Consider the following 100550-nt stretch of genomic DNA (forward strand, 5'->3'; position numbering starts at 1 on the left):
CTTAGCACCACCCGGTTGCCTGATCGAATTCCGGCTGCGTATTCTTCAAGGCTTAGTCTCTTTTTCATGGATTCAAATACAAAAACCGACTTTCTCCCATGGGCGTTTTTTCAAATTCTGCGAGCAAAAATGGCCGAAACTCTTCCGGAAAGAAGGGGGCTTTTGGATTGAGTTCGATTTTACCGGATAGGTCTTCAGAGAAGAAAAACACATGAGTTCGGCCGTATTTGGAGTGTGGCTGTGAATCAGCGAAGGCCTTCATCCATCTTTCATCCTGATCCAAAACCTTTACTGCCAGGACTCTCACCACCGGACCGGTATTGTTTTCGTTTCGGTAGTAGCCGATTTCTTCATATTTGCCTTCCCACTGCTCCATGCCGGGCTGAGCAAAACTGGCACTGATGATCTGATAGAGGACGATGCCCACTACAATTCCTATCAAATAGAGAATGACCTTATTCCTTTTCAAAAACTTTAGCGGGTTTATGGGGTTTAGCCCTTAATTTAGCCCAAAATTCTGACAATGGGTTTCGAGTACGTCAAAGCACTTCATATCATTTTCGTAGTCACTTGGTTTGCAGGACTGTTTTACATCGTGAGATTGTTCATCTACCAGACGGAAGCTTTGGAAAAACCGGAGGCTGAGCGCAATATTCTGAAGCCGCAACTTGACCTCATGGCCAGTCGGCTTTGGTACATCATCACTTGGCCTTCAGCGATCTTGACTCTGATTTTTGGAGCATGGGTACTCTACTACCGATGGGGATACATGCAGTTGGGTTTTATGCATGCCAAATTGGGTTTTGTCTTTTTGCTTTACCTCTATCATGGATTTTCTCATGTCCTTTTTAAAGAATTGCAACAGGGAAAAGCAAGATGGAACTCTACCAAACTGAGACTTTGGAACGAAGTGTCGACGATTTTGCTTTTTGCTATAGTATTCCTGATCGTCTTAAAAAGTACCGTAAGCATGGCTTGGGGAATTGCCGGATTGATTGGATTGGCAGTATTGCTGATGCTGGGAATCAAGCTTTATAAGAATTATAGACTTAAAAAAGGTGAGTGAAATTCGGAGTGCAGGGAATAAAAAAACGATCGTTTAGCAACCTGAAATTTCACTTCATCCAAAATCAACCAAAACATGAAAACTACCGGACTACTCTTTGGACTACTACTCATCTGGGCAGCGGCCTGCAAGCCAGCCGGAGAAAATGCAGCCTCCAATCTGGAGCTGCCTATCCTAGGGGAACGATATTTGGATGAAAATCAGGACACGGTTTATCATACCATTGCCCAATTTTCATTTGTCAATCAAGTAGGTGACACCATCAGCAAGGCTGATGTAGCTGGAAAAGTCTATGTAGCTGACTTCTTTTTCACGACCTGTCCCACCATCTGTCCTGTAATGAAAAAGGAGATGCTGCGAGTTCATGAAAAATTCAAAGGAGATCCCGATTTTAAGATTCTGAGCCATTCGATAGATCCTACTCATGATACACAGGAAGTATTGAAGGATTATGCAGAAAAACTGGGAATCACAGATGCCTCAACCTGGAATTTCCTGACAGGAGATCAGGAGAAAATCTTTGAAATGGGTCAAACCAGCTACCTGACTACGGCTATGGCGGATCAGATGGAGCCAGGAGGATTTTTGCATAGCGGTGCCTTTTTACTGATCGATCAGCAAGGCCGTATCCGTGGAGTGTATGATGGGACCAAATCAGATCAGGTGGACCGTTTGATCAATGACATTCCAAAAATACTGACTCCGTGATGAGACTGGGAATCCTACTTTTTCTTTTAACATTCCTGGGTGCATGCAGCCCCAAGGCGAGTTCGGAAGAAAACACCTTGGCTCAGATCTCAGACCCTGAAGTGATGAAGTTTGCAGTCAATGGTAAGCGGCTGTACGAAAACTACTGTGGAAATTGCCATCAGCCAGACGGGCGAGGTCTCGGAAAATTAATCCCACCATTGAGAAATTCGGATTACTTCAAGGCGAGTGTTCATCGCTCAATCTGGATCATGCGAAATGGGCAACAAGGCCAAATTGTAGTGAATGGAGAAACCTACAATCAAGCCATGCCTGCCAATCCTCAGTTGAAACCTTTGGAAATCGCGCAGATTTCTACCTACCTGTATAATATTTGGGGGTTGAATGAAGGTGTGATCTCTGCCTCCGAGGTAGAAGATTATTTAAAAAAAGCGCCTGATGGACTTTAAGGCCAATTCAATCTTTGAGCAGGACCTCAGCCTTGGCCAAAGCCGCTTTGATGTCTTCGTTTACCTTTGACACCAAGACCAGCTGCTCGTCGAGATAAACTTTTACTTCTTCGGGAGTTTTCTCACCATCTTCGGTATTGTATTGTCTCATCCACACAAACATCCCCTCATAGGCTAAGTTGAGTTGAGAGGCAAGATTTTTGAGTTCGTCGATTTTGGCCTGATCCGGAGTCTCAGAGTTTTGAAGTTCCTCAGCTTTTTGAAGGGCTGCTTTTTCCAAGGATTTGAGTTGGCCCATTTTGGGCATTACCTCATCATGGACAGCGATGACCTGTTCCCTTTGGGTTTTATTTTCCTCCACTTGCTTATTTCCACAAGCTTGGACAAAAATCAATAGAGTAAAAATCAAGTAAAAAGGAATAAACTTCATAATCTCGTTAGTTAATGTTTCTAAGATGCAATTTATTCTCGGTTAAGATAAAAATTATCTGATTTTTATATGAGATGACATTCTGAGTTTCATTGGTTAATTTTGAGGCTTACCTCTCGAGTTTATGAAACCATTCTGCTTTGCTGACGGGAAAATTATCCCAACCGAAACCGCAACAATTCACCCCACTGACCTGGGACTAATCAGAGGATACGGGATTTTCGACTTTTTCCGCACCGTGAATTACCAGCCTCTCTTTCTGGAACATTACCTGGATAGGTTCATTGCTTCGGCAGAAAAGACTTATTTACCGCTGGAATATTCCCGAGAAGAATTACGTCAAATTATCGCAGCAGTAATCGAGAAAAATGATCTTCAGCAAGGCGGAATCCGAATGGTACTCAGTGGAGGTGTTTCTGAAAACCATTTTTCCCCTGCGACAGGCAAGCTTTTTATGTATGCCGAGTCACTGATGTTCCCTTCAGAAGAAAAATATCAAAACGGCATCAAATTGCTCACGCTGGAGCATGTCAGGGCCATTGCAGATATCAAAACTACCAATTACACCCTTCCGGTATGGCATAGTGTCAACTGGAAAAGATTGGGGGCCGAAGATGTGCTCTACCATTGGAATGGTCTGGTGAGTGAGAGCTCCCGAAGTAATTTTTTCATGGTGAAAGACGGGACAATTCATACGCCTGATCAGCATATCCTTCACGGTATTACCCGGAAGCACCTCATCCAAGTAGCTGACCAAGTAATCATCCGACCAATTAGATTGGAAGAAGTCTGGGAAGCCGATGAGGCATTTATCTCCAGTACCACCAAAGTCCTGCTACCGGTGACACAGCTGGATGACCGAAAAATCGGCAATGGAAAATCAGGCAAAATCACCTTGGATTTACTCGAAAAATTCAGAGTTCTCGAAAAGAAAACTATCTCTTGAACATAAAAAAAGCTCCTTTCGGAGCTTTTTTTATTGGCGTATCAGCTGGGCATCTTTGAGGATATACATCAGTTTCTCTGGATCATTGGCATTGAGCGTCAGTTTTCCTTTGACCTTGACTCTCTTGGAGGTGTACTTAATGGGACTGGTCAGCATCACTTCCATGACAGTCTCAGGACCCCCAGAGCCGCAAAAGAAACATTCTGCCAAAGGAAGACTGGAAAGGATAATATGAGTAGGCTTAAACATTCCTTCAAACGGAATGATATAGCCATCAGCCTCCACCACTTTGCCTTCCAATTTTTTGATATTGTCTGAAAAAACCGGCACATACAACTCTCCAAAATTATCCTTGCTGATTTTATAGGATACTTCCGATAGACTTTTCCAAACACCTTGTGCCCTTACTTCCTGAGAAATCAATACTCCCAAAAAGACCAAGACCGGCAACACAATCCACTTTTTCATGTAATTATAATTTGATTTCTTAAGGCCACATGGAATCTCGCAAATCTTATAATCATTCTAGTATGTGACTTTTTAGTCATGCTCGATTTCATCTGCTATTTAAATTTTGACGCTAATTAAGCCTTTGTCAATTGCTTTGCAATACTTGTTTGATAAGCTGACCAAGCAGGAATCAATGACGCAATCAATCCAACTGCTAACGCATAACCCACGACCCAAAGTTCTTGTGAAAGAAAAATCCAAGGATTGAGAGCTGATACTACGGTTTGTTCGCTTTGACTGACTAGTAAAGCCAGAAAGGAGTGCCCAAGGATAATTCCAATCAAAGCTCCAAAAAAAGTGAGGAGGATACCCTCCAAGAAAACAAGGATCACCAGCTGGATGCGTGATGCTCCGAGAGCTCTAAGGATAGCCAAGTCATATTTTCGCTCCTTGAGTGAATTGTAAAGTGCGATAAAAATCCCCAAACCTGCGATCACAATCAACACCACCGCTAAACCTTGAAGAAGGCTGATTCCTATTCCAAGCAATTCGAACAATCTCGACATTTCAAAAGAGGGAGAGGCTGCCTGCATCGAAGTGCCGGAATTGATCATTCTTGGCAACTGAATGGCCGCCATGGGATTACGGAACTGGAGCAAAAGGGTAGTCACTTCTCTTTCTTCATCGGTGAGGGGAAAGCCCGTTGTGGCCACAGGTTGATGAAATTTGGCATGATGATCCGCTTCATGCTCGATTTCTCCTGAATCTACCGAAAGTGAATCTACCGGAGTTTCAGATTCCTCAGATCCCTCTTCATCATGGGTATACCAAACAGATTCTATGCTAGTCAGTACCAATCGATCCACCACATTCCCCTTTGGGACCAAAATCCCACTCACTACAAAATTGTGCTGATCATGATCATGACTACCTACACTGATGCCATGACTGCCTATAAATTCATCTCCGAGTTTGAGATTAAGCTTTTGGGCAATTTCTGCACCTATGACCACCTGAAAAGGCTCTTCCCAAGCTTTTCCCTGCTCAAACTCCACCTCATAAAGGGAGAGGTAATCGTGATTGGTGCCCACGATTCGGAAACCTTGGACGTTGTCGCCGAGTGCCAAAGGAATAACTTTCTTGACCAGGCGATTGGAAGATAGTCGCTTGGCCTCTTCCATCTTGATATTACCCGTAGGGAAATCGATGTGGTAAACAGAAGACAGGATCAATTGCAGTGGACTGCCTTTGGCTCCTACTACCAAGTCAATTCCCGCTGCATCTTGGTTCATTTTCTTCTCAAACTGGTCCTGAATCAGAAGTAAAACCGTAATAATGGCCAAACCCAATGCCAACAGGAAAATATTCAAGCCGGTTGACAGCGGTCTAAACGTGAGGTATTTCCAACTTATTTTTAAAAGATTCATGAGGCCTTCACTTCTATAAATTGAGAAATATGGGCTTTCACACGCTGGTCGTGAGTTACAATAATCAGCGCTGCGCCAATTTTAGAGGCTTGGGCCTTGAGTAACGTGATGACTTTTTCGGAATTCTCATCATCCAGACTGGAAGTTGGTTCGTCTGCCACTATCAGTTTGGGCGAATTAGCCAGAGCTCTGGCGATGGAAACCCGCTGGGCCTCTCCTTCACTGAGTGTCATCACTGCAGATTTTGCCTTCTTATCTATGCCCAAGTCTTTGAGCAGTTGATCCAGATTCTGTCCTTGTTTTTTGCCAAAAAAATGAGCAAGCTCAAGATTTTGCTTCACATTTAGTGCTGCGATTAGATGGGGTTTTTGAAATACAATCCCAATATGCTGACCCCGAAACAGGTCCAGCTTCTGACCATCAAGCTCCGAAATCAAAACCTCATCGAGCACCACTTTTCCTGAAGCAGGTTTGAGCAAGCCGGAAAGCAGATTGAGCAAGGTGGTTTTTCCACTGCCTGATTTTCCGAGGATAAGCAAAGAGTCCCCTGAGCTCAGGTTGATATCAGGAAACTCCAGCATGGGCTGCCCGGGATGGGCAAATCGTAAGGATTGTGTTTGAAAACGCATAATTAACTTACCGGAACAGACACCTGAAAGGTGGTACCTTTACCTGCTTCGCTTTCGAAAGAAATCTCACCTTCTAGCACTTCAATGCATTTTTTGACAATCGAAAGACCTAAGCCTGTACCTTCCACGATTCCGACATTCCCCCCACGAAAAAACCGGTCAAATAGTTTTCCTTGTTCTGCTTTTGGAATGCCGATTCCCTTATCACTCACCGTAGCGACAAGTCTGTTATTCTCCATGGAAAGCTTAAAATCTACCTCCTTACCGTCTTTCGAGTACTTTACAGCATTGGAAAGGAGGTTTTCAAGGATTTGATACAGAAGATCTGGGTCTGTGGTAACTGTCTTTGGCAAGTTCACCACTTCCGATTTGATGGTCACGTCATTTTCAATTCCTGCTTTGACGTTATCTAGGAGATCTTTGACAAAAGTGGCCATAAACACCTTCTTAGGCTTATATTCCATTTTGTTTTCATCCGCCTTTCCAAAGAACAAAACACTAGTCAACAGGTTGTTCAAGGCTCTGACCGAGTGTTCGATTTTTGAAGCGTGCTTTCCGATTTTTTGCTTGAGCGGATGTTCTTTCTCGGCATAGATCTGAAGTAGCTGAGCAGAGCTCAAAATAGAAGTGAGCGGAGTTTTGAAGCCATGAGACACATTGAGTACAATTCTCGATTTCAATTCATTGATCTCACGCTCTTTTTCAAGGGCCTTGGTTAGTTCCTTATTGGCTTCAAAAAGCTCTGAGGTTCGCTGTTTTACTTTTTCCTCAAGTTCATTATTGAGTTTTTGGAGCTCTTTTTCCTTTCTGTCTTTGAAAATGGCCAGTTCAATGACCATGTTGAGTTCACGGATATTAAACGGCTTGATCACATAGGCACTTGGATTGGTGCCCACGACCTTATTGAGTGTCTCTGCATCGGAGGATGCACTCAGGTAGACCACGGGAATATCAAATTTTTCATTGATGATCTCTGTGGTTTTGATCCCGTCCAGTTCCCCAGCCAGATTGATATCCATCATGACGATATCTGCACCATGCTCATCCAATAGGTCGAGTGCTTTTTCACCGGTATCAGCGATTCCTATGATTTGATGGGCGTTTTTTTCCAGTGCCCGCTGAAGAAGCAAGGCCGAAACAGAATCATCTTCTACGATGAGGATTCTCAATGTAAACATGGGGCAAATGGGGGTTGGTGATATTTTCGAGCTGAAAATACAAAAATTAGAGTTGGGGCAAAGGAATTTCTACCCTGACGCGAGTTCCTTGATTTTTGGCACTCCAAACCTGAATTTCTCCTCCAAGCAGGATAACCAGATTTTTGGTGATATTCAGACCCAAACCAGTCCCTTCAAAGAGCCGCTCATGGCCTTGGCTCTCCTGCTCAAAAGGATCAAACATTTTTTCCTGAAACTCCTCTGTCATCCCTACTCCTGAGTCGGTAACCTGCATGACAAGCAATTCCCCTTCTGGGTAGACTTCGACCAAGATTTCTCCTTCTTCTGAATATTTGATAGCATTGCTGGTCAGGTTATTCAGGATCATTTCCAAAAATCTCCTATCCACCTGAGCCAAAAAATCTTCTCCCTGAAAACTAAGGTTCAGACGGAGTCCTTTCCTATCCGCCAAGGCTTCCATGGGCCGCAAGACCAAGCTAAAAAAAGCATAAACCCAGGTTTCGGCGTAATTGATTGGCATTTTGTTAGCCTCGATTTTGGCTAAATCCAAGAGGGAATTGATGGTTTCGAGTAGCCTCTCTCCGCTTTGAAGGATGATGTCGAGTTGATCCATCAGCTCGGGATCCGTACTTCTGGTCATCATGACATGTTCGGTGCCGCCAATGATCCCGTTTAGAGGAGTCCGGATTTCATGACTGAGATTGGAGAGTAGACTGGACTTGAAGCGATTCGCCTCTTCTGCTTTTTCCTTCGCCTCTTTTAATCGGTTTTCCACCGCTTTTTGAGCCGTCAAATCCTTGAATACAGAAAGGATCAACGCTTCCCCATTAAAATCCTCCTCCAGTAATACAGTATACATCTCCATGTCCAAGGTGCCTGTTTTCCAAGCTACTGAAGTTTCCAGGGTGATGCCCCTTCCCGGCAAATTCTTCAGGGTATTTATTAATTCGGAAATGTGGTGAAGGTTGGTATCCGGGTCAGCGAAAAGGTCGGCAATAGGTTTGTTTTCCAATGCCAGCACGGAAGTCCCGATCAGTCTGGCAAAAGCAGGATTGACTGTAAGAATGACTTTTCCTCCCAAACTCATGATCATGCCATCTTGCGAGCTTGACCACACGTTTTTAAATTGTTTTTCAGCCAAAATTTTACTCTTACTTTCTTTTGCCACGGCAGTTTGTAGCAAGCCAAGCTTCTGGAGCTGACGAATCCACTGACCAACCAAAAATCCAATTCCGATCAGGACCAACACGGCGAAAATCAAAAAGGAGGGCCGAAAGTAGAAAGGCGCTAGAATCTCAAATGTAGGAGTCTTTACCACTTCAGAGAACTCCTCCCCATTATAGGACGCTTTCAGTTCAAAATGATACCTCCCGAAAGGCAGGTTGCTGAAAAAGAGCTGACTGTTTCTAGGGTCTTTGATGATTTGCCAAGGTTCATCTTCCTGATTGACTAATCTGTAATGAATCCAAAGCTCTCGGGACTCGTCGAATCCAGGGGTGATAAACTCGATTTGAAGGGAGTTTTGGGAAAAACTCACTGAGATATTTTCTTCCGAAACTGCCACCTCACCTCCCAGTTTGGCCGATCGGATGACCGCTTTCGGTGCCCCAAAGGCCGTAACCTTCTCCTCAGGTGAATAGATAGAAAGGCCCTTTTGTGTCCCGATGTAGATTCTTCCATCTTGAGTCCTAATCAATGCTCCACGATTGATTTCATCTCCTACAAGTCCATTGGATTCATTGTAGTGGAGAAGATGATCCTTTGCCAGAACAAAAACCCCATTATCTGTGCCCGCCCACAGTCTTCCTTCCTCGTCATTCAACAGGGCATAAACAGGATTGGTCACTGCCTTTCCTGCATGGATATAGTAACCTACATAGCCCTCTCGGTAGATTTTCAGACCATACTCTGTCCCCAAGAGAATTCCTCCTCCCTCCCTTTCAAGAAAGGTATAACCCTCCGCCAAAAAATACTTCTCAGTAGATACGATCGGATATTGGTTTTCCAGCCTGCTAGCCCGGATCACGATAATTTTACCATTTTTCAGCCTTGCTGCTTTTCTGAAGTAAATCTCAGGTATATCCAAAAGGCCTGTGATCTCAGAAGTCAGTTCTTTGCCATACTTCCCGGCCTGCGGATTTTTCAAAGAAGCATGAAAAATCCTTTCAGGACCGGTGATGAGCAGACTGTCCCCGTCCACTTCGACAGAGGAAACATTGAATCCTTTTGGAGGAGCAAAAAAGTTGAGCGCTTTGGATTTGGGATCATACTTTCCTATTCCTGCCCAATTGGCGGCAAACCAAATAGCGCCCGAAGCATCTCTGGAAAAATTAACAATTCTACGATTCGGTGAACCGGGCGGATTGGTGTCTTTGTAGAGGGTCCGTACCGCTCCATTCTCCATCAGCTGAATCCCGTTGTTGAATCCCAGAATAAAGTTACCGGGGCTGAACTCCATGATTGCAGCAAACTCTTCTGCCAGAAAACGTGTGGACTCACTTCCTGTGTTTTGAAAAAGCTGATTATTCGTATTTGCCAATCCTCTCGCGGAACCCAGCCAAAGGATTCCTTCTCGATCCACGAAGAGGGTCTGAATGTAATTGGTCCTGAAAAGAAAAGAGAGGTTAGCCTGAATAGGCTGATTCGATGAGGGATGGTATCGCCTGAAGTGCGAATTGTAATGATAAAAAACATGCTCTCCATAAAAATCCAATGAAAAGTAAGGAGTAAGCACTACATCTGAGGTGGAAAAACCCTGATCTACGATTTCGGTTGGAAATTCAGCCCCAAGTCCCTTTGCAAGGTAATTTGGCCCCAGAAAATAATAGGTGCCAGACTCGGATTTCTTTACCAATACAGGTAGAGATGGAAGTGGTATACCCCTGAATTGATAGGGTTCAAGGTTGAATCCATTGAGCAGAAATACTCCTTTTTGAAAAATGAGCAGCGTTTTTCCATGAAGATCTACAGTAGACAAGAGTAGACCCGTCACTGAATTGTCTCGCTCGACTCGATGCTTTACCTGCTCACCGTTTTTCCAAAATAAGAGGTCTGCCCCAGTATCAAGGAAAAAATATTTCTCCTTCTTCTTTCCCAAAGAGTGGAAAGTGATCTTGCTGGAAAAATTTGCTTTCAGATCTTCTTCGAAATATTCCTCTTTCCAACCTGTCTTTACTCCTTCAAAAACTGAAGGCACCCCACTCGCATTGTAAAGCCAGATGACTCCGTCTTCATCTTTGAGTATAGATATCTGATAAACAAACTTTCTGACCAAGGTATCAGGGAGCTCAATCGTCTGAATACCATCAGAGTAGACCACACCTCTAGTGGTGGAAAACCAGATCTGCCCTAGGGTATCCTGTTCGATTTGGAGGATATTTTGGACAGGAAGGCGAACTCCCTTCGGCTGGGTATTGAATTTGAAAGTTTGGGCAAAAACGGAAGCAAAAGAAAAAATAAAGCCGAAACAAAGAAGGATTACCGGGTTGATTCTCTTAAGCATGGGATAAAAATAGGAAAAGATTCCGCTCACCAAATTCCCTTGAGATTGTTGTCCTTTTCTTTTGACAGCGGATGGTTTCTTTTATTTTTGTGCCAAACTTTAACAAGCGCATCATGAGTGTACTAGTCAATAAAAATTCTAAGGTAATCGTCCAAGGATTTACCGGATCTGAAGGTTCGTTTCACGCACAGCAGATGATCGAGTATGGCACCAACGTCGTAGGCGGTGTGACTCCGGGAAAAGGAGGAAGCTCTCATTTGGAAAGACCCGTGTTTAATTCAGTGGAGGAGGCCGTTCAGAAGACTGGTGCGGATACATCCATCATTTTCGTGCCACCGGCTTTTGCAGCTGACGCGATCATGGAAGCAGCTGATGCAGGTATCAAAGTAATCATCGCGATTACAGAAGGCATTCCGGTAGCGGATATGATGAAAGCTAAGCCTTACATCAAGGAGAGAGGTTGTGTATTGATCGGTCCAAACTGTCCAGGCGTAATCACTCCAGGAGAAGCCAAGGTAGGCATCATGCCAGGCTTTGTCTTCAAATCAGGCAGAATTGGAATTGTTTCCAAGTCTGGAACTTTGACTTATGAAGCCGCTGACCAAGTAGCAAAAGCAGGTCTTGGTGTATCTACAGCAATCGGTATCGGTGGAGATCCGATCATCGGAACCTCTACCAAGCAGGCTGTGGAAATGCTGATGAATGATCCTGAGACTGATGCGATCGTGATGATCGGTGAAATCGGAGGAAACTACGAAGCAGAAGCTGCCAAGTGGATCCGTGAAAATGGCAACAAAAAGCCTGTGGTTGGATTCATCGCTGGTCAGACTGCACCTCCAGGCCGTAGAATGGGTCACGCAGGAGCGATCATCGGTGGTGCGGACGATACAGCAGCTGCAAAAATGAGAATCATGAGAGAAAACGGCATCCATGTCGTTGAATCTCCTGCCGAAATCGGTGCTACCATGGCGAAAGCCTTGGGTGTAACGGCTTAAAAAAGAGAGTAAGTCATAGAGAGATTTTGAGATTAAATTATCAAAATCCTTTCCCAAAAAGAGAACCGCTTCAGATCAAAAATTTGGAGCGGTTTTTATTTTTCCCTGATTTTGCCAGAGGACTTTTATAACTTCCATCAATGCAAATTTCAGACAGCCTTACTACCGATCAGTTTTACTCCAAAAGAATCCAAGATCTATTGGTTAGGCGGATTAGATTAGCCTCACCTGATACTCCTATTGTCGCGTGCGCTCAAAAAATGGCCACCGAACAAGTCAGCTGTTTGTTTATTGGTGAATCAACCGACCACATCGAAGGATACATAACAGACTTAATTCTCAGGGATAGCGTATTAGCAATTGGCCGCTCTCCAATGGATCCTGTTACCAAGATTTTCTCCCGGGATTTGGTCAGTATTTCTCCCGAAGCCACCCTGGTCGAAGCACTAATCCTGATGTTTCAATCCAAAGCCAGGTATCTCTTAGTCAAGGGCGAAAAAGGCTTCCAAGGATGGATCAGCCGGACCAAGATCCTTACCGAGCAAAGTCAGGGGCCTTTTCTTTTCATCCAATCTGTGAAAGAAGCTCGCCACTTCAGCGAACTGCAGGAAAAATGGAAACAGATGCCCCAACTGATCCATCTCCTTCTCCATACAGGGATGAAATCACACCTGATCAACCAACTGATCACCACAGTGGCTGATACAATTGTACAACGGGTGATAGAAAGAGTACTGGTCGAAATAGGTCCTGCTCCGGCTAAGTTTGTATTTATTGTATTTGGAAGCGAAGGAAGAGGAGAACTCACTCTCAAAACCGATCAGGATAATGCCATCATTTATGAAGACAAAGCCAACGAGCACAGAGAAGAAGTAAGAACCTATTTTCTCGAATTTGCTACTCGGGTCTCCACGGCATTGGATCAGATTGGTATCGACTTTTGTGATGGAGATTTGATGGCGATGAATCCCAAGTGGACCCATTCACTTTCGCATTGGAAGAGAAACTATGACCAATGGACTTCCGATGCCTCGCAGGAGACCACGATGAGTTATTCAACTTTTTTTGACTGTAGAGCCATTTACGGGGAACACCCATTGCTTGAACAGCTGAGAGACCATATGAGAACCCTGCTGGAAAATGCTTCTGAAAGGTTCTTTGTCAACCTGGGTCATAACGCGCTGCACTATGAGCCTCCTCTTACCTTCTTTCGAAAAATCAAAACCGAAGAAATCGATGGAGAACAACAATTGAACTTAAAGAAAACCATGCGGCCGATTGTGGATCTGGCACGGGTATATGCGCTGAAGCACCAACTGACCGAACCCAATACCATCCAACGCCTTAAATTATTAAAGGACCGAGGAGTTTTTACCGAAAAGGAGGTTAAAGAACTTACCCACGCATTTGAGTACCTGATGAGTCTGAGGCTGGAAAATCAAGCTAATTTGATGCTGAAAGAGAAGAAAAAACCCAAAAATTTCCTCCAGATAAAAAACCTAACTAAAGTGCAACAGGTGACTCTTGTGGAGATTTTCAAAGTTATTGAAGAATTCCAAGCCCGAATCCGCATTTCCTTCACCAGGAGCTTATAATTTCCGTCTTTCAGAAATACTTTTATAAATTTTTTATATAAGTTGTTTTTTATTAAATAAAGTTTTTTAATTTTGTTCAAGATATTAAATTCGAGAAAAAGGACACTTATTCGAAATTTAGTACTGCCTGTTATGAAATTACAGTTGTTTATTTTTTAGATAAGCGACCTGTGATTCAAAAACACGGAAACTCAACAAGAAACAAACTTAACCCTTACCACACCTAAACTGTCTCACAGTATGCTCAGTAAGTATCCGCTCTCCGAAGTCGAAAAGGCCTTTTTGGTCGAGTCTGGAGTAGAAAAAATCACGACCCTGATTCCTTACCTCACCGTAGACAACTTTCCCAAATTGGGACTGCTTACTGCTTGTCGGTTTTTGGAGTGGGCAGCAGCCAATCCTCAGGGAGTGATCAGCTTGCCAACAGGGAAAACTCCTGAATTTTTCATCAAGTGGACTCAGTACTTACTCGAAAACTGGGACAGCAAAAAAGGAAAAGAAATCCGTGAGAAATACGGGTTGGGAAATACCAAAAAACCTGTGCTGAAGGATTTGACTTTTGTGCAAATCGATGAGTTTTATCCGATTTCGGCTAAGCAACACAACAGCTTCTATGATTACGTCAACAAGTTCTATATCAACGGATTCGGTCTTTCCAAAGAAAACGCCATTCTGATTAACTCTGACGAAATCCCTTTGGCTGAAGGCAAGCATTTCAGTGAGATTTTTCCCGACCTTAAGGTAGACCTTTCCCTGAGGTTCAGGGATCCTATCAATGAGCTTGAGCGCCTTCAACAGCAATCTATTTACATGATTGATCAATGGTGCGGAGACTATGAGCAGCGCATCAGAGACAAAGGAGGTATCGGATTTTTCCTGGGAGGAATTGGTCCTGATGGACACATTGCCTTCAATACCAGAGGGTCACATTTATTCTCAGTCACACGACTTACCGAAACCAATTTTGAAACACAGGCTGTTGCAGCCGGTGACTTGGGAGGTATAGAGGTTTCTGCCAACCGACTGGTAATAACTATCGGGTTGGACACCATCGTATACAATCCTGATGCAGTGGGTATCATCATCGCTGCCGGTGAAGCAAAAGCAGGAATTGTGAAGGATTCCCTGGAAACTCCGATGAACAATGTCTATCCCGCCACTGTACTCCAAAAACTGAAAAACGGTCGATTCTATTTGACCAAGGGTGCTGCAGTGAAACTGACAGACTCCATGGATGCCTACTATCAGCAAGGAGAATGGACATTTGAAAAGACGGAGCGCTCGGTTATTGAACTTTGCAAAAAGCTTAACAAGTACGGTCATAGATTAAAAATCGAAGACCTTAAAGCAGACAAATACTGTAAATTGATCCCTGGTCTCTCTGAAGACACGGTCAATCAGGTCATGAAGAGTATTGAAGCCAAATTGTCGAAAGGATTGGAGCAGGAGAAAAATGAAGTTCTACTGCACACCGGCCCTCACCATGATGATATTTCCTTGGGTATTTTACCACACATTACCAATCAGCTTCATGACCCAAGCAACGAAGCACATTTCTCAGTATTGACCTCAGGGTTCACTGCGGTCACCAATACCTTTGTGATTGAAACTTTGCTCCATACAAAGAAGCTGCTCGATGAAGGAAAGATTCAAATGGTGAATTACGATGACTTTTTTCAAGTAGGGTATAGCCTGAAGACGGACAAAGACGTTTACCACTACCTCACCAATGTAGCATCCGAAAATGCCGATGCACGCAAGCGTGGACTTTCCCATAGGGTCATCAGAGCCTTGGTGATTATTTGGGAAATCAAGAACAAAACCCAGCTTCGGGAAACCATCAATGATGTGATCAGTATCTTGAGAAATTCTTACGACGGAGAAAAAAATCCTTCAAAAATCCAGAAACTGAAAGGAATGATCCGTGAGTTTGAAGAAGAACTGGTATGGGCTCATTTTGGCGTACAAGTAAAAAATGTGCACCATTTAAGGCTTGGATTCTATACCGGTGACATTTTTACGGAGCAACCTGACAAGACCCGTGATGTGGAACCAATCGTGGAAATGTTTAGAAAAGTTAAACCCACAAAAATCAGCTTAACCCTAGACCCGGAAGGTTCCGGACCTGATACCCATTACAAAGTGCTGCAAGCCACAGCGGCAGCGGTTAAAAAATGGGGAGAAGAATACGATACCAGTAAATTGAGAATCATCGGCTATCGCAATGTGTGGTTTAAATTTGAACCTCATGAGGCCAATGTCATTGTACCTGTATCGCTCGGGGACATGTCTGTAATGGAAGATTCCTTTGCCAACTGCTACCTCAGCCAAGTTAATGCTTCATTCCCAAGCTATGCCCACAATGGGAAGTTCAGCACAGTAGCTAAGCGAACCTGGGTGGGGCAGCTAAATGATATTCAACTTTTGCTTGGTAAAAATTACTTTTACCTTCACGAAAGAGCAAAGGTAAGAGCCAGCCACGGCCTGATTTTCTTCCGCGACATGAATGTGGAGGAATTTTTGGCCACTGCTAGAGAACTCGAGAAATCGATCGAAGGCATGCTTTGACAGCAAAAAGTCCCAAAAAATCACCAAGAAAGCGGCTAGGATTACCTGGCGGCTTTCTTTAGTTAAAAAAAGATCAACCTAACAATAAACCTGAGCGAATGGAAAAAGCCATTTTGGGATTGGATATCGGAGGCACCGGCATCAAAGGAGGAGTTCTGATCAAAGGACATTTAGAAGACATTCGCAGTATCCCTACACCCGCCATGGAGAGTCAGGAATATATCCTGGAGACCATCGCGTTATTTATTGAAAGCTATGCTCACTACGACTATGTAGGGATCGGCATTGGTATACCTGGCTTGGTAGACACACGTGAGGGTGTGGTCCTGGGACTGGCAAATATCCCCTCATTCCAGCACGTAGAGCTCAAGAAGTTTTTAACTCTCCGTTTTGGAAAACCTGTTTTTGTCAACAATGACGCCAATTGCTTTGCCATCGGTGTACACAAATACGGCGTAGGCCGGCCATTCAAAAACCTCGTGGGCATCACTCTCGGCACCGGCACAGGAGGTGGAATAGTGATCAATGGACAGCTTTATTCAGGAGTAAATTCTGCAGCAGGGGAATGGTGCAGTGCACCCTATCTGGATCAAAATTTTGAATATTATTGCAGCGGAAAGTTTTTTGAAAATTTTTATAACAGTCGCCCAAAGGCACTAGCCAAGCAAGCCTTACAGGGTGACCCCGTAGCTATCCGTGCGTTTGAAGAGTTTGGGCACCATTTAGGAGAATTACTTAAAGTTATCCTATATTCATTGGCGCCAGAAGCAATTGTGCTTGGGGGTTCAATCCGAAAAACGTTCCCTCTATTTAAAAAATCGATGTATCAAACCCTGAATACGTTTGCTTATCCCACCGTATTGAGTCAGTTGAAAATTCTTATTTCGGAATTGGACGAAACCGCTATCCATGGGGCAGTCGCCTTGGTGGACGTAGAAGAGGATATGGTAAGCGTTTAAATAACATTAAAGTTGGTTTAGTTAGTTTGAAAAAGGGCGGCTTCCTAGGAGCCGCTTTTTTTATTGCTGCCGCTGAGACAGATAAGAGCAACGTTTCAGCTCGATTAATTGATCGTCACAGCCTGGTGCCGATCCAAATAGAACATCCGGATTTGATAAGTCGATTAAGTCAACTCCTCTTCATAAAAGTCCAAAAGCTTAGCGATATGCTGTTTAGTGCTGAATTTTTCCTCAATCATTCTTCTGCTTTGCAGCAGGTTGTATACTAGCTTTCCTTCGACCAATCGGATCATGGTGTCAGCATATTCTGCCACGTTCCACTCTTCCACCAAAAACAAAGCTCCATCTGGACACATCAGTTCTTCTATACCCGAATGCTTTGTGGCAATAACAGGAACTCCCACAGCCAAAGCTTCCATAATGGCATTGGGCAATCCTTCAATTCTTCCATCACCGGTGGTGACACTGGGATGAAGAAAAAAATCAGTTTCCAATAAAAAGCCCCTCACCTCTGCATGAGGCACACTTGGAGTGAAATAAACTTGCTCTTCCAAACCAAGTTCTCTGGACTTTTCTTGAAGGAATCTCAGCAAAGGACCTTCGCCAACAAAGGTAAGCGAGGCTTTTTTTCCAACCGACTCCAAAAATGAGACCGCCTGACGAAATGCCAAAAGAGTAAACTCATGCCCTTTTACCTCCACCATTCTGCCTACCTGTAAAAATTTAAACTCTCCCTTTTCAGGAGAATTTATCCTCGGAGAAAAGGTAAATAAATCTGTATCTGTGCAGGAATAAAGTATTCTTCGCTTGTCGGGTTGGAGATTTAGCTCGAGGGTACGCTCGTATTGATTGAGGGATACATAGATCGGATGAATCCAAGGACGTGCAAAAAACTGCTTCAATCTGCTCAGATAGGATTTTTTACCATACATATGGGAAGCATCATACCCTCTAAACTGGATAAAAACCGGGATTTTAGTAGGATTTGCAAAGTGGTCCAGAAAAATTGTCGCATCCGTACCAAACTGACAATGGATGACATCTGGTCCAAATTCCCGGATCTCCTTAAGCAACTTTTTTCCAAAAAGAGGATTAAAAAATCCGTAATACCAGTCCCATTCCGCCAATCGCCTCAGGGGTCTATTGGTCCAATAGCTATACTGAAAAGGAATCCCAACGCAAGAAATGCTATCAAACACATAACTATGCTGATGATCTATCGTGATCACCAACACCTCGTGAAGGCTTTGAACTAGCTTAATTTGAGTTCGAATAAAGGTGACGCTCGCCGCCTTGATATCCCGAACGAAGAACAGTACTTTCATTGCTTCTCTTACAAACCAAAAGTACAGGCTTATAAAAGATTAAAATCATTCCTTTAAAAAAGATTTATAAAAGGTCGGCATTCCCAATTAGGCTCAGTGCTCCTCCTTGTCCTGATCCCCACATCGAATTTTCCTCCAACCCGAAGAATTACCTTAAATTGAATTTCCAATTCACAGATCGATGTCCAATTCCACACTTCAAGTCGCCCTCGCCCAAATTTCTCCCGTTTGGCTGGACAAAGCGGCGACTTTGGGAAAAATTAAAACCTCTATCCTAGAAGCTGCTCATGCAGGTTGCGAGCTCATCGTGTTTGGCGAAGGCCTTCTTCCAGGCTATCCTTGGTGGCTGTCCATCACGCATGCCTCTGCCTGGGACGATAGAATACAAAAAGAAATCCACGCACACTATGCCCGACAAGCGGTGCAGATCGAAAAAGGAGATCTGAAAGAAGTTCAGGAATTGGCAAGAAAACACCAACTGGCGATCTATCTCGGGATCATTGAGCGACCTACTGATCGAGGAGGACATAGCCTCTACTGCACCTTAGTCTACATCAATCCTCAGGGAGAAATCCGATCCATTCATCGTAAGCTGCAACCTACTTATGATGAGCGCCTCACCTGGGCTCCAGGAGACGGACATGGACTACAGGTTCATGCACTCAAAGCCTTTACGGTAGGCGGCCTCAACTGCTGGGAAAACTGGATGCCACTTGCCCGAACTGCCCTCTATGGACAAGGCGAAAATCTCCACATTGCTGTGTGGCCGGGAGCGGTACGAAATACTGAAAACATCACCCGAATGATCGCGCAGGAATCCCGATCCTATGTGATTTCGGTCTCGAGTCTGATGCGGAGAAGTGACTTTCCAGCAAACACTCCTCATTTGGATGTGATATTGGAAAATTGCCCCGAAGTCCTCGCCGATGGTGGCAGCTGCATCGCTGGACCCGACGGAAAATGGATCTTAGAACCTGTAGCTCATTCGGAAGGACTGCTGATCCAAACGTTGGACTTCAACCGTGTACTGGAAGAGCGACAAAACTTTGACTCGGTTGGTCACTATTCCCGCCCGGATGTCCTCCAGCTGAAAGTGAATCGAGAGAGGCAAAGTTCTGTATCCCTGAATGAATAAAACTTCATGTGGGGCAATTCACCTTTCCATCTGTCTTTCAATGATTTGATAAGGAAGGAATTTTTCGCTTTATTATAAGACACTTAGCCCCAACCTTATGAAGTACAGCCTTACCCTTTGCCTGGCCTTGCTGTTGGCCATCCCTCCCTCCTTTTCCCAAATCAAACTGAATCCGGCTCCCGATCGCCGTGCAGACGAGGGCGAAGGACCTTTTCAACGCCTCATCATCCGGGGCGCCATCGTGATCGACGGAACAGGTGCACCGCCTGCTGGGCCCGCAGACATCGTGATCGAAGGAAATAAAATCATCGAAATCCGGCAAGTGGGAATGCCCAAAGTTCCTATCAAAGATTCAGATCGCCCTCAAGGTGCCACCAAAGAAATCGATGCGCACGGGTCCTATGTCATGCCCGGATTGATCAATCTTCATGCACATGTGGGGGAAGCCAAAAAATCTCCCAACGCAGAATATCCTTACAAGCTATGGCTGGCGCATGGCATTACCACAATCCGGGGAGTACCTGCCGAAAATGTCGCTTGGACTCAAAGTGAGAAAAAACGAAGTGCTGCCAATCAGATCGTTGCGCCTCGAATCATCGCCTTTCACACCATGGGTTCCGGGGAAAACTGGAAAGGAGGACCTGTTCACACCCCTGAAAAAGCCAGGGAATGGGTGCAGTGGGCAGCTGCCCAAGGAGTGGAAGGAATCAAATTTTTCAATCATCCGCCGGACGTACTTCAAGCTGCCATCGATGCTGCCCATGCCAACAAGATGGGAACAGTAGCCCACATTGCCCAGCCTATGGTCGCCCAAACCAATGCCCGAGACGCTGCAAGAATGGGATTGGATGTATTGACCCATTACTACGGACTTTTTGAATCACTCTACAAAGATGAAGATATTCAGCATTGGCCTGCAGAATTCAACTACAATGACGAGCAGCATCGCTTCAGTCAGGTGGCATACCAATGGAATAAAATTCACCCTCGTGGAAGTAAGTCATGGCAAGACCTGATCGATGAATTTTTGAAGCATAAACTGATTCTGGACCCCACGATGACCGCCTATCTGGCAGGAAGAGACCTCATGAGAGAGCGCAATGCCGAATGGCATCAAGAATATACCCTGCCCACCCTTTGGGAATTTTACACACCGAATCGGGAAAATCACGGTTCTTATTTCTACAATTGGACCACTTGGGATGAGACCGCTTGGAAAAACTTCTACAAAGTCTGGATGTCTTTTCTCAACGATTACAAAAATGCAGGCGGACGAGTCACTGTTAGCGATGATGCTTCCTTCATCTACAACCTTTGGGGATTTGGCTACATCGAGGAGATGGAATTACTCCAAGAGGCTGGTTTCCATCCCTTGGAAGTAATACGCGGGGCCACCATGCATGCTGCTGAAGCGATCTTTGGACCAAAAGGAAAACCCATTGAATACGGCGTAATCCGTCCAGGAATGCTGGCAGATCTAGTAATTGTGGATGAAAACCCAATCGAAAACCTAAAAGTCCTCTATGGAACTGGATTCCTTAAATTGAATGATGAAACCAATCAACTCGAGCGTGTCGGCGGAGTCAAATACACCATCAAAGACGGGATAATTTACGATGCTGAAAAACTCCGACAGGATGTCAAAAACATGGTAAAAGCCCAAAAGCAAAACCAACAGTAGCCTATTTTCTAAGACGGTCAGAAAAAATCTGACCGTCTTTTTTTTGCTGAGGTATGAACACCAATAGTGGTATGGATCCCATAAAAATGGATCCTTTTAGAAACATTTTCCTAACCAAGCCCCACACCCCATGCAGGTAAATACCTGATTTTTCCTTAGTTTTTAGGGAGATTGACTTACCAATGATTTTGAGATTTCTTCCCCTCCTTTTTCTTGTTTTTATACTCGCCTCCTGCAGTCCCGAACTTCCGGAAGATGTTCAGATAGCTTATGAGGAATTGCCGGAAGCATTGGATTTCAATATCCACGTCAAACCCATCCTATCAGACAAATGCTTCGCCTGTCACGGACCTGACCTTGCTGCGCAAAAGGCAGGATTGAGCCTCCATACCGCCGAATTTGCTTTTGCTTCACTTAAGGATTCGCCGGGAAAAGTAGCCATCAAACCCGGAAGCCTCCGAAATAGCGAGGTGTTTCACCGGATCATTTCAGCCGATCCGGAGTACCAAATGCCCTCCAAAGAATCTAACCTTTCGCTAAGCCCAAAAGAAAAAGCCATCCTAATCAAGTGGATTGAAGACGGGGCCGAATACAAAAAGCACTGGGCCTTTATCACTCCCGAAAAACTCGAGGTACCAAAAGTCAAAGACAAGACCTGGCCCAAAAACCCCATCGACCAGTTTATGCTGAGCAAACTGGAATCGGAAGGCATCTCACCCTCACCGGAAGCTGACAAAGAAACGCTGCTCCGAAGACTAAGCCTCGACCTCATCGGATTGCCTCCTAGTGAGGCGGAAATGGATGCTTTCTTGGCCGACAAGTCCCCAAATGCCTATGAAAAACAGGTGGACAGACTGCTCAACTCTGTGCACTATGGAGAAAAAATGGCCCTCCACTGGATGGACGTTGCCCGCTATGCAGATACGCATGGCTACACGGTGGATCGCTTCCGCGACGCTTCTCCTTACCGGGACTGGGTGATTCGGGCATTCAACAAGAATCTTCCCTACGACCAGTTTATCCGAGATCAGCTCGCCGGAGACTTGCTTCCCAATCCTACAAAGGACCAACTGATCGCCACGGCTTTCAACCGTATCCATCCTCAAAATATGGAGGGAGGCATCGTCGAGGAGGAGTTTCGGGTGGAGTATGTGGTGGATCGCACGAGCACGATGGGACAAGCCTTTATGGCCCTCACGCTCGGCTGCGCACGTTGCCACGACCATAAATACGACCCGATTTCCCAGAAAAACTTCTTTGAACTCAGCAGCTTTTTCAACCAAGTCGACGAAGCTGGACAGATCTCTTGGGACGATGCCACGCCTGCCCCGACCATGCTGCTTACTGATGAGAAAAAGGATCAACTCCTTTCTTTCCTTTTAGGGGAAAAAGAAAAACAGGAAGCCCAACTGGCACAAACAGCAAAAGCAGAAGAGGCAGCTTTTCAGGCTTGGTTTACGGGAAAAGGGTATCAAAAAGACGCGAATCTAGAACTTCCTGCAAGCCGGGTGGCATTTTTCCATTTTGACCAAAACTCCATCCAAAACGCCCTCAAACCCGCTCAAAAAGGCAGCATGGAAAGCAGCGAGGTCAAAAATCAATTCCCAAGCTATGTGGAAGGCCGAAAGGGAAAAGGCATCCGACTCAATGGGGATGCCTGGCTCAATCTGGGCGAGGTGGGGATATTCTCCAGAAGTGAACCCTTCTCGGTCAGTACCTGGATTTCTGTTCCCAAAAACCTCACAGATGGCGTCATCTTCCACAAAGGTTCCGGAGCAGTACTTTACAACTGGCGGGGCTATCACCTCAGCTTGAAAAATAACCGTCTCGAGCTCTTAATGGCCCATACCGCGCCATATAACGCCATCACCAAACTCACCGAGCAGGACATCCCCCGAGATCAGTGGATCAACTTGACTTTGACGTATGACGGTTCGTCCAAGGCCAAGGGATTGAAAATTTTCCTCAATGGAAAAGAACTATCCACTGTCACCACCCACGATAATCTCTACAAAGACATCCTCTTCAAAGGCGGGCAACCCGGACTTCAAGTAGGTGCAGTATGGCGGGGAAAAGGCCTCAAGGAAGCCGTAGTGGATGAGATCAGCGTCTACGATCAGGAACTTTCTCCTTTGGAGGTTTTACAGATTTTCAACCCTACCGAATACAAAGTCCTCCTTTCCCGCGATCCGGAGCAACTGACCTCAGAGCAAAAGGCTTCGCTAAAAAAACTTTACCTGAATGCTCATTCCAAGGCCTATCAAGAGACGATGAACGCAGTGATCGCCAAGCGAAAAGCCTATTCCGATTCCGTGGAAGTGATCCCTGAACTAATGATCATGAAAGATCGGGCGCAACCCAGACCCACCTACATGCTCACCAGGGGAGAATACAGTCAGCATGGAGAGGAAGTATTTCCCAATACGCCGGAAAGCGTACTTCCCATGCCGGACAACCTGCCCAAAAACCGCCTCGGATTGGCTGAATGGCTGATTGACAAAAAGCACCCACTGACCGCTCGCGTCACGGTCAACCGCTTCTGGCAAAGCTATTTTGGAAAAGGACTGGTGGCCACCTCGGAGGATTTTGGCAATCAGGGTCAACTTCCCTCTCATCCCGAGTTGCTGGACTGGCTAGCGGTAGAATTTCAGGACTTGGGATGGGATGTCAAAGCCATGCAGCGCCTGATCGTCACCTCGGCTACCTATCGGCAAGCTTCCAAGAAACGCCCGGATTTGGAGGAAAAAGACCCAGAAAACATCCTCCTGGCCCGTGGTCCCTCAGTCAGATTACCCGCCGAATTGATCCGAGATCAGGCGCTGGCCGCTTCCGGTTTGCTGAATCGGGAAGTGGGGGGAAAAAGTGTGTTCCCTTATCAGCCCGAGGGACTTTGGAAAGTCAACGGAGCCCACTACCCTCAAGACACCGGCAAAAATCTCTACCGCCGAAGCCTCTACACTGTGTGGAAACGATCGGTGCACCACCCTACGATGGCAATCTTTGATGCGCCGGACCACAGCGTATCGGTGGGCAAGCGACAGGAAACCAACACGCCCTTGCAGGCTTTGGCTTTGCTCAATGATCCCACCTTTGTGGAAGCCTCCAAAGTACTTGGGGAGCAGATGTCTCGTTCATCCGATCCTCGTCAGGGGGTGGTCATGGCCTTCCGAAAACTCACCGGGAGAAAACCCCTCGAAAAAGAACTCCAACTCCTGGTGGACTTGAGAGAAAAGGAGCATCAAAAATTCAAAACCGATCCTGCCAAACTTAAGGGTTGGCTGACGACCGGGGAATACCGGATTTCCTCCACCCTCGATCCCAGTTTGGTAGCCGCCAACGCCGTCACGGCCAGTGCCATTCTCAATTCGGACGCTTTTCTAACCAAACGCTAACATGAGCCATCACCACCACGACGCCCCACTTCGCTCGACCAATGCAGACCTGCAGGAGATCGAGAAAAAAATGGACCGAAGGAGATTCTTGACCCGAACATCCTTGGGTATCGGTTCTTTGGCTTTGGGTTCGCTCATGGGCATGGAAAAGATCTTCGCCGGAAGCTCCCCTGCCGCACCACCTTCTTTGGAATCGATTCCTGCCAATTTGGGACTGCCTCATTTCATGCCCAAAGCCAAGCGGATCATCTACCTCTTCCAAAGCGGCGGCCCTTCCCAATTGGATCTGTATGACTACAAGCCCAAGCTCGTCGATCTTCACGGGCAAGAGCTCCCTGACTCGGTTCGGGATGGACAGCGACTCACCGGCATGAGCGCCGATCAGAGTTCCTTTCCCATGGCCGCCTCAGCCTTCAAATTTCAGCAATACGGACAAAGCCGCGCTTGGGTCTCCGAACTCATGCCCAAAACCGCCGAAATCGTCGACGAACTCTGCTTCATCAAAAGCATGCAGACCGCTCAGATCAACCATGATCCTGCGATTACTTTTTTCCAGACAGGACACCAACTCCCCGGCCGGCCCTCCATGGGTGCTTGGCTGAGCTACGGACTGGGTTCGGATAACCAAAACCTCCCGGCTTTCATCGTTTTGGTTTCCAAAAATGCCGTGCAGGATCAACCGCTTTACGCACGACTTTGGGGCAATGGCTTTCTCCCTTCCCAATACCAAGGCATCCAATTCCGCTCCGGAAAAGACCCTGTCCTCTATCTCGGTAATCCCGAAAACTATGACGGAAAAGACCGTCGGGAAATGCTCGATTACCTCAAGTCACTCAATGAAGTGCAACACGACACCTACGGAGATCCAGAAATCACCGCCCGCATCGCACAGTACGAGATGGCTTTCCGTATGCAAACTTCCGTGCCCGAGGTGACCGACATGAGCTCTGAGCCCGATTGGGTCTATGAGCTCTACGGGGAGGAAAGCCGTGACCCGGGGACCTATGCCGCCAACTGCCTCCTCGCCCGAAAACTCATCGAGAAAGACGTCAAGTTTGTGCAACTCTACCATCAGGGCTGGGATCAGCACGGCAACTTGCCCGGCGGTATCCGCAACCAGTGCCAAAAAACCGATCAGGCCACAGCAGCCTTGATCAAAGACCTCAAACAGCGCGGCTTATTGGAAGATACACTTGTGGTCTGGGGAGGAGAATTTGGAAGGACTGTGTACAGTCAAGGCACGCTCACGGTGGATAATTATGGGCGCGACCATCATCCCCGATCCTTCACCAAGTGGATGTGCGGGGCCGGAGTCAAGCCCGGAATGGTCTATGGGGAGACGGACGATTTTGGCTACAATGTGGTCAAAGACCCGGTGTCTGTCCACGACTTGCAGGCCACCATCCTGCATCTGTTTGGCATCGATCACGAGCGCCTTACCTTCAAGCATCAGGGACGCAGATTTAGGCTGACCGATGTGGAAGGCCATGTGGTAAACAAGATTTTGACCTGAGGCGATGGCAGATTGGATCACGTATATTGGGCGCTTTCATCCCCTGTGGGTACACCTGCCGATTGGTTTTTTGGTGCTTGCCGTACTGCTGAAGGCCTATGGAGATTGGCGGAAAAGCGATTCCTTTCGGGAGGCCGTTTCCTTTTCCCTGCTTTTGGGTACGGGAAGCGCAGCGATAGCCGCCACCTTTGGCTATTTGCTCTCCCAATCGGGAGGCTACGAAGGCAACCTGCTGGATATTCACCAAATCGGTGGTTGGGCAACGGTACTGCTAGCCGGACTGGCTTGGAGAATAAGCAGGGCCAACCGTGCCTTTTCGACGGCAGTTCAGTACCCCGTCTATGGACTCCTGCTCGTGGTACTTTCTGTGACAGGCCATTATGGAGGCAGTCTCACCCATGGTGCCGATTACCTGACGGCTTTTGCGCCTTTTGGAGAAAAAAAGGAATCCGAAGCCCGAATTCTGAACTCCCTCGAGGAAGCCATCCTCTACACGGATGTGGTGCAGCCCATCCTAAAAAACAAGTGCAGCAGTTGCCACCGTCCGGGAAAAGCCAAAGGTGAGCTTCTACTCGATAGCTATGAATCGCTTACGAAAGGGGGAGAAAACGGTCCTGTCATCCTGGCCGGGGATGCAGCCAAAAGCGAACTCATCCGCCGGGTCACCCTGCCGGAAAGCCACAAAGAGTTTATGCCTGCCGAAGGTAAAGAACCGCTCAGCCCCGAGGAAGTGGAATGGATCTCCTGGTGGATCGAACAAGGCAATGCCGACCCCAATCTGCTGCTTACCCAAAGCGCTCCCGAACTGATCGCCTGGGCCGAACCCCGACTGTCTATCCGCCAAGCAAGCACCTCGACTACCACTTCAATAGATACCGCACAAATTGGAAATTTGAAAAGAATGGGGTTCCGAGTGCGGGTGCTTTCCCAAGAGACTGGCGCCTTGGACGTAGTGCTTCCTGAGGAAGTGGCCCAAGGAAATGCGAGTGAATTTTTGAAAGCCTTGGCAACGATCAAGGACCAAATCCACTGGCTGAGCCTTGCCCAAACAGGTCTACAAGACGCCGACTTAAATCGAGTGGCTGAGTTTGCCAACCTGCGTCGCCTGCGAATCGAAAACAACCCCATCACCAATCAAGGATTGGCTTCCATTTCCCCACTCACCAAACTGGAAGTCCTCAACCTGAACGGCACCCAAATCACCGCCCAAGGCCTCTCTCAACTTATCCCTCTCAACAACCTCCAATCCCTCTACCTCTGGAATACCGGCATCCCATCAGGGGATCCATCTCTGAGTCAGTGGGAATTGGGTGTAGTGAAGGTGGTGGGGGATTAAATCAATCGGAAACCATCAAAGGAATTCTAACCTGGCTAAATCCAAACTCCTGCTTTTTTCATTATTTGATGAATTCCAGGCTAATTTCACCTAGTCTTTGCAACCCATCCCCTGACCTTTGCATCTCATAGAAAGTAAAAAATACTTCTATGAATCTAGGATTACGAACAGACAGGCACGTCGCCCAAAACCTACTTATTTACCTTTCCTTTCTTCTGATCGCGTGGATCGGAAGCCTGTATGGTAACGCCATCTCGGGAGATCATGCCTTTTTGAGAGTCTGGCAGGTAGATAATATTTTCATCCTCTTGTTGGGTCTCCCTTTTTTGCTGCTGCAAAGCAAGGTTAGTCTTCCTAACTTTTTTGAAACCGGAATCTCCAATAAAAATCGATTCCTGATTCCTGCTTTGATTGGGATGGTGTTTGGGATATTGGATATTCTGGTGATCAAAGTGTTGCTTCATCCTCAACCTTACACCGAGTTACCTCCCTATTTGCAGCCTTTTCCCTATTCCTTGTTTTTGTTTTTCTCCGGTGCCCTGGAGATCGAGGTATTCTATCGGTTGATTCCGCTGACTGTCTTTCTGGCGATTGGGACCTGGTATCAAAAAGGAAAATACCTCAACACCCTATTCTGGATCGGCGCAATCCTCACTTCCCTCCGAGAACCCTTGGAGCAACTTCCCGATGGGAGCTTTCTTTTGATTGTCTATTCTTTGGGAACAGGATTCTTGATGAACTTGCTTCAGGCGATCTATTTCAAAAATTCCGGATTCTTGGCTTCCCTGTCGGTAAGGTTGGGACACTACCTTTTTTGGCACATCCTCTTAGGGATCTATGTGGAGTTGGTGGAATTGGGGTAGACGAAAAGGATTGGAATCAGCTTCAAAAAATATAACTATATGTTCAACCCCTTCAGGGTTGCCTGATCCAAGGCATTTTCTTTCATTTTCCCCCAGTTGCACCGGGGATTGTTCATAGGTTCGATCCCTTCAGGATCTAAAAAAAACATTTTAACTCTTCCTACCTAGATGACCCCGACAGAGGCCTGCCTACCGGCAAAGGCAGGTCAAACTTTTCAATAACCATGGGTTATGGGTGAGCATACCGAACCCAAACCCGTGGAAAATACGGTTAGATAGTACATGGTTTTTACGACCCCATCGTGGGTCGAACACATCCTCAGATTTTCAACCAACCAAATTTTCTCTACAGTGTCGAGAGTATTAAGAGACCAAAAACAATTTCAGTCCACCTCTGTCTGAGTCCCTACTATCGGTTGGAATTTGTAATTCCCTCTCCGCGTTCGTTGCGCCTAAGCAGTGAATAATAAACTCGTAGCAGTATCCACCCTGCGCGGAAATCAGGTGGAAAGAGGAAAAAGTATGGAAGTTTTATTGACAAAAACCTGCAAAAAAAAGACCTCTTTGTCAATAAATTGTCAATAACCGTGTCAATAAAATCTCAGGACTGATTGTAAAATGAGCGTTCGACTGGGTGGGATTTGTAATTCCGCCCTACATTCGTTGGAATTTGTGATTTCCCGCTTGAAAATAAAATCCTTGCCTAAGCGGAGTTTGCAAACCTCGAAGTCAGGCTGGTTGAGCTTAACCCCACTTTTAACATTTCGGCAACGAGGGAAGACATTAAACTGGCGAATGGCAAAATGTTTTTGCAACTTACCGCAATCCAAGCAGGCCTTTCTAATCGATGAACTAATGAAAAAACTACTCAAGAAGGATTTGTTCGCGTCTTATTTATCCATGCTTGATGTTGATTTGGCAGAAGCCTTTTCTACCCTTAAGCAAAGGGAGTGGTCTGCCGCTAATTTTAAATTCGCCACGGCTGTTTCGGTGATGTCATCATCGCGGATTGAAGGAGAAACGCTAGAAGTGGACAGCTATGTAAAGCATAAGGTACTGGATATCGAATATCTGCCCAACCTTACCGAAAAGCCAAATGACTTATATGCTGCCTATGAATTTGCCCGGGACAACCGTTTGAACCTTCCCAATTTTTACCAAGCACACAGCATTGCCACGAAGCATTTACTTCCCGAGCATCTGAGAGGGAAAGTAAGGACGGGTAATATGCTTATCATGGAGCAGCAAACCCAAAGTATTCGATATGAAGCGGCATCGTCATACCTGGTAAAGGCAGAGTTTGAGCGGTTTTGGAAAGAGGTGGAAACGCTGCTGGCTGAACCACTGAAGACTGAGGAGGTGTTTTACTATGCTTCTTTTATTCACTTGGTTTTTGTGAAAATTCATCCGATTAATGATGGCAACGGAAGAACGGCCCGCTTACTTGAAAAATGGTTTTTGAGCAGCCATCTAGGTCAAAACGCATGGTATATCAGTAGCGAACTTTTTTATTATAACCAGCTGAATGACTACTACAATAATCTTGCTCGTATCGGTTTGTTCTATGAAGAATTGAGGTATGAGAAGGCCTTGCCATTTCTGTTGATGCTGCCTAAAGCCATGGAAATACATCAAAAAAGCAATACGAATAACTAATCGAGCTCAATCTAAACCACGAGCTAAGCAAGCATTATCTGAAGAAAACGCTAGGTTTACCCATTAAATCCCGACAGGGAGTGGAATTATTGCCCCCATTTTAGTGTAAAATTAAGTGTTTGACTGGGCGGGATTTGTAATTCTCCTCTCTGCGTTCTCTTCGCCCCTGACTGCCGTCAGGCAGGTCCGCGGTGAATCCAAAAAAAAATCCCGCGAAGCCACTGCCCCGCGGGATCAATCCGAAATCCGAAATCAAATATCCGAAACTTGTACTGAGCACTTGCACTGAGCGTAGCCGAAGTGTGTCGAAGTATCGTTAAGCTCCTCTTCCACTAGCCGCCAACGGAATATCCGTAAGATCCTGAATCTTGATCGGCTTGCCTTGCTCGATGGAATTGCGGGCGGCAATACCTACCAGACAGGACATGGCCCCATCGCGGCTACCGGCTGACTGCCTCCATGGATCGGGTTTGCTAGGGTCGAGGAAAAGCTTGTCCTTCAGTCGGGTATCACCTCCTCCATGTCCGCCACCGCCCTGAGGCACAGTGATGATGGACCGCTCTCCAAAGTTTTTGACCAACACGAGTTCGTCTTCATTCTTTTCATCCCAAGGCTGACTTTCCTTGATCCAGGCTTCCAAACGACCTTGGGTACCATTAAAAGCAATTCGGTAACCTTCGTAAGGCGAGTAAGTGGTGAGGGAGTAGCTCACTTGTACGTTGTTTTTGTACTTGATCTGCACGGCCATCTTATCATAGATGTCGATCTCTTCCCTGAACACACAGCCGTCTCGATGGTAACCATCGTATTGTTCATTTTCCACATAAAGTTTGGTCAGGTGTTCATTCCTGGTGATGTCCCAGTGGAAATCGCACTTGGAAGCGTGAGGACAGCCACGGCAGGTTTTTGATCGGAAGGGGCCGTTTTTACCATAAAACTCCAGCGAACCGTATGCAAATACCTCCTCCGGATCGGAGTCCAGCCACCAGTTGAGCAAGTCAAAATGGTGCGTGGATTTATGTACGAGAAGCGTACCTCCAAACTCCTTTCTTCCATGCCATCTGCGGAAGTAGTCTGCCCCGTGTGAGGTATCCAAATACCAGTGGAAATCCACCGAAGTGATGGTTCCGATTTCTCCGGCACGGAGTAATTCATAGAGTTTTTGACGATGGGGAGAATAGCGGTAGTTGAAGGTGACGATGAGTTTTTTGCCTGACTTACGCTCCGCATCTAGGATGGCTTTGACTTTGACTTCGTCAGTGGTCATGGGCTTTTCGGAGATCACATTCATGCCTGCCAGGAGTCCCTTGACAATAAACTCATGGTGTGTGCTGTCCATGGTGGTCACGATGAGCACATCCGGCTTGGTCTCCTTGAGCATTTGATCCGCACTGAGAAACAGTGGACAATCGACACCCATAAAGGTTTTGCCATACTTCATTCGCCCCTCGTTTTTATCCGAAAGACCGACAAATTCCACCTGATCTTTGTAGGCCCGGATCACGTCTCTGCCCCACATGGCCAGACCTCTCACACCGGTGCCCACCATGGCAAGCTTCATCTTCTGACCAGGTTTGTCAAAGATGGATAGCGCTTGGGCCACGGGATGTAAAAAAAGTGAACCTGCGAGAGCACTGCCTGATATGGCAATGAAATCTCTGCGGGATTGTTTTTCAGTTTTATTCATGGGTTAATGGGTTTTCATGCTAAGATTTTCAAGATAGGAAATAGAGAAAAGGGATGCTTCAAAAGTTACGGAAACGATTTTCCTGATCAGATATCCGGTAAATCCCTATTCCCTGAGACTTTTCCTTTATTTTAGCGATGGAAGGCATTATCATGGAGCGAACGCTATCGGTCAGGGGACTTTTTAGAATCAGCAGACCCATCAATCTGTTGATGGTGGCATTTGCACAGTTGATGACTGCGCATTTTCTGATTGAGACGACAGCTGAGGGATTGCCTGTATTACAGGATTTCCGCCTGTATCTTCTCGCCCTGACGACAGTCATCATCACGGCCGCCGGCTACATGATCAATGACTATTACGATGTGAAAATTGATTACATCAACCGCCCTCAGGAGGTAGTGGTGGGAAAGGGTATCAAACGGCGAGTGGTTATTTTCCTGCACACCTTGTTCAATTTTACAGCAATCGGCTTGGGCTACTTGATCTCTCCGCGGATTGCCCTGATCAATTTTCTGGCAGCTTTTCTCCTCTGGATCTACAGCAATCAGCTCAAGCGGGAACCATTCATCGGTAATCTCACGGTGGCCTTTCTGACGGGTTTTTCGGTGTATTTGGTGGCATTCTACTACCAGAAAAATGAATTGCTGGTCTTGACCTATGCCATATTTGCCTTTTTCCTCAATTTGATCCGGGAGATCATCAAAGACATCGAAGACCGACATGGAGATCGACTCCACGGGTGTCGCACCCTGCCCATTGTGATCGGATTCCGCAAAACCAAACAAGTGATTTTTGTGGTGGCTATTTGCTTTGTCGGAGCGATTTTGACGGTGACTTTCCAGATCGACAACCCCCATTTGTTCTACTACTTTGGTGCTTTGGGTTTCGTGTTCGTCTGGTTTATGTGGAAAGTTTATCAAGCAGACCGTCGGGAACACTTCACCCGACTCAGTGCTTGGGCCAAAGTGATGATGCTCGTGGGTACGATGAGTATGGCGTTTCTTTGATTTGGGATTTCGGATTTCAGATTTCGGATTTACGATACTTCGACTAGGCTCAGTACAAGTTTCGGATTTATGACATATCGAGGAACTCCAATCCCCTATTTCAGCGCGAAGCGCTTTATTTCTATTGTATTTCGATCGTATTTCAAAAATTGGAATCACCAAAAAACCGAATAGAAAAGCCTGAAACTCAAGATTGTCTTTACTTACCCAATTCAAACATGTAGATTTGATTCAATTAATTATGAAAAACCATGGGCACGATACAATTAAAATCTGACCTTCAGAAAATCATTGAACAAATTGATAATGAGCAACTTTTACAAACAGTCTATGATTTCCTCAAGCAAAGAGAAGATTCAAAAGAAGGAGAATTCTGGAAATCCTTGACAGAGGATCAAAAAAGGGAAATCTATCTTTCGTATGAAGAATCCGAAGATGACAAAGGTCTGATTGCTTGGGACAGCCTAAAGAAAAAATACTAGTGGAAGTATATGTCACTCCGCGGGCTGAAAAAAACTTTGATTCCATAGTGGAATATATCAACCACAAATGGGGTGAAAGGACTGTCAAAGAGTTTATCCATAAAGTGGATGAGATTTTTAGAATCCTAAAAACGCAGCCCCTTATCGGCAAGGTTGAAATAGAAGACATCAGAGGCGTTCAACTTTCACCTCAAACCAGAATTCTTTATAGAATCCGAGGAAATAAAATCATCATTTTATCATTTTTTGATGTTCGGAAAAACCCAAAGAAAAAGTTTAAATGAAGTGGTTGGTTAGATCCAAGACCCTGACGCTCGTGGGTACGATGAGTATGGCGTTTCTTTGATTTGGGATTTCGGATTTGGGATTTCGGATTTACGATACTTCGACTAGATTCAGTACAAGTTTCGGATATACGACATATCGAAGAACTTCACCTCCCCTATTTCAGCGCGAAGCGCTTTATTTCTATTGTATTTCAATCATATTTCCATTTTTCATCTCAAAAACCAACTTTTTTAGCAATTCCTCATCCAATCACTTATTTTCATGCAAATTTTCTAACAAATGTTTGATTCCAAAGTAGCGGTGATCAAAATCGGATCCAATGTCTTAACGCAGTCCAACGGTCTTCCTGACTTGGAGCGAATGGGGCATTTGGTCACTCAGATCCAAGGATTGATCGCTCAGGGCAAAAAAATCGTACTGGTAAGTTCGGGGGCCGTAGCTTTTGGCAGGCAGTCCATCGCTCTACCCGAAAAGCTTAACCCTGTCTTCAAAAAGCAAATTTGGGCCTCGACCGGACAGATCAAGCTGATCAACCAATACCAGGAACTGTTTGGCAAACTGAATCAACCTATTGCGCAGATTTTGGTGACCAAGGAGGACTTCCGCGACCGGAAGCACTTTCTCAACATGAAAAATTGCGTCGAAGCACTGCTCCAGCAGGGAATCTTACCCATCATTAATGAAAACGATACGGTGACAATCACCGAACTTATGTTCACCGACAATGATGAGCTGGCCAGCCTCACCGCAGCCATGATCAATGCGGATACCATGATTCTCCTGACCAATGTGGATGGGATATTCACCGGGAATCCTTCAGAACCGGGATCTCAACTGATCGAAAAAGTCGCCTCTTCCATGCATGAGGTCAGCAGTTATATTTCTGCCACTAAGTCTTCCTTTGGGCGGGGCGGAATGCTGACCAAGTATGCGATGGCTAAAAAATCAGCCGATTTGGGCATCCAAGTCATCATCGCCAACGGAAAAAAAGACGGGGTCCTCAGCGCCTTTGCAGCTAAATCACTTCGTTGCACCTGGTTTGAACCCCAAAAAGTAAAACACGCCACCAAAAAATGGCTGGCACACGGGGCTCAATACTACAAAGCCGAGATCACCATCAATGAAGGCGCAAAAGCCTCACTGACTTCTTCCGTGATCCGGAGTCTTTTGCCGGTTGGAATTACGAAGATCGAAGGGGAATTTTCCAAGGGCGATATTCTCCTCATCCGGGATGAAAAAGGTGAAAAAATCGGCTTAGGCCGTGCGGAATATGCTTCCAAATTGGCCCTCGAACGGCTTGGCCAAAAAAACCAAAAAGCCCTGATCCATTACGATTACCTCTACCTTTTCGACCATGACTGAGTTTGAATCCATCTTCAGGGAAGTTCAGCAAAGCAGCCGCAAACTCAATAGAGTAAGTGAAGAAACGGTGCAAGCCGTCCTGAGCGACTTGGCCGAGTTGGCAGTGGAAAAAGTAGATTTTCTGCTTGCAACCAACCGTCAGGATTTGGAACGCATGGATCCACAAAATCCCATGTACGACCGTCTTTTGCTGAATGAAAGCAGGATCCAGTCCATTGCCAATGAGATGCTCCAAGTCAAAAATCTACCAACCCCTTTGGGAATCTTACTGGAAAGACGAACACTGGAAAACGGGCTTGAGCTTAGTAAAGTGACCGTGCCCTTGGGTGTGATCGGGATCATCTACGAGGCGAGGCCCAATGTCACTTTTGACGTCTTTGCACTTGCACTCAAATCGGGAAATGGACTTGTGCTAAAGGGGGGTTCGGATGCCGACTTTTCCAATCGGGCTATCTTAAGCCTGATCCATCAGGTCTTAGAAAAGCATGGAGTTCCAAGCGGAGCCTTTCAACTTTTGCCTCCTGACCGTGCGGCGACCAAAGCCCTATTGGAAGCTGTCGGATTTGTGGACGTGATCATTCCTCGGGGTTCGCAGGGCTTGATTGACTTTGTACGGCAGAATGCCAAAGTACCCGTGATCGAAACTGGTGCAGGCATCGTCCATACCTATGTGGATGAAACGGCGAATTTGGATAAAGCGAAAGCCATCCTTCACAATGCCAAAACCCGCCGTCCTAGCGTCTGCAATTCCCTGGACTGTCTGATCATACATGAAAGTCGATTGGATGACTTATCGGAACTGATCCAACCCATGCTGAAAAGTGGAGTGGAGATTTTTGCGGATGAAAAGGCTTTTGCTCAACTTCCTTTAAGTCCTCAAATCCACTTGGCCCAATCGGAGCATTTTGGCACCGAATTTCTCAGCCTCAAGCTTTCCATCAAGACCGTCCAAAACCTGGACGAAGCCCTGGATCATATCGCCATGTATTCCTCCAAGCACTCGGAAGCGATTCTTTCAGAAAATCCCCAAGCGATCGAACGCTTTCTCAACGAGGTAGATGCCGCCGCGGTCTACGCCAATGCCTCCACAGGATTTACCGACGGCAATCAGTTTGGACTTGGAGCGGAAATCGGCATCAGCACCCAAAAACTCCATGCCCGAGGCCCCATGGCCCTCCGCGAACTCACGAGCTACAAGTGGATCGTAAGAGGAAGCGGGCAGATTAGAAGCTGATTTTTCCGAAAACTGGGAAAGGCACAGGCCTCGCAATCCTGTGAAATTTGCAGTAACTTCCTCTGCAAACCCACCTGACTATGAAATTCCCAACCCTTCAGCGACTCAATGAGGAGAGTCTCCGAGCAGCACATCGATTTCCGCTGAGTCTGCTCAGCTCCATCTTGGCAACGATCCTGCTGATTTATATCGTGGAGAAAGACTCTTTCACAGATAATCTCCCACTTTTAAACCTGTTGATGACCTTTGCTTTGGGGATTCCACTCTTCTTTTCGGCGGAAATTTTCTCAGAAAAAATCAAGCTCAGCTTTAACAAAAAGATCCTTTTTTGGGGATTGGGGATAGTTGCTTTGCTATTGATTTACCTGAGTTTCCCTACAGACCTGTCTCCGGGGACTACCCGTGCTCCCTACATCCGATATGTGATTTACAATCTTGCGCTACATCTAACCGTATCCTTTGTGCCTTTTTTGGAAAAGGGAAATTTGGAAGGATTCTGGAACTACAACAAGACCTTGTTTATCCGATTCGTATTGGCTGTATTCTTCTCTCAGGTGATCAGCACTGGTATTACCATGGCATTTGGGGCTTTGGATCTCCTTTTTGATGTCAAAATGAATCCCAAGACCTACACTGAAATCTTCATCCTGACTTATGGGATTTTCAACACTTGGTATTTTCTGGCAGGCATTCCCAAGGATTTTGATAAAGAATCATCCACTGGCACTTATCCGAAAGGGCTGAAAATCTTTACCCAGTTTATTCTGATTCCACTTCTGCTACTCTATCTGGCCATTTTGTATGCCTATGGGGCCAAAATCATGTTCACCTGGGACTGGCCACGAGGCATCGTCACCTATTTGATTATTGCCATTTCAGTTCTGGGAATCTTCACGAATCTGCTCCTCTTTCCTTACCAGAAAGAACAAGAAGGCGGCTGGATCAAAGGCTTTTACAAGGCCTTTTACTACCTGTTGATTCCACTTACCGCCCTGCTATTTATCGCCATCTGGATACGGATTGAGGACTATGGTCTTACGGTCAACCGCTACATCATCGTGTTGATGGGGATTTGGTTGGGATTGATTTCTCTCTACTTTATCCTTGGGTTTAAAAGCATCAAAACTGTCCCGATCTCTCTTGCTGTAGCGATGCTATTGGCTTCGTTTGGGCCTTGGGGCATGTTTTCCTGGAGCGAAAGAAACCAAGTTCGGCGCTTGGAAAACATCCTGACTGAATCGGGAATCCTGGAAAATAGCAGAATCAAAAATGAGGTTTCCTGGAAAAAATCCTCCGACTCCACACTCATCGCCTCCTCCAAACGCGAGCTGAACACCCTACCAAAAGACCAACTGAACGAAGTCAATTCGATCATCCATTACCTGGAAAGCTACCATGGCATGGAAGCTCTTTTTCCTTGGATAGCTCCGGAAACGGCCGATTATTTCGAATCAAAAGATATCATCGAACCAAGCCATGCACAGCTGATGGCCGAAACGCTCGGAATCAAATACCTTTTGCCCTACAACTCCTACGACTCAGTAGGATCTGATTCCAACGAGTACACCGAATTCTCTTCTATCCATTCTGAATCTGTAGAGGTCAGCGGATACGATCACCTGATCCGATTTGTCATTTATCCAAGCTATGAGCGAGGTGAGGTAGAGGAGCTACGTACCGGGCCGGATTATTCCTTTACTAAGCCAATCGCAATCGACGAAAACCTGATATTGACTTGGAAAGGCAAGGAAATCAATCTTCAAACCGCAGCATTTATGGAATCTCTTACTCAAAAGCATGGAGGAGGACTCCATCCTTCACTTCCTCAGGAATCCTTGACTCAGCTGGTGAAGGAGGACAGTTTGGAGATCAAAGTCGTCTATAAAAAGATCGGATTCAATCAGGTGAAAGATCAGAAAGCAAGCTATGAACGACTCAGCGGCCTAGTATTGATCAGAAAAATGGGACCTTCTGTGCCCTAACTCACCTAAAGTAGCCTAGTAACCGCATTAGCTTTGCATCAAATCAAGCACTATGAAAAAATTTATCCTTCCAGTTTTCGCTTTCGTCTTAACGATCAACGCTTGCAGCACTGACAAATCCAGTTCTCAATCTGCTGAGCAGACGACCTCCTCAGCCACAGTAGTCAACTTGTCTGCCAAGGAGTTTTCGGAGAAAAGCCCATCCGGCACCATCCTCGATGTGCGAACTCCCGGAGAAGTAGCACAGGGAAAAATCGAAGGTGCTGTGGTCATTGACTTTTACCAGCCTGATTTCATGGAGCAGGTAAGCAAAATCTCCAAAGACCAGGAAATCTACCTCTACTGTGCCGTGGGCGCCCGAAGCGAGGAAGCCGCACAAATGCTGGTGCAACAAGGATATACCAAAGTCTACCATCTGCAGGGAGGAATACAGGCTTGGTATCAAAACGGATATCCTATCAGCCAAAACTAAACCGTAGGTTATCTCTAAACATCAAGGCCGATTCAGACGAATTCGGCCCTTTTCTTTTGACTGACAATCCGCTGGTCGAAAAGGATTTGGTGACTTGGAATTTTCTTTGAAACTTATTCCAAATCACCCACAGCCATGAAACAGATCCTTTTGGCAGGATGGACAGGCTTTCTGCTCCTGGCCTCACTTACGGCTTTTTCCCAAAACCTCTCCATCCATGGACTCCATCAGCCTGTGGAAGTCTATCGGGACTCGAGTGGAATCAACCATATTTTTGCCCAAAACGAACACGATCTGTTCTTTTCCCAAGGCTATCTTGCGGCCAAGGATCGGCTTTTTCAATTTGAACTCTGGAGAAGACAGGCGACAGGAACTTTGGCTGAAATCCTGGGAGAACGCGAACTGGACCGTGATCGCGGCGCTCGACTTTTTAGGTTCAGAGGAGATAAAAAACAAGAGCTCAACCATTACCATCCCCGAGGAGAGCAGATCGTGGATGCCTTCGTGGCCGGAGTCAATCAATACATTTTGGAAGCCAGAAACACTCCGGAAAGCCTCCCGATAGAATTTAAAATGCTTCAGATTCTTCCTGAATTTTGGACTTGGGAGGTGGTGATTTCACGACATCAAGGGCTTCTAGGCAATTCTCCGGAAGAGCTCAACATCAGCAGAATTGTAAGCCTGATCGGGGAGGAAGCAACCAAAAAACTATTCCATTTTCATCCCAATGAACCTGATTTGAATTTAGACCCAAGTATTCCAAAAGAACTGCTTTTCAAAAATATCCTTCAGCCTTACCAAGCTTTTCGCGCAGCGGTGGTTTTCAAACCTGAGGATATTCAACCCGAGTTTAGAAAAAATCAAGCCGAGTTTGAAAAGACACTTGCCGAGTGGAAAGCTGAAACAGATTTTAATTTGGAGGCCGATGCCTTTGCGATGGGAAGCAATAATTGGGTGGTCTCAGGGAGCAAAACGGAAAGCGGGTTTCCCTTCATGGCCAATGACCCTCATCGTCTTCTGGCAGTGCCATCCCTCCGGTACTGGGTACATCTGAACGCTCCGGGCTGGAATGCAATTGGAGGAGGCGAACCCGTTATCCCGGGGATTTCCATAGGACATAATGATTACGGAGCTTGGGGTCTGACTATTTTTTCCACCGACTTTGAAGATATCCGGGTTTATGATCTTCATCCCGAAGATTCGGAAAAATACTGGCATAAGGGACAGTGGCTTAGTTTTCAAGTTATCCGAGACAGCATCCAAGTAAAAGGAATGGGGAAAATTCCTGTCATCCACAGGTATTCAGTTCATGGACCCGTAACTTTCATAGACCCGGAATTACGCAAAGCAGTGGCCTTAGAAAGTGCCTGGCTGGAGTATGGCGGTGCTCCTTATCTGGCAAGTCTCAGTATGAATCAGGCAAAAACCTGGGAAGAATTTCAGGCCGCTTGTACCCTCAATCATGTACCTGCAGAAAATATGATTTGGGCTGATCGACAAGGAAATATCGGTTGGCAAGCCACCGGCATCCCTCCTATCCGAAAGGGGTTTTCCGGCTTGGTGGCAACATCGGGTGATGGCAGCAGGGAATGGGAAGGGTATCTACCGATAGCGAAGCGGCCGTCAGATTTCAATCCGGCAACAGGCTTTATTGCTACAGCCAATGAAAATGTCACCCCAAAAGATTATGCCCACCCTGAAGCTCTCGGCTATGAGTGGTCGGATGATTTTCGGGGAAAAAGAATCCAAGAAGTCTTGAGTCAAAACCGGAAATTTACTCTCGAAGAAATGGGCAGACTGCAAAATGACTATCTGTCCCTTCCTGCAAAGAAACTTGTTCCCTTCCTTCGGCGACTAAGTTTCTCCGATCCTCAAGTGGATTCTTTACGAAACACCTTATTCATTTGGGATTTTCGATTGGAGAAAAATTCCATACAGGCAGCAGTGTATGTGATGTGGGAGCGAGACCTGCGATCTCGAATCAGCGACCTTGTCGTACCAAAGGAAGTTGCTCCCTATTTTGGAAATGCTTCCCTGACACTCATCTTGGACTGGATGGAAAACCCGGGAAAAATCTTTGCCTCCCATCCTGAAAAAGCCCGGAATGAGGCTCTCCAAAAAAGCTTTGAAAACGCCATCACTACCCTCCGGGTCAAACTAGGTTCCGATCTGAAAAACTGGCAATACGGTCAGGCCGCGTACAAACACGCCTTGATTCGGCATCCATTATCCGCAGCTGTGAATGCTGATTGGGAGAAAAAGTTAAACCACGGCCCCCTTCCCCGAGGAGGATACAGTTTTACCCCAGCTGCCAATGCCTATGGGGACAACAATTCCTCCGGGGCATCCTTTCGGATTTTGGTAGATACTCAGGATTGGGAGAAAACCCAAGGCATCAATACCCCTGGGCAAAGTGGGAATCCTGACAGTCCATTCTATGGTAATCTGTTCCCGATTTGGGCAACAGATGGCTTTTTCCCGGTCTATTTTGATAAAGCAAAAATTCAAAAATCAGCTTTTGAAAAAGCAATTCTTCAACCCGGAAAACGATAGGAACTGCATTACTCTGCCAAAAAAGGAGGTTGTCTCATTAGTATCGTTTGTCACATTGGGTGTAGTCGAAATGTTGTACCAATTACTGTAAATGGCCTTAGACTTCGAGACTCACGTCTCTCAGATGCTCAGGCAGACTCCAATATGCCTTTTGAAACAACCTCTTTTTCCTAATTCAATACACCTCCAAAATTCGATACCTCACCCCGCTGAATTCGAAGCAATCACCTTCTTTTTTTCCTTTCATCAGGTGGTAAATAGGTGCCTTGGTTGATATGCCAAAAAAAGATTGACCATTGACTTCTGCAAAATCCACCGATGTAGAAATGAAGAAAATACGCTGATCTGTGACCACCACTGCCCCAAGCTCTACTTCATCACTTTGCTTGTCTTCATCGATCTTTTCCAGCATCATCAATTCATTTTTCAGAAACATCAACTCATGTTCCATTCTCACCAGCATCTCATTACGCTCTGGTGTACCTCGATGATCCTGACTGGCAATGTCGTCATGTCTTGTGATCTCAGCTCTCAGATTTTTGACCTCATGCTCAAAATCCGATATAATCAGCTGCTGCTTGATCAGGCAAGCGTGCAGCATTTGGGCTTTGGAAATGCGGGTATCTGTCATGGCGGTAGGGATTAAGATGCTTACCAATACTAGTCATGAAATCTAAGATAAAAGATGATCAAAGTCACACTATCCTGTGATTTTAAACCCATGATTATCAGCTACGGAGAATTCTTTTTTCGAAAGAAATTCTGTGTAGACTTGACCCTAGATCATTACCCTTTTGCCGGTACTTGCACATTCCAAAATCGCCTCTACGATACGAATATCTCATAGCCCTTCCTCACCCGGCACTGGCATGGGTTTATTCCCCATGATTGCCAAAGAGTCGGCATCCATCTGCATGGCTTGCTGCATGGGTACCTCGTAGGGGAAGTTGATTTCTCCTAATGGGCTTTTTCCTTTGTTGCCGGCATAGCCTTGGAAAGGGGACATTTCAATCGTTCCCTTTTCACACTCGATCTTGAGGTGATTGATGTTTTCAAAGAAACTGGTCTTGACCTTTCCTACTACTCCACCTGGAAACTCCAACTCAGCTTCTACAATTTCACCCAAGCCATCCTTATAGATTTCAGGTCTTTCGGCCCATACTTTGGCTGATTTGACAGCGATAGGCTCTAGCTGTGTACCAAGCCTAGCCCCCTGAATGGAATATACTCCCATGTCATAGATCACTCCTCCGCCCATTTCTCTCATCTGCTTCCAGTGGTTGGTCCGTCCTTCTCGGTAACCAGCCGCACAATCTACCGACTTCACTTTTCCAAGCTTTTGCTCCCTGATGATCTTCATGTAGGCTTGAGTATTAGGTTCGTGCTGACAGCGGTAACCTATGGAAAGACTTACCCCGTTGGCTTTGCAGGCATCGATCATCGCCTGACATTCAGCCACGGTAACGGCCATGGGCTTTTCACACCAGACTTGTTTTTTGGCAGCCGCGGCACGCTCCACATATTCCCGGTGCATGGAGGGAGGCAGGACGATATAGATCACATCGATATCCGGATTATCCCTGATCGAGTCAAAGTTTTGGTAGTTGTAAATGTTCTTTTCAGGGATATTGTACTTGGCTTTCCAAGCTTCCGCCTTGGATGGTGTACCTGTCACGATGCCAGCAAGATAGCAGTGCTTGGTCAACTGAAGTGCCGGAGCAAGGAGGTCGGTGCTGTAATAGCCTAAGCCCACCAAGGCCACTCCAAGCTTATCTTTTTTGATCGATTCGCCACAAGCCAATAAACCAAGAGGTGAAAATAATCCCAGGCCAGTAGCCAAACCGAGGGTTTTGAGTGTATCGCGTCTAGTTGTCATAGGAAAAAGAGTTTGATGAGTTAAGATAGCCTTTAATCGGTTTTTGGAAAAATCAGCTCATTGTTGCAAAAGAGATTCCCATAGAAATAGCCTAAATTCATCCAATTCAATCCTCTCCCCATGAAAAAACTCCTGCTCCTCGCACTGTTTTGTTTGCCTCTTTTGGCTTTTTCACAGACCAAACCCTACCTGACCCTTGCTGATGCTCAGCGTATTTCCGATGCTGCTGAGGCGAAAGCCAAAGCAGAAGGATGGAATGTCGTGATCGCTATCCTAGACGATGGAGGCCATTTGATTTCGCTGCGCAAAATGGATGGCGTACAGATCGGTTCGGTAGAAGTCGCTCAGGCAAAAGCCAAATCAGCGGTATTTTTCAAGCGGTCTACCAAGATTTTTGAAGATGCCATGAAAGGCGAAGGAGGCAGCCGAATTGCCACGCTTCCCAATGCCGTGGGCGTAGAAGGTGGCCTTCCTATTTTCAAGGACGGGATTATTGTCGGTGCCATCGGGATCTCAGGAGTCACCTCAGCACAAGACGGCATCATTGCCCAGGCTGGAGTCGAGGCCTATCAATGATCAGTGAAAAACCTATTTTACCCTTCGCCCAACCATCTTTTCCTTCGCTGAGCCTACTTCCCTAACACAAACTTTTGTGTCCTCGTTGGGATACAAAAACTGATCTTATGCAAATCATTTCCAAAAGAGTTTTTATTCTCCTCCTACTTTTCATATCAGCTTATGGAACCCATGCACAGGAATCTGTCTACACGTTTCCTTTTCACTTGGAGTCCAGCTTGCTGGTGTTTGAAGGAACAATGAATGGCGTTCCCACAAAGTTTGCATTCGATACCGGGGCAGCGATGGGCATGGCCAATTCGCTGAGCGAGCCTAGCGGCAAATTGAAAGTCAAAGGGAAGAAAATCACCTTACGCGACTCCAATAACCAACTCCAAAAAGTGCCTACCGGACTGACCAAAGAGCTGGAAATCGGAGGAGTGAAAATCGAAAAAGTGAGAAGCTTGGTCAATGACATGGACTTTCTCTTTTGCATGGACTTCTTCCTCCTAGGTCAGGATGTAATCAAACAGCTCAATTGGGAGATCGACTTTGAAAAGATGCAAATCCGCGTTTCCAAAGCCCCTTTCCCCACCAATCCTACATGGAAAAAACTACCCATCCAGTACAAAGGAGGAAGACCGCATGTAACTTTGAGCTTTGAAAACCTCACACTACCCGATGCCTTGGTAGACTTTGGCTACGTGAGGGTGATGGATTTTCCGGATCATCTACCTGAGATTCAAACCTTCTTAAGCCTCAAAGACAGCCTCGGCCTGAGCAATCCCAACATCAGTACCTCCATGGGCGCGGTGAGCCAAAGCACCTATCCTACCCGATCCATTTGGGTGGATAGCCTTCAGCTGGGAGACGAAATTTTCCCACGAGTACCCATCGATTTTGAAGAAAGCTCCTACCCTAAGATTGGTGTGGGATTTTTCGAAGTTTTCAGTACCAAAACCATCCTCAACCACTCCGAAATGGCCTATTACCTGGAACTCAGGACCAAACCGGAATTTGAAGAAACTACCCATATCGGGGTCATGTACGAAGACGGCAAACTGATTCTCAACTCCAAGCCACAAGGATTGACTCCACAGGATGCGATGATCGAAGTCGGAGAGGAAATCAAGTCCATCAATGGCTTCTCAGCCGCAGACTTTGATGGAATCTGCAGCTATTTCAAATGGTCTGTCAAGCAAAAGCCAAATCCAGTAGAATTGGTAAAAATGGACGGAACCAAACTTTTTTTTGAAAAAATCCCACTGAAATAGTCCTTTCCCAACTATCAAAAAAGCCTTCTTGGGCTCTCCAAGAAGGCTTTTGTAGGTAGCTGAATTCCACTATCAGGCGTATTCCACCAACTTTTTGGCAATAGCATTCAATTGATCCTGATTTCTGGAAACTGACAACAGCCCATCTTCATGCAGGGCTTTGAGGTTTTGTAGATCGGCCTTATCCATATCAGCGCTGGCGTTTTGTAGCACAGGTTCGATTCGATAGTAATCCTCTGAGTGCTTTGCAGGCAGAGTTCCATAGATCTTTCTCAATTGATAATCCACCGTCTCTGAGTTGCCACTCATCATGATGTCGATCAACGGCTGCACCCACTTCATGAGACCCGCGTCTTTAAATTCCTTGAAGTAGTACGGTGTCTTTACCGAACCTGTGCCCAAAGAGACAATCATCATATCCTTGGCAGAAGGCATCTTAGGTTTATTTTCATTCTTGAGAATTGCAGCAAAGTCCAGTTTTCTGCATTCAGCATAGGCACAAAGAGATGGGTTATTGGCAAAAACACCTCCATCGATTAGCGTGTGAGGCGTACCAAAAATCGAGTAAATATGTGCAGGTTCAAAATACGTTGGCGCAGCGGAAGTTGCCCTGGCCACGTCTCGGAAGTAGAAGTCACCTACGTCACTCTGGGCCTTTTCGCTGGTGAGGAAAAAAGCTGTCCTGTTGCGGATATCATAGCTTGTGACCAAGCATGGCTTTTTAGCCTCACTCAGTCGAGTTTCGCCAAAATAGGTAAACAAAGCCCTCTCCAACTCCTTTTGCGAATAGCGCTCATCACGGAGACCTCCCATTCGCTTGACCTTTTCACCGACTGTGACGTCGAAAATCTCATCACCCTGATCCAGGTAGAGATCAAGGGCTTCTTTGGCCGAAAAGCGGTATCCCCCATTTGCATCGGGACACAGCATGATCAGACCCAAAATACCACCCGTACTGGTACCAGCTACAAAATCGAAATACTCGCCGATTTTGGCATCCGGATTTCCGGTGAGCTGTCGAATCTGGCGCTCGAGGAAGGTGAGGATGGTTCCCGGTAAAATGCCGCGGATACCTCCTCCGTCAATGGATAAAACTCTTACTTTTTTCATAAAAATGAGGGTTAAAAACTGATTGGAATCTACTCTTCATCTCCTTCAATTCCAAAAATTTACTTTCAGAATTATGAATGAATTGCTGTGATGTAAAGTCAAAAACAAAGAACTTTCCATCAGTTCATTTACTCAACCGCTATACGAGTAGCATAAAAACTTCCTTTTCCGTCTTTTCATTTCACACAGATTTTCCTGCCATGCGCGCCGCCATACGATACCACTACTGCTCCCCTGAATCACTGACTGTAGGCGAATTGTCCACTCCTCAACCTAAGGCTGATGAAGTTTTGATCAGGGTAAAAACCACCACGGTCAACCGGACCGATGTAGGTGTACTAACTGGAAAACCCTACGCTATACGTGCTTTTGCCGGACTGACCAAACCGAAAATCCCTGTGACAGGAACCGATTTTGCGGGAATAGTGGAGCAGGTAGGTGCGGAGGTCAGTCGATTTCGGGTGGGTGATCGCGTATGGGGATTCGATGACAATGGAGCGGGAACGCATGCTGAATACGTCTGCTTTTCTGAAAAAAAGGCCATTCTCCCCATTCCCGCGGGTTGGGACTTTCCTGAGATTGTAGCCTGTGCCGAAGCCGCTCATTACGCGGTTAACTTTCTCAATAAAGTGACCATTGAGCCCGGAATGAAGGTACTGGTCAATGGGGGAACCGGCGCCATTGGATCGGCTGCCATCCAATTGCTGAAAGCTCAACAGGTCGAGGTCACAGCGGTATGTTTTGAAAAAGACATGGCCCTGGTTCAGGCTTTGGGTCCAGATCGGGTGATCGCTCTAGAGAAAGTGGATTTTACCCAAGAAAACAAAACCTATGACTTCGTACTGGATGCGGTTGGCAAAAGCCGTTTTACCCTTTGTATTCCCATCCTGAGTCCCAAAGGGATCTATATTTCATCCGAACTCGGACCCAATTGGGAGAATATCTGGCTGGCCTTGTTTTCTACTTTTGGTAAGGGACAAAAAGTGATCTTTCCCATACCGATCCATATTCTGGAGAGTATGAAACTCATCACGTCGCTGATCGAAAAAGGTCAGTTCCGACCACTCATCGATGAAAGAGGGTTCACTTTGGCTCAGGTCTCAGAGGCTTTTGACTATGTGGCTTCGGGACAAAAAATCGGAAATGTGATTTTGGAAATCCCCTGAGATTTCCTCAAAAAGTATTTTTCCCTGACCTCAATCCATCCTTAGCTGGAAGAGGGCTCTTCACGTTTTCGAGCTTGAATAAAATCAAAGGAATCACGACTCCCAGGGTAATGGCCAAAAGGACAAATACAGACATGGTTCCATTGTAAATGGTCTGATTGACAAGTTGGGTATAATTTTGCTCAGGTTCTTGGGTAAGAGAAATCAGCCCTAATATCGAGCGGTAAAAGAACACCCCAGGAACCAAGGGGATTACCGAAGGAATGGTAATCATCATCGGGATGATCTTTTTCCAATTGCCGAGAAAAACGCCTGAAAAGCCAATGACTAGGCCTGCCAAAAAAGTAGCAAAGACAATCCTCGCTCCCACTGCTGGTAGCATCAACCCAAATTTGGTCATGCCTCCAAGGAAACCTACCAACAGAATCATCCACAAGCTCTTTCTGGGCGCATTGAAAAGCACGCCAAATCCCACAGCTGCTAAAGCACACCAAAGACCTTTAAACAGAGCGTCAAGAGTTTCCATCAAAAAGGAATTTTGAATAGGTACAAGACCGAAGCCAATCCGGCAGAGATGCTAAATACATGAAACAGTGCATTGCCTGCACGCTCAATTCCCGTCAGGATATATCCCGCAAAAAAATCCACAAAAGCAATCACCAATGGCACACCGGGAATCAAGAACAGCACACAGGTGGCCAGGGCCTGCTCAAACGAACCAGGGATACCCATTAACCAAAATAAACCCACCACAGACGAGGCCAAAAAGGCACTCAAATAGGTCGTGATGTAGGGATTTACTTTGAGCTTGATGAGTTCTTGCTTGAGAAAAAGTCCTGCAAAGGTGGCCAGAAAGGTAAGCGTCATCGCTAACCAACTACCTCCAAAGGTGAAACAAAAGGCGGCCCCGGCCAAGCTCACCACAGCCAAGATAAATAGCCTTGGGTAGTTGGCTTCACCGCTTATTTCTGTGAAATAGGACTCCAACTGCTCCAGAGAAGGTTTTTCCTCTTTTACCCTCAAACCCAAATCAGAAATATCGGACACCAACTGGAAATTGACCGCAGGTAGGCCGGGTTTACTCACCACCCCATTGTACACCGACTGATGGTCGACATATAGGCTAATGGATAAATCCCTCGTAGTCATCTGATGGTGAATCTGGCAGCCAAACGCGTTGGAAATCCGAACCAATGCCAAATCTACCCGACGGATAGGAGCGCCTGCATGAATCATGGTAATGCCTATTTCCAGCAAAAGCTTTCCCAACAGATCATAATTTTGAGTAACAGGCTTAGGCATGAGGATTTTTATTTTCAAGGCCAAGATAAAAATAAGCTTCAGGTTTTTCCCCACTACTGCTGCCCCGCGTCACTTTGGCTCCTAAAGGCAAATCAGAAACAAGTCAAAAAACTGATCACAATCACTTGATTTATTGAGCCTTGTCATCAAAAAAAATCTCTAAAGGATCGAAATTAAGGTTAGTAATCAACTACCAAAAAACCCTAAATAGTAAAGCCATGAGCAATCTAGCTAAACCAAACCGAAGCTTCTGGCCAAAAATGGTTCAAGACTTTTTTGGTAAAGAGAATCCCTTTGATTGGGATGAAAAGTTCTGGTTCCCTGAAAAATCAGTGGAGGTGCCATCGACCAATGTCATCGAAAATGATCAAGAATTCAAACTGGAAATGTCCGCACCCGGCTTTGACAAAAAAGACTTCAAAGTCGATGTACACGATGGAGTATTGAGTATTTCAGCAGAAAGAAAAAATGAAAAGGAGGAGAAAAACGAAAACTACAGAAAGAAGGAATTCTCCTACAGCAGCATTCGCAGGTCCTTTGCGTTGCCCGAGCAGGTGATGGAAGAGGGAATTGATGCCAAATACGACAATGGTATCCTAAGGCTCCTACTTCCTAAAAAATTAACTGCCTCAGGAAAAACAAAAAAGGAGATCACAGTAGCTTAAAAGAGGGTTATTTTTTGACTATTGGTTTGGCCCCCGGGGTATCCCATCCCGGGGGTTTTACTTTTCCCCATGTTAGAAAAGACCGCTAATCACCCCGTTTTCATCGATGTCTACGGTCTCGGCAGATGGCACCTCGGGTAATCCTGGCATCCTCAAAATTTCTCCTGCGATCGGAATCAAAAATCCCGCTCCGGCAGCAATTTCAAATTCACGAATGGTAATCGTGAAACCCATCGGCCTTCCAATCAATTTTTCATTGTCACTTAGGCTTTTTTGGGTTTTAGCCATGCAGATCGGGAGCTTGCTCATTCCGAGTTTTTCGATCTTTTTGAGTTGGCTTTTAGCAACGGTGGAATATTCCACACCATCCGCTCCATAGATGGTCTGGGCTACTTTTCTGATTTTTTCAGTCACCTCATCTTCCAAGTCATAGGTAGGTTTAAAGTCTTGCTTGCAATCATCGGCTGCTTTCACCACCAAATCGGCTAGATTCATGCACCCTTCTCCACCTTTAGCCCAACCTTCACTCAATGCCGCTGGAATTCCTTGGGTTTGGCAGTAGTTAAGCAACAGCTTCTTTTCTGCATCGGTATCCGAACTGAACACATTGACTGCCACGACCACCGGCACACCAAAACTGCGAATGCTATCCACATGTCGCTGCAGGTTGGGCAGGCCTTTTCCCAAAGCAGACAGATCTTCTGAGGTAAGTTCTTTGAGCGGTTTTCCACCGTGATACTTTAGAGCCCGGATCGTGGCCACGATCACCACGGCCCGCGGAGAAAGTCCTGCCGCTCGGGACTTGATGTTGAAAAATTTCTCCGCACCGAGGTCTGACCCGAATCCTGCCTCTGTCACCACATAATCTCCCAGGCTCAGTCCCATTTTGGTGGCTAGTATCGAATTGGTGCCTTGAGCAATATTGGCAAAAGGTCCACCGTGAATGATGGCGGGGTTTTGTCCGAGTGTCTGTACAAGATTAGGCTTGATGGCTTCTTTCATCAGCGTGGCCATAGCTCCATGAGCATTGAGTTCGGAAGCAAACACCGGCATACCGTCAAATCGGTCACCGATGTAAATTTTTGCAAAGCGTGCTTTGAGGTCTTCCAGATTTTTGCTCATGCAGAGGATCGCCATGACTTCCGATGCCGCCGTGATATTGAATCCCGTCTCGCGAGGCATGCCTCCGTTTTTACCTCCCAAACCTACAATTGTGGCACGAAGAGCTCGGTCATTCATATCCATGGCCCGTTTCCAAAGAACGGTTCGGGGATCGATGCCGAGGTTTCGCGATTTGCTTTGAATATTGTTATCAATGAGGGCTGAAAGGAGATTATTAGCTTTTTCGATGGCGTGAAAATCCCCCGTAAAATGCAGGTTGATGTCCTCCATGGGTATAACCTGAGACCAGCCTCCACCTGCCGCACCTCCTTTGATCCCGAACACAGGCCCAAGACTTGGCTCACGGATCACTGCCAAAGAAGCCTTGCCGATGCGGTTAAGTCCGTCATTCAGACCGATGGTCACCGTCGTCTTTCCTTCTCCGGCCGGAGTAGGAGTGATGGCAGTGACGAGAATCAACTTGCTCTGCTTGAGCTTTTGCTCATCGATGAGATCCAGGGGAAGCTTGGCCTTGTATTTACCGTAAAAATCTAATTGGTCTGAAGAGATTCCTATTTTCGCAGCAATCTGCTGAATGGGAAGAGGCGTCACCGAATTGGCGATCTGAAGGTCATTCATGGGAGTGGTATTTTTTCAAAGGAAGCGGAAAAGCGAGGATAATGTTCTGACCAATCTTACCAAAAAGGCTGATTGAAGTCAGGTAAAATGATTATAATCCTAAGAGTCTCGCCTTTCAATAATTTTACATTAATTCTGAAATGAAGAACAAAAAAGACTCCTCTGGAAATTGAAGAGTCTTTTCTGTAAGATCAAATACATCTAGAAAATCGATGGTTAAATATCCTCCATAGAGAATAAGGAACTTAGTTTTGATATTCCCATCTGCGGAAACCTACCTACCGTAGGCAGGTCTGTGATTTTTTCAGTGAAAACTTGCCTGCTGCAAGCAGGTCTGCGGGAAATAATCCTCTATTCTAAATCCCCTCCTGCTCAATCAAATATACCAAGGCTGCCATTGCCGCAGCTCCAAGCTCCAACTCACGCTGATCGACCACTTCAAACACGTCTGCCTCGGTGTGATGGTAGATGAAATATTTCTGTGAATCCGGCAAAAGCCCTATCAAAATCGGCCCCTGATCACGAAGCGGTCCGATGTCTGCGCCTCCGCCTGGCTTTTGCAGATTCCATAGCTGATACGGCCTCAGTAAGTCAGCCCAGGAAGCCAACTTGCCACGCTGAGCGTCGGTGCCTGTGGACGAAAAACCAATCGGTAAAAATCCTCCCGAATCGGATTCGATCGCAGCAATGTGTTTTTCGCCATTTGCTTTGGCCACTTTGGCATATTCCTGACCTCCTCGAAGTCCGTTTTCCTCATTCATCCACATCACTGCGCGGATGGTGCGCTTGGGCGTCCAGCCCAACGCTTTGTATAATCTAAGCACTTCGATGGCCTGCATGCAGCCCGCTCCGTCGTCATGTGCACCTTCACCCACATCCCAAGAATCCAGGTGTCCGCCTACAGCAATGATTTCTTCGGGCTTTTCAGATCCTCGGATTTCGCCGATCACATTGTAGGAAAGCTTTTCAGACTTCATCTCGCCGTGGGATTCGAGGTAAAGTTTGAGGTCAGTTTGCTCGGCAAGGAGCTGACTGAGTAGCTCTGCATCTTGGGTGCTGATCGCCAAGGCAGGGATTTTTGGAAAATCAGCTGCATACCGCTGATTGCCTGTGTGGGGAATATCATCTATCCGATTGCTGAGCGAGCGGACAATCGCTCCAACGGCACCCAACTTGGAAGCTTCGGCTGCCCCGCTACTTCGCTGTGCATTGGCACCTCCGTAAGCTTCGAATGCATCAATTTTGGTAGGATCCATGGGGCCATTGAAAAAGACAATTTTGCCTTTGACCTGAGCGCCAAGTGATTTGAGTTGATCGATGCTTTTTACCTCCACCACTTGGGCGAGGAGGCCTTTTGGCCCGGTTCCCTGTGTGTTTCCAAGTGCCAAAGCTGAGAGTTCGACCACGCCATGCTTGGCAGAATTGGTGATTTTGACCACATCTTTTCCTCCCCTTTCCCAATGCGGCACCATCACGGGCTGAAGGTAAACGGTATCAAAATCATAGCTTTCCATCAGCTGGCGCGTCCATTCGACTGAAGCTGCAGCGCCCGGCGAACCGGAAAGTCGGTTGCCAATCACTTTGCAGAGGTAGCGCAGATTGTCGTAGGTATGACCTGCGGAAAGCTCCGTATCGTAGATTTTTTTCAGGTTGGCCTGATGATTTTGGCTGAAAGAAAGGATCGGAACAAAGGCAAATGCCAGAATCAGTTTTTTCATAGGAGGATAGACTTTGGCAAAAAATAGGAAAAGAACCGCAGAGATTTTGAGGTTTTTGATCATTGGTGATTTTGATTTTGAATGCTTTTGAAAAAAATCTTCTGAAAAAGACCTTTATCCCCAAATAATCAGTCAGTTTCTAGAGACATTCATCCCATTTTATCACCGAATTCAAAATAGATGTTGGATATTGGTAAGCTTTTGTCCAGAATTGAGACAATAGGAATACTGCCTTTGAAAAAAATTACGCTAAACTCACTAAACCTATGCACTATCGATTTGTAGGAAAAGTACTACCGGTGCTTTTTCTGATGGTAGGATTTTTATCCTGCACACCTGAAGATGACCCTTCCGTCAAACCTGAAGACAATCGCTTCACCAAAGTCGTCCTCACCGAAGGTATGGACGAACCCATGGAAATGACCTTTTTGCCAAACAACCGCGTGCTGATCGTGGAACGAAAAGGCGGGGTAAAAATCTTTGACGAAAACACCGGAGAAATGACCTTGGTCGCCACCATTCCGGTCAACACCAAATACACCAACAAAGAAGGTGTCGTCCGTGAAGCGGAAGAGGGACTTATGGGCGTAATCGCTCACCCTGACTACGCCACCAATAACTGGGTGTACCTCTACTACGCAGATCCAAGTGACTCCAAACACGTCTTGGCCCGGTACGAGCTCAAAGGAAATGAGTTGGTAGAGTCATCCAAAAAGATCGTCCTCGAAGTACCTACCCAGCGTCAGGAATGCTGCCACACTGGAGGAGGGATGGTTTTTGACGCAGAAGGAAACCTTTACCTCACCGTCGGCAACAATACCGTGAACCCTCGTGAAGGTTCATCAAACCTTGACGAAAGGCCCGGAATGGAAAATTCGGATGACCAGAGAGCTCCGGGGAACACCAACGATTTGAGAGGAAAGATCCTCCGAATTCACCCAGAAGCTGACGGTACTTACACCATTCCTGAAGGCAACCTTTTCCCTCCGGGAACAGAAAAGACCCGTCCGGAAATTTACACCATGGGCCATCGTAATCCTTGGAGACCAACTTTGGACAGCAAAACAGGCTACCTCTATTGGGGTGAAGTAGGACCGGACGCCTCCGTGGACTCAATTTGGGGACCCAAAGGCTATGACGAATTCAATCAGGCAAAAGGGCCAGGATTCTTTGGTTGGCCGTACTTCATCGGGGACAATTTCCCCTACAACAGACACAATCATGCCGACAGCTCCTATGGCGCTCCTTACGATGTGAACAATCCAGTAAATGAATCTGTAAACAATACTGGTTTAAGAGAACTTCCAAAGCCTGTAGTGCCTGCCATGATTTACTATCCTTATGGTGCCTCTGAGAAATTCCCTGAATTGGGAAGCTCAGGACGAAGTGCGACAGGTGGCCCGGTATTTAGAAAGGCGGATTTCAAAAAAGATGCGCCTTACACCTTCCCGGCCTATTACGATGGCAAATGGCTGATCGTGGATTTCATGAGAGGATGGATTTTTGCGGTGACCATGGATGAAAATGGCGATTACAAAAGCATGGAGCGATTCCTGCCTAATGAGACATTCAGCTCGGCGATCGACATGGACTTTGGTCCCGATGGTTCATTGTACATTTTGGAATATGGTTCGGCATGGTTCCGAGGCAATGCCAATTCACGCCTGATCAAAATCCAATACAACAAAGGTAACCGCAAGCCAAATGTAACCGCAGTCGCAGACAAGACCGCCGGTGCCACGCCTCTTGCGATTAATTTCTCTTCCGAAGGTACCAATGACTTTGACGATTACGACCAAGGAAAACTGAAATACGAGTGGAAAATCACCAACAGCTCAGGTTTCAATCAAGTCTTGACAGAGGCAAATCCTAGCTTCACGTTCTCCGAAGCTGGAACCTACCAAGTAACCCTGACGGTGACCGATACCAAGGGCGAAACCAATACCGCCTCCCTCGAAGTAACGGCAGGAAACGAACCACCAGTAGTCAGCATTGACTTTGGTGGACTCAACCGAAGCTTCTGGTTTGGAGACAAGGAATTGAACTACAGCATCTCGGTAAGTGACAAAGAAGACGGAAGTTCAGCAGATGGGAAAATCAAACCCGAGGAAGTAGCCGTGACCTTCGACTATGTACCGGCAGGCTTTGACCCGATCGAGATCGCATCCAAGCAAAGTGGAGTGGAAAATGCTGCTATCCTGAACCTAGGCAAGAACCTCATCGAACAGAGTGATTGTAAATCCTGCCACCAGTACACTGAAAAATCCATCGGTCCAAGTTATCAGGCTGTTGCCGAGAAATATCCAAACTCAGCCGAAAACACCAAGTACCTCGTTGGAAAAATCATCAACGGTGGTGCCGGAGTATGGGGCGACCATGCGATGAGTGCTCACCCATCGCTCAGCCAAGCGGATGCCAAGCGAATGGTGGATTACATTCTTGCCATGGATGATACCCAAGCCACAATTGCCTCCCTTCCACTAAGTGGAAAAGTAAATGCGGTAATCCCTGAAGGAGAAAACGGACAGGGCAGTTTCTTGCTTCGAGCTTCTTATGCTGATAAAGGTGGAAATAGCATTGCATCTCTCAATGGATTGGATTATGTAGCGCTGAAGGCTCCTTTCGTAGATCCTCAGACATCGGTGGACCGAAAGGGTGTTCAACTTTTGACCACACCAAGTGTCAACTTCCTGATGGCTGGAGACAATTCTCAGTTTGCGCTGAAAGGAATCGATCTCACAGGAGTCATCCAAATTGAAGTATTGGCCGGCATCAACCAGCGAAACGGAGGTATCGGCGGTGCAGTGGAAGTCAGGTTAGGTTCACCAACTGGCGAACTTCTGGGACAATCTGAAAAAATAGGCCGAAAAGAAGGAGGAGGATTCCGACCACCTCAGGGAGTGAATCCTATCGAATGGAGAAGACAAAATGCCAATCGTGCAGTGGTCCCAATCAAACCTACAGCAGGCAAGCAAGACTTGTACTTCATCTTTAAAAATTCCGATGCCAAAGGCGAACAAGTCCTGATGAGCATCCAGGAGATTGAGTTTAAAAATAAAGTGGAGGAGAAGAAGTAATCTTTTCCACACCAGAAAGAAAGCCCTGGGTCAATCGACTCAGGGCTTCTTTTTTGGTGACGTTTGAATCGTTTGGGAAAACTGTAACTTTTAGCCAAAATCATCCTAACCATCCCGTCTTTTCCTAACCCTTTAAATGCCCATTAGAATCATCATAGCGGCTTTCCTCATTGGAAACCTTTTTTGGTCCTGCCAAACCACTACTTCTGAAAAGATTCTGGAAATCGCATCCCCTGACAAACTCCTGAAACTGGAACTTTTCCGAGAGGAAAATTCCCAAAACATCTACTACACACTTCACAGGGGAGATTCACTTTGGGTGGCACTTTCTCCGATTGGAATGGAGGTGGAGGAATTTCCTTCCCAATCTTTTCAACCCATCCAAATGGATTTTTTCGAACGGGATAGCCTGATTACTCCTTTGATCGCAGCCAAAAGATCAAGTTTTCGAGATCATTTTTCGGGAGTGAAAATCGACTTCGAAGGGCCACTCGACCTGGAAGTAAGAATGTATGATGAAGGTGCTGCTTTTCGGTGGATTGGAAGTGCTACCGATTCTATCAGGGTCAAAAAAGAAACCTTTGAGGTGAACCCAGTCGCGCCTTCAGAGCTTTTCTATGCTCCCTACGAACAGGCACTCCCAGATTATTGGAAAGCTCACCTAAAGCGGATTCAAGAGCGAATCGTGGGTTTATTTGACGTTTCTTATCCTTACGAAAACCACTTTGAAACCCAATATCAGCGGAAAAACCTTCCTGACCTTGCTGACTGGGAACTGCTCTATTCACCTGCACTTTTACATACCAAAAGCAATCAGTATCTCTTGGTAGCAGAATCCGATGTGAGAGACTATCCCGGGATGATTCTGCAAACCTCCTCAAGCAATGGCATCAAAACAAGTTTTGCTCCTTACCCTTTGGAAGAAGTCATTCCTGTGGACACATTGATTTACTCCCGACTGAGGAAAGTGAGTAAAACCGGAGACTTCATCGCCAAAACTTCCGGCACTCGCACTTTCCCATGGAGAATCATAATCGCTACGGAAGATCCTAAAGTTCTTCCGAGCACTGACTTGGTGCAAAAGCTGGCTAGCTCTTCTGAAATACAAGGCGATCTCTCCTGGATCAAACCCGGCCAAATCACCGATGAATGGCTGGTCAATGCCAACCTGTTTAACGTGCCTTTCAAAGCAGGAAAAAACACGGAGACGTATCTCTACTACATCGATTTTGTGAAGGAATTTGGCTTGGAATACATCATGGTGGACGAGGGCTGGTACCGCAATGGAGATTTGACCAAACTCAATCCCGATATCGATCTGAAAAAAATCGCTGCCTATGCCCAAAAAAAAGGAATCGGTTTGGGGCTCTGGTTCAATGCCACCGATCTGGATTTGTCGCTGGATGAAACGCTGAGCTACTATTCCAAACTCGGGGTAAAGGTGGTTTTGGTGGACTTCATTAACCGAAATGATCAGAAGGCAATGAATTTTTATGAGAAACTCGCCCTCACTTGCGCCAAGTATCAGGTGATGCTCAATCTCCATTCGGCACCTACCCCAGCTGGATTTGAAATCACTTTTCCGAACGCGATTACCAGAGAAGGAGTAATGGGTTCAGAATGGAACGGTTGGACCAATTTTGTCACCCCCTCACATAACCTGACCATTCCCTATACAAGGATGGTTTCGGGTTCACTGGATTACGAGCCTGGGCTGTTGGAAAATTCCAACGAGGAATCTTTCAAAAACACTTGGGGACGTCCCATGTCACTGGGTACCCGCGCTCACCAGCTTGCCATGTATGTGATTTACGATAACCCGCTTCAATACTTCATAGGCAATCCTTCCCAGGCAAGAAAAGAACCCGAGTTCATGACTTTCCTTGGGAGCATGCATACTACGTGGGATGAAACGATCATTTTAGACGGCAAGCCCGGAGAATACATCGTCACCGCTCGACTCAAAGATGGAATTTGGTATCTTGGAGCAATGACAGATTGGACCGAGCGAGAATTCAATGTGGACTTAAGCCCTTTGGGGATCAACCATTACGACCTGCAAGGAGTCATCGATGGGGTCAATGCCAATGAATACGCTTCCGATTACCAATGGCTCCGGTCATCCGCGAATTCCAATCAACAGCTTACCCTCCGCCTCGCCAAAGGGGGCGGTGCCGTGATCAAAATCCTACCTGTCCAACCCTTACCTCAGCTACCATGAATTCTTTTTCAGCAACCTCAAAAGGCCTGTCCTCTACGATCAAGTGGCTTGTATCCTGCCTTTTTCTTTTGGGCAATCTCCATGTGGTTATCCCTTCACTTGGTCAATCGATGGCTGGCGACTGGCTTGTCGACGGCAAATCCAGATCGGCAGAAATCGTACTGCTCAATCCAACCGAAATCCAACTTCGAAACGGATTAATCCAGCGGACTTTTTTCCTCGCCCCAAGTCCTGTATGCTACGATTTCACTAACCTGATGACAGGAGCGCAGCTCCTCCGCACCGTGATGCCAGATGCTAGGGTGACTTTAAATGGAAAAACCTATGAAATCGGTGCTAAGCTGGACTTTAAGGAAAAAGGCTACTTCAAAAAAGAATGGCTTGGCTTGTTGAAACCTGAAGAAGGAAGTTTTGCTTACCAAGGTTACACGCTTTCGAAAATCACTCCCCACTTCCCGACCAAAAACCAGTTTTGGACAGGTCAAAAAGAACAGGCAAGTGGACAAAAAATTACTTTCTCCTACGCACATCCTGAATTCCAAGGTCTTTTGCTTCAGGTGCATTATGAGATTTATGACAATCTCCCTTTGATCGGGAAATACCTGACCTTGGAAAATCAGGGAAACTCCAGCATCCACATCGATCAGGTCGTGAATGAAATCCTCGGCACAGTCGAAGAAGAATCGGCGGTAGTCGGCGCGACCAAGGATATGAAAAAGCCGCATCAGCTCTACGTGGAAAACAACTTTGCCTTCAACAACGCCATGCATGCCGAACTCAGTGCGCAGGCCACCCATTGGAAGCAGGACTCGAGCTACACTTCGCAGGTCAACTATGACTATCAGACTCCAAGTACCCTGGAAGTCTATCCCCAAAAAGGGATCGGAATTGATTTGGAAAAGGGTGGAAAATTCCAGTCCATCCGAACCTATGAGCTCATTCTCGACAGTTACGACCGGGAGCGAAACGGATTGGCTAGACGGAAAATGTACCGAGCTATTGCACCTTGGACTCAGCAAAACCCGATTTTCATGCATCTCGTCAGCAAAAATGACGAGCAAGTTCGTACAGCCATCGACCAATGCGTCGACACAGGTTACGAAGCATTAATCCTAAGTTTTGGCAGCCACATCAACATGGAAGACAATTCTCCTGAAAACATCGCACGATGGAAATCACTTGCCGACTACGCCCATTCCAGGGGTATCAAAATAGGTGGCTACTCGCTTTTCTCCTCGCGCACCATCGGTCCCGAAACCGACGTCATCAGTCCAATTACAGGCAAACCGGGTGGAGCTTTCTTCGGAAATGCCCCTTGCTTGGCCAGCGAATGGGGCTTGAATTACCTTGAAAAGCTTAAGTTCTTTTTTAGCCAAACGGGCTTTGACATCTTTGAAAATGACGGACCCTATCCCGGTGACGTCTGCGCTTCCCATGTTCATCCCGGTCACAAAGGACTGGAGGATTCACAATGGGTGCAGATGAACCTCCAAAAAGGACTCTACCAATGGATGAATGCCCAAGGCATCTACATCAATGCACCGGATTGGTACTTTCTGGATGGCACCCACAAGATCGCCATGGGCTATCGAGAGGTAAATTTTTCCCTGCCGAGAGACCGACAGAAAATCCTCAACCGCCAAAATATTTACGATGCCACTTGGGAGAAAACTCCGTCGATGGGTTGGGGATTTGTACCCCTCACGGCCTATCATGGAGGAGGAGCTGATGCTGTCCTCGAACCGCTCAATGATCACCTCGAGGACTACAAGCAACTCATGATGCAGTATTACGGAGCGGGGATTCAGGCCTGTTATCGAGGACCCAGGCTCTACGATACCGAGGAGACCAAAGCCATGGTGATCGAAGTAATAGCCTGGTACAAAAAATACCGAGACATCCTTAATGCCGATATCATCCGTCTCCGAAGAGCTGACGGCAAGGACTGGGATGGCTGGATGCATGTAGATCCAAAAGGAAAAGAAAAAGCCCTGATTATGCTTTTCAACCCAAGTGCCGAACCCATGAAAAAAGAGTTGGCTCTCCCGCTATATTACACGGGTCTAAGTGAGACTGCTCAGATCCGGGTGGGAGAAGGCAAAAGCCAAACAGTCCGTCTGGAAAGAAACTACGATGCAAAAGTCACATTGGACATTCCCGCAGGAGGTTATACGTGGTTGGTGGTGGAGTAAAAAATCATCCTGACTCATGGTTTCTTCTGGCCCATTGGCCCATAGTTTAAACACTGGCCCATTGGCCCATAGTTTTAACTATGGGACCAATGCTTAAGAACTGCACTCAAAAAATGGATTTATCCATTTTCCCTGTCTATCTCATGCATCTTCAAAAATGAGATCAACTCATCTTCGGGAGTTTGTTTGCCATGATGCACTTTTTGATTTTGGATATAGGCTCGGACTTTTGATACAATCGACTCGCTTACTGAAAAGACTGTAAATCCCGTTTGCCAGGAAAATTTTTCAGAGATCAAATCGGACTGATTTACAAAATGAGAACTGCTTCCTTTCACCTGTTTGATAAGGTCCGAAATGGATTTTTGAGGACTGATTAGGAATAGGCAATGAATGTGATCAGCTATTCCATTTATCGCTAAGACTTTGCAGCCCATTTCCTTAAACTCATTTTTGATAAAATCATAAAGCGGCGGTTCAAGCTTTTGGGAAATGAGTGGCTGCCTATTTTTTGTGCTCCATAGGACATGGAGCCAGATTTTTGAAAAAGTATGGGACATAATTATAAAAGTTTAATGAGCTAAAAGTTAAACTGTTGAAACAGTTTTTGAAAGAAAATTGCTTACTTTTTTCCCAAGGCTGAAGCCTTGGGCCAGATATGAAGACTTGAGCCAGAGCTGAAGTCTTAAGTCAGAACTGAAGACTTGGGCCAGAGCTGAAGCCTTCGGCCAACCTTTAAGACTTGAGGCAAATCTGAAGCCTTGGGCCAGAGCTGAAGACTTGGGCCAGAGCTGAAGACTTGAGCCACATCTGAAGACTTAGGCCAAATCTGAAAACTTGAGCCAGAGCTGAAGACTTGGGCCAACCTTTAAGACTTGGGCAAAATCTGAAGCCTTGCGCTAAATCTGAAGACTTGGGCCAAAGCTAAAGCCTTAAGGCAGATCTTAGACATTGGCCCAGAATTGAAGCTACAAGCTAGATCTGAAGACTAGAGCAAGGGTTTCAAATTAGAAACCTGCAAATCTTACATTCCAAAGGGACACTACCACCGGTCAAAACTTTGCACATCAGGATAGATAGTCTGCCCAAAACCCTTATATTTTTTCAAGAAATCGGTTGCCCTCTTCTTTTAAAAAATTTTCGAATGCACTTAAAAAAAATTAGGCTTATTCTGCTAATTCTCATTCTATTTACTGCTTTTCCAGCATTAGCCCAGGATTCAGCTGAATCAAGCCCGCATTGGATCAGCCAACTTTTCGGCCGACTTCACCCGATGATGGTTCATTTTCCAATCGCCTTGCTTTTGGTGGCAGCCGTGATGGAGCTTTTTACTTTGGGAAATTTCAGGCATTCATTTCGGTCAGGAATCCGATTTTTAGTCATTTTGGGTGCTATTTCGGCTGCTATCTCAGCTGGAATGGGTTGGTTTTTGGCCGAAAATGAAGGGGTCACGGGAAGTGCCTTAGATCTTCATCGAACAGTGGGCATGGTCAGTGCAGGATTGAGTATTTTCCTTCTGGTTTTGCTTCGAAAAAGTGAACTCAACCCCTCCACTTCTTCGATCAAAACCTACCGATTGATCCTGTTTCTCACCAGTATGGGAATCGGTGTAGCCGGGCACTTCGGAGCAGCTTTGACTCATGGGGAGGATTACCTCACGGAGATTTTGCCGCAGGATTCCGATCAGGAAGCACCGCAATCGCTAAGTGTAGACTTGAGCACTTTCGCTTCCGACCTTTCTCCGGAAAAAGAAATCCAACTCGTGACCAATGTGCGCTCAGTCCTCGCCCACAACTGCTACAAGTGCCACTCTGGTGCCAAAATCGAAGGAGACTTGCGATTGGATGAAAAGGAATTTGTCTTTGCAGGAGGGGAAAGCGGCCCCATCATTGTTCCCGGAAACCCCGGTCAAAGCGAATTAATTCGCAGAATTTCGCTCTCCAAAAACCACAAAGACGTGATGCCCGAAAAGGGCAAACTGCTCAGCAAGGAAGAGATACAGTTACTTACCCTTTGGGTGGAAAAAGGCGCACCTTGGCCCGATGGAGTGGCTCAGCAGTCCGTGTATCGGGTGGCAGCTTTAGCGCCGCGAAAACCTAATCTACCTCCAGCCAAGCCGGGTTTAGAAAATCCAATTGATCGATGGGTGGATCAGTATTTTCAGCAGAACCAACTATCTTGGAGCGCCCCTGTGGATGATCGGACTTTTTTGAGAAGAGCATCGCTTGACATTATCGGCCTTTTGCCTTCTCCACAGGAATTAGCGGCTTTTCAGGCAGATACTAATCCCAACAAACGGGAAATTTGGATTCAAAATCTCCTCAATCGAACCGATGATTATAGCCAACATTGGCTGACCTTCTGGAATGATGCCCTGAGAAATGACTATACCGGCACTGGCTACATCACGGGCGGTCGGTTTGCGATCACGGATTGGCTTTACACCTCGATTCGAGAAAATAAGCCCTATGACCAGTTTGTCAAAGAGCTTCTGAATCCTACTGAAAAATCCAAAGGCTTCATCGAAGGCATACGGTGGAGAGGGACTGTCAACGCTTCTCAGCGAACTGAAATGCAAGCCGCCCAAAATGTCGGGCAGGTTCTCCTTGGACTCAATCTGAAATGTGCCTCCTGTCACGACAGCTTCATCAGCGATTGGAAACTAGAGCAGGCCTATGCCTTTGCCAATATCTTCGCAGACTCCACTCTGGAAGTAAGCCGCTGCGAGCAGCCTACCGGTAAACTGGCCAAAACCAAAATCCTCTGGGAGGAACTCGGTGAGATCGATTCCCTGGCTACAAAAGCTGAAAAACTCCGCCAACTCGCCGACCAACTCGTACAGCCTGCCAATGGCCGGATGTACCGGACAGTGGTGAATCGCATTTGGAAACAGCTGATGGGTCGAGGCATGGTGGAGCCTGTAGACGAAATGGACAATGCGCCTTGGAGTCAGGATTTGCTGGATTGGTTGGCGGTGGATTTTGTAGAAAATGGCTATGACCTCAAGCGTCTGATCTATCAGATTACTACTTCAAAAATTTACCACAGTCCATCGGTCACAGTAGCCTCTGCTGAAAAACTGCTTGCCGAAGACTTCAAATTCCAAGGAGTTATTCGCCGCCGAATCACAGCGGAGCAGTTTGCAGATGCGGTGGCCGAAATTTCCGCCCCTCTTTTTGACTCAGTTGAAGTCAAATTCCGCCCGTATCAACTGATCCCTGAGGCGAAAACCAATCTAAGTTTTGCGAGGGCATCTTTGGTAGCTAACAATGAATTTCTAAAAGCACTAGGTCGTCCCAATCGGGAAATCGTCTCCACGAGCAGAGATTCCCAAGCAAGTCTGCTTCAAGCCTTGGAGCTCAGCAATGGGGAAAAACTGAACAAATCACTGGTCAAAGGAGGAGAAAAATGGGCGGTTGCATTCGCTGATCCAGTAGTACTGACAGAAAATCTCTACGCCAAAGCCCTACTCCGGAAACCCAGCCCCAAAGAACTCGAAGTTGCTAAAAAAGCTCTCGGACCCAAACCCAGTCCTGCAGCCGTTCAAGACTTACTTTGGGCCGTCTTCCTCCTACCCGAATTCCAATTGATCTATTGATGAAATTATCTTATACCTATACTTCAGGACCAATCGTGAAATTCCTCTTTTTTCCTTGGACGGAAGACAGAAGACGGAAGAAAACCCTTCGGTCTTCGGTCATCGGTCTTCCAGCCCACAATGTTGAAGATGACTACAAATTTTTGAATTCTGCAGATAGTTTTAATAAGAACTACAACCTATGAAATACCTCCAAACCCGACGCGATTTTCTCAAGAAAACCAGTGCTGCAGCCATTGCCACGATGGGTATGGGCGCGCCATTGGCTGGCCTGCTTTCCTCCTGCGAAAGCAAAATCCCCACCACCGCCGACTCGGTCATTTTGCTTTTCATGGCTGGTGGCATGGCTCATACCGAAACCTTTGATCCTAAAAAATTCACCCCATTCCGAAAGGGAATGGAAGCCAAGGAAGTGTTGAGTACCTTCCCATCCATCCCTACCAAGTTGGATGGAATTTTCTTTTCCGAGGGACTGGAAAACATCGCCTCCGTAATGGACAAAGGCACCTTGATCCGATCTTATCAGGCTGCAGACTTGGGGCACATCTTGCATACAAGACATCAATACCATTTTCATACCTGCTACGAACCGCCACAATCCGTGGTCGTACCTCATCTGGGCAGTTGGATTGCCAAGGAAAAAGGCCCTCTCAATCCGGTCATCCCCCCTTTCATCAACATCGGGCAGCGCTTTACAGTCGGTGAAGGGGAAGAACTCAAAGCCTTTCACTCTGCCGGATTTTTGGGTTCGGAGTATGGGCCATTCTTGATTCCTGATCCTTCTGCCGGATTGGAAGCCGTGAGACCTCCGGTGGGAATGGATTACAAGCGATTCGAGGGTAGAAATCAACTTTACAATGACCTGATTTCGGCAAGTCCCATGGGGGAATTTGGCTCGGATTACCAAAAGGAATCCCTCAAACGATCCATGGAACAGGCCTACATGCTGCTCAATTCTCCCGAGGCCAAAGCGTTTGACCTCAGTCAGGAACCCAAAGAAAACTATGACAAGTACAATACAGGGCGCTTTGGACTGGGATGCCTATTGGCTAAAAGACTCGTGGATCAGGGTGCTCGGTACATCACAGTGACCACGGAATACGAACCCTTCTTCGGTTGGGATACCCACGACAATGGGCACACCCGCCTCACCGATATGAAGAAATTGATCGATGGCCCTATCGCCCAACTCATCAAAGATCTAGATCAAAGCGGAAAGCTCGACCGAACCATGGTTATTATTGCCAGTGAATTCAGCAGAGACATGCTGATGGAGGGACGACCTGATCTCAAAGTCCAAGACCAAGTAGAAGTGCCCGATATCATCGAGGACATGAAAAACTACGGCATGCACAGACATTTCACCGACGGCTGTTCGGTCCTGATGTTTGGAGGAGGAATCAAGCGGGGACATGTTTTTGGCAAAACCGATGACGAGCGACCATGCAAAACCATCGAAAATCCGATCAAAATCGACAGCATCCATCAGACCATTTATCATGCCTTAGGCATTCCGCCGGATAAAAATTATGAAATCGAAAAGCGGCCTTTTTACACCACTCCGGATGGTCATGGTAAGGTAGAATATGGACTTTTAGGCTAATCTTGGGCCTAGAATTGGTCTTGAAAAACAAATTTTCATCAGGTTAGATAGCCTCAGTGAAAAAGAAAAGTTCTGATAATCTATGGGTTTGATAGGAATAACATTTTTTCACCAAGCCACTTTAAACAATTCAAATCCTTATTAGTCTAATCAGCGTTATTTTCTAATCAAGTTTTTCTAAACCAAAACAATCAAACTTATGAACCTGATTACCACGTTGATTTTGAGTGTAGCTGCTGCTTTTACACTAGCTGAAAATCCTGCACCAGCTACGGTAAACAAAGCCGAAAGCCAAGTTCGCTGGGAAGCTTCCAAAGTGACCGGAACCCACTGGGGCTATGTTCCGATCAAAAATGCCGCTCTAGATGTGAAAGGCGGAAAAATCACAGGAGGATCTTTTGACATGGACATGGTCAACCTGACTGTGGAAGACCTCACAGATCCAAAATCCAAAGGCAACCTGACCAATCACCTGAAGTCAGATGACTTTTTCTCAGTAGAAAAGTTCAACACTGCAACCTTCAAAATCACCAGTGCCAAAACGACCAATGGTTCTGATTACACTATCTCCGGAACCTTGACCATCAAAGGCATCAGCCAACCAATCACTTTCCCTGCGAAAGCAGCTGTGGCTGGAGGCAAAATGACTGCAACTGGTCAGATCACGTTTGACCGTACCAAGTTTGACATCAAGTACAGATCTGGAAGCTATTTCGAAGACTTGGCAGACAAAATGATCTACGATGAAGTGAAGCTCGATGTGAAACTGGTCGCTACAGTTTGATAGAATCGGAAAATTGAAAAAAAGGCCTGGACGCAAATCCAGGCCTTTTTTAGTCTTAAGTAGTAGTAAATTTTATTTGCCTTCTACAAATCATACTTCACCGTCAGCAAGCCATACCTTGGCTGCACCAAGTAAGAAAAGGTACTGATCAGGTTTTCATTGAAACTGTCTCTGCGAATGGACCTGGTGTCAAACACATTCCAAACCGAAGCTTTGAATTCCCAAGGGCTAGACTTTTTGCGGTACAAAAGAAAAGCATTGAGAAAGTCAAAATCACTTCGTGTGGCTGCCGCCTGATTGAGGTAAGTATTGTAGGTATAATCTGCCTTGAGCTTCAAGCCTTTGATGATATCCAGATCGATCTCCAGCTTGGGACTGTGAGTAGAAAAGGTGTTTTCAACTGCGCCGGACAAGTAGTTGTTGGCAGTAAATGAATAACCCAGATCTACTTCCAAGACTTTGAAAAACGTGGTGGTCAGACGGGTGTCGTAAGTTTGGGAAAACTGCTGATTTTGAGTAGGTCGGTCGTCCAAGATCAAATTGGTGGAAAAGGCATTCCATCGGCCACCGAGTTCAAACTTGAGTTTATTCAGCGCCTTTTCAAGTCGGATATCTCCATTGAGCGTCTCATTGACCGGCTGAATATTGATCAGGGAAAGCAGCCGATTGATTCCGGCAAAATCTGTCGTGGTCGTGATTTCATTTCGCTTGCGCTGGTAATTCAGATTTCCGAACATCGTCAATCCAGAAAACATATCGAAATGGGTATAGCTCAAGGTATGCGTATCGAAAAGACCATTATCCAAGGCTCGATTTCCCTGAAAAACCGCATTGTAATCCTGCAAAACCAAGCCCTGAGCAAGTTTTTGGATATCCATGAAATTGGCCTCAGTCTGGAATCGGTAGGTTAGCGAGCGATTGGATTTGATATCCCATTTGGCATACAATCCTGGTAAGGCTAAGACTTTACTATAGGCAAGTTGACCGGCGATCTGCCGATCTCTCCAGGCATAGCGATGGAGAAAAACAGAAGGACTTAGCACTCCTTTTTTCCACTTGGTCTTCCAGGTAGTACCCAAATAAACATCCTGCAAACTAAACTCATTTTCATTTTTGAAGGCATCAAAGGGTTGGGTAGAATTTTCTTGACGGAGCGAACCGGTTAAACTTTGGGAAAAATTCTGGTAGCCGAGCGACCAATTCAGGTGGTTGGTTGGGTTAAGGATGTAGTAATAATTGAAAGCTCCCTCTAGGGTATTGGTCCTCAATTCCTGAGATTGAAACAGGCGGTAAGTCTGTGCATCAGGAATCACGTACAGTCCCAAAAGAGGCCTCAAATTGGTCTGCAAGTCGAAAAGCGGATCGGCAAACTTACTTTCCCAATTGATCTCCGTGGAAAAGACGTGCTGCTCGCTTGGGGCATGAAACCACTCCAATTTTTGCTGCAAAGAATACGGAGTTCGCGTATTCAGGGAGGCAATATTTTGAAGGTTTTGCCCGAAATCCGACTGCTGTTGATTGCTGTTTGCAATCTCCGAAATCTTCCCAAACAGGCTGTATTTGACATAGGTCTCGTCCTTAGGCGTAAAAGTTAGGGTGTATTTTCCCAACGCAGACTTATTCTCTACCTGACTGACGGAATTTAGCTTTTCCTGCACGTTGTCACCTGCAATGAGGTAGGTGCGAAGGGAATTGCTTCCCAGTTCATTGTCAGAAGCAGAAGCGATCAAAAAGCCGGTATGCCTCCACTTTTTACTTGGCGTATAGTTAAGATTCAAGGCGCTCAAATGGGTTTTGAGTTGGGCGGCATTCGTACGGTCTGCCAAAGGAATCCCGAGATCGTCCCCATTCAACTGAACCCGGGAACCTGCCCGACCTCCCAGTCCAGCCATTCCTCCGCTAAAGCGAAAATAATCCTGTAGCGTAAAAGTCTGTTCGCCGACGTTGTTGCTTCCTCCGATCAGGTTGACATTGAGTTTTGGAGCATAGTAAAATACGTTTGCATGACCGAGATAGCGCTTCTGAGGTCCAAGGCCTGCCTCCAAGTCCCCAAAGACCATGTTCTTTTTCCCGTCTTTGAGCTGAATGTTTAAGGCAAGTTTTTCGTCATTGTCCAACCCTCGAATGGGCGAAACTTCATTGAAGTTTTTAAGTACTTGCACCCGATCTACGGCATTTGCAGGGAGGTTTTTGGTGGCAAGCTTGGTATTTCCATCAAAAAACTTCTTTCCGTCCACCAGCACTTCGTCAACTTTTTTGCCCTGGACCTTCACATCCCCATTTTCATCTACCTGAAAACCCGGAAGCTTTTCCAATACATCCCCGAGTTTACGTTCGGTTCCAGTGGTAAAGGCATCTGTCTTGTAGGTAAGGGTGTCTCCCTTCATGGTCACGGGCATTTCCGAGACCACTTCGACCAGCCCCAACTCGGTATCACTTTGCTGTAATTTGATCTGAAAGGAGACTTCGGAATCCCAGTCTTTTATTGGCACTTCAAACTGACGGAAACCCACAAAGGACACCCGAAGCAAATATTCTGCTCCCGGAGCGAGTGTAATTTTAAATCTACCCTCGTCATTGGAAATCCCAAAGCCGCCGATTCGTTGGGTGCTTTGGTTGATGGCAACCACATTGGCGTATGGAATTGGTCGATTGAGCGAATCAAGAACCTGCCCAATCAGGGGTTTGCCCTGCCCGAAAGCCGAGAGGGCAAATCCCAGAAAAAAGGCAAGAAGAATCAGTCTTTTGGAAAAAGGCATAGTTGGTTAAGTATGAAATAGGAAGTGAGAAAGCGGGAATCTTCCCCGAAAAAGCTCTGAATACAGCTTTCAGTGGCTATTTTCTAGCGTCTTTTGTCTTTTGTCTAACTTCTTGTGTCTTGCTTCTTAAATCAGTTTCCAATTCGAATCGTAAACTGATTTCCATCACCGGGCTTGCCCTGGTATCGGTTCATCATTTGCTTCATACTCTCCTCTTGGATGGTTCTAAACTCCTCCCTAGTGACTTCTTTGCCTCGCTTAGGGCGAACGATGGCCACAGGTTCAGCGGATGGATTGAGCTCGATTTTTTCGCAGATCAACGTTCTTCCTGAGTTTTGTATTTCCAGAATCAGTCCAGGCAATCCAAAAAAGTTCTCCGGACCATGCGGAACAGGGATGTCCGGGGTAAACCAAGCTACCACTTGAATGGTATCTTTCACTTTTTCCATTTCAGTCATTCCGGTAGAAAATCGCTGAGAGTCGATGATCCTCGAATAAGTCGCTTTTTGCGCGGTGTAGTTGCCGATTTTCTTGGTTTCACCTGTGAGTTCCCATTCAGCAGGTTCAAGGGCATCCTTGATCAGAAATTCCTTGCCCATCACATCCTGTTCCTGCTCGTAGGCTTGCTCAGCGATGTTTTTATACAAAATCCTATCCTGACTCCCAGTATTGATCACCATGGTCATCCCTCCGGAAGAAGCCGTAGCCGGACCTCCACCAAGGCTCTCGACCTGCTTCCAATTGGACTCAATAGGTGTAAATGAAAGTACATACTCGCGCTCCATCTGCTTTTTGAGCTGAGCTTGGATTTCGGCCATTTGCTCCGGAGCCATTTTGGTGGAATCCATCTGCAATTTGATTTGAGAAGAGGACTTGTAGTACGCACGGCCAGTGAGCCCTTGGGCCATTAATTGCCCAAATGCAATCAGGAAAAGAGCTGTAAATAGTAGTGTTTTAGTATTCATAGGGACATTAATTTTCAGTTACAAAGAAGGGTAAAGGAGGTGAATTGAAGAGTTAAGCTCTGTTAACGTGTGTTAATCCGAGGTTTAGATCCATCAAAACCCCCATATTCTTAAATGAAATTATGTATTTATTTCAGCTTGAAAATTAGGATAAGTTTATTCCCCACCAATCCGAATTTTTGAATCATCTTCATTTTTGCCTCGGTATCGATTGTTCATCTTATTTATGCTTTCTTCCTGCATCATATCGAATTGCTCCCTAGTGACTACTTTGCCTTTTTTGGGAATCTTTATGGCTATTGGATTGAGAGTGGGGTTGAATTCCACCTTTTGAAAATAATAGGACCTTCCTCCATGATGTACCTCCAAGATCAAACCAGGTAGTCCTTGATAAATTTCCGGACCATTAGAAATCGGAATTTCGAGAGTAAACCATGCTATAATCTGAAGAGTATCTTTTGTTTTTTCCATTTGGGTCATATCTGTTGAAAACCGCTGAACATCTACAATTTGATGGTAAATGGCCTTTTGGGCTGAATACCCACCAATCTCTTTGATTTCATTTTCAAGTTTCCAATCAAAAGGCTCTAAGGCATCTTTGATCAAAAATTCCTTACCCATAAACTCTTGCTCTTGGACATACCTTCGATCCACTAGATTTTTATAAAGGATTTCATTTCCACTTCCAGAAAGGCTAATGAACAATCCTTCATCACTCGTTCGATCAGAAGAACCGGCTAAAGTTTGCATTTGCATCCAGTTGGATTCCGTTTCGGAAAAGGTCAAAATAAAATCCCTTTCCCAAGGTTTCTTCATGATCTCATTTGCTTCAGCAATTTCCTCCATGCTCATATCCGCACTATCAATTCTAATCAAGATTTGATTGGATGCTTTATAAATAACTCGGCCGCTGAGCTGTTGGGAAAAGGCTGTTTCAAGGCAGAAAATCAACAAACAAAGGGGAAATAATAGGTTGGATATCATAATAGCTATTGGATTAATTGATGAGCACAAACCAACCCAAAGAGAAAAAGTAAAAGAGTTAAGCACTGTTAACGTGTGTTAAGCCCCATTCATCGGGCTTTTTAAACCCTCTATTTTAGCATCATGAAAAGTCCTTTAAAAGATTCACCCTCTGGGAACTGATTTTGCAGGACATACCATCTGACCCATTAAAATCAAAATAACACCAGATGAAAAAGCTGGAGTTCAAGCGAATAGGATTTCTGATCGGATTTACTCTCCTGGTAAGTATCGGGGTGCAAGCTTGGCGGATGTATTCACAAGTCAGAATCCTAAAAACCCAGCTGCTCGTTGACATCCAGCAAAGTCTGGATAATGCAGTGGAAAGCTATTTTGCCGAACGGGCCAAGGCTGATGTAATCACTCTGACCGACGGGCTTATTCCGGGAAGTCCTTTTAGAGAAATGGACAGTCTCACCATTACCTCCTCATCCATTACAAGAATACAAGTTCAGAAGTCTGCAGATAAGGATGTAAACAGACCAAATACACCCCCGATCAAACTTTCTCAGGACTCTCTTTCATTTCCACAAGAATTTATAGACCGAGTAGGAAAAAGCAATTTAGTAATCCGGTCCCTATCTCAATCGCAGGCAGAAAACCTAAATTTTGATTCTGTATTCTGGCAAAATGTATCCAAAGACTCTGTCCATACTATAATTCGGATGGATTCATCACGGAAAATCGCAAAGGATCAAGCCAACAATCTGGGCATATTTTTAGGTCGGTCGGCAGCAGACAGCTTAGAGCAAATGAAATTTTTGACCAACAAAATCATCATTTCCATCACCCGGGATTCTTTGGACCTTAATCAAATCGACAGTCTGCTTCAGGATGAACTTCTTCGAAAAGGCATAGCCATCGATTACAAACTTCTTCAAGTCAACAGGAGATTACCTCAAATAGATGAAGCTCCCCAAGCCCCTAAAAACCCACCTCTACAAAAGCTGGATATGCAATTCACGGTGTCTAGATCCACCTTTTTGCCACCTGGACAGAGTTTGGAATTATATTTTGAAAACACCACCCTCACACTCTTGAGACGTGGCCTCATTGAGATTGGTATGTCATTGGCCTTTTTGGCCATCATCGCCTACGCCTTTTACTACCTCTATCAAACCATCAAAAACCAAAAGGAAATCGCTGAAATCAAGCAGGACCTGATTGCCAATATCACCCACGAATTCAAAACTCCGATCGCCACCACGCTATCTGCAATTGAAGGAATACAACAATTCAATCCGGAAAATGACCTTCAAAAAACCGACCGCTACTTGGGCATCTCCAAAACCCAAATGCTGAAACTGAACCAAATGGTGGAAAAACTGCTGGAAACAGCCACCCTGGATTCGGATCAGTTGGTATTAAAAAAGGAGCAGATCGAACCCGAAGCCCTTCTGCGGCAGCTGGTACAGAAGTTCCAGACTTTGGCTCCGGAAAAACACATCGAACTGACTATTCCAGCCCATTGCAAACCCATTTTCGCGGATCCTTTTCACTTCGAAAATGCGCTCTCCAATCTCCTTGATAATGCCGTCAAATATGGCGGGAATCAAATCCGAATCAGCTTGGATCAAAATGGAATGCACAAAATCCGCATTCACGACAATGGAGGAACTATCAGTACAGAACAAAAGGAGCGAGTGTTTGAGCAGTTTTACCGCATTCCCAAGGGAGATTTACATGACGTAAAGGGTTTCGGTATCGGCTTGTATTACGTGAAAAAGATTCTCGAAAAGCACGAAGGAAAAATCGAACTGGAGACAGGGAAGAATTCTACCACCTTTATCACTTATTGGCCATGAGCAAAATTAACGTATTGCTGGCCGAAGACGAGCTGGCGCTGGGCATGATCATTCAGGAAAGTCTCGAAAGCCGGGATTTCAAAGTACGTCTCTGCCAAGACGGTCAAAAAGCCTGGGAAAGTTATCAGGCTCAAAAGCCCGATGTGCTGGTTTTGGATGTGATGATGCCGAAAAAAGATGGCTTTTCACTCGCCTCCGAAATCCGAAAAATTGATCCCCACACCCCGATTATCTTTCTAACCTCCAAAAGCCAAACCGAGGATGTGGTCAAGGGCTTTGGACTCGGGGCAAATGACTACGTGCGCAAGCCTTTCAGTATGGAGGAACTCATCGTGCGGATCAAAGCGCATCTCGACCGTCTGCGAACTCGACAAAATCAAAGCGATTGGATTGCCTTAGGTCAATATGAGTTTCATCCAACCCGACAACTGCTGAAGCTTGGAGATCACGAGCAGCCTCTGACCTCAAGAGAATCCCAACTGCTGCAAATCTTATTGCAAAACGCCAATGACATCACCGATCGCACGGTGATTCTGAATCAGATCTGGGGCTCAGACGACTTTTTCAATGCCCGCAGCATGGATGTCTTTATTACCAAGCTCCGCAAAAAACTCCAGGACGACCCGGAAATCCAGATTCTGAATGTGCGGGGATACGGGTTTAAGCTGGTGTGTTGAGGGATTGCAACTTTTCCAAAGGTTAGAACTTTGGAAAAGTTGCAATCCAAGAAGTTGAACATGATGGTTAGCCTAAAAGCCAATGCTTTTGAGATAAGCTTTGAGTTATTGTAATAGTTATTGCTGGAATAACTACTACAAAATCTAACTCCTCACAGGCAACCTAGCCCCGGTCTCCTTCCACCACTTTTCCAGCTTGCTTTTCAGCTCAGCTACCAGGTGTGGCAACTCCAAAGCCAGATTACTTTGCTCCAAAGGATCCTTGCTCAAGTCAAACAATTCTACGTCCCCCCCATCAAAATAGTAAATCAGCTTGTAGTGGCCTGATCGCACGATGGAATAGGGCTTCACATCCGGCTCCCGGTAGTGAGGAAAATGCCAGAACAAATCCCGATTGGGTATTTGCCCTTCTTGCAAAAGTATTGGGCTTAGACTTTGTCCGTCGGTTTGCACTTCTGAAGCGCCCACCATATCTAAGATCGTCGGCGCCCAGTCCATGGTGATGATGGGCGTTTCAGACACTTTTCCCTCTTGGATCAGCCCAGGGAGAGACACGATCGTGGGTACGCGAATGCCTCCTTCATACGGATAGCCTTTGAAGGAGCGAAGTCCGCGATTGATGGTAACAGGATTTTGGGGATTCCCGATCAGTCCGCCATTATCTGAAGTGAAGATGATCAGAGTGTTTTCTCGCAACCCCAACCTTTCTAATTCTGCCATCACTTTTCCGACATTTTGATCCAGGTTTTCTACCAAGGCCGCATAGGTAGGATTCTTTTGGATACCGGGAGTCTTTGATTTGTATTTTTCTACTAATTGCTCCGGCCCCATGATCGGGGTGTGTACCGCATACGGCGCCCAATGGATGAAAAATTGACCTTCGCGGTTTTGGATAAATTTCACCATCTCATCCCCTTCCCGGTCGGTGAGAAATTCCCCTTCTTTGCGTGGAGGCACATTTTTCAGCACATAAGTAGGCGCTGCATTTTTTGCCAGATAGGGATCAAAATAACTGGGAGGCTGCCCAAGGTCATTTCCCCCAATATTGATGTCAAATCCTTGATTTTCGGGATGATTTCCTTCTTCACCCAAGTGCCATTTGCCCACATGCATGGTGGAAAAACCTAGTTTTTTGAGCCGCTCGGCAAGCGTCATTTCTTCCAAAGGAAGATACCCTTGATTTTTAGGGGTTTTCAAAGGCTTACCTTGAGTCTCTTCAAAATCGGTCGGCAAAGCCAATCCGGATCCTCCCTGAAACTTTGCCCGAATCCAGTCGGTGATTCCTGTTCGTGCGGGATACTTTCCCGTCATTAGCGCAGCCCGACTCGGAGAGCAAATCGCTGCTGCAGCATACGATTGGGTAAATCTCATCCCCTCTGCTGCCAATCGGTCAATATTTGCCGTTTCGTAATAATCACTCCCTAACACTCCCAAATCTGTGGCTCCGAGATCATCGACATGTATCAGGATGACGTTGAGGTCTTTTTTCTCTTGGCTATTCCCAGATAAACCATTCAAAATCAAGACCGTGAGCAAGAAGAGACGTTTCATTTTTTTATACTTATGAATAGGATAAAATCATTTCATTAAAAAAATCAGCCGATACAAAACCAGCTCCCGTATGAGTGATTGTAATCTTCATTACGTGGTTGGTTAATTCAGTGAGTCCCCAGTCAGAGGAAATCGGGAGGGATATCCAAGCCCCTCCCGAACCTCTGCACCACTTTTGAGGGGAGTATGAGAAACTTTTCTAAAGTTTCGAGTTTTGGAAAAGCTACAGTAAATCAACTCAATACTTTAAGCTCCTGAGGTACGCAATACTTTTTGGCAAAGCCTCCAACTCATGGTCACCTTCATCCTCAATAAACATGTGCTTGATGCCGATCTTATTGGCTTCTCGCAGGATAGCAGGAAAATCCAATTCACCTTGACCTAAGGGCACGTCATTTTCAGGTCCGGTCAGGCCGGTCATGTCTTTCGGAGCACCTTTTCTGAAATCTTTCAAGTGAAGGGACACCCATCGTTTGCCATACTTTTTTAATAATGCCGCAGGATCTCCACCCCCAAAATGCGTCCACATCACATCCATTTGCAGAGAAACGTATTTCGGGTCCGTATTTTCTACCAAGTAATCAAAAAGTGTCCCCTTTCCATAAGGCTGAAACTCATAGCCATGCACATGGTATTTGAAGGTGATACCATTTTCTTTCAGGACTTTTCCACCTTCATTAAATGCTTTGATCGCTCGATCCGCATCTTCTTTGGAAAACTGCCCCCGCTTGTGAGGAATCCAGGCACACATCACGTACTTGGCTCCCAAGGCCTTGGCACGATCGGCCACCGCCTGAGGATCTGATTCCAGTTGCTCGAAACCTGTACCGGTGGAAGGCAAAGAAATCCCACGATCTGCGAGCATTTTTTTGAAGTCTTCGACACTCACACCTTGAGGCGCACCGCCCTCAAACTCGGTAAAGCCCATTTTTTGGATGATGTCGAGTGCTTCCGGAACGCCATTTTTCCATTGATTTCGGAACGTGTAGGAAGCAAAACCGAGGGGAACCTGAAGCATCGGGTCGCCTTTTTTCTGGGCTTGAGTTTCGGAAGGGGAAATGATCCAAGCAAACGCTAGAATCAGGAGGGGAAGGATATTTTTCATAGGTTTTTTATGGGTTGTCTACGGTCGACAGTCCACGGTCCACTGCTGCTTGCAAAGTACTTCACTCGATAAGGGCAAATCAAACCAAAAGCCTGGATGGTAGATTAGCTGGCTGTCGACTGTCGTCCGTGGACCGTTGACGAAATTATAAATTCATTTTATTCAACTCCTCTACTGCATGGTTCGCAGCTCGGGCGGTGAGGGTCATAAAGGTCAAGGTTGGATTCTGTGTACTCGCACTCGTCATGCAGGCGCCATCGGTCACGAAGACATTGGGACAAGCGTGAAGCTGATTGTATTTATTGACCAAGGAAGTCCTGGGATCATTTCCCATGCGGACTCCTCCCATCTCGTGGATATCCGAACCCGGAGGAGAACCCCGATCGACGACATTGATGTTTTTGAAGCCCATCCGCTCATACATTTCGGTTTGCTGCTCCACAAAGTCACTGGTCATCTTGTCGTCATTTTCTTTCCACTCCACCGACATGATGATTTTGGGAATGCCGTACTTGTCTTTTTCCTCTGTAGAAAGTCGCAGGTGATTGGACTCATCGGGAACCATTTCTCCCTGCATCCAGGCTGACATGCCCCAAAGCCCATACTTTGGATTAAGCAGACTGTCGCGCAAGGCATCGCCGATTAGCTCTCCATTTCCATCCAGCTGACGGCTAGCAGACATCCCGATGGCATATCCACGGAGGAAGTCTGTCTCCTGTCGATAGACATTCCGGAAACGAGGTACATAGGCATGACCGGGATTTCTTCCATCGTTAAACTTATCCAAAAATCCTTCAAAGGTCGCATAGCCGCTTCCCCTGTAATTGTGACACGTGATGAATTTACCCATCAGACCATTGTCATTACCCAATCCATTGGGAAACCTGGAAGACTTGGAATTGAGCAGGATCGCGTTGGAATTGATCGTGGAAGCATTGAGGAAGATGATCTTGGCATAAAATTCAATGGATTCCTGGGTATGTCGGTCGATTACCCGGACACCGATTGCCTTTCCTTTTTGCTCGTCATAAATAATAGACTCTACTACCGAATCAGGTCGAATAGTCAGATTTCCTGTCTTCTCCGCCCAAGGCAAGGTAGACGCATTCGCAGAAAAATAGCCCCCATACACACAGCCACGATTGCACATGTTTTGGTTCATACACTTATTCCTCCCTTGATCCTTGTGAATCTGCTGAGGATCGGTCAGGTGTGCACAGCGACCTTGTATCAGATGACGGTCCGAACCGTAAATTTCCTTTAGCTTTTCCTTGTAGTATTGCTCCACGCAGCTCAGCTCAAAACCCGGCTGAACCACCTGATCGGGAAGGACATCCAAGCCATCCCGACTGCCTGCAAAACCCACAAAAGTCTCCACATAGGTATACCAAGGCTCCATGTCTTTGTATCTAATAGGCCAATCCACCGCATAGCCGTCCCTAGCCGGACCTTCCCAGTCAAAGTCAGACCAACGCTGCGTGCCCCGAGCCCAAAGCAAAGATTTGCCCCCTACATGATAGCCTCGAAACCAGCGGAAAGGCTTTTCTTCGATGTAGGGCTGTTCATCTTGAGCCAAAGCCCAATGCATCGTCTCCTCCCGTCCCCAGTTGGCGGCACCAACACCCGAGCGCTTTTCGATGGGTACCACTCCACGGAATTCAAATTCCCAAGGTGCTTTGGATGCAGTGGGATAATCCTCGATATGACGAACCATCCGTCCCCGCTCGAGAACAAGGGTTTTGAGTCCTTTTTCGGTCAGTTCCTTGGCAGCCCAGCCACCAGAGGCTCCCGAACCGATGACGATGGCGTCGTAGGTACGTTTATCTTTAGAATCTTGCAACATGTCGTTTTGGGTTTAAGCTTTTTCGGCAGGTACATCCACACATCCTTTGTAATAACCAGGAGCAACCTGATAGTCCCGGTATTCGACCATCACTTCTTTCACGGTGGTGAAGCCCATCACGGTATTGGATCGCATGAGGCTATAGAACTTTTTCTCTTCTTCGATTTCAGAGTTTTTCTTTCCAAGGAGCACTTGCTCTCTTTCAGCCTGATTCAGGTCCAAAAAACCGGATTTATTCAAGCCTTTGAGTTGACTTTTAATCAAGTCCTGATCTTCTTTTTCATAGCATTTTTCAAAAAGCTTGATCAAAAATTGATCTGTACCCGTGCTCAGTGCGCCGATTGGTTTGGCCTCTGCTGAGGGCAAAATCGGAGGAAGTCCTTCCGGAATAAACGTATCAGCAATGGCAGAAATCACTTGTTCCTCCTCAAAAGAAAAGAAACCGGCATGCGTCACACGGTCGATAATTTGCCACTTCCAATCGGCAAAGACCAGTCCGGCAATACCGGCAACCGATCCTCCTATGATTTTGAGTGATTTACGTCTATCCATAGCCTAGGTATTTTGGGTGAAAGGCAAGATCCAAGTTAATTTTTTTTGAACTCGAGCAAATCAAAAAAGGCCAGAATTCCATAAGCGGAAGTTCTGGCCCTCTTGATTGAATCTCAGAAAATTACTTCCTGTAATCTAACGGAGCTTGACGATTGCCAACGAGGGCCTCGTAAGTAAATCCTTCCCCTCTTCTTTTATTGAGTTCTTCCAAAGCAGTACCGGTCACGGATGGATTATTGAAAATATCCATGGCAGTCAAGGTCATCGTTTTTGCGGCGACCATCATTCCTTTTTGCCCGATGCTCATGCCACCTGCGGCTACTGCCTGCCAGGTATGTGCCGAAGTCCCAGGTACCCAAGTTGCTGTACCCAAGCCTACCGTAGGCACCAGCCAGCTGATGTCACCCACATCAGTAGAACCTCCACCGCCTTCTTCACTAACGATAAAAGGTGCGATTTTAGTCGCATCATCCGGTGTGGCTTTGACGCCTGCAGGATAGGTTTTGATAATATCCTCGGCAAACTTTCGCTCTTCAGGCGTATAGGTAATGCCACCGATTTTTTCCAAATTTTTGTGCATGATGCGGGCTAGCGTCTCATTTGGCAAGAGATTGTACACCCCGTTGATCACTTCGTATTCCATGCGGGTTTGGGTACCTAAAGCAGCACCTTCGGCAGCTTTGACCATCCGCTCAAAAATCTGCTTCACTACCAAAGCATCGGGATGTCTGACATAATGGTAGGATTCCGCAAAAGCAGGAACCACGTTGGGAGCCTCGCCACCCTTGGTGATGACATAGTGCATTCTGGTTTCCATTGGCACATGTTCACGCATCAGATTGACCATGAAATTCATCGCTTCTACTGCATCAAGAGAAGACTTACCTCTTTCCGGAGCTGCAGCAGCATGTGAAGCCTCTCCATAAAATCTGAATTTGGTAGAAATATTTGCCAAGGAAGAAGTAGCTCCTGCCGCATTTTGACTGCTTGGATGCCAATGGATCATCGCATCGACATCGCTGATCAATCCCGCTCTGGCAATGTAGACTTTTCCTCCTCCGCCTTCTTCGGCTGGCGTACCATAGACACGGACAGTACCCTTGATTTTATTGGCCTTCATCCAGTCCATGATGGAAATCCCCGCAGCTACAGATGCAGCGCCGAATAGGTGGTGGCCACAGGCATGACCTGCACCGCCTTCTACTACAGGCTTACGGAAAGGAACTGCCTCCTGGGAAACTCCAGGTAAAGCATCAAATTCTGCCATGATTCCGATCACGGGCTTGCCCGAGCCATACTCCGCTACAAATGCCGTGGGAATACCCGCTGCACCTGCAGTCACTTTAAAACCTGCTTCGGTAAGCGTTTTTTGCAGGAGAGCCGAACTTTTGGTTTCGAGGTAACCAAGCTCAGGATTGGACCAGATCTGCCTTGCCAGATCGCCGTAGAAATCAGCTTTGGCGTCCAGTTTCTTCAATACCTCCTGCTCCTGAGCGACCGCTGAAAAGAGAGGCAAAAGGAAGATGAGTAGAATTATCTTCTTCATAGGGGATTAGTTGATTGTATGTGGTGAAAATAGAAAGAGTTTCGACGAGGTTAAAGAATTTTATTCGGAAGGAGCTTTAGAATGAAAAAGAATACCACTGATCTCTCACTACAAAAAAAAATTGGATGGATACTCGTTCACAAGACAGATTCCCAAAGCATGTCGAAAACACACTTTATTTACAAAAAAATGTTTTTTATATTCATCGCCTTAATCTAAAGCACTATGAAAAAGATTTTTAAGGTTTTTACTTACCTACTCGGCGCAGTTGTTTTACTCCTGGTTTGCGGATTGGCTTTATTACAATTGGGTTTTCCAAAAGTGGACCCTTCGGAAGAACTCACCATCGAATACACGCCCGATCGTATTGAGCGAGGAGCCTATTTAGCCAACCATGTCGCCGTCTGCATGGACTGCCATTCCAAGCGGGATTTCTCTGAGTTTTCAGGCCCTCCCAGTCCAGGCACCCTTGGCGCCGGTGGGGATCGATTTGATCAGTCCATGGGATTACCTGGTGTATTTTATGCAAAAAACATCACTCCGTTTGGTATTTCAGATTACACAGATGGAGAGCTTTTTCGATTAATCACCACAGGAGTGACCAGGGATGGAAAGGCGATGTTTCCACTGATGCCTTATCCTTATTATGGAAAAATGGATCGGGAAGATATCTATGACATCATCGCCTACATCCGATCTATTCCGTCTATAGAAACCGAAATTCCTGATTCGGAAGCAGACTTTCCTGTCAACCTCATTTTGCGAACCATGCCTAAAAATGCAGAATTGGTCAAAAAGCCTGACCCATCAGATCAAGTAGCTTATGGCAAATACCTTGTCAATGCCTCCGCCTGTATCGAATGCCATACGCAACTCACCCCCCAGGGGGTTATTGATCCTGAGTTGGCTTTTTCAGGAGGCAGGAGCTTTCCTTTTCCTGATGGTTCGGTCGTCACAAGTTCGAATATCACACCGGATGTAGATACCGGAATTGGCAAGTGGACCGCGGAAGCATTTGTTCAGCGATTTAAACAATACGCAGACTCAGCCTATGTCAATCCCAAAATCGCGCCGGGAGAATTCAATTCGCTTATGCCATGGGTCATGTACTCAGGCATGAAAGAAAATGACCTCAAAGCAATCTACGCCTACTTGATGAGTTTGCCCGCCAAGAAAAACGAAGTGGTAAAATTCACAGCCTCAAACTAGTATCAAACCCAGCTTTATGAACCAATCCAAAAAGCTTCCTTCTGGGAAGCTTTTTCTGTTTGTGACACCTGTCACCGTTTTGTGGACGTTCTACTTTCTATTTTCGTCAATCTTGGGAGGTTGTTTCTATTTCCCAATCTGAGAAGTATCCAATCAATAAGCCCAAACTACATGAAGTCCTCCAGAAGAAAATTCATTGCTCAACTTGGAGCTCTAGGCGCAAGCACCGGACTAGCCTCGGTTGCACATGCCGCTACGGATTCAAGTGATTCCAAAAAAGAAATCCCAACATCATTTACTCTCAACATACTTCAGACCACCGATGTGCACTGCCAAATCCATGCGCATGATGAATTGTTTTGGGAAAATGGTCAGTCCGTCTTCCGGAAAACCGGCGGATACGCTCACCTGAAAACTTTTCTGGATAGGCACAGGGAAAAGATGAAGCACAGCTTCTTGATTGACACCGGAGACATGTTTCAGGGCTCAGAGCTTTCTGTAAAAACTACCGGCGAAGCCATGGTTCCGATTCTAAATGCCCTGGATTACGACCTCTATCTCCCTGGCAATTGGGAGGTGATCTATTATAAAAAATCCATGCAGCACCTTATGGGCTCCTTGACGGCACCTAAAGTCTGCGCCAATATGTACCATGATCTAGGAGAAGGAAAAAGAGGCGAACTCATCTTTCCTCCCTATCATATCTGGACCATCAATGGGGTAAAAATTGGCTTCTTGGGGTATACCGATCATTTGGTTCCCGTTCGTCAATCTCCCAACTACAGCAAAGGAATCATCTACACCAAGCCGGAAGACAACCTTGCTCACTACGTGGATGTATTGAGAAATCAGGAAAAGTGTGCTTTCGTCGCCATCGTTGCTCACCTGGGACTTTCTCAGCAGATTCATTTGGCCAACCTGCCTGCCTGCGAGGGAGTCGATTACATTTTGGGAGGAGATACCCACGAACGTGTAAGAAAACCCATCCAGGCAAAATATGCCAAAGTGGTGGAGCCCGGTGCTTTCGGGTCTTTCGTTGGAAATCTAGAACTGAAAATCGAAAACGGAAAAGTGGTCAGTGACCGCTACGAACTCTTGGAAGTGGATGCCAAAAAGTATCCCGAGTCCAAAGCAATGAATCAAATCATCGCCAAGTATGAAGGACCTTATCTAGAGGATATCCAAAAAGTGGTAGGCTATAGTACGATACCGCTTTACCGCTACTTTGTGATCGAAAATACCATCGACACCATGATACTCGATGCGATCAACTGGCAGGTTCCTGATGTGGACATCGTTCTTTCCAACGGGTTCAGATTTTGTCCTCCAAGGTCAACCCCTGATCAAACCGGTAATATTCCGATCACCAACGGCTTCATTTACGATATGCTTCCGGTGGACAGCACGATCCGAACCGGCAAAGTGTCTGGAAAACAGATCAAGGAATGGCTTGAACGGGAGCTTAACAATGTGTTTGCAGCCGATGCTTCCAAGCGATTTGGAGGATGGGTGATTAAGTTCAAAGGAATGGAAGTGACGTTCAATGCCTTTGGGGAAGAAGGTAACCGAGTACAGACCGCTGTGGTCAATGGTAAGCCTCTTGATTTGGAAAAAGTATATAAAATCTGTGCCTGTGAGCGAGACGGTGATCCTGATGATATGCTCTGTAGATTCCGTGGGGTAAGAGAGACTGAAAATATGCCTTATACCCTTCACCAGGCAATGAGAAGCTATTTAGCCAAAAACTCCCCTGTCACCCCAACCCCTCCCCAATCTGCCATGGCACTCGATGCCCCGGCCACCTTGCTGACTCAGGTGAGTGGAGTGGATTATGAGTTTAGATGATCAATAAGAATTTAAGCAAAAAAAGGATAGAGAAAAGTGTTTGTTCACCCCCGAAAGCCGGCCAGATCAAGATGGTCGGCTTTTTCGTTTCAGAAAAAAAAACTCCAGCCGTCAATTACTTCTCATCTTCAAAACTGAACAACTCCTCAATCGCCACTCCAAAAACCTTTGCCAAATCATAAGCTAGGCGTAGGGATGGATTATACTTGTTTTTCTCCAAAAACACGATCGTCTCTCGCCTGACATTCACCTTTTTAGCCAAATCATCTTGAGTGAGTTCCTGGCGGATTCTAAATTCTTTGATTCGATTAGTCATTGGGCACTCCTCTTAAATGAAAAAAGATCCAACTCAAGGCAAAAATCACGGCCATACCCAAAATACCCGTTCCAATCAACTGCTCTTGGTCAAAAGCTACCCGATCTTTAAGCCATAACAAGAACACCCAGAAATAGAGCGAGATGTAATAGGAAAGCGAGGAGGTTCTTAACATCACCTTTTTGCTCAATTCATCCTCTTGAGGCTCTCCTGCTTTCCAGCTTTTGATTCGTCGGATCAAAATAAAGACAGCAAATCCGACAATTGCCAAAATCACCCCCAAGGAAGTTAACTCCTCTTCACCAAGGCTTTCCTTTCCTAGCCAAAGCAATACGGTCAATGCAACAAGAAAGAGGACGATCACTAATGCAATGATATTTTTCATTTCAATATGTTATTTATTTCTAACACAATGTTAGATATATTTAACAACCAATCCTAGAGGTTTGACCAGATTTTTAGAAAAATATTTTCATTCAAAACATTACCTTCCCTTTGGAATTTCTTCGATTATGAAAAAACTGATTTCTCTTTCCATCCTTATCACAATCCTTTTTTCTTGTCAGCGAATACTAAAACCATCCAATTGGGATACTACACAGGTAGAAATCGCCCGAGATGAATTTGGCGTGCCTCATATTTTCGGAAAAACTGATGCCGACGTAGCATACGGACTGGCATGGGCTCATGCGGAAGATGATTTTGAGACGATCCAAAAGACAGTTTTGGCAGGAAAAGCCCTGACCGGAAGGGTATTTGGAGAACAGGGAGCGGGAATTGACTTTTTTGTCCATCTGTTGGAAACTCGAGAAATCGCCAAAGAAAAATACGATTCCAGCTTTTCTCCCGAATTCAAAAAAGTCCTGGAAGGGTATGCCGCAGGACTAAATGATTACGCCTACCATCATCCGGAGGAAGTGCTGTATGGCCCTGCCTTCCCGATCAATCCCAAAGAAATCATCTCCGCTTACATCCTTTCACTAGCCCAAATGTCAGGTGCAGATCGGGCAGTGCAGGCCATCGTGGGAGGAAATGTGGACTTGATTCCCGAGGATACCTTACCCAAAGGCTCCAATGCCATCGCCATTCACCCAACACGAACGGATTCCGGAGAAGCCTTTCTAGCTATCAACTCTCACCAGCCGCTCGAAGGCCCCGTGGCTTGGTACGAAGCCCATCTCAATTCAGAAGAGGGCTGGAATGCTTTGGGAGGACTTTTCCCAGGTGGAGCGATGATTTTCCATGGCGTAAATGAACACTTGGGCTGGGCGCATACGGTGAATTCACCTGACTTTTTGGATCTATACCAGATGGAACTCAATCCGGAAGACGAGGAGGAATACCTCATGGACGGAGAGTGGCTCGAACTTGAATCCAAGATCGTCTGGCTGAAAGTCCGGCTGTGGGACTGGATTACAGTGCCCGTTCCTAAGAAAGTCTGGAAATCCATCTATGGCCCAACTTTGGTCACCGAGCAAGGTGCCTTTGCGATTCGATTTGGAGCTTTGGACCGAGTCGGAGCCCCTGAGCAGTGGTGGAAAATGAACAAGGCGAAGAATTTCTCCGAATGGAAAGCCGCCATGTCCAGCATGCAACTGACCAATTTCAATACAGTCTACGCGGACAAATACGACACCATTTTCTATGTCAGCAACGGCCTTTTACCCAAGAGAAACACAAGTTTTGACTACAGCGGAACAGTTCCCGGAAATACCAAAAGGACCCTTTGGACAGCATATCACTCCTTTTCTGACCTTCCTCAGCAAGTCAATCCCAAATCTGGCTACCTCTACAACACCAACCATTCGCCATTCAAAGCCTCTGCATTTGAGGACAATCTAGCATCGGAAAATTATCCTGTAGAAATGGGCTTTGACCTCCGTGACAATAACCGTTCGCTCAGATTCCGGGAACTGATGCCGGATACAGGGAGAATTTCCTGGGAACAATTTGAGCGGATCAAATTCGATCAGACCTTTCCTCATAACCTGGCTTTCCGCACCGACTTGAATTCGCTTTTTTCTTTATCTCCTGAAAAGTATCCAGAGGTAGCACAGCAGATCAAGGCCTTGAGAAACTGGAACAAGGAAGCTTCCGCCGACAGTGAAGGAGCCGCCCTTTTTGCCTTTGTCTATTACTATTGGTGGGAGGAGTTTGCCAAGTCGGGAAGAAGTTTTGAGACTGTCCTCACCGAAGAAGAAGCGGTAAAGGGGCTCCAGGAAGCAAAAAAGCATTTTGAAACTCATTTTGGAGAAGAACTCATCGCACTCGGAGAATACCAGCGACTCGTGCGAGGGGAAAAGTCGCTGCCACTTTGGGGCCTGGATGATGTGCTCTCGGCGATCCGATCTACTCCTTGGGAAAACGGACGTAGAAAAGCTGTGCAGGGGGAATCTTACATTCTGATGGCCCGCTTCGGGGAAGGCCTCCCGGTCTTGGAATCGATCAATGTCTATGGTGCCAGCAACCGACCCGATTCACCTCATTATGCGGATCAGATGGAGCGCTTTGTCAAGCGTGAACTGAAACCCATGACGTTGGATAAAGAACAAGTATTGAAAAAGGCAGCACGAGTCTATCAACCTGGAAAAAAGTAATCACCTGTCAGCCCCCTATCCGATCCGATCATCCCAGCCCAGTTTGCATCTGAGTCTCCTTTTTGTATCTTGAAATTCGTCACTCTTTAACCCAAAAACCTATGAATCAACTCAATCGGAGAGATTTTATCAAAAGCTCCAGCGCCATGATGACTTTGGCCAGTTTTGGCCTGTTTGGCATGGACTTCAAAGATGTAGAAGGTCCGCTCAAAGTCGCCCTAATCGGTACCGGTTGGTATGGCAAATCCGACCTTTTTCGACTGATCCAAGTAGCCGATGTAGAAGTAGTCGCGCTCTGCGACGTCGATAAAAATCTACTCAAGGCCGCAGGAGAGCTTGTCTCTCAGCGCCAAAAATCCAAAAAAGTCCCTGAGCTGTTTGGAGACTATCGCGAACTCCTCAAGAAACACAAATGCGACCTCGTGCTGATCGGTTCGCCGGATCACTGGCACGCCCTGCAAGCAATCGAGGCCATGAAATCAGGAGCCCATGTCTATTTGCAAAAACCAATTTCGGTCGACGTGATCGAAGGGGAAGCTATCCTCGCTGCAGCCCGAAAATACAAGCGCGTGTGCCAGATCGGCACCCAACGCAAAAGCACACCTCACCTCATCGATGCCAAAAAACAAATCATCGATACCGGAAAACTGGGCAAAATCAGTCATGTCGAAGTTTGTTGCTATTTCCACATGAGGGCCAATGGAAATCCTCCGGTCGAGCCCGTTCCTGACTTTTTTGATTATGAAATGTGGACAGGTCCTGCGCCCATGAGACCTTACGATGGACTCCCACATATCCGCTGGTGGAGAACCTTCATGGAATATGGCAACGGCATCACCGGTGACATGTGTGTGCACATGCTGGATACGGTTCGCTGGATGCTGAAGCTTGGCTGGCCAACCCAGATTACCTCCACGGGCGGAATTCTGGTACAAAAAGAAGGCAAGTCCAACATCTCCGATACTCAGACTGCCATTTTTGAATTTCCAGAGCTACAAGTGGTCTGGCAACATCGCACTTGGGGCAATGCCCCAGATCCAGAGTATCCCTGGTCATTCAAAATCTACGGAGAAAAAGGAATGCTGGCAGGAAGTACCATGCAGGCAGATTTTTTCCCTGTTGATACCAAAGCCGAAAAAATCCATTTTGACTGCTTATTTGAGCGGGAGCAATACCCTGAGGACTTAACTGAAGATCGAATCGAACTCAATGCCGCACCGGCCACTCGTCTGCACATGAAAAACTGGTTGGAGTCCATCGATAAAAACACCTTGCCGGTAGCTGATGTGGAAGACGGGCATATCTCTACCGCTTCTTGTATCCTCGCCAATATCTCCATGGAGCTCGGAGGCCGACCGCTTCGCTATGACCCCAAAACCATGACCGTACTCAACGACCCTGAAGCGACTGCCAAGCTTCGTAGACCTTACCGTGGGCCTTGGGTGCATCCGGAGCCGAGTAAGGTTTGATGCTTCGACAAGCTCAGCACGAGGATTAAGTGAAAAAGAAATCAAGTCCCGGACAGGAAAGTGTTCGGGATTTTTTTGGGTAGTCCAGATCTGACAGGTTTTGAAAACCTGTCAGGTCTTCCTATTGAATTCCAAATACTTACAAAAAATTTATCCCTGCAATTCTAAAATTGAATTTTAGAATTGCAGGGATGATTGTCTTTCATAAGGTGCATAAATATCAAATCTGCGCCTTCAACAACTCCAAAAACTTCCGATCGAGCTTTTCTCCATACCAATCCTCATAAACCACGTCCTTTCGGCCGGAATTGAGCACCCCAAAAGCCCCGGAAAACTCCCAGATTCCAAAGCCTACTTCCATTTCTTTCAACACCTGCAGGACATCTCCAAACCACCCCAAAAACACCTCGTGGGGCGTCTGATTGTAGCAGCCGCATTCCCCACAGTGGACTCCAACTCCCTGGTCAATCAAGGCTTTCCACGGGGCATAGTAGTTTCGGATGTTATCAATATCAAGCGAATTCTCCCCTTGCTGCAAAGGCCAATCCACCGGTGGCACAGATTCCGGATCTTTATAGACCCAGCTGGCTTTGTAGTGGGAAATCGGAAAAGGATGATACCCCCGGCAGCTCTGCGACAAGTCCAAATCGGCCAATTCCGGCACGGCAATTCCCCCGCCCCCATTGCCATCGGCAATGACCAACCGGGATTTTTTGACTGATTTAATGGTTTCCAAAGCCGCTTTGGCCACCCGATGATAGTCCACCACATCTACCGGGCCACCGGGGCTGTGCTGATCGTTGGGATTTTCCCGCTGAAACGGTTCATTCACCAGATCAAAGCTGAGTCTTTTGGAGGAAATTCCCCGATAGCGCTTGGCCCACATTTCCCAATGCGCACAAAAGGCTTCCAAAGCCTCCTGATCTTTCCAGAGGTTATACGGCTCCTCAAATCCCGCATTGATGCAGAATCCAGGAGCGCGATGTAGGTTTAAACTCACATGCAGACCATGCTGGATGGCCCGCTCCACCAGTGCATCTACTTTTTCCAATCGGCTTTCATCAAAATTCAGGACCTCATCCGGTCGAATCGGTCTGCTGCGATCGATGTTCAAATAGGAGGGATATGAAATCGGAACCCGGACAAAATCAAAGCCCCAATCGGCGATCCACTGGATGTAGGCAGGTTTTGTTGGCCTTCCCTGATCTGGGTTATGGGAGAAAAAATCCAGCAAATTGAAGCCTTTCCACGCGGGAAGTTTGTTTTTCCTTTTGACTTCCGAAAAAGAAGAATACGGCAACAAACTTGCTCCTGCGGTAGCCAAAGCCGCTTTTTTCATAAAATCCCGACGAGAATCAGAAAGGTTCATAGACAAAATAGGTTGAGTTTGAAAAAGGAAAATACCTTTTTATGGGGAAAAACCGATCCTGTCTTAATCTGAAATTCTTTATTCTACAGATCGTGCTTTCAGCACTCTGGAAAATAAAAATCACATTTCAGCCCAGAATTGAATTCTGGGCTTTTACAGGTTGTGCCGCCGGCACAAGGATGTGCATCAAAGTTTCTCCGTAAGTATCAACTGATTTGAGGGCAAAACAACATTGGTAATTGACTTAGCTTGATCGTTGCGCTGAAGGCGCAAATTATAACAGCCCCAAATTGAATTTGGGGCATGAATTGCATAAAGTAATTAGAGCCCTGAAAGGGCGATCTGTTACCAAGCACATCATTTTAAAGGATTGCCAATTTTTGATCAACAACCCTGATTATTTAGGGTCAAAAAATTCAAACCTTCCTCCACATCATCAACGGTAAAATCCAAAACACCCCCACCATACTAAACACCAAGCCCCCAATCGTCCCCACGGCTAGGGAAAACCAAAAAACCTCTGTCTGCCCGTCCATGATAAATGGAACCAAGCCAAAGCAGGTGGACAGTACGGTCAGCCAAATCGGAATCGCTTTCCCTGCCACAGATTTGAGAATGTTCCGGTTGAACCTACCCTTTGGGCGATTGTTGAAATCATTCAGGATAAATATCCCTGCATTCACCGCCAAGCCTCCGAGCATCACAAATGCCGCAAACCCTCCCCGATCAAAATTGAACCCTCCTACGGAAAAGATCAAAAACAGCCCGATGAAACTGATCGGAATCAAAAACATAATAAAAAACGGCTGTCGGAAATTCTCAAACAGAATGGTGCAGATAAAGAAAATCGCTACGATCAACAGCCCCAACAATCCATACTGCCGCTTGGCTTGCTCCGTATTCCAGCCCCATTCTTGCTTTTTGGCTTCGTAACCGATGGGCATTTGGGCTTTCATTTCTTTCAGCACTTCGTCCAGGTACTCATTGCCAAACTTGGCCGAACCCATGTATTCAAAGGACACCACTCGAATGTATTGCCGGTCTTCTTTGTGCAGAGCGTTGGTGGTATTTTCCAGATTGAGCGTGCCAAAATCTGCCACTTTCAGGATTTTATCCTCTCCGCTGATCAGTCCTTTTTTCTCCAGATCAAACTTGCTAAACTCAGCAGAAGTCCGTTCTCTCAGAATCAATCCATAGTTTTTATCCGCCATGGTCAGATAGCCGCTCGGTCCTTGTGGCTTGGAGAGGTCCTGCAGGGTATTCAAGATTTCATATTGGCTCGATCCTCCCAACGCGATTTGATTTTGATCCAGGCGCAGGACATATTCCTGGGTTTTCTGCTCATCGTAGCTCAGTCGCTCATTGGTATTGACCGTCTGAATCCGCTTGTGCTGCAGGAGTTTTTCGGCCAAAATATCTGATTGACGCTCCAACTCATCGAAGTTGTACCCTTTCATCTGCACCCGAAACGATGGGATCCCCTCTCCTCCACCTCCGGTGTAAAAGCCCTGCCCGACTCCATAGATATTCCATTGTGCCCCGCTCCAGTCGGTGGATTTGACGGACAGTTTTCCTTTGAGTTGGTAAGGCAAAGCCCCTTTTTCGTAGGCTTCCTTGAAGGTGATGATGATCTGTGCACTTTGCCCCGAGCGAACGAAAGTCACAAACTGATCGATACCCTCCACGCCTTTGAGATACTCCTCAAATTCCCGCATGATAAAATCCATCTGCTCCAGAGTATTCCCAAAAGGAAGTCTGGCTGAGACATACAGTCGGGTTTTCTCAGGTTCCCGATACACACTTTTCTCATAGACTCCACGCACAAACATCCGCAGGGTCCCACCCAAGGCCTTATCCACCCAAGAACGGATTTCTTCCTGATAAAAGGTATTGCCGATGGTCTTGTTGTACCATTCTTTTTCTTCCCACTTGGCAGGCAAAAAGAAAATCGGCGTTCCAAAAAGTAACAAAATCAATAACAAAAATGTCTTGCGGTAACGGGCCGTCCAAGCAATGCCTGTTTCGTAGCGCTGTAGCCAGCCAACCCGCTTTTTCAGCTGTGGAAGCTTAAGCTTTCGGCCCTGCTGCACGGATTCTTTGAAAAGCAAGCCATAAAAAGCCGGAGTAAAAACCAAGGCAACCAGCAAACTCACCCCAAGCATCACCGATACCACAATGGAAAACTCGGTAAGATTCTTCCGATCCTCCTCCGGCAAAAGCAGCACCAACAGCAGTGCCGCAACAGTAGTCAGGGATGCCGCAAGCAAAGCCATAAACACATGACGGTTGCGGTACTTGTGCAAGTGATCCACCATCACGATGGCATTGTCCACCACGAGTCCAAAACTGATCGTCAATCCCGCTATGGTGTACAAATGAATGTCCACCTGAAGAAAATACAGGATCATCGCAGTCAAGCTCACATTGATCACGATGCCCAAAAAGAGGATACTCAGGTATTTCCAGTTGCGGTTGATGAGGAAAATGAAAGCAATCAAGATCAAAATCGACAAACCAGATCGCTTGTAGATTTTGTTGAGTTCTTTCTCGAGAAACTCCGTGTCATCGTTTTCCAGCCGGATTTCAAAACCCGGAGGCAGGTTGATTTTGGCTGATTCGATGGAGTTTTTGAGGTTTTTGGCCAAAAGCACCTTATTCACCCCGTCGCGATTGTAGACCGAGAGGGTCACGGAATTGTTGCCATTGATGCGGTAAAAGCTCATCGGCTCGGCCTCCTCCAAGGTGACCGAGGCGATATCTTTCAGCCTTACCTCCATCCTTTTATCCGTCTGAATGATCAGATTCCCGAGTTGATCGATCTGATTGAGCTTGCGGTCCACGGTTACAAAAAGCGTCTCGCCTTTAGAATTGTAGACAGTACCGGGATACAGCTGCCCAAAGGCCTGATTAATCTGCTGATTGAGAAAGGATCTGCTGATACCAAACGACTGCATTTTCTGCACATCGAAGGTCACAAAAAGCTGAAGTTCATTGGCTCCACGGATCTGCACTTCCTCCACTTCCGCAAATCGGGTGAGGGCAGGCTTGATCACATCCTCGGTGATTTTCCGGATTTCAAAGGAGGCAAAAGGCCCATTCACGCTGTAGGTCAAAATCGGCGTCTTGAAATCACTCCGATACTCCGCGCTTTGGGTCACATTGGGATAGGAAAGCCGCTCGTCCAGCTTGGGGTAGACCTGCCGAATCAGGGCTAAAACCTCAAACTTTTTGAGTTCCATATCCGCCTTTTTGTCAAAGCGAAGTATGATATTGCCCCGATCGTAGTTGGAGACTGAGGTGATCTGCTTGAGTTCGGTGAGTTGGGAAAAAGCACCTTCCAGAGGCGAAGTAGCCAATTTCTCGATCAATTCGGGCGAAGAGCGGGGAATCCCATAGCTGACTGTGAGTACAGGTTCGCGCTCCCGGGGATTGAGATCCACCGACAGCAAAGGGACCGTGGCAAAGCCCAAAATCCCCAGCACGACAAAGGCGATCAGTACCCGAAAATTCGTCATCGCACACCGGTTTTATGGGACAACGAATCAAAAAACCAATACATCAAGGGTACAAAGTACAAGGCTGTGCCAGTGCCGACCGTCAGTCCGCCGATCACCGCATAGACCAAAGGCCGCTGCAAATCTGCACCCAAACCTGCACTGAAAATAATCGGAATCAAGGCTAGGATCGTGGTAATCGAGGTCATCAGGATCGGCTTTAATCTGATTTTCCCTGCCTGATGCAACGCGATGTGCAGAATTTCGGAACTGGTTAAAGTTGAATTTTCTCCCATCTCCTGTTTCAGACGGTTGATCGTGTCGATCTTCAAAATGGCATCATTGACCATAATTCCCAGCATGACGACCAAACCAATTGCTGACATGACATTCAGGGATGAGCCAGTTAAAAGCAAAACCAAAAACGCACCGGCGATCCCCAAGGGCAAGGTCAGCACCACAATCATTGGCTGAATGAAACTCTCAAACTGGGCGGCAAGAATAAAATACAACAGCAACACGGAAATGATCAGAATCCCGATCAACTGGCGAAGGGTCTCCTGATCCCGGAAAAACTGCCCTTTCAGCTCCACAGCGAGGTTTTTGGCGACTCCCCAAGAAATGTATTCCTTCGATTTGGCATCAGGGTTCTCTGCTGCCACCTGCACACTTTGATAGATTCCTCCACGGTCAGCCGTCACGTATTTGTACTGATCGGCATAGCGGTAATCCACAAATTCACTCAACAAATAGGAAGTACTGTCTGAAGCATAGATTCGGGTAGTACGAAGCAGGTCCTCAAAGCGATCCTGACTTTCTTGCAAACGGATTGGGGTGACCTCCCCAAATCTGCGAATATCCGTGATGGTAAACACACCAAACAACCGTGAAAGCTGCTCCTGCACTCCTTCCACCGGGATTTGGTACAGTGCTAGCTTTTCCGCTAAAAGCGAAAATACCATAGAACTCTCCTCCTGCAATCCCGGACCGGGAGTCCACTGATCAGTAGGAAAGGTCTCCAGCCAAGGTTTCATCTTGTCGGCGGCAATCGGTTTTTTGGCATTCAGGTCTTTCCATCGCACCTCGTAGTAGGCTTGATTGGAGCTGAAGAGCTGATCAAAGGCATTGGGGGCGTCACCGAGCACGTAGCTTGCCATCGGATAGTCCTTTTCCAATCGCTCCCGGAGTCGGGCGATTTGCTCTTCTTTTTTGGTTTGGGAGGGGAAAAGCAAGTACAACAAGGATTTCTGAATCGAATTATCCCCGTCAAACAGCAAAAACTGTCGGACTCCGATCTCGGCCTCCGCTTGGGTGTAGCCTTCGATATCCCGGATCAGCGTGAGCAATCGGTCTCGGTTTTGGCCTGCGGAAATGGGCTCATTCCAGTCGATCTCCAAGGTCGCATCCGGCTTCTCGATGGGCGGAAGACCTTCATTTTTCAGCAGCAAACTCAAACCCAAACCCAAAGGAATCAGCATCAAAAAGAAAGCGAGGGCGATTTTTTTTCGTGCAAAAATCCATTCAAAACCCTTCTCATACCTACCCAAAACCCAGAGAAAAGCTTTTGGCTCCCCCTTGAGCTCTTGTCTTTTTCCAATCCGATAGATCATCCAATACAACAGTGGCAAAAGAATAAATGCCACCATCAGCGACACAGACAGAATCGCTGCCACCGCCACCGCTTGATCATAAAATAAAGCACCGGCTATTCCACTCAGAAAAACCAGCGGTACAAATACCGCCAACGTCGTCAGCACCGAGCTGATCAAAGCGCCCATCACTTCGTTGGCCCCTTGCACACAGGCCTCTAATAGGGGCAAACCGGATTCTCGCTTGCGAGTGATATTGTCCAGCACGATGATCGCATTGTCAATCAGCATCCCAATCCCCAAGGCAAGGCCGGAGAGGGAAATGATATTGATCGAAATGTTGAAAAAGTAGAAAACCAGAAAACTGATCAGCAGGGAAGTCGGCAAACTGATCCCCATAATCAGCGGAATGCGAAAGTCTTTGATAAAGAGAAACAAAACCCCAAAGGCAAACAGTCCACCGAAAAGCAAGCTGGTTTGGAGGTTGGAAATCGCTGCATTGAGCAGATTGCTTTGGTCTTGGGTGAGTTCGAAGTCCACCTGAGGATAGTCGGTGCGGAAGAGATCCAAGGATTTTCGCAACTCCGGAATCAGCTCGTTCATCTTGGCGGCAGCCTGCTTGTGCACCGTGATGACCAAGCCTTCATTCATTCCAAACAAGTGGTAACCCAGCATTTCCTGGGTTTCGTATTGGGCTTTGGCGACTCGACCCAAAGGAACAATCACACCTTTCTTGGAGCGAACAGGCAGGGATTCGATGTCTTTGGGCGTATCCACACGGGTAGCCAGTCGGAGAAAATAGCGAAACTGTCCATCCTTGACACTGATGCCGGGGAGCTCGGCATTGCCCGCCTTGACGGCGTCGATCAACTCCTGCTGCGTCATGCCCAAGGCAGCCAAGGCATCCTCATCGGGCTGTACGGAAATAATTCGCTCCCGCTTACCATTGATATCCACAAGCGAGACACCCGGCAGCTGCTCGATACGCTTTTTCAGGACATTTTCTGCCAGCAAGCTCACCTCCACAGGGTCCGTGCCCGCTTTGGGTACCACCTGAACCCTGGCCACAGGAATATCAGAAGTGTTGATCCGGATCACTTCAGGGCGGGGAAGGTCCTTGGGCAGAGCATTGGTCAGTCGGTCGATTTTTTCATTGACATCGATGTAGGCCAGCTCCATCTTGACCCCATAGTCAAAGGTCAGCCGCACCGTGCCGATCTCCGAACCCGCCTTGCTTTCCATTTCTTCGAGTCCATTGAGCGTGATGAGGCCTTCACGGATTTGACGTAGGACATTTTGCTCGATGGATTCGGGTGAGGCATTGGGGTAGGTGACTTTGACCACGATCTGAGGCACATCGGTGGGAGGCAGGAGCGAAATCGGCAACAAACGAAACGCAATCCCCGCAAAGACCATCAAAGCCAAAAAAGACATGGTGACGGCAATGGGCCGATTCAGCAAAAATCTCACCATGGCTTATGGATTTACGATTTTGACGGGAGCTTGATGGGCGAGCTGGAGGTTGTTGCTGGTGATGACGGTGCTGTTTTCCGGGATACCGTCGAGCACTTCGATCTCCCGGCCGTTGTCCTTACCTACTTCCACATAGTTCCATTTGGATTCCTTTCCATTTTCGATGGTAAAGACCACCGCCCTACCTGAGCGGAAAACAACCGCATCCTTGGGTACCACGAGACTGTTGCTCTGGGGGGCACGGATGATCGCACGGGCATTCATGCCGGGAAGGAGATTTTTGGAAGTAGTGAGTGTGAGGGATACTTGCACGAGGCCGTTTTCATCCACCTTGGGATTGATCGCGGTGACCCGGCCTTCCAAGGCATTTTGGGGATCAGAGATGGGATAGACTTCGGCTTTTTGACTGGATGAAATCAGCGGAATATCCGACTCGAGCACTTTGACCCGAAGGAGCAGCTGATCGGTGGAAAGGATCTCGGCAAACTCTGCATTTTTGGTCACCAAGCTGCCTTCTTTGAATTTGATATTGGCGATGCGGCCGGATACCGGGGCGCGCACCTCGCAGCGGGCAAGGTTAAGTTCGGCTTCCTTGAGCTCGACTTCGGCAAGGGAAAGACCCGAGTTCACGCGAATACGATCTTGAACGGTTTGGGACACTTTAGGATCTTTGGACTCCAAGGCGAGCTGAAATTGAGCCTTGAGCACTTCTAGCTCCGATTGGGCTTTGCTTAGATTGATGCGGGCTTTCTCCAAGGCGAATTCTGCCTCCCGACGATCCAAGGTGGCGATGACTTGCCCTTTCTGGACAAATTGCCCCTCCAGAATCTGAACCTTCTCGAGGTAGCCTTCCCGCTCCACGAGTGCCTTGACTTCAGAAAGTGCTTCCAGCTTGCCGGTGGCATTGATCAGGTAGTCAAAGCTTTTCCGCTCGGCAGTGGCTGTCCGGACTTCGGTGGCAGCCACTTCGTTTCGGAAAGACTCAGAGGGGATTTCTTGAGAACCCTCTTTGGCTTCGGAACAGGCGAACATCGCCCCCGAAATCAGCAAAACAATCGAATTAAAAACGCGCATGTGGTACGAGTTGGAAGTTTTAGAACTAAGATATAAACAAATTAAGCTAATATTACTGCTATTGGGAAAATACTTTAAGAAATTTTCCTATTTAAAAATCAATTTCATAAAAAAATAAAAACATAAACCAATCAATAAAGGTGAAAAACAAACATATTTAATACAATATAATTAAATGAGCATTAAGCAAATATAAAAACATTGTATATATCAATATTTACTTATTGTTATTAAATAATAATCCATTATATCTTCACTTTTTTGAACTTTTGATTTAATAAAAATTTTTCCACCAATTGGGATACTCATAGCACCAAGATCGGGTTGGATACTTGAAAGATCAGCTTCTCCAATTTTGTTTAAATTAATATCAAAAACTTCAATAAACTTACTTGATTTATCCCCATCTTTCCTGCCTTTCACTAACCTGTAAAATAGTTCACCCTGGAGCTTAAAAAATGAACCAAATCTTACATCATCTTGCCATTTATCAGATTCTAACTTGAAATCATTAAATGATGATGTATCGAAATTTTTATTTGGCTTTGTTTTTTCAGAATTAAATAATTTTGAAGTAGGACTGAAGTCCTGAATAGAACCATTAATCAATTGATATTTATGAAACTTACTTGAAAACGGATAGGAGATTATCAAAAAATCTTGTTCTACCTTTATCATCGGCAAATAAGGGTTTTGAGCTAAAAAAGAACCTTCTTTAAAAGAAATTATATGATCTTCGAATTCTTCTATCAATTTGAATTCTATAAGTTTCATATCACTATTTATAAAATCAAATGAAACCAGCTTTTTATTAAAACCATCAAATGTCTCAAAAAACAAGTAAATTTTTGAATTTTTATAGTTTAAAAAATTAAACCCATCCGAAATAGAATTTCCTCTTGTCACGTATTCTAACTTTTCATCGACGGCAAATGGTAACTTTGAAAATTGAATTCTTTTGATTTGAAATGAATTCGGTATATAAACAGAATTGTGATCCAGAAAAATAAAGTTGTTTTCATATTCAATAAAGTAATTAAATGATTCTACTCCATTAGGCCCTTCAAACGGAATCTCCACTCCCTTTGAAACAGATAATATCTCTTCATTTATTGATACAGTATCAATAGTACGAGTAAATGAATTAAAAATAAAAAATCTATTTGGGTCGGATTCCGATATAGCAACAGGAAATTCCAATTGGGAAGACAAGCCAACTTTTGACAAATCGACAGAATATTTTTGACTGACCTCAAACTTAACAAGTTGCTCTGAGGAAAAATCCTCAGAGCAACTGAAAAGCGTAATAAAAATTAGACAAATAAATTTTATTCGCATACAATTATCGCTCTAATAACAAACAAAAAGTAGATACATTTAGATAATAATGATCCACTTTTTACAATTTTGATTGATGTTAAGAAGATGAGTTATTAATCGATATAATCAACAAGAACATAGATGGTATGATTTTGACCTTCAGGATTTCCATCACACAAATCAACAATTACAAATTGAGACCCAGGGCTGCAATTAGTAATCGCATCTTGAACCATATCAGAAATACTTTGAGGACCACAGGCATTCCAGGTACCTGAACAGGGTTTGGCAACAAAACTTACCAAACTAAAAACTAAAACAGCCAATAATTTTTTCATTTTTACCATTAAAATATTGATTTATCCCCTTTCACACCATGCAGGGCGGAGAAAAATACCCTAAAAAATCCAGACTCCGGCGCCGACCTTGATCTTTCGTTGGCCAATCTACCCCCCCCTCCTAAAAATGCAAGTCTAGTTTGAAAGTATTTTTTCATTTTTAGTTAACTGATTGATTTTCAGGGATATGTTTTTTAGTTAGTAATGCTAATTATCAATAGATCAGCTAAATAGCTTACTGCTCCACAGAAATCACATCGCCTATGACCACTTCCTTTTCCATCAGTTCTGCCGCATACGGAATCCAAAGTCCTTGTGAAAAGACAAAGGCATGGGAAGGATCGTACTTCAAATTTCCACGAGCAAATTCCGCCTCCCGATGGTCGAGCGTAGCGATGACTTGCCCTTTCTGGACAAACTGACCTTCCAGAATCTGAACCTTCTCGAGGTAGCCTTCCCGCTCCACGAGGGCCTTGACTTCAGAGAGTGCCTCCAGCTTGCCGGTGGCATTGATCAGGTAATCAAAGCTTTTTCGCTCGGCAGTGGCTGTCCTGACTTCGGTGGCAGCCACTTCGTTTCGGAAAGACTCAGAGGGGATTTCTTGAGAATCTTCTTTGGCTTCAGAACAGGCGAACATCGCTCCTGAAATCAGCAAAACAATTGGATTAAAAATGCGCATGGAGTACGAGTTAAGAGTAAACAAACTAAGATATAAAATAATTTTTTTACAAAAAATCAAAAACTTCATTTATTAAATCTTAGGTAGACCTATTTATCTAATGGAATTTCAAAGAATTGGATTGAGCTAGTCTGATATTCATAAAAAGCAAATTTATTTCCTTCCACATTACAAAATTTGGTAAAATAATCATCCTCTCCTCCTAACTTAATAATTGTTTCCAAAACAATTCCATTTTCTAAATCTAAACGAAGTAAAGTCCTAGGATTAGGAGGAAGTTCTGGATTCCTCTCATAAATCAATAAATACAATTTATCATCAATCAATTTAGCATCCGATATTAAACTTACAAGACTATTATTTTTGGATTTGTAAAATGTTGAAAAATATTCTTTAACAATTGAAAATTGGGGAAAATCCAAAATATTGATTCTATTTTTTAACTGAAAATTTTTATCATACTCCGAAATCATTCCGTTATAAGGTTGTACAAAAAAATATGAATCTTCTCTAATAAATGAAAATGAATTTAACATATAATGATTTAAAAAAGTATTTGGCATATCTTCCAAATACTCCCCAAAACGCTTCATATTACCAGTTTTAAGATCTATAAGCACAAATGGTTCTTCTTCAAAATCGACTCGAGAATATATCAATTCATCCCCATTGGTATCAAAATTAATTAAATCAGTATCTGATACTATTTCATGTTCACTGATTACCTCATTAGCGGAATATTGGAAAATCTTTCTTTTCTCAGCACTGTAGACCCAAACTGAATTATTATTAAATTTGGCAAAATTTGGATAGCTTGGATAAAGTAATCCAAGATTATCGAAACTATTATGCAACTGAAAATCTTTAGATAGAGAATATAATCGATTGTAATCATACTCTGTAATAATAAAATTGTTATTCTGCCAATCAATATAACTAACACCAGCCAAAATTATTTCCTTGTTTATTTCATAAGAAGACAAGGTTGAATACAGATCAATTTCCTGAACCTTATTCTTTGAGCAAGCAAATAAAATTAAAGAAACTAAAATAATGTACGTTTTCATAACTATGAATTTTAAAGCTAGCCCTAATGGGCTAGCCTAATTAAACTAAGGAATTTGAGGATAACAGTAGTTTCTAACCCCATCACATTCCACCCATGGATTTTGTGTTAATGGCCTTGAACCTGTACAACTTGTTCCAGTGCATGATAAAGTTGATCCTTGTGAACCACAAGTAGTCTCTCTCGTGCATTCGGCTACAGAATAAGTAGTGAAGCCTAAAGTGAGACCGATCAGCATAATTAAAGAAATTACTTTTTTCATAAATATTAATGAATTTAAATATCACCAGAACCAACCCTTGGTTCTGCAAAAAATACAGACCTGTGCGCCGACCTTGATCTTTCGTTGACTAATCTATCCCCCCGCTCCTAAAAATACAAGTCTAGTTTGAAAATATTTCTTCATTTTTAGTTAACTGTTTGACTTTCAAGGATAAAATTTTAGTTATTAATCCTAACAACCAATAAATCAGGCTACTAGCCTATTTCTTCAAAGAAATCACATCGCCAGAGACCGCTTCCTTCTTCATCAGTTCGAGAGCATACGGTATCCATAGACCTTGTGAAAAGACAAAGGCATGGGTGGGATCGTACTTTCCTTTTTCCAAGGCAAACTCCGCCTCCCGACGATCCAAGGTGGCGATGACTTACCCTTTTGGGACAAACTGCCCCTCCAGAATCTGAACTTTCTCGAGGTAGCCTTCCCGTTCTATGAGTGCCCTGACTTCAGAAAGTGCCACCAGCTTACTGGTGGCATTGATCAGGTAGTCGAAACTCTTCCGCTCTGCAGTAGCTGTTCGGACTTCCGTGGCAGCCACTTCGTTACGGCAGGACTCGGAAGGGATTTCTTGGGAATCTTGTTTGGCTTCGGAAAAGGACATGATAAAAAGGGTTAGAACATCTAATCAACCAGTTAAAAAAAAAAAAAATAGACCTAGTCTTAGACTTCCAAAATAGAAGGATTAAGATATATAAGAGAAAAATAATAACATGTATTGATTCCAATGGGAGTGTTCACTAAACTGTGTCAGTTTGGTTAAATCGATCTTCAAAGTAAGCGATTAGGTCTTTTCTAATTGATGGCCATGCGAAGATGGTTCCGTTCCATTTTGTCTGAGCGTTCATGGTTGCT

Annotated in this window: 76 protein-coding genes and 1 pseudogene (1 of these 77 only partly in view); 39 read left to right on the forward strand and 38 right to left on the reverse strand. The window is 45.9% G+C overall.

The window, feature by feature from the left end; translation table 11 throughout:
- Both meaB and ACFPIK_RS10620 read right to left on the reverse strand, forming a co-directional pair.
- Positions 1–68, reverse strand: the start of a protein-coding gene (gene meaB, locus ACFPIK_RS10615) for a methylmalonyl Co-A mutase-associated GTPase MeaB (protein ID WP_377915025.1). 916 nt of this gene lie to the left of the window's left edge; only the first 68 of its 984 coding nucleotides appear in the window; the start codon lies at positions 66–68; its stop codon lies off the left edge, out of view.
- The gene (locus tag ACFPIK_RS10620; RefSeq protein ID WP_377915027.1) at positions 65–469 is read right to left on the reverse strand and encodes a hypothetical protein; all 405 of its coding nucleotides are present in this window, start codon (positions 467–469) and stop codon (positions 65–67) included. Before ACFPIK_RS10620 ends, meaB begins: the two co-directional genes overlap by 4 nt.
- A 54-nt stretch (positions 470–523) precedes the next feature.
- Between ACFPIK_RS10620 and ACFPIK_RS10625 the strand changes: the two genes are divergently transcribed.
- The 3 genes from ACFPIK_RS10625 (at position 524) to ACFPIK_RS10635 (ending at position 2223) form a co-directional block, all read left to right on the forward strand.
- Entirely contained in the window at positions 524–1066 is a 543-nt protein-coding gene (locus ACFPIK_RS10625) for a CopD family protein (protein ID WP_377915029.1), read from the forward strand.
- Between the two features lie 75 nt (positions 1067–1141).
- Positions 1142–1774 carry an SCO family protein gene (locus tag ACFPIK_RS10630; RefSeq protein ID WP_377915031.1) on the forward strand — a complete coding sequence of 211 codons (633 nt, stop codon included), beginning with the start codon at positions 1142–1144 and terminating at the stop codon, positions 1772–1774.
- Positions 1774–2223, forward strand: coding sequence for a c-type cytochrome (locus ACFPIK_RS10635; RefSeq protein WP_377915033.1), 450 nt, complete (start codon positions 1774–1776; stop codon positions 2221–2223). The genes ACFPIK_RS10630 and ACFPIK_RS10635 overlap by 1 nt, the downstream gene beginning before the upstream one ends.
- Positions 2224–2230: 7 nt before the next feature.
- Here ACFPIK_RS10635 and ACFPIK_RS10640 read toward each other — a convergent pair whose 3' ends face one another.
- Entirely contained in the window at positions 2231–2653 is a 423-nt protein-coding gene (locus ACFPIK_RS10640; protein WP_377915035.1) for a hypothetical protein, read from the reverse strand.
- Between the two features lie 124 nt (positions 2654–2777).
- Between ACFPIK_RS10640 and ACFPIK_RS10645 the strand changes: the two genes are divergently transcribed.
- Positions 2778–3599, forward strand: coding sequence for an aminotransferase class IV (locus ACFPIK_RS10645; RefSeq protein WP_377915037.1), 822 nt, complete (start codon positions 2778–2780; stop codon positions 3597–3599).
- 30 nt (positions 3600–3629) lie between these two features.
- Here the strand turns inward: ACFPIK_RS10645 and ACFPIK_RS10650 are convergent, their stop codons facing one another.
- The 5 genes from ACFPIK_RS10650 to ACFPIK_RS10670 all read right to left on the reverse strand — a co-directional run bounded on the left by ACFPIK_RS10650 (position 3630) and on the right by ACFPIK_RS10670 (position 10785).
- Positions 3630–4067 carry a hypothetical protein gene (locus ACFPIK_RS10650; protein ID WP_377915039.1) on the reverse strand — a complete coding sequence of 146 codons (438 nt, stop codon included), beginning with the start codon at positions 4065–4067 and terminating at the stop codon, positions 3630–3632.
- Between the two features lie 116 nt (positions 4068–4183).
- Positions 4184–5476, reverse strand: coding sequence for an ABC transporter permease (locus ACFPIK_RS10655; protein WP_377915041.1), 1293 nt, complete (start codon positions 5474–5476; stop codon positions 4184–4186).
- Positions 5473–6105 carry an ATP-binding cassette domain-containing protein gene (locus tag ACFPIK_RS10660; RefSeq protein WP_377915043.1) on the reverse strand — a complete coding sequence of 211 codons (633 nt, stop codon included), beginning with the start codon at positions 6103–6105 and terminating at the stop codon, positions 5473–5475. Before ACFPIK_RS10660 ends, ACFPIK_RS10655 begins: the two co-directional genes overlap by 4 nt.
- Before the next feature lie 2 nt (positions 6106–6107).
- Complete coding sequence (locus tag ACFPIK_RS10665; protein WP_377915045.1) at positions 6108–7283, reverse strand: hybrid sensor histidine kinase/response regulator; 1176 nt, start codon at positions 7281–7283, stop codon at positions 6108–6110.
- Between the two features lie 46 nt (positions 7284–7329).
- On the reverse strand, positions 7330–10785 hold the full coding sequence (locus ACFPIK_RS10670; protein ID WP_377915047.1) for a sensor histidine kinase: 3456 nt from the start codon (positions 10783–10785) through the stop codon (positions 7330–7332).
- A gap of 113 nt (positions 10786–10898) precedes the next feature.
- Here ACFPIK_RS10670 and sucD point away from each other — a divergent pair, with 113 nt between their 5' ends.
- From sucD to ACFPIK_RS10690, 4 genes are all read left to right on the forward strand, one after another.
- Positions 10899–11780: a succinate--CoA ligase subunit alpha gene (gene sucD, locus ACFPIK_RS10675; RefSeq protein ID WP_377915049.1), complete on the forward strand. Its 882-nt coding sequence runs from the start codon at positions 10899–10901 to the stop codon at positions 11778–11780.
- 140 nt (positions 11781–11920) lie between these two features.
- Positions 11921–13375, forward strand: coding sequence for a DUF294 nucleotidyltransferase-like domain-containing protein (locus tag ACFPIK_RS10680; RefSeq protein ID WP_377915051.1), 1455 nt, complete (start codon positions 11921–11923; stop codon positions 13373–13375).
- 240 nt (positions 13376–13615) lie between these two features.
- A complete protein-coding gene (locus ACFPIK_RS10685) occupies positions 13616–15943 on the forward strand; it encodes a glucosamine-6-phosphate isomerase (protein WP_377915053.1) in 2328 nt (775 codons plus the stop codon).
- A gap of 98 nt (positions 15944–16041) precedes the next feature.
- The gene (locus tag ACFPIK_RS10690; RefSeq protein WP_377915055.1) at positions 16042–16902 is read left to right on the forward strand and encodes an ROK family protein; all 861 of its coding nucleotides are present in this window, start codon (positions 16042–16044) and stop codon (positions 16900–16902) included.
- Between the two features lie 164 nt (positions 16903–17066).
- Here ACFPIK_RS10690 and ACFPIK_RS10695 read toward each other — a convergent pair whose 3' ends face one another.
- Positions 17067–18227: a glycosyltransferase family 4 protein gene (locus ACFPIK_RS10695; protein WP_377915057.1), complete on the reverse strand. Its 1161-nt coding sequence runs from the start codon at positions 18225–18227 to the stop codon at positions 17067–17069.
- A gap of 181 nt (positions 18228–18408) precedes the next feature.
- Here ACFPIK_RS10695 and ACFPIK_RS10700 point away from each other — a divergent pair, with 181 nt between their 5' ends.
- From ACFPIK_RS10700 to ACFPIK_RS10730, 7 genes are all read left to right on the forward strand, one after another.
- A complete protein-coding gene (locus tag ACFPIK_RS10700; RefSeq protein WP_377915059.1) occupies positions 18409–19362 on the forward strand; it encodes a carbon-nitrogen hydrolase family protein in 954 nt (317 codons plus the stop codon).
- 97 nt (positions 19363–19459) lie between these two features.
- Complete coding sequence (locus ACFPIK_RS10705) at positions 19460–21043, forward strand: amidohydrolase family protein (RefSeq protein ID WP_377915061.1); 1584 nt, start codon at positions 19460–19462, stop codon at positions 21041–21043.
- A gap of 182 nt (positions 21044–21225) precedes the next feature.
- Entirely contained in the window at positions 21226–24435 is a 3210-nt protein-coding gene (locus ACFPIK_RS10710) for a DUF1553 domain-containing protein (RefSeq protein ID WP_377915063.1), read from the forward strand.
- A gap of 1 nt (position 24436) precedes the next feature.
- Positions 24437–25948, forward strand: a complete 1512-nt coding sequence (locus tag ACFPIK_RS10715) for a DUF1501 domain-containing protein (RefSeq protein WP_377915065.1) — start codon at positions 24437–24439, stop codon at positions 25946–25948.
- 4 nt (positions 25949–25952) lie between these two features.
- Complete coding sequence (locus tag ACFPIK_RS10720; protein WP_377915067.1) at positions 25953–27284, forward strand: c-type cytochrome domain-containing protein; 1332 nt, start codon at positions 25953–25955, stop codon at positions 27282–27284.
- 149 nt (positions 27285–27433) lie between these two features.
- Positions 27434–28147 (forward strand): hypothetical protein, encoded by a 714-nt coding sequence (locus tag ACFPIK_RS10725; RefSeq protein ID WP_377915069.1) that lies wholly within the window; start codon positions 27434–27436, stop codon positions 28145–28147.
- A gap of 855 nt (positions 28148–29002) precedes the next feature.
- Complete coding sequence (locus ACFPIK_RS10730; protein WP_377915071.1) at positions 29003–29803, forward strand: Fic family protein; 801 nt, start codon at positions 29003–29005, stop codon at positions 29801–29803.
- A 316-nt stretch (positions 29804–30119) separates the two neighbouring features.
- On the opposite strand, the gene ACFPIK_RS10735 is transcribed toward ACFPIK_RS10730, so the two are convergent.
- Positions 30120–31490, reverse strand: coding sequence for a Gfo/Idh/MocA family protein (locus ACFPIK_RS10735; RefSeq protein ID WP_377915073.1), 1371 nt, complete (start codon positions 31488–31490; stop codon positions 30120–30122).
- 137 nt (positions 31491–31627) lie between these two features.
- Here ACFPIK_RS10735 and ACFPIK_RS10740 point away from each other — a divergent pair, with 137 nt between their 5' ends.
- The 8 genes from ACFPIK_RS10740 (at position 31628) to ACFPIK_RS10775 (ending at position 40873) form a co-directional block, all read left to right on the forward strand.
- A complete protein-coding gene (locus ACFPIK_RS10740) occupies positions 31628–32500 on the forward strand; it encodes a geranylgeranylglycerol-phosphate geranylgeranyltransferase (protein ID WP_377915075.1) in 873 nt (290 codons plus the stop codon).
- Positions 32501–32751: 251 nt separating this feature from the next.
- Complete coding sequence (locus ACFPIK_RS10745; protein ID WP_377915077.1) at positions 32752–32982, forward strand: hypothetical protein; 231 nt, start codon at positions 32752–32754, stop codon at positions 32980–32982.
- The gene (locus ACFPIK_RS10750; RefSeq protein WP_377915079.1) at positions 32982–33266 is read left to right on the forward strand and encodes a type II toxin-antitoxin system RelE/ParE family toxin; all 285 of its coding nucleotides are present in this window, start codon (positions 32982–32984) and stop codon (positions 33264–33266) included. Before ACFPIK_RS10745 ends, ACFPIK_RS10750 begins: the two co-directional genes overlap by 1 nt.
- A 283-nt stretch (positions 33267–33549) precedes the next feature.
- On the forward strand, positions 33550–34632 hold the full coding sequence (gene proB, locus ACFPIK_RS10755) for a glutamate 5-kinase (RefSeq protein WP_377915081.1): 1083 nt from the start codon (positions 33550–33552) through the stop codon (positions 34630–34632).
- Positions 34625–35866, forward strand: coding sequence for a glutamate-5-semialdehyde dehydrogenase (locus ACFPIK_RS10760; protein ID WP_377915083.1), 1242 nt, complete (start codon positions 34625–34627; stop codon positions 35864–35866). Before proB ends, ACFPIK_RS10760 begins: the two co-directional genes overlap by 8 nt.
- Before the next feature lie 80 nt (positions 35867–35946).
- The gene (locus tag ACFPIK_RS10765) at positions 35947–37848 is read left to right on the forward strand and encodes a DUF4153 domain-containing protein (RefSeq protein ID WP_377915085.1); all 1902 of its coding nucleotides are present in this window, start codon (positions 35947–35949) and stop codon (positions 37846–37848) included.
- A gap of 52 nt (positions 37849–37900) precedes the next feature.
- A complete protein-coding gene (locus ACFPIK_RS10770) occupies positions 37901–38320 on the forward strand; it encodes a rhodanese-like domain-containing protein (protein ID WP_377915087.1) in 420 nt (139 codons plus the stop codon).
- 135 nt (positions 38321–38455) lie between these two features.
- Entirely contained in the window at positions 38456–40873 is a 2418-nt protein-coding gene (locus ACFPIK_RS10775; RefSeq protein WP_377915089.1) for a penicillin acylase family protein, read from the forward strand.
- 175 nt (positions 40874–41048) lie between these two features.
- Here ACFPIK_RS10775 and ACFPIK_RS10780 read toward each other — a convergent pair whose 3' ends face one another.
- Together ACFPIK_RS10780 and ACFPIK_RS10785 are read right to left on the reverse strand one after the other, a co-directional pair.
- Positions 41049–41504, reverse strand: a complete 456-nt coding sequence (locus tag ACFPIK_RS10780) for a hypothetical protein (protein ID WP_377915091.1) — start codon at positions 41502–41504, stop codon at positions 41049–41051.
- A 147-nt stretch (positions 41505–41651) separates the two neighbouring features.
- Positions 41652–42749, reverse strand: a pseudogene (locus ACFPIK_RS10785) (Gfo/Idh/MocA family protein).
- 120 nt (positions 42750–42869) lie between these two features.
- Between ACFPIK_RS10785 and ACFPIK_RS10790 the strand changes: the two are divergent.
- Both ACFPIK_RS10790 and ACFPIK_RS10795 read left to right on the forward strand, forming a co-directional pair.
- Positions 42870–43325: a GlcG/HbpS family heme-binding protein gene (locus ACFPIK_RS10790; RefSeq protein ID WP_377915093.1), complete on the forward strand. Its 456-nt coding sequence runs from the start codon at positions 42870–42872 to the stop codon at positions 43323–43325.
- Between the two features lie 107 nt (positions 43326–43432).
- Positions 43433–44578 (forward strand): aspartyl protease family protein, encoded by a 1146-nt coding sequence (locus tag ACFPIK_RS10795; RefSeq protein WP_377915095.1) that lies wholly within the window; start codon positions 43433–43435, stop codon positions 44576–44578.
- Positions 44579–44650: 72 nt separating this feature from the next.
- On the opposite strand, the gene ACFPIK_RS10800 is transcribed toward ACFPIK_RS10795, so the two are convergent.
- Positions 44651–45688, reverse strand: a complete 1038-nt coding sequence (locus ACFPIK_RS10800) for a patatin-like phospholipase family protein (RefSeq protein ID WP_377915097.1) — start codon at positions 45686–45688, stop codon at positions 44651–44653.
- Positions 45689–45888: 200 nt separating this feature from the next.
- On the opposite strand from ACFPIK_RS10800, the gene ACFPIK_RS10805 reads away from it, so the two are divergent.
- Entirely contained in the window at positions 45889–46854 is a 966-nt protein-coding gene (locus tag ACFPIK_RS10805; protein ID WP_377915099.1) for an NAD(P)-dependent alcohol dehydrogenase, read from the forward strand.
- 7 nt (positions 46855–46861) lie between these two features.
- On the opposite strand, the gene ACFPIK_RS10810 is transcribed toward ACFPIK_RS10805, so the two are convergent.
- Both ACFPIK_RS10810 and ACFPIK_RS10815 read right to left on the reverse strand, forming a co-directional pair.
- Complete coding sequence (locus tag ACFPIK_RS10810) at positions 46862–47380, reverse strand: threonine/serine exporter family protein (RefSeq protein WP_377915101.1); 519 nt, start codon at positions 47378–47380, stop codon at positions 46862–46864.
- The gene (locus tag ACFPIK_RS10815; protein WP_377915103.1) at positions 47380–48156 is read right to left on the reverse strand and encodes a threonine/serine exporter family protein; all 777 of its coding nucleotides are present in this window, start codon (positions 48154–48156) and stop codon (positions 47380–47382) included. The genes ACFPIK_RS10810 and ACFPIK_RS10815 overlap by 1 nt, the downstream gene beginning before the upstream one ends.
- A gap of 218 nt (positions 48157–48374) precedes the next feature.
- Between ACFPIK_RS10815 and ACFPIK_RS10820 the strand changes: the two genes are divergently transcribed.
- Complete coding sequence (locus tag ACFPIK_RS10820) at positions 48375–48821, forward strand: Hsp20/alpha crystallin family protein (protein ID WP_377915105.1); 447 nt, start codon at positions 48375–48377, stop codon at positions 48819–48821.
- A gap of 72 nt (positions 48822–48893) precedes the next feature.
- Here the strand turns inward: ACFPIK_RS10820 and ACFPIK_RS10825 are convergent, their stop codons facing one another.
- Both ACFPIK_RS10825 and ACFPIK_RS10830 read right to left on the reverse strand, forming a co-directional pair.
- Positions 48894–50561 (reverse strand): formate--tetrahydrofolate ligase, encoded by a 1668-nt coding sequence (locus ACFPIK_RS10825; protein WP_377915107.1) that lies wholly within the window; start codon positions 50559–50561, stop codon positions 48894–48896.
- Positions 50562–50917: 356 nt separating this feature from the next.
- The gene (locus ACFPIK_RS10830; protein ID WP_377915109.1) at positions 50918–52342 is read right to left on the reverse strand and encodes a M28 family peptidase; all 1425 of its coding nucleotides are present in this window, start codon (positions 52340–52342) and stop codon (positions 50918–50920) included.
- Positions 52343–52545: 203 nt separating this feature from the next.
- Here ACFPIK_RS10830 and ACFPIK_RS10835 point away from each other — a divergent pair, with 203 nt between their 5' ends.
- The 3 genes from ACFPIK_RS10835 to ACFPIK_RS10845 all read left to right on the forward strand — a co-directional run bounded on the left by ACFPIK_RS10835 (position 52546) and on the right by ACFPIK_RS10845 (position 59769).
- Entirely contained in the window at positions 52546–55356 is a 2811-nt protein-coding gene (locus ACFPIK_RS10835) for a PQQ-dependent sugar dehydrogenase (RefSeq protein ID WP_377915110.1), read from the forward strand.
- A gap of 136 nt (positions 55357–55492) precedes the next feature.
- Positions 55493–57577: a glycoside hydrolase family 97 protein gene (locus ACFPIK_RS10840; protein ID WP_377915111.1), complete on the forward strand. Its 2085-nt coding sequence runs from the start codon at positions 55493–55495 to the stop codon at positions 57575–57577.
- A complete protein-coding gene (locus tag ACFPIK_RS10845) occupies positions 57574–59769 on the forward strand; it encodes an alpha-galactosidase (RefSeq protein ID WP_377915113.1) in 2196 nt (731 codons plus the stop codon). Before ACFPIK_RS10840 ends, ACFPIK_RS10845 begins: the two co-directional genes overlap by 4 nt.
- Before the next feature lie 119 nt (positions 59770–59888).
- Here the strand turns inward: ACFPIK_RS10845 and tnpA are convergent, their stop codons facing one another.
- Positions 59889–60329, reverse strand: coding sequence for an IS200/IS605 family transposase (tnpA, locus tag ACFPIK_RS10850; RefSeq protein WP_377915115.1), 441 nt, complete (start codon positions 60327–60329; stop codon positions 59889–59891).
- Positions 60330–61042: 713 nt separating this feature from the next.
- On the opposite strand from tnpA, the gene ACFPIK_RS10855 reads away from it, so the two are divergent.
- From ACFPIK_RS10855 to ACFPIK_RS10865, 3 genes are all read left to right on the forward strand, one after another.
- Positions 61043–63367 (forward strand): DUF1549 domain-containing protein, encoded by a 2325-nt coding sequence (locus ACFPIK_RS10855; protein WP_377915175.1) that lies wholly within the window; start codon positions 61043–61045, stop codon positions 63365–63367.
- Positions 63368–63548: 181 nt separating this feature from the next.
- A complete protein-coding gene (locus ACFPIK_RS10860; protein ID WP_377915117.1) occupies positions 63549–64970 on the forward strand; it encodes a DUF1501 domain-containing protein in 1422 nt (473 codons plus the stop codon).
- A gap of 199 nt (positions 64971–65169) precedes the next feature.
- Entirely contained in the window at positions 65170–65754 is a 585-nt protein-coding gene (locus tag ACFPIK_RS10865; protein ID WP_377915119.1) for a YceI family protein, read from the forward strand.
- Positions 65755–65837: 83 nt separating this feature from the next.
- Here ACFPIK_RS10865 and ACFPIK_RS10870 read toward each other — a convergent pair whose 3' ends face one another.
- The 3 genes from ACFPIK_RS10870 to ACFPIK_RS10880 all read right to left on the reverse strand — a co-directional run bounded on the left by ACFPIK_RS10870 (position 65838) and on the right by ACFPIK_RS10880 (position 70462).
- The gene (locus tag ACFPIK_RS10870) at positions 65838–68513 is read right to left on the reverse strand and encodes a carboxypeptidase regulatory-like domain-containing protein (RefSeq protein ID WP_377915121.1); all 2676 of its coding nucleotides are present in this window, start codon (positions 68511–68513) and stop codon (positions 65838–65840) included.
- Positions 68514–68644: 131 nt separating this feature from the next.
- Positions 68645–69478 (reverse strand): GLPGLI family protein, encoded by an 834-nt coding sequence (locus tag ACFPIK_RS10875; protein WP_377915123.1) that lies wholly within the window; start codon positions 69476–69478, stop codon positions 68645–68647.
- Between the two features lie 156 nt (positions 69479–69634).
- A complete protein-coding gene (locus ACFPIK_RS10880) occupies positions 69635–70462 on the reverse strand; it encodes a GLPGLI family protein (protein WP_377915125.1) in 828 nt (275 codons plus the stop codon).
- Positions 70463–70671: 209 nt separating this feature from the next.
- Here ACFPIK_RS10880 and ACFPIK_RS10885 point away from each other — a divergent pair, with 209 nt between their 5' ends.
- Together ACFPIK_RS10885 and ACFPIK_RS10890 are read left to right on the forward strand one after the other, a co-directional pair.
- Positions 70672–72306, forward strand: coding sequence for a sensor histidine kinase (locus ACFPIK_RS10885; protein ID WP_377915126.1), 1635 nt, complete (start codon positions 70672–70674; stop codon positions 72304–72306).
- Positions 72303–72983, forward strand: coding sequence for a response regulator transcription factor (locus ACFPIK_RS10890; RefSeq protein ID WP_377915128.1), 681 nt, complete (start codon positions 72303–72305; stop codon positions 72981–72983). Before ACFPIK_RS10885 ends, ACFPIK_RS10890 begins: the two co-directional genes overlap by 4 nt.
- 144 nt (positions 72984–73127) lie before the next feature.
- On the opposite strand, the gene ACFPIK_RS10895 is transcribed toward ACFPIK_RS10890, so the two are convergent.
- The 5 genes from ACFPIK_RS10895 to ACFPIK_RS10915 all read right to left on the reverse strand — a co-directional run bounded on the left by ACFPIK_RS10895 (position 73128) and on the right by ACFPIK_RS10915 (position 79580).
- Positions 73128–74534, reverse strand: coding sequence for a sulfatase (locus tag ACFPIK_RS10895; RefSeq protein ID WP_377915130.1), 1407 nt, complete (start codon positions 74532–74534; stop codon positions 73128–73130).
- 238 nt (positions 74535–74772) lie between these two features.
- On the reverse strand, positions 74773–75639 hold the full coding sequence (locus ACFPIK_RS10900) for a sugar phosphate isomerase/epimerase family protein (protein ID WP_377915132.1): 867 nt from the start codon (positions 75637–75639) through the stop codon (positions 74773–74775).
- A gap of 145 nt (positions 75640–75784) precedes the next feature.
- Positions 75785–77482: a GMC oxidoreductase gene (locus ACFPIK_RS10905; RefSeq protein ID WP_377915134.1), complete on the reverse strand. Its 1698-nt coding sequence runs from the start codon at positions 77480–77482 to the stop codon at positions 75785–75787.
- Between the two features lie 12 nt (positions 77483–77494).
- Positions 77495–78034, reverse strand: a complete 540-nt coding sequence (locus tag ACFPIK_RS10910) for a gluconate 2-dehydrogenase subunit 3 family protein (RefSeq protein ID WP_377915136.1) — start codon at positions 78032–78034, stop codon at positions 77495–77497.
- A gap of 121 nt (positions 78035–78155) precedes the next feature.
- Positions 78156–79580, reverse strand: coding sequence for an amidohydrolase (locus ACFPIK_RS10915; protein WP_377915138.1), 1425 nt, complete (start codon positions 79578–79580; stop codon positions 78156–78158).
- A 225-nt stretch (positions 79581–79805) separates the two neighbouring features.
- On the opposite strand from ACFPIK_RS10915, the gene ACFPIK_RS10920 reads away from it, so the two are divergent.
- Complete coding sequence (locus ACFPIK_RS10920; protein ID WP_377915140.1) at positions 79806–80789, forward strand: c-type cytochrome; 984 nt, start codon at positions 79806–79808, stop codon at positions 80787–80789.
- A 171-nt stretch (positions 80790–80960) separates the two neighbouring features.
- Positions 80961–82634 carry a bifunctional metallophosphatase/5'-nucleotidase gene (locus ACFPIK_RS10925; protein ID WP_377915142.1) on the forward strand — a complete coding sequence of 558 codons (1674 nt, stop codon included), beginning with the start codon at positions 80961–80963 and terminating at the stop codon, positions 82632–82634.
- Between the two features lie 115 nt (positions 82635–82749).
- Here ACFPIK_RS10925 and ACFPIK_RS10930 read toward each other — a convergent pair whose 3' ends face one another.
- Together ACFPIK_RS10930 and ACFPIK_RS10935 are read right to left on the reverse strand one after the other, a co-directional pair.
- Complete coding sequence (locus tag ACFPIK_RS10930; protein ID WP_377915144.1) at positions 82750–82950, reverse strand: helix-turn-helix transcriptional regulator; 201 nt, start codon at positions 82948–82950, stop codon at positions 82750–82752.
- Entirely contained in the window at positions 82943–83335 is a 393-nt protein-coding gene (locus ACFPIK_RS10935; protein ID WP_377915146.1) for a hypothetical protein, read from the reverse strand. The genes ACFPIK_RS10930 and ACFPIK_RS10935 overlap by 8 nt, the downstream gene beginning before the upstream one ends.
- A gap of 127 nt (positions 83336–83462) precedes the next feature.
- Here ACFPIK_RS10935 and ACFPIK_RS10940 point away from each other — a divergent pair, with 127 nt between their 5' ends.
- Complete coding sequence (locus ACFPIK_RS10940) at positions 83463–85547, forward strand: acylase (protein WP_377915148.1); 2085 nt, start codon at positions 83463–83465, stop codon at positions 85545–85547.
- A 101-nt stretch (positions 85548–85648) separates the two neighbouring features.
- Positions 85649–87016: a Gfo/Idh/MocA family protein gene (locus ACFPIK_RS10945; protein ID WP_377915150.1), complete on the forward strand. Its 1368-nt coding sequence runs from the start codon at positions 85649–85651 to the stop codon at positions 87014–87016.
- 220 nt (positions 87017–87236) lie between these two features.
- Here ACFPIK_RS10945 and ACFPIK_RS10950 read toward each other — a convergent pair whose 3' ends face one another.
- The 10 genes from ACFPIK_RS10950 to ACFPIK_RS10995 all read right to left on the reverse strand — a co-directional run bounded on the left by ACFPIK_RS10950 (position 87237) and on the right by ACFPIK_RS10995 (position 100299).
- Entirely contained in the window at positions 87237–88385 is a 1149-nt protein-coding gene (locus tag ACFPIK_RS10950) for a glycoside hydrolase family 5 protein (protein ID WP_377915152.1), read from the reverse strand.
- A gap of 416 nt (positions 88386–88801) precedes the next feature.
- Entirely contained in the window at positions 88802–91900 is a 3099-nt protein-coding gene (locus ACFPIK_RS10955; RefSeq protein WP_377915154.1) for an efflux RND transporter permease subunit, read from the reverse strand.
- A complete protein-coding gene (locus tag ACFPIK_RS10960) occupies positions 91897–94941 on the reverse strand; it encodes an efflux RND transporter permease subunit (RefSeq protein ID WP_377915156.1) in 3045 nt (1014 codons plus the stop codon). The genes ACFPIK_RS10955 and ACFPIK_RS10960 overlap by 4 nt, the downstream gene beginning before the upstream one ends.
- A 3-nt stretch (positions 94942–94944) precedes the next feature.
- Positions 94945–96015, reverse strand: coding sequence for an efflux RND transporter periplasmic adaptor subunit (locus tag ACFPIK_RS10965; protein WP_377915158.1), 1071 nt, complete (start codon positions 96013–96015; stop codon positions 94945–94947).
- A 210-nt stretch (positions 96016–96225) separates the two neighbouring features.
- Complete coding sequence (locus tag ACFPIK_RS10970) at positions 96226–97353, reverse strand: hypothetical protein (RefSeq protein WP_377915160.1); 1128 nt, start codon at positions 97351–97353, stop codon at positions 96226–96228.
- Between the two features lie 95 nt (positions 97354–97448).
- Positions 97449–97682 (reverse strand): hypothetical protein, encoded by a 234-nt coding sequence (locus ACFPIK_RS10975; protein WP_377915162.1) that lies wholly within the window; start codon positions 97680–97682, stop codon positions 97449–97451.
- 226 nt (positions 97683–97908) lie between these two features.
- A complete protein-coding gene (locus ACFPIK_RS10980) occupies positions 97909–98352 on the reverse strand; it encodes an efflux RND transporter periplasmic adaptor subunit (RefSeq protein WP_377915163.1) in 444 nt (147 codons plus the stop codon).
- Between the two features lie 89 nt (positions 98353–98441).
- Positions 98442–99419, reverse strand: a complete 978-nt coding sequence (locus tag ACFPIK_RS10985; RefSeq protein ID WP_377915165.1) for a hypothetical protein — start codon at positions 99417–99419, stop codon at positions 98442–98444.
- Between the two features lie 481 nt (positions 99420–99900).
- On the reverse strand, positions 99901–100053 hold the full coding sequence (locus tag ACFPIK_RS10990) for a hypothetical protein (RefSeq protein ID WP_377915167.1): 153 nt from the start codon (positions 100051–100053) through the stop codon (positions 99901–99903).
- 12 nt (positions 100054–100065) lie between these two features.
- Positions 100066–100299: a hypothetical protein gene (locus ACFPIK_RS10995; RefSeq protein ID WP_377915169.1), complete on the reverse strand. Its 234-nt coding sequence runs from the start codon at positions 100297–100299 to the stop codon at positions 100066–100068.
- Positions 100300–100550 lie beyond the last annotated feature (251 nt).

It is taken from the genome of Algoriphagus aquatilis (assembly GCF_042657405.1).
Taxonomy (GTDB): Bacteria; Bacteroidota; Bacteroidia; order Cytophagales; family Cyclobacteriaceae; genus Algoriphagus; species Algoriphagus aquatilis.

Excerpts from the sequence above, each read along its gene's own strand:
- ACFPIK_RS10845 (WP_377915113.1), top strand. The coding sequence starts at position 57,574 with ATGAATTCTTTTTCAGCAACCTCAAAAGGCCTGTCCTCTACGATCAAG.
- ACFPIK_RS10680 (WP_377915051.1), top strand. The coding sequence starts at position 11,921 with ATGCAAATTTCAGACAGCCTTACTACCGATCAGTTTTACTCCAAAAGA.
- ACFPIK_RS10825 (WP_377915107.1), bottom strand. The coding sequence starts at position 50,561 with ATGAATGACCTTCAGATCGCCAATTCGGTGACGCCTCTTCCCATTCAG.
- ACFPIK_RS10765 (WP_377915085.1), top strand. The coding sequence starts at position 35,947 with ATGAAATTCCCAACCCTTCAGCGACTCAATGAGGAGAGTCTCCGAGCA.
- ACFPIK_RS10950 (WP_377915152.1), bottom strand. The coding sequence starts at position 88,385 with ATGAACCTTTCTGATTCTCGTCGGGATTTTATGAAAAAAGCGGCTTTG.
- ACFPIK_RS10685 (WP_377915053.1), top strand. The coding sequence starts at position 13,616 with ATGCTCAGTAAGTATCCGCTCTCCGAAGTCGAAAAGGCCTTTTTGGTC.
- ACFPIK_RS10920 (WP_377915140.1), top strand. The coding sequence starts at position 79,806 with ATGAAAAAGATTTTTAAGGTTTTTACTTACCTACTCGGCGCAGTTGTT.
- ACFPIK_RS10805 (WP_377915099.1), top strand. The coding sequence starts at position 45,889 with ATGCGCGCCGCCATACGATACCACTACTGCTCCCCTGAATCACTGACT.
- ACFPIK_RS10895 (WP_377915130.1), bottom strand. The coding sequence starts at position 74,534 with ATGAAACGTCTCTTCTTGCTCACGGTCTTGATTTTGAATGGTTTATCT.
- ACFPIK_RS10935 (WP_377915146.1), bottom strand. The coding sequence starts at position 83,335 with ATGAAAAATATCATTGCATTAGTGATCGTCCTCTTTCTTGTTGCATTG.
- ACFPIK_RS10980 (WP_377915163.1), bottom strand. The coding sequence starts at position 98,352 with ATGCGCATTTTTAATCCAATTGTTTTGCTGATTTCAGGAGCGATGTTC.
- ACFPIK_RS10725 (WP_377915069.1), top strand. The coding sequence starts at position 27,434 with ATGAATCTAGGATTACGAACAGACAGGCACGTCGCCCAAAACCTACTT.
- ACFPIK_RS10735 (WP_377915073.1), bottom strand. The coding sequence starts at position 31,490 with ATGAATAAAACTGAAAAACAATCCCGCAGAGATTTCATTGCCATATCA.
- ACFPIK_RS10770 (WP_377915087.1), top strand. The coding sequence starts at position 37,901 with ATGAAAAAATTTATCCTTCCAGTTTTCGCTTTCGTCTTAACGATCAAC.
- ACFPIK_RS10955 (WP_377915154.1), bottom strand. The coding sequence starts at position 91,900 with ATGACGAATTTTCGGGTACTGATCGCCTTTGTCGTGCTGGGGATTTTG.
- ACFPIK_RS10975 (WP_377915162.1), bottom strand. The coding sequence starts at position 97,682 with ATGGTAAAAATGAAAAAATTATTGGCTGTTTTAGTTTTTAGTTTGGTA.
- ACFPIK_RS10670 (WP_377915047.1), bottom strand. The coding sequence starts at position 10,785 with ATGCTTAAGAGAATCAACCCGGTAATCCTTCTTTGTTTCGGCTTTATT.
- proB (WP_377915081.1), top strand. The coding sequence starts at position 33,550 with ATGTTTGATTCCAAAGTAGCGGTGATCAAAATCGGATCCAATGTCTTA.
- ACFPIK_RS10885 (WP_377915126.1), top strand. The coding sequence starts at position 70,672 with ATGAAAAAGCTGGAGTTCAAGCGAATAGGATTTCTGATCGGATTTACT.
- ACFPIK_RS10915 (WP_377915138.1), bottom strand. The coding sequence starts at position 79,580 with ATGAAGAAGATAATTCTACTCATCTTCCTTTTGCCTCTCTTTTCAGCG.
- ACFPIK_RS10970 (WP_377915160.1), bottom strand. The coding sequence starts at position 97,353 with ATGCGAATAAAATTTATTTGTCTAATTTTTATTACGCTTTTCAGTTGC.
- ACFPIK_RS10945 (WP_377915150.1), top strand. The coding sequence starts at position 85,649 with ATGAATCAACTCAATCGGAGAGATTTTATCAAAAGCTCCAGCGCCATG.
- ACFPIK_RS10790 (WP_377915093.1), top strand. The coding sequence starts at position 42,870 with ATGAAAAAACTCCTGCTCCTCGCACTGTTTTGTTTGCCTCTTTTGGCT.
- ACFPIK_RS10880 (WP_377915125.1), bottom strand. The coding sequence starts at position 70,462 with ATGATATCCAACCTATTATTTCCCCTTTGTTTGTTGATTTTCTGCCTT.
- ACFPIK_RS10900 (WP_377915132.1), bottom strand. The coding sequence starts at position 75,639 with ATGAAAAATATCCTTCCCCTCCTGATTCTAGCGTTTGCTTGGATCATT.
- ACFPIK_RS10810 (WP_377915101.1), bottom strand. The coding sequence starts at position 47,380 with ATGGAAACTCTTGACGCTCTGTTTAAAGGTCTTTGGTGTGCTTTAGCA.
- ACFPIK_RS10890 (WP_377915128.1), top strand. The coding sequence starts at position 72,303 with ATGAGCAAAATTAACGTATTGCTGGCCGAAGACGAGCTGGCGCTGGGC.
- ACFPIK_RS10995 (WP_377915169.1), bottom strand. The coding sequence starts at position 100,299 with ATGTCCTTTTCCGAAGCCAAACAAGATTCCCAAGAAATCCCTTCCGAG.
- ACFPIK_RS10705 (WP_377915061.1), top strand. The coding sequence starts at position 19,460 with ATGAAGTACAGCCTTACCCTTTGCCTGGCCTTGCTGTTGGCCATCCCT.
- ACFPIK_RS10775 (WP_377915089.1), top strand. The coding sequence starts at position 38,456 with ATGAAACAGATCCTTTTGGCAGGATGGACAGGCTTTCTGCTCCTGGCC.
- ACFPIK_RS10695 (WP_377915057.1), bottom strand. The coding sequence starts at position 18,227 with ATGAAAGTACTGTTCTTCGTTCGGGATATCAAGGCGGCGAGCGTCACC.
- sucD (WP_377915049.1), top strand. The coding sequence starts at position 10,899 with ATGAGTGTACTAGTCAATAAAAATTCTAAGGTAATCGTCCAAGGATTT.
- ACFPIK_RS10740 (WP_377915075.1), top strand. The coding sequence starts at position 31,628 with ATGGAAGGCATTATCATGGAGCGAACGCTATCGGTCAGGGGACTTTTT.
- ACFPIK_RS10960 (WP_377915156.1), bottom strand. The coding sequence starts at position 94,941 with ATGGTGAGATTTTTGCTGAATCGGCCCATTGCCGTCACCATGTCTTTT.
- ACFPIK_RS10905 (WP_377915134.1), bottom strand. The coding sequence starts at position 77,482 with ATGTTGCAAGATTCTAAAGATAAACGTACCTACGACGCCATCGTCATC.
- ACFPIK_RS10870 (WP_377915121.1), bottom strand. The coding sequence starts at position 68,513 with ATGCCTTTTTCCAAAAGACTGATTCTTCTTGCCTTTTTTCTGGGATTT.
- ACFPIK_RS10940 (WP_377915148.1), top strand. The coding sequence starts at position 83,463 with ATGAAAAAACTGATTTCTCTTTCCATCCTTATCACAATCCTTTTTTCT.
- ACFPIK_RS10865 (WP_377915119.1), top strand. The coding sequence starts at position 65,170 with ATGAACCTGATTACCACGTTGATTTTGAGTGTAGCTGCTGCTTTTACA.
- ACFPIK_RS10780 (WP_377915091.1), bottom strand. The coding sequence starts at position 41,504 with ATGACAGATACCCGCATTTCCAAAGCCCAAATGCTGCACGCTTGCCTG.
- ACFPIK_RS10835 (WP_377915110.1), top strand. The coding sequence starts at position 52,546 with ATGCACTATCGATTTGTAGGAAAAGTACTACCGGTGCTTTTTCTGATG.
- ACFPIK_RS10660 (WP_377915043.1), bottom strand. The coding sequence starts at position 6,105 with ATGCGTTTTCAAACACAATCCTTACGATTTGCCCATCCCGGGCAGCCC.
- ACFPIK_RS10655 (WP_377915041.1), bottom strand. The coding sequence starts at position 5,476 with ATGAATCTTTTAAAAATAAGTTGGAAATACCTCACGTTTAGACCGCTG.
- ACFPIK_RS10795 (WP_377915095.1), top strand. The coding sequence starts at position 43,433 with ATGCAAATCATTTCCAAAAGAGTTTTTATTCTCCTCCTACTTTTCATA.
- ACFPIK_RS10815 (WP_377915103.1), bottom strand. The coding sequence starts at position 48,156 with ATGCCTAAGCCTGTTACTCAAAATTATGATCTGTTGGGAAAGCTTTTG.
- ACFPIK_RS10875 (WP_377915123.1), bottom strand. The coding sequence starts at position 69,478 with ATGAATACTAAAACACTACTATTTACAGCTCTTTTCCTGATTGCATTT.
- ACFPIK_RS10860 (WP_377915117.1), top strand. The coding sequence starts at position 63,549 with ATGAAATACCTCCAAACCCGACGCGATTTTCTCAAGAAAACCAGTGCT.
- ACFPIK_RS10965 (WP_377915158.1), bottom strand. The coding sequence starts at position 96,015 with ATGCGCGTTTTTAATTCGATTGTTTTGCTGATTTCGGGGGCGATGTTC.
- ACFPIK_RS10930 (WP_377915144.1), bottom strand. The coding sequence starts at position 82,950 with ATGACTAATCGAATCAAAGAATTTAGAATCCGCCAGGAACTCACTCAA.
- ACFPIK_RS10720 (WP_377915067.1), top strand. The coding sequence starts at position 25,953 with ATGGCAGATTGGATCACGTATATTGGGCGCTTTCATCCCCTGTGGGTA.
- ACFPIK_RS10690 (WP_377915055.1), top strand. The coding sequence starts at position 16,042 with ATGGAAAAAGCCATTTTGGGATTGGATATCGGAGGCACCGGCATCAAA.
- ACFPIK_RS10820 (WP_377915105.1), top strand. The coding sequence starts at position 48,375 with ATGAGCAATCTAGCTAAACCAAACCGAAGCTTCTGGCCAAAAATGGTT.
- ACFPIK_RS10630 (WP_377915031.1), top strand. The coding sequence starts at position 1,142 with ATGAAAACTACCGGACTACTCTTTGGACTACTACTCATCTGGGCAGCG.
- ACFPIK_RS10760 (WP_377915083.1), top strand. The coding sequence starts at position 34,625 with ATGACTGAGTTTGAATCCATCTTCAGGGAAGTTCAGCAAAGCAGCCGC.
- ACFPIK_RS10665 (WP_377915045.1), bottom strand. The coding sequence starts at position 7,283 with ATGTTTACATTGAGAATCCTCATCGTAGAAGATGATTCTGTTTCGGCC.
- ACFPIK_RS10745 (WP_377915077.1), top strand. The coding sequence starts at position 32,752 with ATGGGCACGATACAATTAAAATCTGACCTTCAGAAAATCATTGAACAA.
- ACFPIK_RS10855 (WP_377915175.1), top strand. The coding sequence starts at position 61,043 with ATGATGGTTCATTTTCCAATCGCCTTGCTTTTGGTGGCAGCCGTGATG.
- ACFPIK_RS10830 (WP_377915109.1), bottom strand. The coding sequence starts at position 52,342 with ATGATCAAAAACCTCAAAATCTCTGCGGTTCTTTTCCTATTTTTTGCC.
- ACFPIK_RS10645 (WP_377915037.1), top strand. The coding sequence starts at position 2,778 with ATGAAACCATTCTGCTTTGCTGACGGGAAAATTATCCCAACCGAAACC.
- ACFPIK_RS10710 (WP_377915063.1), top strand. The coding sequence starts at position 21,226 with ATGATTTTGAGATTTCTTCCCCTCCTTTTTCTTGTTTTTATACTCGCC.
- ACFPIK_RS10625 (WP_377915029.1), top strand. The coding sequence starts at position 524 with ATGGGTTTCGAGTACGTCAAAGCACTTCATATCATTTTCGTAGTCACT.
- ACFPIK_RS10640 (WP_377915035.1), bottom strand. The coding sequence starts at position 2,653 with ATGAAGTTTATTCCTTTTTACTTGATTTTTACTCTATTGATTTTTGTC.
- ACFPIK_RS10800 (WP_377915097.1), bottom strand. The coding sequence starts at position 45,688 with ATGAAAAAAGTAAGAGTTTTATCCATTGACGGAGGAGGTATCCGCGGC.
- ACFPIK_RS10700 (WP_377915059.1), top strand. The coding sequence starts at position 18,409 with ATGTCCAATTCCACACTTCAAGTCGCCCTCGCCCAAATTTCTCCCGTT.
- ACFPIK_RS10985 (WP_377915165.1), bottom strand. The coding sequence starts at position 99,419 with ATGAAAACGTACATTATTTTAGTTTCTTTAATTTTATTTGCTTGCTCA.
- ACFPIK_RS10925 (WP_377915142.1), top strand. The coding sequence starts at position 80,961 with ATGAAGTCCTCCAGAAGAAAATTCATTGCTCAACTTGGAGCTCTAGGC.
- ACFPIK_RS10715 (WP_377915065.1), top strand. The coding sequence starts at position 24,437 with ATGAGCCATCACCACCACGACGCCCCACTTCGCTCGACCAATGCAGAC.
- ACFPIK_RS10635 (WP_377915033.1), top strand. The coding sequence starts at position 1,774 with ATGAGACTGGGAATCCTACTTTTTCTTTTAACATTCCTGGGTGCATGC.
- tnpA (WP_377915115.1), bottom strand. The coding sequence starts at position 60,329 with ATGTCCCATACTTTTTCAAAAATCTGGCTCCATGTCCTATGGAGCACA.
- ACFPIK_RS10910 (WP_377915136.1), bottom strand. The coding sequence starts at position 78,034 with ATGGATAGACGTAAATCACTCAAAATCATAGGAGGATCGGTTGCCGGT.
- ACFPIK_RS10730 (WP_377915071.1), top strand. The coding sequence starts at position 29,003 with ATGAAAAAACTACTCAAGAAGGATTTGTTCGCGTCTTATTTATCCATG.
- ACFPIK_RS10650 (WP_377915039.1), bottom strand. The coding sequence starts at position 4,067 with ATGAAAAAGTGGATTGTGTTGCCGGTCTTGGTCTTTTTGGGAGTATTG.
- ACFPIK_RS10840 (WP_377915111.1), top strand. The coding sequence starts at position 55,493 with ATGCCCATTAGAATCATCATAGCGGCTTTCCTCATTGGAAACCTTTTT.